Annotated in this window: 127 protein-coding genes, 1 tRNA gene, 1 other RNA gene and 2 pseudogenes (1 of these 131 running past the window's edge); 88 read left to right on the top strand and 43 right to left on the bottom strand. The window is 69.7% G+C overall.

Annotated features, from left to right (window positions below; translation table 11 throughout):
* A protein-coding gene (locus ABEA33_RS06425; RefSeq protein WP_345525882.1) for an IclR family transcriptional regulator crosses the window boundary here: on the bottom strand, window positions 1-739 show its 5' portion. It extends 104 nt beyond the left edge of the window; 739 of the gene's 843 nt are visible here — the first part of the coding sequence; the start codon lies at window positions 737-739; the stop codon falls past the left edge of the window.
* Window positions 740-1,052: 313 nt separating this feature from the next.
* Between ABEA33_RS06425 and ABEA33_RS06430 the strand changes: the two genes are divergently transcribed.
* From ABEA33_RS06430 to ABEA33_RS06455, 6 genes are all read left to right on the top strand, one after another.
* Window positions 1,053-1,904 (top strand): ABC transporter ATP-binding protein, encoded by an 852-nt coding sequence (locus ABEA33_RS06430; RefSeq protein WP_345525883.1) that lies wholly within the window; start codon window positions 1,053-1,055, stop codon window positions 1,902-1,904.
* 47 nt (window positions 1,905-1,951) lie between these two features.
* On the top strand, window positions 1,952-2,956 hold the full coding sequence (locus tag ABEA33_RS06435) for an ABC transporter substrate-binding protein (protein WP_345525884.1): 1,005 nt from the start codon (window positions 1,952-1,954) through the stop codon (window positions 2,954-2,956).
* A gap of 73 nt (window positions 2,957-3,029) precedes the next feature.
* Window positions 3,030-3,884, top strand: a complete 855-nt coding sequence (locus ABEA33_RS06440) for an ABC transporter permease (protein ID WP_345525885.1) — start codon at window positions 3,030-3,032, stop codon at window positions 3,882-3,884.
* A complete protein-coding gene (locus tag ABEA33_RS06445; protein WP_345525886.1) occupies window positions 3,881-4,648 on the top strand; it encodes an ABC transporter permease in 768 nt (255 codons plus the stop codon). Before ABEA33_RS06440 ends, ABEA33_RS06445 begins: the two co-directional genes overlap by 4 nt.
* Complete coding sequence (locus ABEA33_RS06450; protein WP_345525887.1) at window positions 4,645-5,148, top strand: (2Fe-2S)-binding protein; 504 nt, start codon at window positions 4,645-4,647, stop codon at window positions 5,146-5,148. The genes ABEA33_RS06445 and ABEA33_RS06450 overlap by 4 nt, the downstream gene beginning before the upstream one ends.
* Window positions 5,145-8,525: a molybdopterin cofactor-binding domain-containing protein gene (locus ABEA33_RS06455; RefSeq protein WP_345525888.1), complete on the top strand. Its 3,381-nt coding sequence runs from the start codon at window positions 5,145-5,147 to the stop codon at window positions 8,523-8,525. The genes ABEA33_RS06450 and ABEA33_RS06455 overlap by 4 nt, the downstream gene beginning before the upstream one ends.
* A 1-nt stretch (window position 8,526) precedes the next feature.
* Here the strand turns inward: ABEA33_RS06455 and ABEA33_RS27415 are convergent, their stop codons facing one another.
* From ABEA33_RS27415 to ABEA33_RS06465, 3 genes and pseudogenes are all read right to left on the bottom strand, one after another.
* Window positions 8,527-8,931, bottom strand: coding sequence for an L-asparaginase family protein (locus ABEA33_RS27415; RefSeq protein ID WP_425577369.1), 405 nt, complete (start codon window positions 8,929-8,931; stop codon window positions 8,527-8,529).
* Window positions 8,932-9,008: 77 nt separating this feature from the next.
* Window positions 9,009-9,506: pseudogene (locus tag ABEA33_RS27420) on the bottom strand (asparaginase domain-containing protein); the annotation flags it as partial.
* Window positions 9,503-10,312, bottom strand: a complete 810-nt coding sequence (locus ABEA33_RS06465; protein ID WP_345525890.1) for an alpha/beta fold hydrolase — start codon at window positions 10,310-10,312, stop codon at window positions 9,503-9,505. The pseudogene ABEA33_RS27420 and the gene ABEA33_RS06465, both read right to left, overlap by 4 nt.
* A 132-nt stretch (window positions 10,313-10,444) precedes the next feature.
* On the opposite strand from ABEA33_RS06465, the gene ABEA33_RS27425 reads away from it, so the two are divergent.
* A complete protein-coding gene (locus ABEA33_RS27425; protein ID WP_425577348.1) occupies window positions 10,445-10,801 on the top strand; it encodes a hypothetical protein in 357 nt (118 codons plus the stop codon).
* A gap of 165 nt (window positions 10,802-10,966) precedes the next feature.
* On the opposite strand, the gene ABEA33_RS06470 is transcribed toward ABEA33_RS27425, so the two are convergent.
* On the bottom strand, window positions 10,967-11,590 hold the full coding sequence (locus tag ABEA33_RS06470; RefSeq protein WP_345525891.1) for a hypothetical protein: 624 nt from the start codon (window positions 11,588-11,590) through the stop codon (window positions 10,967-10,969).
* Window positions 11,591-11,731: 141 nt separating this feature from the next.
* Between ABEA33_RS06470 and ABEA33_RS27430 the strand changes: the two are divergent.
* The 5 genes and pseudogenes from ABEA33_RS27430 to ABEA33_RS06490 form a co-directional block, all read left to right on the top strand.
* A pseudogene (locus tag ABEA33_RS27430) lies at window positions 11,732-12,022 on the top strand (DNA/RNA non-specific endonuclease); the annotation flags it as partial.
* Between the two features lie 74 nt (window positions 12,023-12,096).
* Entirely contained in the window at window positions 12,097-12,255 is a 159-nt protein-coding gene (locus tag ABEA33_RS06475) for a hypothetical protein (RefSeq protein WP_345525892.1), read from the top strand.
* A 225-nt stretch (window positions 12,256-12,480) separates the two neighbouring features.
* Window positions 12,481-13,758: a TadA family conjugal transfer-associated ATPase gene (locus ABEA33_RS06480; protein ID WP_345525893.1), complete on the top strand. Its 1,278-nt coding sequence runs from the start codon at window positions 12,481-12,483 to the stop codon at window positions 13,756-13,758.
* 2 nt (window positions 13,759-13,760) lie between these two features.
* Window positions 13,761-14,615, top strand: coding sequence for a type II secretion system F family protein (locus ABEA33_RS06485; protein ID WP_345525894.1), 855 nt, complete (start codon window positions 13,761-13,763; stop codon window positions 14,613-14,615).
* A complete protein-coding gene (locus ABEA33_RS06490; protein WP_345525895.1) occupies window positions 14,612-15,547 on the top strand; it encodes a type II secretion system F family protein in 936 nt (311 codons plus the stop codon). The genes ABEA33_RS06485 and ABEA33_RS06490 overlap by 4 nt, the downstream gene beginning before the upstream one ends.
* Here ABEA33_RS06490 and ABEA33_RS06495 read toward each other — a convergent pair.
* The gene (locus ABEA33_RS06495) at window positions 15,510-15,959 is read right to left on the bottom strand and encodes a hypothetical protein (protein WP_345525896.1); all 450 of its coding nucleotides are present in this window, start codon (window positions 15,957-15,959) and stop codon (window positions 15,510-15,512) included. The two genes, ABEA33_RS06490 and ABEA33_RS06495, sit on opposite strands and share 38 nt — an antisense overlap.
* 7 nt (window positions 15,960-15,966) lie before the next feature.
* On the bottom strand, window positions 15,967-16,140 hold the full coding sequence (locus ABEA33_RS06500; RefSeq protein ID WP_345525897.1) for a hypothetical protein: 174 nt from the start codon (window positions 16,138-16,140) through the stop codon (window positions 15,967-15,969).
* Window positions 16,141-16,650: 510 nt separating this feature from the next.
* On the opposite strand from ABEA33_RS06500, the gene ABEA33_RS06505 reads away from it, so the two are divergent.
* From ABEA33_RS06505 to ABEA33_RS06520, 4 genes are all read left to right on the top strand, one after another.
* Window positions 16,651-17,091, top strand: a complete 441-nt coding sequence (locus ABEA33_RS06505; protein ID WP_345525898.1) for a hypothetical protein — start codon at window positions 16,651-16,653, stop codon at window positions 17,089-17,091.
* A 1,026-nt stretch (window positions 17,092-18,117) separates the two neighbouring features.
* Window positions 18,118-18,471: a hypothetical protein gene (locus ABEA33_RS06510; protein WP_345525899.1), complete on the top strand. Its 354-nt coding sequence runs from the start codon at window positions 18,118-18,120 to the stop codon at window positions 18,469-18,471.
* A gap of 274 nt (window positions 18,472-18,745) precedes the next feature.
* Window positions 18,746-18,967, top strand: coding sequence for a hypothetical protein (locus ABEA33_RS06515; RefSeq protein ID WP_345525901.1), 222 nt, complete (start codon window positions 18,746-18,748; stop codon window positions 18,965-18,967).
* A 100-nt stretch (window positions 18,968-19,067) separates the two neighbouring features.
* Window positions 19,068-19,640, top strand: a complete 573-nt coding sequence (locus ABEA33_RS06520; RefSeq protein ID WP_345525902.1) for a recombinase family protein — start codon at window positions 19,068-19,070, stop codon at window positions 19,638-19,640.
* A 170-nt stretch (window positions 19,641-19,810) separates the two neighbouring features.
* Here the strand turns inward: ABEA33_RS06520 and ABEA33_RS06525 are convergent, their stop codons facing one another.
* The 4 genes from ABEA33_RS06525 to ABEA33_RS06540 all read right to left on the bottom strand — a co-directional run bounded on the left by ABEA33_RS06525 (window position 19,811) and on the right by ABEA33_RS06540 (window position 24,423).
* Complete coding sequence (locus tag ABEA33_RS06525; protein ID WP_345525903.1) at window positions 19,811-20,755, bottom strand: hypothetical protein; 945 nt, start codon at window positions 20,753-20,755, stop codon at window positions 19,811-19,813.
* 200 nt (window positions 20,756-20,955) lie between these two features.
* Complete coding sequence (locus ABEA33_RS06530) at window positions 20,956-21,513, bottom strand: DUF4365 domain-containing protein (RefSeq protein WP_345525904.1); 558 nt, start codon at window positions 21,511-21,513, stop codon at window positions 20,956-20,958.
* Between the two features lie 36 nt (window positions 21,514-21,549).
* On the bottom strand, window positions 21,550-21,834 hold the full coding sequence (locus tag ABEA33_RS06535; protein ID WP_345525905.1) for a hypothetical protein: 285 nt from the start codon (window positions 21,832-21,834) through the stop codon (window positions 21,550-21,552).
* Window positions 21,835-22,911: 1,077 nt separating this feature from the next.
* The gene (locus ABEA33_RS06540; protein WP_345525907.1) at window positions 22,912-24,423 is read right to left on the bottom strand and encodes a recombinase family protein; all 1,512 of its coding nucleotides are present in this window, start codon (window positions 24,421-24,423) and stop codon (window positions 22,912-22,914) included.
* Between the two features lie 117 nt (window positions 24,424-24,540).
* On the opposite strand from ABEA33_RS06540, the gene ABEA33_RS06545 reads away from it, so the two are divergent.
* The 7 genes from ABEA33_RS06545 (at window position 24,541) to ABEA33_RS06575 (ending at window position 30,369) form a co-directional block, all read left to right on the top strand.
* Window positions 24,541-24,735, top strand: coding sequence for a hypothetical protein (locus tag ABEA33_RS06545; protein WP_345525908.1), 195 nt, complete (start codon window positions 24,541-24,543; stop codon window positions 24,733-24,735).
* Window positions 24,735-25,118, top strand: a complete 384-nt coding sequence (locus ABEA33_RS06550; RefSeq protein WP_345525909.1) for a TadE/TadG family type IV pilus assembly protein — start codon at window positions 24,735-24,737, stop codon at window positions 25,116-25,118. The genes ABEA33_RS06545 and ABEA33_RS06550 overlap by 1 nt, the downstream gene beginning before the upstream one ends.
* Window positions 25,115-25,576 (top strand): hypothetical protein, encoded by a 462-nt coding sequence (locus tag ABEA33_RS06555; protein ID WP_345525910.1) that lies wholly within the window; start codon window positions 25,115-25,117, stop codon window positions 25,574-25,576. Before ABEA33_RS06550 ends, ABEA33_RS06555 begins: the two co-directional genes overlap by 4 nt.
* Window positions 25,563-26,006, top strand: coding sequence for a pilus assembly protein TadG-related protein (locus ABEA33_RS06560; RefSeq protein WP_345525911.1), 444 nt, complete (start codon window positions 25,563-25,565; stop codon window positions 26,004-26,006). The genes ABEA33_RS06555 and ABEA33_RS06560 overlap by 14 nt, the downstream gene beginning before the upstream one ends.
* Before the next feature lie 252 nt (window positions 26,007-26,258).
* Entirely contained in the window at window positions 26,259-28,490 is a 2,232-nt protein-coding gene (locus ABEA33_RS06565; RefSeq protein WP_345525912.1) for an MMPL family transporter, read from the top strand.
* Window positions 28,487-29,686, top strand: coding sequence for an ATP-binding protein (locus ABEA33_RS06570; RefSeq protein WP_345525913.1), 1,200 nt, complete (start codon window positions 28,487-28,489; stop codon window positions 29,684-29,686). The genes ABEA33_RS06565 and ABEA33_RS06570 overlap by 4 nt, the downstream gene beginning before the upstream one ends.
* The gene (locus tag ABEA33_RS06575; RefSeq protein ID WP_345525914.1) at window positions 29,683-30,369 is read left to right on the top strand and encodes a response regulator transcription factor; all 687 of its coding nucleotides are present in this window, start codon (window positions 29,683-29,685) and stop codon (window positions 30,367-30,369) included. Before ABEA33_RS06570 ends, ABEA33_RS06575 begins: the two co-directional genes overlap by 4 nt.
* A 2-nt stretch (window positions 30,370-30,371) precedes the next feature.
* Here the strand turns inward: ABEA33_RS06575 and ABEA33_RS06580 are convergent, their stop codons facing one another.
* On the bottom strand, window positions 30,372-30,668 hold the full coding sequence (locus ABEA33_RS06580) for a hypothetical protein (RefSeq protein WP_345525915.1): 297 nt from the start codon (window positions 30,666-30,668) through the stop codon (window positions 30,372-30,374).
* A complete protein-coding gene (locus ABEA33_RS06585; protein WP_345525916.1) occupies window positions 30,665-30,997 on the bottom strand; it encodes a WXG100 family type VII secretion target in 333 nt (110 codons plus the stop codon). Before ABEA33_RS06585 ends, ABEA33_RS06580 begins: the two co-directional genes overlap by 4 nt.
* An 86-nt stretch (window positions 30,998-31,083) precedes the next feature.
* Between ABEA33_RS06585 and ABEA33_RS06590 the strand changes: the two genes are divergently transcribed.
* From ABEA33_RS06590 to prfB, 8 genes are read left to right on the top strand one after another with little or no spacing between them, the layout of a single operon-like run.
* Entirely contained in the window at window positions 31,084-31,416 is a 333-nt protein-coding gene (locus ABEA33_RS06590; RefSeq protein ID WP_345525917.1) for a hypothetical protein, read from the top strand.
* Window positions 31,416-33,095, top strand: coding sequence for a putative T7SS-secreted protein (locus ABEA33_RS06595; RefSeq protein ID WP_345525918.1), 1,680 nt, complete (start codon window positions 31,416-31,418; stop codon window positions 33,093-33,095). The genes ABEA33_RS06590 and ABEA33_RS06595 overlap by 1 nt, the downstream gene beginning before the upstream one ends.
* On the top strand, window positions 33,092-33,445 hold the full coding sequence (locus ABEA33_RS06600; RefSeq protein WP_345525920.1) for a hypothetical protein: 354 nt from the start codon (window positions 33,092-33,094) through the stop codon (window positions 33,443-33,445). Before ABEA33_RS06595 ends, ABEA33_RS06600 begins: the two co-directional genes overlap by 4 nt.
* Complete coding sequence (locus tag ABEA33_RS06605) at window positions 33,442-34,287, top strand: hypothetical protein (protein ID WP_345525922.1); 846 nt, start codon at window positions 33,442-33,444, stop codon at window positions 34,285-34,287. The genes ABEA33_RS06600 and ABEA33_RS06605 overlap by 4 nt, the downstream gene beginning before the upstream one ends.
* A 22-nt stretch (window positions 34,288-34,309) precedes the next feature.
* Entirely contained in the window at window positions 34,310-34,777 is a 468-nt protein-coding gene (locus ABEA33_RS06610; RefSeq protein WP_345525924.1) for a CAP domain-containing protein, read from the top strand.
* 50 nt (window positions 34,778-34,827) lie between these two features.
* Complete coding sequence (locus tag ABEA33_RS06615; RefSeq protein WP_345525925.1) at window positions 34,828-37,167, top strand: PAS domain S-box protein; 2,340 nt, start codon at window positions 34,828-34,830, stop codon at window positions 37,165-37,167.
* A 54-nt stretch (window positions 37,168-37,221) separates the two neighbouring features.
* Window positions 37,222-37,974, top strand: a complete 753-nt coding sequence (locus ABEA33_RS06620; protein WP_345525927.1) for a response regulator — start codon at window positions 37,222-37,224, stop codon at window positions 37,972-37,974.
* Window positions 37,975-38,009: 35 nt separating this feature from the next.
* Entirely contained in the window at window positions 38,010-39,128 is a 1,119-nt protein-coding gene (gene prfB, locus ABEA33_RS06625; protein WP_345525929.1) for a peptide chain release factor 2, read from the top strand.
* Here the strand turns inward: prfB and ABEA33_RS06630 are convergent.
* On the bottom strand, window positions 39,125-39,721 hold the full coding sequence (locus ABEA33_RS06630; RefSeq protein WP_345525930.1) for a TetR/AcrR family transcriptional regulator: 597 nt from the start codon (window positions 39,719-39,721) through the stop codon (window positions 39,125-39,127). The two genes, prfB and ABEA33_RS06630, sit on opposite strands and share 4 nt — an antisense overlap.
* A gap of 46 nt (window positions 39,722-39,767) precedes the next feature.
* Here ABEA33_RS06630 and ABEA33_RS06635 point away from each other — a divergent pair, with 46 nt between their 5' ends.
* On the top strand, window positions 39,768-40,670 hold the full coding sequence (locus ABEA33_RS06635; protein ID WP_345525931.1) for an oxygenase MpaB family protein: 903 nt from the start codon (window positions 39,768-39,770) through the stop codon (window positions 40,668-40,670).
* A gap of 25 nt (window positions 40,671-40,695) precedes the next feature.
* Window positions 40,696-41,418, top strand: coding sequence for a VOC family protein (locus ABEA33_RS06640; RefSeq protein ID WP_345525932.1), 723 nt, complete (start codon window positions 40,696-40,698; stop codon window positions 41,416-41,418).
* On the opposite strand, the gene ABEA33_RS06645 is transcribed toward ABEA33_RS06640, so the two are convergent.
* Window positions 41,415-42,026 (bottom strand): hypothetical protein, encoded by a 612-nt coding sequence (locus ABEA33_RS06645; protein ID WP_345525933.1) that lies wholly within the window; start codon window positions 42,024-42,026, stop codon window positions 41,415-41,417. The two genes, ABEA33_RS06640 and ABEA33_RS06645, sit on opposite strands and share 4 nt — an antisense overlap.
* Before the next feature lie 93 nt (window positions 42,027-42,119).
* Between ABEA33_RS06645 and ftsE the strand changes: the two genes are divergently transcribed.
* From ftsE to ssrA, 7 genes are all read left to right on the top strand, one after another.
* Window positions 42,120-42,809: a cell division ATP-binding protein FtsE gene (gene ftsE, locus ABEA33_RS06650; protein WP_345525934.1), complete on the top strand. Its 690-nt coding sequence runs from the start codon at window positions 42,120-42,122 to the stop codon at window positions 42,807-42,809.
* A gap of 47 nt (window positions 42,810-42,856) precedes the next feature.
* Window positions 42,857-43,768, top strand: a complete 912-nt coding sequence (gene ftsX / locus ABEA33_RS06655) for a permease-like cell division protein FtsX (protein WP_345525935.1) — start codon at window positions 42,857-42,859, stop codon at window positions 43,766-43,768.
* A 55-nt stretch (window positions 43,769-43,823) separates the two neighbouring features.
* Window positions 43,824-45,095, top strand: coding sequence for a peptidoglycan DD-metalloendopeptidase family protein (locus ABEA33_RS06660; RefSeq protein WP_345525937.1), 1,272 nt, complete (start codon window positions 43,824-43,826; stop codon window positions 45,093-45,095).
* Between the two features lie 138 nt (window positions 45,096-45,233).
* Complete coding sequence (gene smpB / locus ABEA33_RS06665) at window positions 45,234-45,713, top strand: SsrA-binding protein SmpB (protein WP_345525938.1); 480 nt, start codon at window positions 45,234-45,236, stop codon at window positions 45,711-45,713.
* Complete coding sequence (locus ABEA33_RS06670; protein ID WP_345525939.1) at window positions 45,706-46,584, top strand: amidohydrolase family protein; 879 nt, start codon at window positions 45,706-45,708, stop codon at window positions 46,582-46,584. Before smpB ends, ABEA33_RS06670 begins: the two co-directional genes overlap by 8 nt.
* Complete coding sequence (locus ABEA33_RS06675; RefSeq protein ID WP_345525940.1) at window positions 46,581-46,967, top strand: DNA polymerase ligase N-terminal domain-containing protein; 387 nt, start codon at window positions 46,581-46,583, stop codon at window positions 46,965-46,967. The genes ABEA33_RS06670 and ABEA33_RS06675 overlap by 4 nt, the downstream gene beginning before the upstream one ends.
* Window positions 46,968-47,061: 94 nt before the next feature.
* Window positions 47,062-47,432, top strand: a transfer-messenger RNA (tmRNA) gene (gene ssrA, locus ABEA33_RS06680).
* A 50-nt stretch (window positions 47,433-47,482) separates the two neighbouring features.
* Here ssrA and ABEA33_RS06685 read toward each other — a convergent pair.
* Entirely contained in the window at window positions 47,483-47,785 is a 303-nt protein-coding gene (locus ABEA33_RS06685; RefSeq protein WP_345525941.1) for an enoyl-CoA hydratase-related protein, read from the bottom strand.
* Window positions 47,786-47,946: 161 nt separating this feature from the next.
* On the opposite strand from ABEA33_RS06685, the gene ABEA33_RS06690 reads away from it, so the two are divergent.
* On the top strand, window positions 47,947-48,339 hold the full coding sequence (locus ABEA33_RS06690) for an SHOCT domain-containing protein (protein WP_345525943.1): 393 nt from the start codon (window positions 47,947-47,949) through the stop codon (window positions 48,337-48,339).
* A 5-nt stretch (window positions 48,340-48,344) separates the two neighbouring features.
* Window positions 48,345-48,908, top strand: coding sequence for a DUF1269 domain-containing protein (locus tag ABEA33_RS06695; protein WP_345526293.1), 564 nt, complete (start codon window positions 48,345-48,347; stop codon window positions 48,906-48,908).
* Between the two features lie 21 nt (window positions 48,909-48,929).
* Here ABEA33_RS06695 and ABEA33_RS06700 read toward each other — a convergent pair whose 3' ends face one another.
* Both ABEA33_RS06700 and ABEA33_RS06705 read right to left on the bottom strand, forming a co-directional pair.
* Window positions 48,930-49,235 (bottom strand): SHOCT domain-containing protein, encoded by a 306-nt coding sequence (locus ABEA33_RS06700; RefSeq protein ID WP_345525945.1) that lies wholly within the window; start codon window positions 49,233-49,235, stop codon window positions 48,930-48,932.
* 16 nt (window positions 49,236-49,251) lie between these two features.
* The gene (locus tag ABEA33_RS06705) at window positions 49,252-49,686 is read right to left on the bottom strand and encodes a DUF6325 family protein (RefSeq protein WP_345525947.1); all 435 of its coding nucleotides are present in this window, start codon (window positions 49,684-49,686) and stop codon (window positions 49,252-49,254) included.
* 217 nt (window positions 49,687-49,903) lie between these two features.
* Here ABEA33_RS06705 and ABEA33_RS06710 point away from each other — a divergent pair, with 217 nt between their 5' ends.
* Genes ABEA33_RS06710 through ABEA33_RS06720 form a run of 3 tightly spaced genes read left to right on the top strand, consistent with a single transcriptional unit; the run spans window position 49,904 to window position 53,901 of the window.
* The gene (locus tag ABEA33_RS06710; RefSeq protein WP_345525948.1) at window positions 49,904-52,636 is read left to right on the top strand and encodes a cation-translocating P-type ATPase; all 2,733 of its coding nucleotides are present in this window, start codon (window positions 49,904-49,906) and stop codon (window positions 52,634-52,636) included.
* The gene (locus ABEA33_RS06715) at window positions 52,636-53,394 is read left to right on the top strand and encodes a hypothetical protein (protein ID WP_345525949.1); all 759 of its coding nucleotides are present in this window, start codon (window positions 52,636-52,638) and stop codon (window positions 53,392-53,394) included. The genes ABEA33_RS06710 and ABEA33_RS06715 overlap by 1 nt, the downstream gene beginning before the upstream one ends.
* Window positions 53,395-53,412: 18 nt before the next feature.
* Window positions 53,413-53,901: a DUF1269 domain-containing protein gene (locus ABEA33_RS06720; RefSeq protein WP_345525950.1), complete on the top strand. Its 489-nt coding sequence runs from the start codon at window positions 53,413-53,415 to the stop codon at window positions 53,899-53,901.
* A gap of 8 nt (window positions 53,902-53,909) precedes the next feature.
* Here ABEA33_RS06720 and ABEA33_RS06725 read toward each other — a convergent pair whose 3' ends face one another.
* Window positions 53,910-55,550, bottom strand: a complete 1,641-nt coding sequence (locus tag ABEA33_RS06725; RefSeq protein ID WP_345525951.1) for an MFS transporter — start codon at window positions 55,548-55,550, stop codon at window positions 53,910-53,912.
* A gap of 149 nt (window positions 55,551-55,699) precedes the next feature.
* Between ABEA33_RS06725 and ABEA33_RS06730 the strand changes: the two genes are divergently transcribed.
* Window positions 55,700-56,335, top strand: coding sequence for a hypothetical protein (locus tag ABEA33_RS06730; protein ID WP_345525952.1), 636 nt, complete (start codon window positions 55,700-55,702; stop codon window positions 56,333-56,335).
* On the opposite strand, the gene ABEA33_RS06735 is transcribed toward ABEA33_RS06730, so the two are convergent.
* The 3 genes from ABEA33_RS06735 to ABEA33_RS06745 all read right to left on the bottom strand — a co-directional run bounded on the left by ABEA33_RS06735 (window position 56,308) and on the right by ABEA33_RS06745 (window position 60,011).
* Window positions 56,308-58,995, bottom strand: coding sequence for a winged helix-turn-helix domain-containing protein (locus ABEA33_RS06735; protein WP_345525953.1), 2,688 nt, complete (start codon window positions 58,993-58,995; stop codon window positions 56,308-56,310). The genes ABEA33_RS06730 and ABEA33_RS06735 overlap by 28 nt on opposite strands.
* A 122-nt stretch (window positions 58,996-59,117) precedes the next feature.
* Window positions 59,118-59,591 carry a DUF7144 family membrane protein gene (locus tag ABEA33_RS06740; protein ID WP_345525954.1) on the bottom strand — a complete coding sequence of 158 codons (474 nt, stop codon included), beginning with the start codon at window positions 59,589-59,591 and terminating at the stop codon, window positions 59,118-59,120.
* Between the two features lie 3 nt (window positions 59,592-59,594).
* Complete coding sequence (locus ABEA33_RS06745) at window positions 59,595-60,011, bottom strand: DUF7144 family membrane protein (protein WP_345525955.1); 417 nt, start codon at window positions 60,009-60,011, stop codon at window positions 59,595-59,597.
* Between the two features lie 217 nt (window positions 60,012-60,228).
* Here ABEA33_RS06745 and ABEA33_RS06750 point away from each other — a divergent pair, with 217 nt between their 5' ends.
* The 4 genes from ABEA33_RS06750 to ABEA33_RS06765 all read left to right on the top strand — a co-directional run bounded on the left by ABEA33_RS06750 (window position 60,229) and on the right by ABEA33_RS06765 (window position 64,658).
* A complete protein-coding gene (locus ABEA33_RS06750) occupies window positions 60,229-60,699 on the top strand; it encodes a hypothetical protein (protein ID WP_345525956.1) in 471 nt (156 codons plus the stop codon).
* Between the two features lie 105 nt (window positions 60,700-60,804).
* Complete coding sequence (locus tag ABEA33_RS06755; RefSeq protein ID WP_345525957.1) at window positions 60,805-62,760, top strand: clostripain-related cysteine peptidase; 1,956 nt, start codon at window positions 60,805-60,807, stop codon at window positions 62,758-62,760.
* A 180-nt stretch (window positions 62,761-62,940) separates the two neighbouring features.
* Window positions 62,941-63,267: a hypothetical protein gene (locus tag ABEA33_RS06760; protein WP_345525958.1), complete on the top strand. Its 327-nt coding sequence runs from the start codon at window positions 62,941-62,943 to the stop codon at window positions 63,265-63,267.
* Between the two features lie 5 nt (window positions 63,268-63,272).
* Window positions 63,273-64,658, top strand: coding sequence for a M15 family metallopeptidase (locus tag ABEA33_RS06765; RefSeq protein WP_345525960.1), 1,386 nt, complete (start codon window positions 63,273-63,275; stop codon window positions 64,656-64,658).
* On the opposite strand, the gene ABEA33_RS06770 is transcribed toward ABEA33_RS06765, so the two are convergent.
* The gene (locus ABEA33_RS06770) at window positions 64,646-65,353 is read right to left on the bottom strand and encodes a hypothetical protein (RefSeq protein WP_345525962.1); all 708 of its coding nucleotides are present in this window, start codon (window positions 65,351-65,353) and stop codon (window positions 64,646-64,648) included. The two genes, ABEA33_RS06765 and ABEA33_RS06770, sit on opposite strands and share 13 nt — an antisense overlap.
* A gap of 18 nt (window positions 65,354-65,371) precedes the next feature.
* Entirely contained in the window at window positions 65,372-65,533 is a 162-nt protein-coding gene (locus ABEA33_RS06775; protein ID WP_345525963.1) for a hypothetical protein, read from the bottom strand.
* Between the two features lie 179 nt (window positions 65,534-65,712).
* Between ABEA33_RS06775 and ABEA33_RS06780 the strand changes: the two genes are divergently transcribed.
* The 4 genes from ABEA33_RS06780 (at window position 65,713) to ABEA33_RS06795 (ending at window position 69,743) form a co-directional block, all read left to right on the top strand.
* Window positions 65,713-66,132 (top strand): HIT family protein, encoded by a 420-nt coding sequence (locus ABEA33_RS06780; RefSeq protein WP_345525964.1) that lies wholly within the window; start codon window positions 65,713-65,715, stop codon window positions 66,130-66,132.
* 91 nt (window positions 66,133-66,223) lie between these two features.
* Window positions 66,224-67,771 carry a hypothetical protein gene (locus tag ABEA33_RS06785; RefSeq protein ID WP_345525965.1) on the top strand — a complete coding sequence of 516 codons (1,548 nt, stop codon included), beginning with the start codon at window positions 66,224-66,226 and terminating at the stop codon, window positions 67,769-67,771.
* Between the two features lie 78 nt (window positions 67,772-67,849).
* Window positions 67,850-68,617, top strand: coding sequence for an SDR family NAD(P)-dependent oxidoreductase (locus tag ABEA33_RS06790; RefSeq protein WP_345525966.1), 768 nt, complete (start codon window positions 67,850-67,852; stop codon window positions 68,615-68,617).
* Window positions 68,618-68,726: 109 nt separating this feature from the next.
* Window positions 68,727-69,743 (top strand): DUF3048 domain-containing protein, encoded by a 1,017-nt coding sequence (locus tag ABEA33_RS06795; RefSeq protein ID WP_345525967.1) that lies wholly within the window; start codon window positions 68,727-68,729, stop codon window positions 69,741-69,743.
* Between the two features lie 16 nt (window positions 69,744-69,759).
* Here ABEA33_RS06795 and ABEA33_RS06800 read toward each other — a convergent pair whose 3' ends face one another.
* Window positions 69,760-70,446 carry a TetR/AcrR family transcriptional regulator gene (locus ABEA33_RS06800; RefSeq protein WP_345525968.1) on the bottom strand — a complete coding sequence of 229 codons (687 nt, stop codon included), beginning with the start codon at window positions 70,444-70,446 and terminating at the stop codon, window positions 69,760-69,762.
* A gap of 151 nt (window positions 70,447-70,597) precedes the next feature.
* Here ABEA33_RS06800 and ABEA33_RS06805 point away from each other — a divergent pair, with 151 nt between their 5' ends.
* From ABEA33_RS06805 to ABEA33_RS06825, 5 genes are all read left to right on the top strand, one after another.
* Complete coding sequence (locus tag ABEA33_RS06805) at window positions 70,598-71,119, top strand: hypothetical protein (RefSeq protein WP_345525969.1); 522 nt, start codon at window positions 70,598-70,600, stop codon at window positions 71,117-71,119.
* A gap of 47 nt (window positions 71,120-71,166) precedes the next feature.
* Window positions 71,167-71,724 (top strand): YqgE/AlgH family protein, encoded by a 558-nt coding sequence (locus tag ABEA33_RS06810; RefSeq protein ID WP_345525970.1) that lies wholly within the window; start codon window positions 71,167-71,169, stop codon window positions 71,722-71,724.
* Between the two features lie 69 nt (window positions 71,725-71,793).
* Window positions 71,794-72,045 (top strand): DUF3039 domain-containing protein, encoded by a 252-nt coding sequence (locus ABEA33_RS06815; RefSeq protein WP_345526294.1) that lies wholly within the window; start codon window positions 71,794-71,796, stop codon window positions 72,043-72,045.
* On the top strand, window positions 72,042-73,853 hold the full coding sequence (locus tag ABEA33_RS06820; RefSeq protein ID WP_425577351.1) for a DEAD/DEAH box helicase: 1,812 nt from the start codon (window positions 72,042-72,044) through the stop codon (window positions 73,851-73,853). Before ABEA33_RS06815 ends, ABEA33_RS06820 begins: the two co-directional genes overlap by 4 nt.
* 20 nt (window positions 73,854-73,873) lie before the next feature.
* The gene (locus ABEA33_RS06825; protein ID WP_345525971.1) at window positions 73,874-74,512 is read left to right on the top strand and encodes an IclR family transcriptional regulator; all 639 of its coding nucleotides are present in this window, start codon (window positions 73,874-73,876) and stop codon (window positions 74,510-74,512) included.
* Here the strand turns inward: ABEA33_RS06825 and ABEA33_RS06830 are convergent.
* The gene (locus tag ABEA33_RS06830) at window positions 74,493-75,050 is read right to left on the bottom strand and encodes a MarR family winged helix-turn-helix transcriptional regulator (protein ID WP_345525972.1); all 558 of its coding nucleotides are present in this window, start codon (window positions 75,048-75,050) and stop codon (window positions 74,493-74,495) included. The two genes, ABEA33_RS06825 and ABEA33_RS06830, sit on opposite strands and share 20 nt — an antisense overlap.
* Before the next feature lie 84 nt (window positions 75,051-75,134).
* Between ABEA33_RS06830 and ABEA33_RS06835 the strand changes: the two genes are divergently transcribed.
* A complete protein-coding gene (locus ABEA33_RS06835; RefSeq protein WP_345525973.1) occupies window positions 75,135-75,767 on the top strand; it encodes an FMN-dependent NADH-azoreductase in 633 nt (210 codons plus the stop codon).
* Here the strand turns inward: ABEA33_RS06835 and ABEA33_RS06840 are convergent.
* The gene (locus ABEA33_RS06840; protein WP_345525974.1) at window positions 75,757-76,230 is read right to left on the bottom strand and encodes an Lrp/AsnC family transcriptional regulator; all 474 of its coding nucleotides are present in this window, start codon (window positions 76,228-76,230) and stop codon (window positions 75,757-75,759) included. The two genes, ABEA33_RS06835 and ABEA33_RS06840, sit on opposite strands and share 11 nt — an antisense overlap.
* An 82-nt stretch (window positions 76,231-76,312) precedes the next feature.
* Here ABEA33_RS06840 and hppD point away from each other — a divergent pair, with 82 nt between their 5' ends.
* Window positions 76,313-77,515, top strand: a complete 1,203-nt coding sequence (hppD, locus tag ABEA33_RS06845; RefSeq protein ID WP_345525975.1) for a 4-hydroxyphenylpyruvate dioxygenase — start codon at window positions 76,313-76,315, stop codon at window positions 77,513-77,515.
* 50 nt (window positions 77,516-77,565) lie between these two features.
* Here hppD and ABEA33_RS06850 read toward each other — a convergent pair whose 3' ends face one another.
* Genes ABEA33_RS06850 through ABEA33_RS06860 form a run of 3 tightly spaced genes read right to left on the bottom strand, consistent with a single transcriptional unit; the run spans window position 77,566 to window position 79,930 of the window.
* A complete protein-coding gene (locus ABEA33_RS06850) occupies window positions 77,566-78,231 on the bottom strand; it encodes an SIMPL domain-containing protein (protein ID WP_345525976.1) in 666 nt (221 codons plus the stop codon).
* Between the two features lie 23 nt (window positions 78,232-78,254).
* The gene (locus ABEA33_RS06855; protein ID WP_345525977.1) at window positions 78,255-79,517 is read right to left on the bottom strand and encodes an MFS transporter; all 1,263 of its coding nucleotides are present in this window, start codon (window positions 79,515-79,517) and stop codon (window positions 78,255-78,257) included.
* Window positions 79,514-79,930 (bottom strand): MarR family winged helix-turn-helix transcriptional regulator, encoded by a 417-nt coding sequence (locus ABEA33_RS06860; protein WP_345525978.1) that lies wholly within the window; start codon window positions 79,928-79,930, stop codon window positions 79,514-79,516. Before ABEA33_RS06860 ends, ABEA33_RS06855 begins: the two co-directional genes overlap by 4 nt.
* Before the next feature lie 67 nt (window positions 79,931-79,997).
* Here ABEA33_RS06860 and ABEA33_RS06865 point away from each other — a divergent pair, with 67 nt between their 5' ends.
* Window positions 79,998-80,522: a DUF1697 domain-containing protein gene (locus ABEA33_RS06865; protein ID WP_345525979.1), complete on the top strand. Its 525-nt coding sequence runs from the start codon at window positions 79,998-80,000 to the stop codon at window positions 80,520-80,522.
* Here ABEA33_RS06865 and ABEA33_RS06870 read toward each other — a convergent pair.
* A complete protein-coding gene (locus ABEA33_RS06870) occupies window positions 80,494-81,729 on the bottom strand; it encodes an MFS transporter (RefSeq protein WP_345525980.1) in 1,236 nt (411 codons plus the stop codon). The two genes, ABEA33_RS06865 and ABEA33_RS06870, sit on opposite strands and share 29 nt — an antisense overlap.
* Before the next feature lie 99 nt (window positions 81,730-81,828).
* Here ABEA33_RS06870 and ABEA33_RS06875 point away from each other — a divergent pair, with 99 nt between their 5' ends.
* The gene (locus tag ABEA33_RS06875) at window positions 81,829-83,655 is read left to right on the top strand and encodes a bifunctional metallophosphatase/5'-nucleotidase (RefSeq protein WP_345525981.1); all 1,827 of its coding nucleotides are present in this window, start codon (window positions 81,829-81,831) and stop codon (window positions 83,653-83,655) included.
* A gap of 198 nt (window positions 83,656-83,853) precedes the next feature.
* On the top strand, window positions 83,854-84,867 hold the full coding sequence (locus ABEA33_RS06880; protein ID WP_345525982.1) for a type IV toxin-antitoxin system AbiEi family antitoxin domain-containing protein: 1,014 nt from the start codon (window positions 83,854-83,856) through the stop codon (window positions 84,865-84,867).
* A 97-nt stretch (window positions 84,868-84,964) separates the two neighbouring features.
* On the opposite strand, the gene ABEA33_RS06885 is transcribed toward ABEA33_RS06880, so the two are convergent.
* Genes ABEA33_RS06885 through ABEA33_RS06895 form a run of 3 tightly spaced genes read right to left on the bottom strand, consistent with a single transcriptional unit; the run spans window position 84,965 to window position 87,601 of the window.
* A complete protein-coding gene (locus tag ABEA33_RS06885) occupies window positions 84,965-85,738 on the bottom strand; it encodes an enoyl-CoA hydratase (protein ID WP_345525983.1) in 774 nt (257 codons plus the stop codon).
* Window positions 85,731-86,306, bottom strand: a complete 576-nt coding sequence (locus ABEA33_RS06890; protein ID WP_345525984.1) for an isochorismatase family protein — start codon at window positions 86,304-86,306, stop codon at window positions 85,731-85,733. Before ABEA33_RS06890 ends, ABEA33_RS06885 begins: the two co-directional genes overlap by 8 nt.
* 17 nt (window positions 86,307-86,323) lie before the next feature.
* Entirely contained in the window at window positions 86,324-87,601 is a 1,278-nt protein-coding gene (locus ABEA33_RS06895) for a nicotinate phosphoribosyltransferase (protein ID WP_345526296.1), read from the bottom strand.
* A 57-nt stretch (window positions 87,602-87,658) separates the two neighbouring features.
* Here ABEA33_RS06895 and clpS point away from each other — a divergent pair, with 57 nt between their 5' ends.
* The 9 genes from clpS (at window position 87,659) to ABEA33_RS06940 (ending at window position 93,109) form a co-directional block, all read left to right on the top strand.
* Window positions 87,659-87,949, top strand: coding sequence for an ATP-dependent Clp protease adapter ClpS (gene clpS, locus ABEA33_RS06900; protein ID WP_345525985.1), 291 nt, complete (start codon window positions 87,659-87,661; stop codon window positions 87,947-87,949).
* Window positions 87,950-88,534, top strand: coding sequence for a DUF2017 domain-containing protein (locus tag ABEA33_RS06905; RefSeq protein WP_345525986.1), 585 nt, complete (start codon window positions 87,950-87,952; stop codon window positions 88,532-88,534).
* The gene (locus ABEA33_RS06910; protein WP_345525987.1) at window positions 88,534-89,001 is read left to right on the top strand and encodes an NUDIX hydrolase; all 468 of its coding nucleotides are present in this window, start codon (window positions 88,534-88,536) and stop codon (window positions 88,999-89,001) included. Before ABEA33_RS06905 ends, ABEA33_RS06910 begins: the two co-directional genes overlap by 1 nt.
* A 67-nt stretch (window positions 89,002-89,068) precedes the next feature.
* On the top strand, window positions 89,069-89,560 hold the full coding sequence (locus ABEA33_RS06915; RefSeq protein ID WP_345525988.1) for a MarR family winged helix-turn-helix transcriptional regulator: 492 nt from the start codon (window positions 89,069-89,071) through the stop codon (window positions 89,558-89,560).
* A gap of 48 nt (window positions 89,561-89,608) precedes the next feature.
* Window positions 89,609-90,856 carry an MFS transporter gene (locus ABEA33_RS06920; RefSeq protein WP_345525989.1) on the top strand — a complete coding sequence of 416 codons (1,248 nt, stop codon included), beginning with the start codon at window positions 89,609-89,611 and terminating at the stop codon, window positions 90,854-90,856.
* Complete coding sequence (locus ABEA33_RS06925) at window positions 90,850-91,287, top strand: M67 family metallopeptidase (protein ID WP_345525990.1); 438 nt, start codon at window positions 90,850-90,852, stop codon at window positions 91,285-91,287. Before ABEA33_RS06920 ends, ABEA33_RS06925 begins: the two co-directional genes overlap by 7 nt.
* A gap of 13 nt (window positions 91,288-91,300) precedes the next feature.
* Window positions 91,301-91,573 (top strand): MoaD family protein, encoded by a 273-nt coding sequence (locus ABEA33_RS06930; RefSeq protein ID WP_345525991.1) that lies wholly within the window; start codon window positions 91,301-91,303, stop codon window positions 91,571-91,573.
* A 4-nt stretch (window positions 91,574-91,577) separates the two neighbouring features.
* A complete protein-coding gene (locus ABEA33_RS06935; RefSeq protein WP_345525992.1) occupies window positions 91,578-92,135 on the top strand; it encodes an NYN domain-containing protein in 558 nt (185 codons plus the stop codon).
* Between the two features lie 26 nt (window positions 92,136-92,161).
* On the top strand, window positions 92,162-93,109 hold the full coding sequence (locus ABEA33_RS06940; protein WP_345525993.1) for a PLP-dependent cysteine synthase family protein: 948 nt from the start codon (window positions 92,162-92,164) through the stop codon (window positions 93,107-93,109).
* Window positions 93,110-93,201: 92 nt separating this feature from the next.
* Here ABEA33_RS06940 and ABEA33_RS06945 read toward each other — a convergent pair whose 3' ends face one another.
* Window positions 93,202-94,224, bottom strand: coding sequence for an alkaline phosphatase family protein (locus ABEA33_RS06945; protein ID WP_345525994.1), 1,023 nt, complete (start codon window positions 94,222-94,224; stop codon window positions 93,202-93,204).
* A 100-nt stretch (window positions 94,225-94,324) separates the two neighbouring features.
* Here ABEA33_RS06945 and murI point away from each other — a divergent pair, with 100 nt between their 5' ends.
* Both murI and ABEA33_RS06955 read left to right on the top strand, forming a co-directional pair.
* Entirely contained in the window at window positions 94,325-95,146 is an 822-nt protein-coding gene (murI, locus tag ABEA33_RS06950; RefSeq protein WP_345525995.1) for a glutamate racemase, read from the top strand.
* Complete coding sequence (locus ABEA33_RS06955) at window positions 95,143-95,898, top strand: MBL fold metallo-hydrolase (protein ID WP_345525996.1); 756 nt, start codon at window positions 95,143-95,145, stop codon at window positions 95,896-95,898. Before murI ends, ABEA33_RS06955 begins: the two co-directional genes overlap by 4 nt.
* Window positions 95,899-96,005: 107 nt before the next feature.
* Here the strand turns inward: ABEA33_RS06955 and ABEA33_RS06960 are convergent, their stop codons facing one another.
* A complete protein-coding gene (locus ABEA33_RS06960) occupies window positions 96,006-96,617 on the bottom strand; it encodes a response regulator (RefSeq protein WP_425577370.1) in 612 nt (203 codons plus the stop codon).
* A 65-nt stretch (window positions 96,618-96,682) separates the two neighbouring features.
* On the bottom strand, window positions 96,683-97,849 hold the full coding sequence (locus ABEA33_RS06965; RefSeq protein WP_345525998.1) for a sensor histidine kinase: 1,167 nt from the start codon (window positions 97,847-97,849) through the stop codon (window positions 96,683-96,685).
* 129 nt (window positions 97,850-97,978) lie between these two features.
* On the opposite strand from ABEA33_RS06965, the gene ABEA33_RS06970 reads away from it, so the two are divergent.
* The 7 genes from ABEA33_RS06970 to ABEA33_RS07000 are packed head-to-tail and all read left to right on the top strand — an operon-like array spanning window position 97,979 to window position 102,405.
* The gene (locus ABEA33_RS06970) at window positions 97,979-98,893 is read left to right on the top strand and encodes an ABC transporter ATP-binding protein (RefSeq protein WP_345525999.1); all 915 of its coding nucleotides are present in this window, start codon (window positions 97,979-97,981) and stop codon (window positions 98,891-98,893) included.
* A complete protein-coding gene (locus ABEA33_RS06975) occupies window positions 98,890-99,690 on the top strand; it encodes an ABC-2 transporter permease (protein ID WP_345526000.1) in 801 nt (266 codons plus the stop codon). Before ABEA33_RS06970 ends, ABEA33_RS06975 begins: the two co-directional genes overlap by 4 nt.
* Before the next feature lie 5 nt (window positions 99,691-99,695).
* The gene (locus tag ABEA33_RS06980) at window positions 99,696-100,040 is read left to right on the top strand and encodes a hypothetical protein (protein ID WP_345526001.1); all 345 of its coding nucleotides are present in this window, start codon (window positions 99,696-99,698) and stop codon (window positions 100,038-100,040) included.
* Between the two features lie 26 nt (window positions 100,041-100,066).
* A complete protein-coding gene (locus tag ABEA33_RS06985) occupies window positions 100,067-100,465 on the top strand; it encodes a hypothetical protein (RefSeq protein WP_345526003.1) in 399 nt (132 codons plus the stop codon).
* 34 nt (window positions 100,466-100,499) lie between these two features.
* Window positions 100,500-101,225 (top strand): ribonuclease PH, encoded by a 726-nt coding sequence (gene rph, locus ABEA33_RS06990; RefSeq protein WP_345526005.1) that lies wholly within the window; start codon window positions 100,500-100,502, stop codon window positions 101,223-101,225.
* Window positions 101,222-101,821, top strand: a complete 600-nt coding sequence (gene rdgB, locus ABEA33_RS06995) for an RdgB/HAM1 family non-canonical purine NTP pyrophosphatase (protein ID WP_345526006.1) — start codon at window positions 101,222-101,224, stop codon at window positions 101,819-101,821. Before rph ends, rdgB begins: the two co-directional genes overlap by 4 nt.
* Window positions 101,818-102,405 (top strand): lysophospholipid acyltransferase family protein, encoded by a 588-nt coding sequence (locus tag ABEA33_RS07000; protein ID WP_345526007.1) that lies wholly within the window; start codon window positions 101,818-101,820, stop codon window positions 102,403-102,405. The genes rdgB and ABEA33_RS07000 overlap by 4 nt, the downstream gene beginning before the upstream one ends.
* A gap of 78 nt (window positions 102,406-102,483) precedes the next feature.
* Here the strand turns inward: ABEA33_RS07000 and ABEA33_RS07005 are convergent, their stop codons facing one another.
* From ABEA33_RS07005 to bcp, 3 genes are all read right to left on the bottom strand, one after another.
* On the bottom strand, window positions 102,484-102,795 hold the full coding sequence (locus ABEA33_RS07005; RefSeq protein WP_345526008.1) for a bile acid:sodium symporter family protein: 312 nt from the start codon (window positions 102,793-102,795) through the stop codon (window positions 102,484-102,486).
* Between the two features lie 42 nt (window positions 102,796-102,837).
* A tRNA-Leu gene (locus ABEA33_RS07010) sits at window positions 102,838-102,914 on the bottom strand.
* Window positions 102,915-103,037: 123 nt separating this feature from the next.
* Window positions 103,038-103,535 (bottom strand): thioredoxin-dependent thiol peroxidase, encoded by a 498-nt coding sequence (bcp, locus tag ABEA33_RS07015; RefSeq protein WP_345526009.1) that lies wholly within the window; start codon window positions 103,533-103,535, stop codon window positions 103,038-103,040.
* A gap of 106 nt (window positions 103,536-103,641) precedes the next feature.
* Between bcp and ABEA33_RS07020 the strand changes: the two genes are divergently transcribed.
* Genes ABEA33_RS07020 through ABEA33_RS07045 form a run of 6 tightly spaced genes read left to right on the top strand, consistent with a single transcriptional unit; the run spans window position 103,642 to window position 106,727 of the window.
* The gene (locus ABEA33_RS07020) at window positions 103,642-104,343 is read left to right on the top strand and encodes an energy-coupling factor ABC transporter permease (RefSeq protein ID WP_345526010.1); all 702 of its coding nucleotides are present in this window, start codon (window positions 103,642-103,644) and stop codon (window positions 104,341-104,343) included.
* Complete coding sequence (locus ABEA33_RS07025) at window positions 104,340-104,654, top strand: PDGLE domain-containing protein (protein WP_345526011.1); 315 nt, start codon at window positions 104,340-104,342, stop codon at window positions 104,652-104,654. Before ABEA33_RS07020 ends, ABEA33_RS07025 begins: the two co-directional genes overlap by 4 nt.
* Window position 104,655: 1 nt before the next feature.
* Window positions 104,656-105,327: a cobalt ECF transporter T component CbiQ gene (cbiQ, locus tag ABEA33_RS07030; protein WP_345526012.1), complete on the top strand. Its 672-nt coding sequence runs from the start codon at window positions 104,656-104,658 to the stop codon at window positions 105,325-105,327.
* Entirely contained in the window at window positions 105,324-106,076 is a 753-nt protein-coding gene (locus ABEA33_RS07035) for an energy-coupling factor ABC transporter ATP-binding protein (protein ID WP_345526013.1), read from the top strand. The genes cbiQ and ABEA33_RS07035 overlap by 4 nt, the downstream gene beginning before the upstream one ends.
* Window positions 106,077-106,132: 56 nt before the next feature.
* Window positions 106,133-106,387, top strand: a complete 255-nt coding sequence (locus tag ABEA33_RS07040) for a DUF3618 domain-containing protein (protein WP_345526014.1) — start codon at window positions 106,133-106,135, stop codon at window positions 106,385-106,387.
* A 40-nt stretch (window positions 106,388-106,427) separates the two neighbouring features.
* Window positions 106,428-106,727, top strand: coding sequence for a GroES family chaperonin (locus ABEA33_RS07045; protein WP_345526297.1), 300 nt, complete (start codon window positions 106,428-106,430; stop codon window positions 106,725-106,727).
* On the opposite strand, the gene ABEA33_RS07050 is transcribed toward ABEA33_RS07045, so the two are convergent.
* The 3 genes from ABEA33_RS07050 to ABEA33_RS07060 all read right to left on the bottom strand — a co-directional run bounded on the left by ABEA33_RS07050 (window position 106,718) and on the right by ABEA33_RS07060 (window position 107,762).
* A complete protein-coding gene (locus ABEA33_RS07050) occupies window positions 106,718-106,933 on the bottom strand; it encodes a hypothetical protein (protein WP_345526015.1) in 216 nt (71 codons plus the stop codon). The two genes, ABEA33_RS07045 and ABEA33_RS07050, sit on opposite strands and share 10 nt — an antisense overlap.
* 69 nt (window positions 106,934-107,002) lie before the next feature.
* Window positions 107,003-107,422 (bottom strand): TIGR03618 family F420-dependent PPOX class oxidoreductase, encoded by a 420-nt coding sequence (locus ABEA33_RS07055; protein WP_345526016.1) that lies wholly within the window; start codon window positions 107,420-107,422, stop codon window positions 107,003-107,005.
* A gap of 22 nt (window positions 107,423-107,444) precedes the next feature.
* A complete protein-coding gene (locus ABEA33_RS07060) occupies window positions 107,445-107,762 on the bottom strand; it encodes a hypothetical protein (RefSeq protein WP_345526017.1) in 318 nt (105 codons plus the stop codon).
* Window positions 107,763-108,697 lie beyond the last annotated feature (935 nt).

The raw sequence follows: 108,697 nt of genomic DNA on the forward strand, positions 1-108,697 counted from the left end.
AACGGGACAGGCCCAGTGCCGAGGTCTTCACGGCCGCCGCGAGGTGGGGCATCCGGTACGCCGACGCCGGGACCGAGATCGACATGGCCGCGACGACCTCCCCTTGGACGAGCACGGGAGCCGCCACGCACTCGCGGCCAGGCGTCGCCTCCTCGCGTTCGAAGGCGAGGCCGGTCGCCCGGACCTCGGCCAGCTCCCGGAGCAGACGCGCGGGGTCGACTATCGACTTCTCGGTGATCCTCCGCAGCGGGCGCGCGAGGAAGTCGGTGCGGACCTCGTCGTTGCTGAAAGCGAGCAGCGCCTTGCCGATGCCGGTGCAGTTCAGCGGCAACCGGCCGCCGACCCGCGACGGCAGGCCGAGGTCGGAGTGGCCGTGGATCTTCTCGACGTACACGACGTCGAGTCCTTCGCGGACGCCGAGGTGGACGGTCTCGTGGGTGGCCATGAACAGGTCCTGGAGGAACGGCAGTGCGGCGAGTCGCAGCTGGTGCTCGACCGGGACCAGACTGCTCAGCTCGAACAGGGCGAGACCGAGCTGGTAGCCGTCCTGGTCCTGGGTCAGCAGTCGCTGGTCGATGAGGACGCCGGCGAGACGATGGACGGTCGACTTCGGCATGCCGGTGCGCTCGGCCAGGTCCACGAGCCGCAGGTGCCGGTCGCCGCTGCGGAACGCCTGCAGGATCCGCAAACACTTCTCGAGCATGTTCGCCTGATCGCGAGCGGCTGGGTTCCGCGTCACGGGACTACCCCTTTCTCCACGGGCATCGAGCCGGATTGCATACAGGCCCTCGGGTCGGCGGCCTCGCGGTGGATGGTCGGAATCAGGCTTCGTCACCTGTCAGAAAGGCCGCCGAATCAATCGTGAAATCTTTCCGAGCAAGACTTCCGTTCCGTCAGAAGGAATGTACCGTACAACGTACGGCCGCGTCCGTCAGGCTCGGAAGCCAAGTGAATCGGGATGCGCGGGTCGTCACCGACGTCCCGTTGGGCGGGACCCGTCCCGCAGGGTTGAACGGCGGTCGCGTCGCGCGGCGCCAGGAAGGGAGAAGCCGATGAGCACGCATACGGCCACGCCACCGGAGCAGGAGGCCACGGCATCGCCGGGCCAGCGCATCCTCGAGGTGCGCGAGCTGCGCAAGCGGTACGCCGCGGACGGGCCGCTGGTCTGCGACGGGCTGTCCTTCGGCGTCGAGGAAGGGGAGTTCGTCGCCATCATCGGTCCGTCGGGCTGCGGCAAGTCGACGCTGCTGCGGATGATGTCCGGGCTCCTCGCGCCGAGCTCCGGTGACGTCCACCTCAACGGTCGCCGCATCTCGGGTCCGCCGCCGGAGATGGCCCTGGTCTTCCAGGACTACACCCGCTCGCTCTACCCCTGGTTGACGGTCGAGAAGAACGTGCGCTTCCCGCTCGCGGGCAACAAGCGCATGGCGAAGTCCGAGAAGGCCGAACGGGTCGGGCAGGCACTCGCGAACGTGGGCCTGACCGGCTTCGAGGACTACCATCCCGGGCAGCTCTCGGGCGGCATGCAGCAGCGCGTCGCGATCGCCCGGGCCCTGGCCTTCCAGCCTCAGATCCTGCTGCTCGACGAGCCCTTCGCCTCCGTCGACGCCCTCACCAAGGAGGGCCTGGAGGACACCCTCCTCGACGTGCGCGATCGGCTGCGCGAGTCCGGCAACACCATGTTGATGGTGACTCACGACATCGACGAGGCCATCTACCTCGCCGACCGCATCGTGATCCTCAGCAAGCCGCCGTGCGTGGTCGCCGAGGAGCTCCGCGTCGACCTCCCGCAGCCGCGCTCCCAGGTGCAGACCCGCAGCGACCCGGAGTTCCTGCGGATCCGCGCGTACATCCATGACGTCATGGGCCTGACGCACCAGCGCCAGGCCGTTCCCGGGCTGTAGAGCAGACGAACCCATCGATGAAGAACCAGAGAAAGCAGGGAACGCCCATGCGCAGGATCACCCAGCGTCGCGGCATCGCCGCCGTCGCGACTGCCGCCCTCCTCGTGCTCGTCTCGGCCTGTGGCGGGAGTGACTCCTCCGGCTCGTCGGGCGCCTCCGAGAACGCGGACGGCACCACCAGCATCACGATCGCCACCGTCGGGTCGGACTCGGGGTCCCAGGCGTTCTACGCCAAGAACAAGGGGTTCTTCGAGAAGCACGACCTCGACGTGAAGGTCAACGTCGTCGCCAACGTCCCCGAGCTCGCCGCCGCGGTGGAGTCGGGCGACGCGCAGTTCGCGCTCACCTCGCCGACCTCGGTCGCGTCCGCCAGCGCCGCTGGGATCGGGTTCCAGATCGTCGCGGGCGGCGCCGTCTACACCAAGGACAACCCCGGGGTCTGGGTGATGGTGCCGACCGGGAGCGACATCACCTCGGTCGAAGACCTGAAGGGCAAGTCGATCGCTGTCAACGCGCTCAACACGATGCCCCATCTCTCGACACTGGCGACGCTCGACGACGCCGGCGTCGACACCGGCAGCATCGACTTCGTCACGCTGGACTTCACCCAGGTCGGCCAGGCCTTCGAGAGCGGACAGGTCGACGCTGCGACGGTGACGGCGCCGTTCAACGCCCAGATCGAGACCGACGGACTCGGGACGGTGCTCGCCTCGCCGTACGACGCCGTCAACGGGACCGACGACTTCTACAACACGATCTGGTTCGGGCAGCGGGACCTCGCCGAGGACAAGCCGGAGCTGGTCGAGAGCTTCCAAGCCGCCCTCGCCGACGCGAACGCCTGGGCCAACGACCCGGCCAACGAGGAGGAGCGCAAGACGATCCTGCAGGAGTACACCAGCCTCACCGACGCGACCCTGGCGGACCTCCAGCTGCTGCAGTTCGGTGACGAGGTCACCGACGAGATGATCCAGCCCGTCATCGACGTCATGAGCCGCTTCAAGGTGCTACCGAAGCCCGTCAAGGCCTCGGACATCATCGTCCAGGTCGGCTGACCCGAGTCCGGGCGGGCCGCGGCCCGCCCGGACCCGGGACACCCTGTCGAACCACAGTCCGGGAGGACCAACCATGAGTACGACGACACCAGTGCTCGACGAGCCGGTCGCAGAGGCGGCGCCCGCGCCGCTGGCGCGGCGCACCGGCCGGAGGAGGCGCCGGGTGCGGGTGAACCTTCGCGGGCTGGCCTTCGCCGTGGGCCTGCTGCTCGTCATCGAGGTGCTGACGGCTACGGTCATCACCTCGCTCTACGTCCCCCGTCCCTCGGAGGTCGTCCACGCGCTGTGGCTGGAGCTCCAGCGCGGCGACATCCTCTCCGGCGTCGGGACCACGATGGGGGCCTATGCCCGTGGACTGGGGATCGCGATCGTCGCCGGTGTCCTTCTCGGCGCCGCCCTGGGTGCGTCCCGGACCGCCTGGGAGCTCTTCCGGATCGTCATCGAGTTCCTGCGCCCGCTCCCGTCGGTGGCGCTGATCCCGTTCTCGATCCTGCTGCTCGGTGTCGGCTCGACGACGACGGTCGCGATGATCGTCTACGCCTCGCTGTGGCCGATCCTCTTCAACACCTACTACGGCGTTCGCGGGGTCAACGAGGTCTCGGTGGATGCTGCCCGGACCTTCGGGCTCAAGCGCTGGCAGGTCTTCCTGCGAGTGCAGATCCCGTCGGCGGCGACGAACATCGCGACCGGCGTCCGGGTCAGCTCGGCGATCGCCCTGATCCTGGTGATCACCGTCGAGATCCTCACCCGTAGCGGCGGACTCGGTTACTACATCGTCCGCATGCAGGTCGCGATCCGGACCGAGGACATGTACGCCGGTATCGTCGTGGTCGGTGTCCTGGGCTACGCGATCGCCATGCTGATGGGGGCGTTGGAGCGTCGGCTGGTCTTCTGGAACGCTGACGTCCTCGAGGACGGGAACCGATGATGAACCGTTACGTGATCGCGACCGGACGCCGGCTCGTGCCGTGGATCGTCCCCGTGACCCTGCTCGTGCTGTGGGAGTACGCCGGCCGTCACAGCGAGTCGATCTACCTGCCGCCGCTCTCGGACGTCCTGGTCACCCTGCGCGACGACTGGATGTGGGAACGGACCCGCACCGACCTGCTCCCCAGCTTGGAGCGGTTCGCCCTGGGCTACCTCCTCGGCGCTGTCCTGGGCATCGTGCTGGGCATGGCGATCGGCTCCTCCCGGCGGGTCGCCGAGTACACGACCCCGACGATGGAGTTCCTGCGGGCGCTCCCCGCCGTCGCGGTGCTGCCCATCGCCGTGCTGTTGTTCGGCCTGGGCGACGGCATGCGGATCTCCATCATCGCCTTCGGCGTGATGTTCCCGGTCCTGGTCAACACGATCGCGGGGGCCCGGAGCTGCCGCCAGGAGCGGATCGACGTGGCTCGGATGTACGGGCTGTCCCGGCTCCAGGTGGTCCGGCGGGTGGTGCTGCCCTCGGCGATCCCGATGATCTCGGCGGGCCTGCGGGTCGGGCTCCCGATCGCGCTCATCATGATGGTGGTCTCGGAGCTCGTCGGCGGCCAGAACGGGATCGGCTTCTACCTCATCCAGGCCCAGTCGCTGTTCAACATCTCCGGGATGTTCACGGCCCTGATCATCCTGGGCGTGCTCGGCAACGTCATCAACAACACCTACGCCTGGGTCGAGAACCGCCGGCTGCACTGGGCGAGCCACCTGTGAGCGACCGAGCGCCGAGAGCCCACGAGGTCGAGCTGATCGTCAACGGACGACGGGTGTTGGCGCCGGCGTCGCGCACGCTGGCATCGGTCCTGCGTGACGACCTCGATCTGACCGCCGCCAAGGTCGCGTGCGGCCGCGGCGAGTGCGGCGCCTGCACGGTGCTGGTCGACGGGCGGCCGACGATGTCCTGCGTGACGGCGGTGGCGCTGGTGCGGGGCCCGGTGGAGACCCTGGAGGCGCTGGCCGAGGAGGTGACCGACCTGCGTGAGGAGTTCGCGGACGCCGGTGCCTTCCAGTGCGGCTTCTGCACGCCCGGCCAGCTCGTGCACGCCGCGGCACTGGCCCGGCGGGCCGACGAGCTCGTGGCCGAGGACGACCTCCCGGGCGTCGTACGGGACCGGCTGTCGGGCAACATCTGCCGGTGCACCGGCTACCAGGCCATCACCGGCGCGGTCTGCGCCGTCCTCGCGAGGCGAGCCGGCGCCGAGGTGCCCTCGTGAGCTACATCGGAGCCCGGGTCCGGCCGATCGACTGGGAGAGCCGCACCCGCGGCGAGATCCGGTTCACCGCGGACCTCAGCTCCCCGGACCACCTGCACGCCGCCGTGCTCCGCTCGCCGCACGCGTACGCCGAGATCCGCTCGCTGGACGTCTCCCGCGCCGAGCGCCTGCCCGGGGTGCGTGCGGTGATCACGCACGCCGACTTCCCGGCCGGCATCACCTACGTGCACCGCGGTGCACCGCTGTCGGACCGGCCGCCTCTGGCCGACGGCGTCGTCCGGCACGTCGGCCAGGAGGTAGCGGCGGTGGCCGCCGACACCCCCGAGATCGCGCGGGCGGCGCTGCGGGCGATCCGAGTGCGCTACCGGGTGCGACCCGCTGCCCTGACTCCCCGCGAGGCGCTGCGTCCTGGGGCGACCCGGCTGCACGAGCGGGTGACCGACGAGGCCAACGTCGCGGTGCTCCTGAGGACCGACTGGGGCGACGTCGCGGCCGGCGAGGCCGCGGGTGAGGTCGTGGTCGAGGGGGACTACGTCTACCCCAGCGTCTCCCATGCCTGCATGGAGCCGAACACCACGCTGGCCGCATGGAACGAGGCCGAGCAGAAGGTGGAGCTCTGGACCTCGACGCAGGCGCCGTGGTTCATCGCCAAGGAGGTCTCGCACCTCCTCGGGATCCCGCACGACCACGTGATCTGCCGTGAGGTCGCGGTAGGCGGCGGCTTCGGCGCGAAGTCCAAGGCGAGCGAGCACGAGGTGCTGGCCGCCGCGCTCTCGCGCAAGGCCGGACGTCCGGTGCTGCTCGCACTCAGCCGCGAGGAGGAGTTCGGCGCCAACAAGCCGCGGCACCGCTTCGAGACGCACCTGCGCACCTCTGCCGACGCCGACGGCACGATCCGGCTCTTCGATGCCGACATCCTGGTCGACAACGGCAGCTACAACCACATGGGCTCGTCGGTGATGCGGGTCGGGGTGATCACCCTCGGCTCGATGTACCGGCCGGACGGCGCCCGGTTCGCCTCGCGCCTGGTGGACACCGCCACCCAGCCGGGCGGCCAGTTCCGGGGCTACGGCACGCCTCAGGTCTCACTTGCCGTGGAGTCGCAGGTCGACGACCTCGCGCACCGGCTGGGACTGGACCCCCTGGAGATGCGGTTGCGCAACGTCGGCCCGGAGCACGCAACCACGCTGTGCGGGTACGCCGTGACCACCTCCAGGCTGGCCGACTGCCTGGTCGCGGTCCGGGACGGGCTCGACTGGGACGCCCGGCGCGCAGAGCACCGCACGCTGCGTGCCGACCGGGGACTCGGAGTCGCCGCCGGCATGCACGGCAGCGGCGCCTACGCCTACGAGCAGGCCAACCGCAGCGACGCGGCCATCGACCTCTTCGACGACGGACGGGTCCGGGTGCGCCACGGCAGCGCCGACGCCGGCACCGGCCAGAACACGATCCTCGCCCAGATCGCCGCCAGCGAGCTCGGCGTCGACCTCGCCGACGTCGAGGTGCTGTCCATGGACAGCGAGCGGACGCCGTTCGAGCTCGGTGCCTGGTCGTCGCGCGGCACGCACATGACGGGCTCCTCGGTGGGACTCGCGGCGCGCGAGCTCGCTGACCAGGTCCGGTCGCTCGCGGCGGCCAAGCTCGGGGCCGTCAGCGTCACGCTGCGCGATGGCAAGGCCGTCGGCGAGACCGGAGAGGTCGACCTCGGCGACCTGGTCGGGTTGAGCGACGAGGCCCGCGACGGGTGTCTCAGCCACGAGGTCAGCTACGTCCTGGAAGGGACGGAGATGATCTCGCCCGACAAGGACCGCTTCAACCTCTCGCCGACCTACGCCTACGCCGCGCACGGCGCGCTGGTCGAGGTGGACCGGCGCACCGGCAAGGTGTCGGTGCTCGACTACGTCGCCGCCCACGACGTCGGCCGGGCGCTGAACCCGACCGCGGTCGAGGGCCAGGTCGCCGGTGGTGCCGCGATGGGTCTCGGTGCCGCGCTCGGTGAGGAGCTGGTCCGCGAGGGTGGGCGAATCGTCAACACGTCGTACCTCCACTACGCGCTCCCGCGCTCGGCCGACCTGCCGTCCATCCGCCCGGTGATCGTCAACGGCGAGGACGCCGACGGCCCCTACGGCGCCAAGAGTGTGGGCGAGATGTCGATCATCCCGCCCGGCGCCGCGGTCGCCAACGCGGTGTACGACGCGGTCGGCGTCCGGATCACCGAGCTGCCCATCACCCCCGACAAGGTGGTGACCGCCCTGGCAGAGCAGGAGGGCCGGGTCCGCCGGCACCACGTGTGGCGCCGGCCCGGGCGTTGGTGGGTGGCGGGGATCCGGATGTTGTACCCGCTCGGCCTCCACCACGTGCTGCACCGCTGGGGCACCCGGTGGGGCCGAGGCGTCGGCGCGCCGGGATCCGTGCCGGCCGCGCCGCCCCGGATCCTGCGCCCGGACACTGCTGCCGCGCTGACGGCGGCGGTGGCCGACGGTGCTCAGGCCGTCGGTGGCGGCACCGACGCCCTGGTCGAGCGTGAGCGGCAGCCGCGCCCCGCGCCGGTGCTGGTCTCGACGATCGGCGTGCCGTCGATGCGCCGGATCGTGGCCGAGGAGGGGCGGTTGCGGATCGGGGCGGCCGTCACCCTCGCCGAGCTGGAGGAGTCTCTCCCCCCGGAGCTGGCCTATGTCGCCGCGGCCGTTCGCAGCATCGCCTCCCCGCAGATCCGCAACAGCGCCACGGTCGGCGGCAATCTCGCCCAGGAGAAGCGCTGCTGGTTCTTCCGCAACGGCTTCCCCTGCTACAAGCGCAACGGCGCCACGAGCCCCTGCTACGCCGTCGAGGGCGACCACCGCTTCCAGCACGCTGCCATCGACGGCCACCGCTGCCAGGCGGTCACCCCGTCCGATCTCGGCACCGTGCTCCAGGCAGCGGACGCCGAGGTGGTCCTGCTCCGCGCCGTCGGCAGCCGCCGGATCCCGCTGGCGGAGCTGTACGACGGCCCGGGCGAGCTCGCGCTGGCCGCCGGCGAGATCATCGCCGAGGTCGTCGTGCCCCTGCCCGGGCCAGGGCGGCGCGGCTCGTTCCACAAGCTCGCGCTCTACCAGGGCGACTTCGCCACCGCCTCAGCGGCGGTCACGGCCGAGGTCGCGCCCGACGGCACCTGGAGTGACGTCCGGATCATCCTCGGGGCGATGGCGCCCACCCCGTGGCGGGCCTCGGCGACCGCGCGCGCTCTCGACGGCACGCAGCCCACGACGGACGGCGTACGCCGGCTGCTCGATCGCGAGCTGGACCGTCACGCCCACCCGCTCGCGAACAACGGCTGGAAGCTCGACGCGGTTGCGGGACTCGTCGAGCATGCGGTGGACGATCTGCTCGAGCGGTAGCTCAGGCGCCGCACCCGTCCAAGAGGTCCTGGAGGGAGCGGGTGCCCGGCGTCGGCCCGTCGGCGAGCCCGACGGAGAGGACCAGGCGGGCCTGGAGGGCGGTGAGCGCCCCAGCGCTGAGGAAGGGCGCGGTGTCGACGGCACCGACGGTGCGGCCGTGCGTCGTCCGTCGGGCCAGGCAGACGGCCACGCCGGCCTCGTCCGCCTCGACCAGGGCGGCCCGCTCGGCGGCCGGGGCGAAGCCGGCGCCGAGCCCGGTCGCGACGATCCCGCGCGCGCCGGCGGCGACCGCGGCCCGCACGAGGGTGCCGTCGGAGCCCAGGTGGCACGTGAGCAGTGTGACCGGCGCGACCTCGCTGGGGACCGGGCGTTCGGCGAGCGGGCCGCGCGTGACGGGACGCTCCAGCCGGACCTCTCCCGCAGGCTCGACGGTGCCGAGGGTGTGCCCTCCCGCGCGGAACGAGTCGACGGCGAGGTGTGGGTCTTGGTGAGCCCCACCGGGTGCAGGACCGCGCCGTCGGAGACGACCACGGTGCCCGCCATCGGGGCATCGGCGGCCACGGTCAGGGCGGCGACCAGGTTGGCGTGGGCGTCCGTGCCGAGGGCGGTCGGCGGTCGCATCGCCGCGGTCACGACTACGGGCACGGGCGCGGGGCCGAGCAGCCACAGCAGGAAGGCGACCTCCTCCAGGGCATTGGAGCCCAGGCTGACGACGACCCCGGCCGTCGCGGCCGGATCGAGGCCGCGCAGCCGGGCCGCGATGCGCAGGATCACGAGCGGCTCGAGGTCGTGGCTGGCACCGGCAGCGAGCTGCTCGACGACCACCGGACCTCGTTGCTCCGGCCAACCGGCGAGCAGCTCCACGGGCGGCACGGTGCGGCCGGTGCGCCAGTAGCGGTCGCGGTCTCCCGCGTCGTGACCCCGGGCCTGCAGAGTGCCGCCGAGGGCGAGCCAGAGCACCGGCCGTGGCGTATCGCTCACGGCCCGGTCACCGTCGGGTCCGCTCCGAGCTCGGCCAGCACGGCGGCGGCGAACAGGTCGGGACGGTGGTCCACGGAGGGCACGCCCGTGCCGGGCAGCTCCGCGGTCCGCGTGGCGGGAGCGCCGGTGAGGCCGGCCACCAGGCGGGGCACGTCGGGCAGTGAGTAGTCGTCCTCCGCGCCGCAGACCACCAGGGTCGGGACGCCGACCAGGCCGATCCGGTCCTCCATCCGGTACCGGTTGACAGCCTGGTGGCCCTCCTCGACGCGGTCGAGGACCCCCAGTGCGTCCCGGGTGAGCCGATCGAGGAGGTCGAGGCGGTCGGCCGGGTAGAAGGCTTGCCTGCGGGACCAGAGCCGCGCGACGTGGCTCCCGTCCTGGGTGAGGACGACGTGGTCGATGGGCGGTGCCTGAGCCACCCGCGCCCGGCGTCGGGCGTCGACGTACGGCACTCCGGAGAGCACCAGCCCGGTCACCCGCGGGTCGCGTCGAGCGGCCACCTCCAGGGCGACCACGCCGCCCGTGTGGTGGCCGACCAGGAGGACGTCCTCGAGGTCGAGCGCGGTGAGCACGTCGACGACGCCGTCGGCGAAGAGCTCGATGCTGAAGGGGTCCGCCACCCGGGCCGAGGCGCCGAACCCGACGGTGTCCATGGCGACCGCGCGGCATCGGCCGGCGAGAAGAGGGATGACGTCACGGTACTCGTCCCAGCTGCGGGGAGTCTGGTGCAGCAGCAGCGCCGGTCGGCCCGCTCCGGCCTCCACGACGTGCAGCTGGCCGAAGCGTGAGTCGACGTACCTCTTCATGACGAGACCTTCCGATCGGGGGCTGGGCGCCAGGTGCGGCTCGTCGTCGCGCCGACCGCCCGCAGGGCGACGTCTCGGACAACCTAGGGCGACGGCCCCACGCCAGTGGGGCGGCGTCCCGCGTGACGGATCGTGCTCCCCACGTGCCGTCGTACAAGTTCGGTCGCTCGGGCGATCCTCGACGGCGGGCTCAGGGTGATCGAGGTGACGGTGAGGACGCCCGCCGCCCTCGAGGCGATCAGCCTGATCACCGCCGAGGTGCCCGAGATCCGCTTGGGCGTCGGATCCGTGCGGCATCCGCGTGACGTCGAGGCGAGGTCTGGCCGCGGGTGCGCAGTTCCTGGTGCGGGGGATGAGCATCTCGACAGCACCGGACTACCTTGCGCTCCCCAACGTCCTGTGGGTCAGTCGGACCTGGCTCACGCCCCGCGCCGCCATGGACACTCGAGACTGGGGGCTGATCACGACGCTGGCCGGCAGTGCGAGTGAGCCCCCGAGGCGCTTGAGCCGCTCTCGTCGCGAACGCCGTCGAGCTGCCTGGTTCGCCAGCTCGACCCCCAGCCGGAATGTCCAGGAAGCGCCGATGCCGACGGGCCTGAGGTCCGCCGGCATCGACGAGGTTCGCGGGCCGGGACGGTGCTCCCGGCGGATGGATCAGCGTGCGGTCTTGACGGCCAGCCTGGCCACGGAGACGGCCTTCTTCTTGTCGGGGACCGATCCGTCGACCGCGCTCGCACCGGCAGTGACGATGTACTTGCCGTCGCGCGCCAGCACCGACTGCCTGGTGAACGACTGGCCCGAGAACGTCACGGTGACGGTGTATCCCACGCTCTGGTCGCCGAGCTTGACCTTGAACTTCTTGACCTTGACCTTGACGCCGTCCCCGATGCCCGCGGCCGAGCACTTGGTGGCCTTCGAGCTCTCGCGGAGGTAGGAGACCGCGTCCTTCGCGCTGCGGAACTTCATCGCCGCGACGAAGACGGACGGCGCGTCGGCGGTGCCCGTGGCCGCGGCCGGGTCGGCCGGGGAGTACGTCGCCGAGGTCACCGTGGCGCCCTTGACCGGCTTGCCGGGCTTGCAGTCCTTGCCGATCCGGGTCACCTTCGTGGTCGACGTGGTTGCCGAGCCGCCGGCGAGGTACGGGTAGATCTTCGCGACCTTCGCGACGGACGGGACGGCCGCGCCCTTGGCCGCGACGGCGGGGCTGCTGAGGGTGGGGACGACGAGGGCGGGGACGGCGAGCGCGACGAGCGCCCGGGAGAGCCAGCGACGAGACATTGAGTGTGAGCTCCTGTTCAAAAAAGGGACGGTCTGAGACCGAAACCTACCCCGCCGCCAGTCCGTTATTCCTCGGCACCGGTCCGGAAGCGCGGCCGCCGGTACACCCTGACCATGCCGTGAGGCTGCCGTGAGGCTGTCGTGAACAACCAGGCGCGCCGGGGTCGCGACGACGTCGTGCTCGACTACCACCACTACAGCGTCGTCGTGCACCGCGCGCGACGGCTCGCGTGGTTCGCCGCAGTGAACCTCGACGGCTCGTCCTGGCGCGAGCTTCCGGGCGAGACCGAGAGGTGGATCTTCGACCCGAGAATCGGTCGCGAGCTCCAGCTGGGACCTGAGGTGTATGCGGGCAACGACTTCGACCGCGGGCACCTGGTGCGCCGAGTCGATCCGTCCTGGGGCCCGGACGAGCACGCGGCCAAGGTCGCCAACGTGACACCTTCCACTTCACGAACTGCTCACCGCAGCACAAGGACTTCATCCCGCAGACCTACCAGGTGCCGGTGCGCAGCATCAGCGTGCTCACTGGGCTCGACTTCTCGCACCTGCGCCCGTGGGACCCGCTCGACGAGCTCGCCCCGGAGGCAGCGCCCCTGGATGAGCCGGTCCGACTTCCGGCTCCGGTATCCGATCGGGGGACGTACGCCGACCTCCAGTTGTGACAGTTCTCAGTTCGGGCCGGGCTTTTTCCTCGCAGGCCCCGGGATATCCCTGTTGATAGCCATCGATCGACGCAGCGCGGGTTATCGGATCTCGGGGATCAACACCTTTCGACCGGAACCTTCGCCGAAAAGAGTCGTTGTCCACAGGCAGCGGATCGGGGCTGTTTCGATAGCACCGACTGCGGCAAGACTGGGCTGCGAAGGATTCCATCTCGGGGGCTTCTGATGTCTGTGACCAATTCCGCGGTACGCCGTACGCACGACGGCGCCGGCGCGCACGACGAGCTGGTCGAGCGGCTCGACCAGCAGGTGCGCGAGCTCGTACGCCGTGAGGGCGTCGATCCGCAGCGTGAGGCGGCGCTGGTGCGACGGCTCGCCGAGGGCGTGGTCCGTGAGCACGACGACCGCAGCCTGACCGGCGCGGTCGCGCCGGTGCCCGACGTCGGGGTGATGGTCGGCGAGCTGGTGGCTCGGGTGTCGGGCTTCGGGCCGCTGCAGCCGTTCCTCGACGACGACTCCGTCGAAGAGGTCTGGATCAACGACCCGAGCCGGGTCTTCATCGCGCGCAATGGTCGCCACGAGCTGACCACGCTGGTGCTCACCAGCGCGCAGGTCCAAGAGCTGGTCGAGCGGATGCTCAAGTCGTCGGGCCGCCGCATCGATGTGAGCAGCCCGTTCGTCGACGCGATGCTGCCCGAAGGGCATCGCCTGCACGTCGTGCTGGAGGGCATCAGCCGAGGGTTCTCGGCCGTCAACATCCGCAAGTTCGTGCTGCGTGCCGGCCGGCTCGGTGAGCTGGTCGAGCTCGGCAGCCTCACGCCGTCGGCCGCCGCGTTCCTCGAGGCGTCGGTGCGAGCCGGCCTCAACATCCTGGTCGCCGGCGGCACCCAGACCGGCAAGACCACGATGCTCAACTGCCTCGCCGCCGCGATCCCGGGCGGAGACCGGGTGGTGTCGGCGGAGGAGGTCTTCGAGCTCCGGTTCCCCCATCCCGACTGGGTGGCGCTGCAGACCCGGCAGTCGGGGTTGGAGGGGACCGGTGAGATCCGGCTGCGCGACCTGGTGAAGGAGAGCCTGCGGATGCGGCCGAGCCGGATCGTCGTCGGGGAGGTGCGAGCCGAGGAGTGTCTCGACCTGCTGCTCGCCCTCAACGCCGGCCTGCCGGGGATGTGCACGATCCACGCCAACAGCGCCCGCGAGGCCTTGGTGAAGATGTGCACGCTGCCGCTGCTGGCCGGCGAGAACATCTCCGCGCGCTTCGTCGTGCCGACCGTCGCGACATCCGTGGACCTGGTCGTGCACCTCGGGATCGACGAGCGCGGCGTACGTCGCGTCAACGAGATCGTCGGGGTCCCGGGCCGAGTCGAGCAGGACGTGATCGAGACCGAGCCGGTCTTCGAACGACGCGGCGGCGAGCTGCGCCGGGCCGGCGGGATGCCGCCGCACCTGGAGCGCTTCGAGCGGATCGGGATCGACGTGCACCGGATCGTGACCGGAGGCTGAGGATGGGAGCGCTCGTCGGACTCGGGGTCGGCATCGGCCTGCTGCTGGTCTGGAGCGCGTTCTTCCTGCCGCGCCGTCCCCGTGAGGGCGCGCCGACCTCGCGTCGTACGGCGGACCTGCTCGCCCGGGCGGGCCTGGGTCAGGTCTCGGTGACCGGCTTCGTGCTGCTCTGTGTGGTGTGCGGAGCGGTCACCGCCCTGGTGATGCAGGTTGTCTCAGGCACCTTGCCGGTGGCGCTGGCCTTCGGTGCGATGGGCGCCTACCTGCCGGTGGGCGTCGTGTCCGGGCGGGCCCGGCGGCGCCAGCAGGAGCTGGCCGAGGTGTGGCCGGAGGCCGTCGACAACCTGACGTCCGCCGTACGCGCCGGGATGTCGTTGCCGGACGCGTTGGCGGGGCTCGCGGTGCGCGGGCCGGCGCCGTTGCGGGAGGCGTTCGACCAGTTCGCACTGGACTACCAGGTGACGGGACGGTTCGGTGAGTCGCTGGACCGGCTCAAGGAGCGGCTGGCGGATCCGGTTGGGGACCGGGTCGTCGAGGGCCTGCGGATCGCGCGCGAGGTCGGCGGCGGCGAGCTCGGCCGCTTGCTGCGCAGCCTGTCGACGTACCTCCGCGAAGACGCACGCACCCGCTCGGAGATGGAGGCTCGACAGGCCTGGACCGTCAACGGCGCTCGCCTCGCCGTCGCTTCGCCCTGGCTGGTCCTCCTGCTGATGTCGCTGCAGTCCGAGGTGATCCACCGCTACGCATCGCCGGTCGGTGCCTTCGTGCTCGTGCTCGGCGCCGCACTCTGCGTGGTCGCCTACCGGCTGATGATGCGCATCGGCCGGCTCCCCGTCGAACGCCGGATCCTGTCGTGACCCCCGCCATGTGGGGCGCGGTCCTGGGGGCTGCGGCCGCCGCCGGGCTGCTCCTCGTGGTGGTCCGGATCCGCGCGATCCGGCGACCGCAGCTCGCGCTGCGCGTGCTGCCCTACGTCCGTGACCTGCCGCTGCTCGACGAAGCGGGGCCGCGCGCCGCTCCGGCGCCGACCTCGGCTGCGGTCGGCGTCTTCGGCCCGCTGCTGCGCTCGGCCGCCGACGCCGTCGAGCGGGTGCTGGGAGGCGCGACCTCGGTACGCCGACGCCTGGAGCGGGCGGGCATCGACAAGACGGTGCAGGAGTTCCGCATCGAGCAGGTGGTGTGGGGGCTGGTGGCCTTCGCCGCTGCGGCGGCGATCGCCCTCGTCCGGATGCTCACGCACCCGGGCTCCGTCGCGCTCTGGCTGGTGGCGTGCGCGATCGCGTTCGTGTCCGGCGTACTCGCGCGCGACACGCACCTGACCAGCCAGGTGCGTGCCCGCGAGCGCCAGATCCTCGCCGAGTTCCCCACGATCGCCGAGCTGCTCGCCCTCGCGGTGGCGGCAGGGGAGAGCCCGGTGATGGCACTCGACCGCGTCGTACGACGCAGTGGCGGCGAGCTGTCCCGCGAGCTCGGTCGCGTGCTTTCGGCGATCCGCACCGGCGAGCCGGTCAGCAGCGCGTTCGACGCGATGGCCGCGACCACCGGGCTGCCGATCGTGTCGCGCTTCGCCCAGGGCATCGCGGTGGCCGTCGAGCGAGGCACACCGCTGGCCGACGTGCTCCACGCCCAGGCCGACGACGTGCGTGAGGCCGGACGCCGTGACCTGATCGAGACCGCCGCCCGCAAGGAGGTCCTGATGATGGTGCCCGTCGTCTTCCTGGTGCAGACAGTCTCAAACAGTAATCTTCTGTCTACGAGCCAGCCGCACCCTTGCTGTTTGTCGACGTAGTTCCCAGGAAGTCGGCGCGCATCGCGGACAGCATGTCCCGCGCCGCGTTGCCCTTTTCGCTTGCAGACACCCACTCCTTGTGTGCCTGCTCGAACGCTCCCAGGTTGTCTCCACCCATGAGGAGCAGGGCGCAGTAGTAGCGCTGGTTGAACATCATCAACGTCTCTTGGACGGCGCCAGTGCTATCGACTCCGACTGCCTTGCCACCCGTGCCGATGATGCGTGCGGTAGCAGCCAACTCAGAGTAGGCCGCGTACTTCTGTTCTCGGAGCCAGGTCTCGTGCTCGCGCCTGGCTCGACGGTTCTCGGTCTGCCAGTTGACGAACGCTGCCACCAACCCGGCCAGGAAAGCGCCAACGCCACCGGCCAGGGCGACCGCGACAAGCGCTGTGGTCGAGACTTGATTGCCCACCGTTGCGTCAGTCCTCCTTGAAGAACACGTAGCGAGGCTTCCAGTACACCGTCTTGTCACCGTCGGCGGTCGTGAACCCCTGGACAACCTGAACAAGCCTGTAGCCCTTGCTCAAGTGCATGTTCATCATGTCCTCGTAGTCCTGCTCCGGGTACTTGTGCTCGATGACGACGTAGCCCATGTCGCGCCCTCCCTCGTGATTCTTAGTGTCGGGTCAGGCAGCGCGGTCGTCGCGCCCCGGCCCAGAGCATGCCTGGAACGTAGTGGATGACCGTCGGTCAGTACATGCTTTTGCCCCCCACCACGGTTCCGCAATTTCAAGGACGCTGGACAACTGATTCCGTTGCCCGTTTTGCCCCCCACCGAGCAGGCGCAGTTATTGGCCCTATAGTCGACTGGTTCGTGCTAGGTGATGCCGAATCTCCTCCAATAAAATTGTCTCAACAGCAAGAACCACCGGGACAAAGGGGAAAACGATGAACACTACCGCCCGCCACAATTACTCCACTGCCGCCGTTGCGCGAGGAGCGAATCGTGCTGCACGACGGCTCAACGGAACATCGGCTCGCCGTATCAGGCAGCAGGCTGCTAAGGCTTCGTTCTACCTCTAGGCGCTTGACGCGCAAACTCGTAGGGCTTCTTGATAACTCAATAGTGGACAGTGCCCAACCTCGGACGAGAGGATGCGCTCATGACCGCATTTGTGTTCGGACTCATTGGCCTGGTGGCTGGTTCGCTACTTCAAACGACCACCGGTCTCTTTACCGACTGGCGCGCTGCGAAGCGCGAACACAAGGTCTGGCTACGCGACAAGCGAGAGGCGGCATTCGTCGAGTACATGACCCAGGCTCACAACGCAACGCTGGCTGCGTTCCGCAACAAGGGCTCTGAGGAAGCCTTAGAAGGCTTCGCTCCTGCGCTCATCGCAGCACAAATCTATGCGCCGACAGAGGCGGCGAAAGACTATATCGAGGAGGTTCGGGCACGAATTGCCGCAATGTATCGACAGCCAGCCGGAGCGCGAACTCGAGACGCAGTAACCTCCGCGATGCGGAAGTATGACCACGAGGTGCGTAACGAACTCGATATTGAGCGAAAAGGCCAACTCCTTCCAGGGTCCTACGATTCGTAACGTTTTCATAACGGCTCGTTGGGGTCGAATCCATGGTATACTTGTTGAGTAAGTCAGACCTTCCAAACAAAGGACTACACCTAAGGTTTACTCTCCGAAGTAATGAAGAAGAACCCCGGTAAGAGATTGTGGAAGGTCTCCCTTGCCGGGGTCTTCTTTTGCCCTAACGAGGGTTGTCGGATGTTTACCTACCTCCCCTTGGCCGCCGCAGCGCGATTCCACTCTCCAAGGACACTCTGTAGGGCGTGCTGAGGCAACACGGTTGGTAGCCACCTCAGAGCAAGGTGCTGCCCAAAGGCCACCTTCTCCAGTACCGCTAGGGCGCCGCCCTAGCAACCCGGCAACCTCCCTGCGGTCGGTTGCTCTAGTTGCTCCTTCTTGCAAGGAGGAGTTCGATGCCGAGCGGTAGCGAGGCCGGTTGTAAGGCGGAGCCTTACCAAGACTCGGAGTAGTCGTCAGACTCCCGGGAAATGGCCCTCTGATAGGCGCACAGCCCGCGCCGGTAGTCGGAGCTGACTCGATTACCGGAAGGCTCTTAGAGCCGCTCTGAGTCATTCGCGACATAACGCATGTACGTATATTATGTAAGTGCGGGCCGGTAGTCCGTAGAGAGAAGTGGTCAAATTGACGATGTTGCTAAATGAGCGAATGGAACTGAGGCTGACGAAGTCCGACAAGGTCACCTTGCGACGTGTAGCGCAGGCCAGGGGAATGTCAGCGAGCGAGTACCTGCGCTTTGTGATTAACCACAGCGACGACCTGCAGAAGAACTCCTAAAGTCGATACAGAGTGGACGATTGAAGATGTCATATAGAGATATGCAGTGAGAATGTGTTCTCGTTTTGCATAGTGCGGGTCGTAAATTGACGCTGAAAAGTTGTCGTTAAGAACGAATTGCCCGTACAATTGAATATGGAAGCACTCCTTCACGTGGTGCCGGTAACCCTGGCTTGGTTAGAGCCCCGAACGTCCCTTCGCCGGTTACCGGCACCGCACAATCTCAAGGGAGTGACAGAAGGAGTCATTATGGCATTTGGTACAGAAGTAAAGAAGGTAAAGAGTTTCAGGTCCGCAGCACCTGGCGTAGAGAAGTCCGCAGGCCTGGCGGGCGAGGTGCAGAAGAAGTCTGCGCCGGTAGCAGCCGCCGAGGTACGCATTACGGCAAAGCTGATTGCCGATAAGTACGAGTTGACCGTAGAGGCAGACGGTCAGAGCAGCACCGTGGCGAACGTTCAGCCAGCCATCTTGCCCGAGACCCTGTACCGCCTTATCGCGGCGGTATCTAAGGCAGCGCGTAGCGGAGAGTTGAGTAAGGCTCAGACAGACACGCACGCATTCGGCATCAACGGACCGCGCGCCGGTACTCCTCGCCTTGCGTAGAGCAGAGCAGCGCGCTCGTAAGAATGAGCCGCACTACGTCTGGTGCACAGAGTGCGAGACCGTAGTTGAGCGGGTGCTACCCGAGGAAAAGTCCCCGCACTTTTTGAGGTCCATCGTAAGTAATCATCCGCACGCCATGACCGTGCTCAACCGCACCAGCGTGCGCGAGGTGGCAGGCGACCAGTCAGCCGCCGTCGCCTTCGAGCGCCTGCACGGGCACGAGGCTGCCGCGATAGCCTCCGGGTTCCTCACCTAACTGCGGAAGGCGCGCCTCATGAGTTACGTCGTTCAGGACATTCAGAAGGTCTATGCGAGGGCGGCGAAGAGGCCGGAGACGGAACACGCAGAGATGCAGGACGTTCTGGAAGACTTCTTGAACACGATGGCGGCAGAGGGCAAGGTCCCGACATTCATCGTTCCTGCGCACGGCACATCCACCGGTGACGCAAGCGGACCCTTCATCGTGTTCAGTGAGGCACAGCCGTCAGCCGTCTAACTGAGGTACACCCGTACTAGACAGACTCGGCATCGCTGCACTACCGTCCAACTAGAGTTGTTTTAAGGTTTGTTGGACGGTTACGTCGGAGGTTCTAGACATGGTTGGACAGGTTGTTGGCTACGGGCGGGTGTCGAGCACGTCGCAGAACGAGGCTAGGCAGGTTGAGGCCCTGGCGGGTTCCGACCGGCTGTTCATCGATAAGGTCAGCGGCAAGAACACCGACCGGCCCGAGTTGACCGCCGCGCTTGGCTACGTGCGCCAGGGGGACACCCTGCGAGTGCCGAGCATGGACCGCTTGGCACGCAACACCGTCGACCTGCTGACGCTGGTCAAGGGTCTGACGGAGCGCGGTGTGACAGTCGAGTTCATCAAGGAGCACTTGACCTTCTCGGGCGAGGAGTCCGACCACATCGGCCAACTGATGCTGACCATCCTCGGGGGCATCGCCGAGTTTGAGCGGTCGCTGATTCGCGAGCGACAGGCGGAGGGCATCGCGCTCGCAAAGGAGCGCGGCGTGTACAAGGGCAGGAAACCAGCGCTGACCGCTGAACAGGTCGCGGAGGCCCGTGAGCGCATCGCTCAGAAGGTGCCGAAGGCACAGGTGGCTAGAGACCTAGGAGTGAGTCGACAGACGCTCTACACGGCTCTTGGGGAAATCGTCAGCGCCTGACCCGGCCCCGGTGGGGGGCAAAACCATGAGGCCCTGAGACTCGCTCTCAGGGTCTCGGGTGTCGGGGCGCACTATCCAAAATCGGATGCGGCTCGCTCAGACCCGGTTCATGCGTGTCCGGCGTTTTTTCACATTTCAGTCGGGTGCAGCAAGCCGCCCATGCGCGATGCCTATGTCGCGGGTCGCGCGACCCGAAACTCACTTACGTCCCTGAGGCGCTTCCTGTTGTTTCCCGCTGTGACTAGGTCGCCGGTCGCCACCACCGGCAGGCCCTCACGGTGGGCTCGAAGCGCCTCTGCATAGTCGTCTTCGGCAAGGTGCATGATGCAGGTCTTGGCTTTGCCGGAGTCGTCGAGCACGGTCTGCAACGTGACGTCTCCCGGACCCAGTCCGCCTTCCCGGAAGAGGCGGACCACAGTGCCTTGAATGGTGACTCCCCTCTGGTCCTGGCTGCTACGCAGGTACTCGGCTGCCTCGGAGAGTCGGTCGCGTTGGGCAGGCGTGGCTCGCAGACGCGTTGACGGTGTCGAGCGCGGGGCTAGGGCGCTTTGTGCGATGCGCAGTTGGTAGTCCGTGGACTCGTCGCCTCCCAGGCGAGCCAGTCCTTCGAGTTCCAGGTTGTTCCCGAGGCGCAGCGTCGGGTCGCTGAACTCCGAGATGTCGGCCTCACCGTCTTCCACGAGCTGAGCCATGGTGAGAGCGTTCGATGCCACCAGACTCAGCCGCTCGCTCACCCGACGACCAATGGGCAACGCGGGAGCGGCCATCAATGACTGTTGCCACGCCGGAATGTTCGCCTGCTCGACCTTGACCGTCAGCGGGAGTTCTACGTCAAGGATGAAACTGCCTGGTCGTGTCGAGACTCGGGCCTCTGCTGCGTAGGTCTCGGCGACAGCGGGACGGCGGGAGGGTAGGACCAGTGCGTCGTTCGACAATGCGGTAGTCGACCCGACAAGGAGTCGGCGCATCGCGGTCAAGGACTCCTGCGCAAGAGCCAAAGGCGCGGACCCAGACTCGGCGTTTGGCATGAGCCGGAGGGAAAGGGTGTCAGCGCCGCCAGCAGCCGCGCCGTTCCACAACTCTCGAATCGTGAGGCCCTCGACGTAGGCGACCACTCGCGCCGCCTCTTGCAGTTGAGTGTCTAGGTCGGAGACGCCGGCGCTGGTAGGGAGCGCTACCTGCAGTTCGGTGTGGTCGCCATGGCTCGGCTGCCAGAGTCGCGTTCGCCCTAGGTCCGTGGCCGTCCATCCGGCAGCAGCGAGATAGGAGGTCAAGCCATAGAGCGCGTCTGGGCCGAGAGGGGGTCGGCGTTCGGTCATGACCCGTCACCCCACTCATTGACCTCTGGTACCTGGCTGGACCTCGGAACGCCGTAGGTAGAGAGCATGGCTTGGAATCCGTCTGGGTCCAAGACCTGGTCTTTCGGCAGGTAGACGACCTGAGTAGACGTGCTGTCTGTCGCGTCTAGGCCCTCTAGTGATACCCAACTCGTCTGACCAACCAGGAGCGTTCCGTCCTGTTCGAGCCTCAGGGTCTCACCGTCCTCCGACAGTCCGATGACAGCCAGGATTCGACGTGTCTGGTGGTCGGTTTGACGCAGAACTTCGTGTGTCGCCGCATCCAGGTCGTAGGCCCAATGTGTGTCGTGGTCCCTCAGGTCGATGGTGGTCTTGACCTGCACAAGCACGCTCGGGTTTCGGACGCCGCCGATGATGCCGCTGTGAGTCAGCCGAATGTCCGCCTTGATGCGGTCCACCGTGGCGTGCGTGCCGTGGTCGATGCCGCATCCCGCAGCGGCTGTGTGGACCCACGCCTCCCCGAAGTCCCCTTGGAGAAGGTTTCGCTCCCCCTGGGGGATGTGGGCCAGCGACATGGGCCGGATTCTGCCCCACAGGGACGCGTCGGTTGGCTATTTCCGGTAGAGGAGGTCGGGGAACGGGTTGTTCAGCAGGTCTTCCGGTCTCGAGCGCACGGGCAGCAATCGCTCGCGCGGTAACCACATCTGCACTAGTGGCCGCTCAGGGTCGTCTACGGCGACGTAGGTGACCAGGGCCGACCACCGGTAGGAGTGCCGTCGCCAGCCAACGACGTAGCCCTGGTACGGCACCAACCAACGCTGCTCGCGAAGCACCCACACGTGGCGAGTCGTGCGCGGGATGAGCCACGGTTCGTGCTTGCGTCCGTTGGCCCCCACGACTGCCAGACTAGAACATATGTTCGAAGGTGTCCTGAGGCTCAGCGGGCTGTCAAGCACCAAGCCGCACGCGGTTCGCGAACAGCACGGTGCTAGCGCGACCGGGGTCAGGGGTGCTGAGGTTGGTGCAGCGACGACACGTCGGACCTCCCACTACGGAGGCCCGTTCGTGCGTCACCGTGGTCCTGCAAGAGCACACAAAGACGAAGCGGCCCCGCTGGAACGGGACCGCCTCAACGTCACAAACCCCGCTAGAGGAAGGACGCCTTCATGGTGCCCGAGAACCGTTCAGAAGAAAAGCAGCCAAAACGGCGACGCCCTGACCTGCGCTCGTGGGTGGCCCTCGCCACCGCTGTCGCTGGGCTTGCTCGCATCGTGCTGGAGTTCTTGACGTGAGATAGAGACCGGCTGACCTCCGAGAGTCAGCCGGTCTTTCTCAGCGCGCCAGGCGAAGCAGGTCTAGGACGAACCGTCCCAGGGCTGCGATGGTGGTTACGACGGCAAGGAACGTGCGAAGTTGCACAGCCTTGTCGGAAGGGTTCCCCGGAGGGGACTTGTCGGGCACCATGTGGGTGTTACCTCTCTATAACCGGCGAGTGTGACAGTGAGGCGGTTCCGTTGGCGCGGGGCCGCCTTTGTCATGTCTGGCGACCGGCCTCACTGCTAAGTACACATGTGTAGTCCGACGGTGGGAAGTGGTCGTCCACAGGACGCCCTCCCCTCTGGGAACGGCCAGGAACGGTGTGGACACCACGCTGTCTACCAAGTGGGCACCCAGCGTCTAGCGGCCAGTTGTGCAGTTGCTTGACAAGTGGTTCACGGTCTCTGGAAGTCAGGACCGGCTCAGGACGGTGCAATGCGGTGCAGGGCGGGCAACTCCGGTTGACAAGCAGTTGTACAACTCAGGTGCTGAGGTCCTAGACGGTGGACACCAGGTGTCTACCAATCTGGACACCAACTTCTGCGCGAAGACGTTCCCGAAACTGTCTCAGTCCGTGGACAGCATTTGCCCAAGAGTGCCGACGGAAGAGGCTCGAAAGGCAGGCCCTTGACCCCGCAAATGCCTCCGAACGTCTCTCAGGCCTCAGAGGCTTGCTCCGACTGCAACGTCTTGCGCAGACGCGCCAGGTAAGTCAACTGCTCATCAAGGCTCATGCCCGTTGCGGCGAGCGCCTCGCCAAGAGTCTCGAACGACTCTGAGGTGCCGACCATCCACGTCAGCCGCTCTTGGTCGAACTTGCGGCCAACCCGACCCCGCGCAAGCCGCACGCCGTCGACCTGACCTAGCAGGGCCTCGCGAGGGTTCTCCTCCCACTCCTGCGCAGAACTGGTGAGGGACTTGACGACGCGCACCTCTGGCGGCGGCACGTTCTTGCGCAGGGTCTTCAAGGACTGCACGCGTTCAGCAAGGGCCATGATGTCGGCGTCGTCGTCATCCATGCGCGCCTTGGCCTCGGCAATCTGGTTGTCTATCTCGGTCACGTCGTAGTCGGTCGGCTGAGTGGTCAGACGGTAGGCGTACCGGTTACCGAACTCAGCAAGGAAGCGCTCTTCAACGATGGCTTCTAGGTGCGTGACCGACTGGCCGCAGCCCTCCTTGCCAGAGCACTGGAAGGTGCGGACCTTCTTGCCGTGGACCGTCTTGGCGTTGCGGTGCATCTTGCGGTTGCACTCGCCGCACCACACCAGCCCTGACAGATAGGACTCCGTGCGTGCCGCATACGGTTCCGGTGCCTGTAGGCGGGACTCCAACTGCCGGAACTCCTCAACGCTGAGGACAGCCAAGTCCTCGCGGACGATGGGCATGCCGTCCATGTCGCGCAGCACGTCGGTACCGCGCGCCTTGCTGGCGTTTCCGGGGTTGTGCAGCGTCATGCCTGCAAGCACCGGGTTGGTGAGCATGCGTTTGGTGACGGTGATGGTCCAGTGAGCGGCACTGTTCTTCCTGCCGGTCCTCGGTGCGACCTCATCCAGATAGGCGGCAACGCTGTTGACGGAGTCGCCGCGCAACACGCGGCCAGCCGCCTCGACTACGTAACCGATGGTGTCGGGGTCCTTGGTCAGCACCTTGCCCGCGCCGTCTGGGTTGTCGGCGTTGTAGTAGCCGAACGGGGCAGCGCCGCCAGGCACGCGGCCAGCCGCAATCAGCGCCCGTCGTGCGCCCTGCACGCGCACCCGGATTGAGTCGGCCTCCATCTCTGCGAAGACAGCCAGCATCGTGGCGAACGCTCGACCCTGGCCGGTGCTCATGTCGATGGGGTCTTCTACCGCAGCGACCGCCGCACCGCGCTCGCGTAGAGCCTCATCGGCATGCAGGAAGTCGAGCACCTTGCGTGCCAAGCGGTCGACCTTCCAGACCAAGACAAGGTCATAGGTGCCGCGCGGGTGGTTGAGGACCTGCTGCCAGCCCTTGCGGTGCTCTGGTGCGTTTGCCGATGCGCTCACGCCGTCGTCTACATACTCTGCAACCACGGTCCAGCCGCGTGCCTCGCACGTCTTCCGGCCCGCCTCCAACTGCCGCTCGATGCTCACTGACTCGTCGGTCGTGATGCTCAGCCGGGCGTAGAGGATGACGCGCTTGTCGCTCATAGCGGAAGGTTACTGTTTTGCGCCGGTTGTGTGCTGCCGGTCACCGTCCTGTTCGCCTTCTGGCCCGGTGTCGTGGGCCTGTCTCTGACCACTCCCTGACCCGAAAGGACAGGACTGATGGAACATCTCACCCTCGCGTTGGCGAGGATCTACCTGATGATGGTGGCACCGCGCCCGCGCGACGAGCGTGGGGACGTGCCCGGCTGGGTGATGATCACCGTCATGACGGCCGGCCTCGTCGTCGGCATCACCGCGATCGCTGGCCCTGCCCTGCAGGACATGGTGTCCTCGGCGCTCAACAAGGTGAAGTAGTGCGCGCGCGGGATGCGCGCGGGTCGGCGATCGTCGACTTCGTGCTCGTCCTGGTCGTGCTGGTGCCGGTGTTCCTGGGCATCCTCCAGGTCGCCTTGGTGCTGCTGGTGCGCAACACGCTCGCGTCGGCGGCGTCCGAGGGCGCGCGGTACGCCGCCACGCTCGACCGTGGTCCCGACGACGGGGCGGCACGCACGCGGGACCAGATCGACGGCGCGATCTCGGGACGCTTCGCCCGCGACGTGTCGGCTCGTACGGCGACCGTGGACGGTGCCGAGGGCGTCGAGGTCACCGTCCGGGCGGTGGTGCCGGCGCTCGGCATCGGTGGTCCCGGGATCGCTCTCGAGGTGACCGGCCACGCCGTGGAGGAGCAGCCGCCATGAGGAAGCGTGATCGGGGCGAGGACGGCAGCGCCCTGGTCGAGCTGAGCTGGCTGGGCATCCTGCTGCTGGTCCCGATGCTCTGGATCGTGGTGTCGGTCTTCGAGGTGCAGCGCGGCGCCTTCGCCGTCTCCGGTGCCGCCCGCGCGGCCGGCCGTGCCTACGCGCTGGCGCCGTCCGACGCCGTTGGCCGGGCGCGTGCTGAGGCCGCCGCCCAGCAGGCGTTGGCCGACCAGGGCATCGGCAGCGCGCCGCTCGACGTACGCATCTCCTGCACGCCGTACCCCCGGGACTGCCACCGCGGCACCTCGGTGATCACGGTCGTCGTCACCTCCCGAGTCGACCTGCCGCTGATGCCGGAGATCCTCGGCGGCGATGCACCGAGCTTCGCGCTCGACGCCACGCACTCGGTGCCCATGGGGCAGTTCCAAGAGATCGAGGCCGACGATGCGGCCCCGTGACGAACGCGGCCAGACGACGGTGCTGATCGTCGGCTTCGCCCTCGTCCTGGCGATGGCCATCGCGATGGTCGTCGACGTGTCCGCGGCGTACCTCCAGCGACAGGGCCTCGACACGGTCGCCGACGGCGCCGCCCTCCGCGCCGCCGACCTCGGCGCCACCGGCGAGGAGGTGTACGGCGGGGGCGTGCCCCGGGGCCGGCTCGTCCTGAGCGCCGACCGGATCCGGAGCTCGGTGCGCGAGCACCTCGCCGCGTCCGGCGCCTATGCGAAGTACCCCGGCCTGACGTTCGACATCGACATCGACCCCCCGTCCTCGACGGTCACCGTGCACGTCACCGCCCCGCTCGACCTGCCGCTGACCGTCCCTGGATCGCCCGAGGTCGCGACGATCGGTGCCACCGGCTCCGCGGTGGTCGAGGCCGAGCGGTGAGCGCGATCCGTGGGACGTCATACGAATCGAGGCGTGGGGGCCACGATTCGTATGACGTCCCGCGATCCGGCGGCGACGTTCTCGGCCAGTTCCTAGTGCCCAGGCACCAGGACGCACGGCGGGCTGGTCCGGCTGCACCAGGGCGAAGACGGTTGCTGGTGACGATGCCCCGGCAGACGTCGGAGGCGAGTGTTGGAGGTGCGTGAGTCTCGCGCATTCCTTCTACTTGCGGCGTGTCTGGAGTGATCAGCAGTGGCGACAATTCTCTACCGGATCGGACGGTGGGCCTTCCGGCGGCGCCGGCTCGTGGCTGGTGTGTGGCTGGCGGCCGTGGTGGCGGCCGTGCTGGCGGGGGCCATGGCTCCCGCCGGGGAAGATGAGGACATCTCGATGCCCGGGACCGAGTCGCAGCAGGCGTTCGACCTGCTGGACGAGCGGTTCCCCCAGAGCAACTCTCAGGGTGCTGAGGCCCGCTTGGTCTTCCAGGCCCCGGACGGGCAGCAGGTCACGGCCACAGACAACAGGAAGATCGTCGAGGGTGCGATCGGCTCGCTGGACGGGGGTGCCCAGGTGGCTGAGGCCACCGATCCCTTCGAGGAAGGAGCCGTCAGCGAGGACGGCACCATCGCCTACTCGACGATCACCTACACCGACGCCGCCGTCGACCTGACCGGTGCGACGAAGAAGGCACTGGAGGACGCCGCGGACCAGGCCCGGGCTGCGGGGCTGACGGTGGCCATCGGTGGCTCGGCCCTGGATGCGGAGGTGGCGTTGGGCGGCACCACGGAGATGGTCGGGGTGGCGATCGCGGCTGTCGTGCTCGTGCTCATCCTCGGCTCGATGGTCGCGGCCGGGCTGTCCCTGCTGAGCGCCTTCACCGGCGTGGCCATCGCGTTCGGCCTGGTCTCCGCGCTCTCCGTCTCACTGGGCCTGACCTCCACCGTCGCCGTCCTCGCGCTGATGCTGGGGCTGGCGGTCGGGATCGACTACGCGCTCTTCATCACGTCCCGCTACCGCGAGGAGCGCGCTCGGGGATGCGAGCCCGAGGAGGCTGCCGGCCGGGCCGTGGGCACCGCCGGATCCGCTGTGGTCTTCGCCGGCGCGACCGTGATCATCGCCCTGGTCGGGCTGGGGGTCGTCGGCATTCCCGAGCTCACCAAGATGGGCTTCGGAGGTGCGGGCGCCGTGGCCTTGGCCGTGCTCGTCGCTCTGACTCTGGTCCCCGCAATGTTCGGCCTCTTCGGCGAGCGGGTGCTGTCCCGCAAGGTCCGCGTCCGCAAGGGAGGCACGAGCCCGCGCCCGGGATCTGCTGCGGACGGGCGGCCCAACCTCGGCGCGCGCTGGGCGCGGTTCGTGCTCCGCAGGCCGGTGGCCGTGCTGATGGTCGCCGGGATCGGTCTCGGCGCCGTCGCCGTACCGGCGTTGAGCCTCGAGCTCGGCCTGCCCGGAGACGAGTCCAAGCCGACGGCGACCACCCAGCGCCAGGCCTACGACCTGCTGTCGGACGGCTTCGGTCCCGGCTTCAACGGCCCGCTGACCGTCGTCGTGGACACGTCGAGGACCGCCGACCCCGAGGCCACCACGGATCGGGTCGTCGCGACCCTGCAGGGAGTGGACGGGGTCGAGTCAGTGGGCGCACCGGTCCTCAACGAGGCCGGGGACACGGCCGTCGTCACCGCCACCCCGCAGACCGCGCCGACCAGCGTCGAGACCAAGGACCTGGTGCAGGAGATCCGGAGCGCTGCCTCCGACATCGAGGCCGACACCGGCGCCGACATCGCGGTGACCGGCAACACCGCCTTGAACATCGACATCTCCGACGCCATGGCCGACGCGCTCCTCCCGTATCTGTCCGTGGTCATCGGGCTGGCGATCCTCCTGCTGATGGTGGTCTTCCGCTCGATCCTGGTCCCGCTCAAGGCCGCGCTCGGCTTCCTGCTGTCCGTGGGTGCCGCGTTCGGTGTCCTCGTCGCCGTGTTCCAGTGGGGCTGGGGGGCGGACCTGATCGGCATCGAGCAGACCGGGCCGGTCATGTCGCTGATGCCGATCCTCGTCATCGGCATCGTGTTCGGCCTCGCCATGGACTACGAGGTCTTCCTCTTCACGCGAGTGCGGGAGGCCCACGTCCACGGCGCGCCCGCCGACGAGGCCATCGTCGAGGGATTCCGCCACAGCGGACGTGTGGTGGCTGCGGCGGCGATCATCATGACCAGTGTGTTCGCTGGATTCATCGGGATCCACAGCCCCACCATCCAGACGATGGGCGTCGGCCTGGCTTCGGCCGTCCTCTTCGACGCGTTCGTGGTCCGGATGGCGATCGCTCCCGCGATCATGGCTCTGCTCGGCGGCCGGGCGTGGTGGATGCCCCGTATCCTCAACCGCGTGCTGCCGAACGTGGACATCGAGGGTGCGGCACTGAGTCGGCAGGCCCCCGCTCCCGCGCGGGAGCCGGTCACAGCGGCACGAGGTGACGACCGGCCATGACGAACCGGGGTGTCTCCCTCCCGCGACCCCGCCGGGCGTGGTGGCGGGAGGGGGCCGTCACGGCGACGGCGTTCGCGCTCTGCCTGGTCGGCGGCGTGATTCAGCTCGACGACACCCTGTCGGCGCCGCGGGCCGCCGCCTACCTCATCGCTGTGGTGTCCTGTGCCGTGCTGCCGTTGCGGCATCGCGCGCCCCTGGCCACCATGGCGGTCACGACCGCGTGCGGCATGCTGGTCGCCCCGCTGGACCTGCTGCTGACCCCGCTCATCGTGGCTCCCGCCGTGATCACCGCCTACTCGCTCGCCGTGCGCACCGAACGCCGACTGACCACCGCGGTGCTGCTCACCTCCGCGGCGCTGCTGGTCGCTTCCACCGCCTTGTTCGGAGACCTCTCGTGGCAGGACGCGAGCAGGCTGGGGATCGTCGCGGCGTTCCCGTTGGTGGCCGGGGTGCTGGGCCACTCGGCGCAGAACCGACGTGCCTACCTGGCGGCCGTCGAGGAGCGGGCTCGACGGGCCGAAGAGAGCCGCGACAGCGAGGCGCGCCGCAGAGTCGCCGAGGAACGGGTGCACATCGCCCGGGAACTGCACGATCTCGTGGCCCATCAGATCACCCTGGCCAGCGCCCAGGCCACGGTCGCAGACCATCTGTTCGACGCACGGCCGGAGCAGGCCCGCCAGAGCCTGAAGCAGCTCGTGGAGACCACTGGCAACGCCCTCGACGACCTGCGGGCCACCGTGGGTCTGCTGCGTCAGTCCGGGGACGCCGACGCGCCCGCCGAGCCAGCGCCTGGGCTGGCCCTGCTCCCCACGCTCCTGGAGTCCTTCCGGCGCGCGGGTCTGGAGGTTGCGGTGCATGAGGAGGGCGCGGCCAGATCGCTGCCGCCGGGAGCCGATCTCACGGCCTACCGCATCATCCAGGAGGCGTTGACCAACGTGACCAAGCATGCCGGCACGGGTAGCGCCCGGGTGCAGCTCGCTTGGGGCCGCGATCGCCTGACCATCACCGTCGTCGACGACGGTGATGGTGTGAGCGCTTCCGCGGCCCCTGAGCGCCCGCCCGGGTACGGCTTGATCGGCATGCGTGAGCGTGCCGCCGCGCTCGGGGGGCACCTCTCGGCGGGGCGGCGTCCGGAGGGCGGCTTCCGCGTCTCCACCGAGCTGCCCGTCCCGCTCGCGGAAGGCGATGCTCCGTGACGCTCCGCGTGCTGCTCGCCGACGACCAGGCACTGTTGCGCCAAGCCTTCCGGACGCTCCTCGACAGCGCCGACGACATCACCGTGGTCGGCGAGGCCGCCGACGGAAGGGAAGCGGTGAGTCTCACCCGGGAGCTGCACCCGGACGTGGTGGTCATGGACATCCGGATGCCCGAGGTGGACGGGCTCACCGCCACCGCGGAGATCTGCGCGGACCCGGAGCTTCGTGCCAGCCGCATCCTGATCCTCACGACGTACGAGACCGACGAGTACGTCGCGCGGGCGCTGCGTGCGGGTGCCGGCGGCTTCATCAGCAAGGGCATCGGGGCCGAGGAGCTGCTCGACGCGGTGCGCACGATCGCTGATGGCGAGACGCTGCTGTCTCCCGCCGCGACCCGCTCCCTGGTCGCCCGCTTCCTGGCAGCACCGAAGGACGTCACGCCGCACCATCCCGAACGGCTCACCGTGCTCACGCCACGCGAACGCGAGATGGTGGCCTTGGTCGGCACCGGCCTCTCGAACCAGGAGATCGCCGAGCGGATGTTCGTCAGCCCCTTCACCGTCCGCGCCCACGTGCAGCGCGCCATGTCGAAGCTGCAGGCCCGCGATCGCGCACAGCTCGTGGTCATCGCCTACCAGACGGGCCTGGTCCAAGCCGACGGCGGCACCGGTCTGCCGCCCTAGTGTCAGCCGACGATGGCGACGTTCTCGACCTCGGCCTCGCGGGCACGCTCGCGGTGGTCGGCGACGGCGGTGCGGACGGTCTCGAGCGCCTCGGTGAGGGTGGTGATGCCGTCCCGGAGCCGGCGCTCGTAGTCGCGCTGCGCCTGGCGGGAGGGAGTCTCCTCGGTCCACGCGGCGGTCTGGGCGTTGACCGAGTCCAGGACGCCGGTCAGGTGGTCCTGGATCTGGGTGGTCGCGTCGGAGAGGGCGGTCTCGATCTGGGTGAGCGAGCCCTCGCGGAAGACCAGGCCGCGGGTCACTGTCCGCCTCCGAGCTGGGTGCCGCCGCCGAGCCGCTCGGTGAGGCGCTGGTAGCCGGTGACCTGCTGGCCCTCGTTGGTGACGTGCTCGTTGGCGACCGTCATCAGGGCCGAGGCGTAGGACTCCATGATCGGGCCGAGGGTCTTGGCGACCTCGAACCACGCGGTCAGCGCCTCGCCGAGGCCGGTGGCGGCCTGGCCCTGGAAGCCGTCGGCGGCCGTCGCGATCGAATCGCTCAGCTCGGTCAGCAGGTCGGAGAGTGGCTGCACGCCCTCGGACACCGTGGTCGCGGCGTCGCGGAGCTCGCCGTACTCGAGGCTGATGCTCATGGCTCCAGGCTGCCCGGGACGTCCCCGCCGAAACCAGCATGGAAAGAGAGGGGTTGGGGTCGCTCACCCGCGGGCAGGACTGCCCCGTGACGTCCTACGACTACGAGGTGGACCTGGAGGCCCTGGGCAAGGCGGCCCAGGGCCTCGCCGACACCGTCCAGCTCTTCAAGGACAAGGACGTCGAGGACCTCGTCCCCACCGAGGGCGACCTCGGCAGCGCGACCGTGTGGAGCGCTGTCGAGGAGTTCAAGAACCGGTGGGAGGAGGGCGTCAACAACCTCTGCAAGGACGTCGAGGAGATGGCCGGCCGGGTCGGCAAGATCGCGATGAACTACTACGAGTCCGACCAGCAGGGGCTCGAGGAGCTCAAGGGCGCCGCCGGCACCGTCTCCGCCGTCGACATCATGGGCGGACCGTGATGCCCGACTTCCACATCGACGGCGACCCGGGCGCGATCCGGGCGCGGGCGACCACGACGTACGACAAGGGCCAGCTCTTCTTCAACACCGGCGACGCCCTGTCGGCGATCGACACCAACGGCTGGATCGGCCGCGCCGCCGACCACTTCCGCGACGCGCACAAGCTCGAGCCGGAGCGGTGGTACGCCGCCGGCAACGGGTTCCGCACCGCCGGGACCGCCCTGCAGAGCTACGCCACCGCCGTCGAGCAGGCGCAGAAGGTCGGCGAGTGGGCGCAGGGGGAGTACGACCGCGGCGACGAGGTCACCCACAGCGCGCGGGCGTCGTACGACGCCGAGGTGTCCGACGCCCGGCAGAAGCTGGCGGCAGGGGTCTACTCGTCGCTGACGATCGAGCCGTTCCACGATCCCGGACAGGCGATCCGCGACAACGCGATCTCGGAGTTCGGCAGCGCGAAGGCGAGCCTCGAGGAGGCCGCGCAGACCTGCGCCGGTCAGGTTCGAGCTGGGTGCTCCGCCGCGCCGGAGGAGCCGCACTGGTGGGAGTCCGGCCTGAAGTTCGTCGGCGGCATCTTCCAGGGCGCCGGCGAGGCGGTGTGGGACCTGCTGACCATCTCGCCGTTCGGCGCGGTCAACATGATCACCGACACGTGGAAGCTGGCCACGGGCGACCTGACGCCCGAGGAGCTGATGAAGAAGTACGAGCTCTCGCTGGAGACGGTCGGCGACATGTGGCAGGCGCTGCAGGACGACCCGGTCGAGTTCGGGAAGAACCTCGGCAAGGGGCTGCTCGACCGGGACGCCTGGGCAGACGACCCTGCCCGCGCGCTCGGCCACCTCGTGCCCGACGCGATCGCCGCCGTGGCGACGGCCGGCACCGGCGCCGTGGCGACCCGAGGGATCAAGGGCGGGGCCGACGCCCTCGACGCTCTCTCCGACATGAGCCGGGTCGCTGACGACCTGGGCGCGCTCAGCAAGCTGGACGATCTCGGCGACCTCCGGCACCTGGACGACGTCGGCGACCTGGGCGACCTGCGCCGCCTCGACAACCTCGACGACGGCCTGCTCGACCTGGTGCACAAGCCGGTCGACGAGCTCACGCCCTCCGAGATCCGTGAGCTGGTCGATGCCCGCAGCGCGGTGACCGTCGAGCCAGGCACTCCGATGCAGCGCGTGATCACCCCCGACGACGCGGCGGACTACCTGCGAGGATCGTCCGACAACCCCTACTTCAAGCCGGACGAGACCTTCGGGTTCACCGCGCGCGAGGAGGACGTGGCGGGGCTGCGCACCCCCCAGGAGATGTACGACGGCCTCGGTCTCGACTACAAAGACTCCCAGTACCTCAGGGACGGCGACCCGTCCCTGCCCAACCACGGTGGTCAGGCGGTCGACGACATGCACGTGCTCCGCTACCCGGCGCAGGGCGCAGACGACGTTGTCGTGCCGCAGCACAGCGACCTGGGCGACAGCGGCAAGTACGACGCCGACGCGGTCGACCGGGACAACCCGTTCACGGGCAACGGCTACACCAAGGGCGGCATCCCCGAGTTCCGCACCGAGACCGCGACGAACCTCGAAGCCGGCTCAGAGATCTGGCGTGTCGACGCCGCCGGCAACCAGCACCTCGTGGGGACCCTCGAGATCGTCGACGGCACTCCGACATGGGTGGCGCCGTGATCCGGGAGCCGGGGACCTACGCCCTCGTCGACGGCCGGGAGCTGCGGGTCACCGCCCGCGCTCGCGACGAGGTCTGGGTCGAGGAGGACGGCGAGCGCCGCCCGGTCAACCGCAACGACGACGCCGTCCAGCTCTACGACGTCGTCGTCTCGGCCCGGTGGCACGGGGAGCCGGTCGACGTCAGCGGGGTGCGCGGGCGCATGGTGGGCATTCGGACCAACAGCTCGCAGCTCGCCGAGCGCGAGGGCCTGGCCGGCGACCAGTACGGCGGCTGGCACGGCGAGACCTCGGCCGACCAGCTGACCGACGTCGAGGAGCAGGTCCGGCCCGTGCCGAGGAGGAACCCGTGACCGTGATGGACAAGCTGCTGGTGCCAGCCGCCATGCAGCGCGTCGTGGAGCAGGGCTACGACCACCTCTCCGGGCCGGTCGTGCGCTCGGCCGACCACCAGGGTCGTACGCCGTCGGAGCGGGTGTCAGCCCACGGACTCGAGGGGGAGATGTTCCCCTTCGGCCCGGCTCCGGAGCACGTCGACCTCATCCGCTTCGTGACCAACCCCTTGATGGTGCTGGCGACGCCCACCGATGTCGGCGATCGACCGTGGCCGACGTACCCGATGGGCTTCCTGCGCGACGCTACGCCGGTGTGGGACCTGGACCTCACCCGGGTGCCGACCGGCTCCCGCTTCGTCCGCGTCGCGGCCGACGGCAGCGAGACGGTGCTCTCCGAGTACGGCGGGGCCGCCTGGGGCTGGCAGCGCGCCAAGGGCTACTTCCCGCCGCTGCACGTCATCGGGCCGCGCGCCAGGTGGAGCGGGCTCGACCTGCCGGCGTCGTACACCGAGGACCAGCAGTCGGTCGAGCTCGTCTGGGTGGGTGACGACGGCGTGCCCGAGGGGTTCACGCCGTCACGGCCCCGGGTCCACGCCCGGACGGTGCCCGTCGCCGAGTGCGAGAGCGTCTTCGAGGTCGTGCTGACCGCGGTGTGGCGAGACGCTCCCGTGCGGGTGCTGCAGCAGGCCGGCTCCGAGACGCTGCTCGTCCTGATCGACCCGGACGTCGACACCGTCAACCGGTTAGGTGCGGTGGCGCTCGAGCCCAGCGTCTTTCACGCGACGGCGCCCAGCGACGGGATCGGCGCCCTCACCGGCGTCGTTCGCGAGCCGGTGTTCGGCTCCACGGTGGCGGAGTGATCCGCCGAGTACCGTCGGACCCATGTCCTCGGGGATCAGACAGTCCATGCTCGCCCTCCTTGTCGCCGCCGTCGTGTCGAGCGCCCTCTGGCGGGTGCCGGCCGAGGCGTCCGCCACCCGCGCGACGGCGTACGCCGACAGCGCTTTCCGCGCCACCAACGTGCACCGAGCCGACCAGGGTCGGGTGCAGCTGCGTGAGGCCGCGTGCCTGACCCGGATGGCCGAGCGGTGGGCGCGACACATGGCCCGCACCGGCCGCATGGTCCACCAGGACCTTGAGCCGATCATCCGCAGGTGCGAGCTCTCGATGGTCGGCGAGAACATCGCCGTGGGCTACTCCAGCGGGCGGGCGGTGGTGAAGCGCGGGTGGATGCACTCCGAGGGGCACCGGGCCAACATCCTGCGTCGGGAGTACCGGCTGATGGGCATCGGAGCGGCGCGCGACAGCAACGGTCGTTGGTGGGCCTCGCAGGTCTTCGGCCGAAGCTAGCAGACGCGCCCTTGGCGACAGCGCGGCCCGCACTGGGTTAGGTTCCGTGCGTGGCTGCGGGCGGGGAGGCGACGCGACCGACCATCGTCGTGGTCGACGACGCGTCGGAGGTGCGGGCGCTGGTGCGCACCCGGCTGCGGCTGTCGGGCCTGCTCGACGTCGTCGGTGAGGGTGGCGACGGCGCCGAGGCGGTCGAGGTGGTGCGGGCCCTGCGGCCGGCGCTGGTGCTGCTCGACGTGTCGATGCCGGTGATGGACGGGCTCGAGGCGTTGCCGCGGATCCTGGAGGTGTCGCCCGACACCCAGGTGGTCATGTACAGCGGCTTCCAGGAGGAGGGTCTGGCCCACCGGGCGATCGAGCTCGGCGCGTCCGCATTCCTCGAGAAGTCCACGGACCTGGACGCCCTCGCCGGAGACCTCGTCCGGCTGCTCGAGGCACGCGACGCGCCATCCGCGACCCGGGTCGGGCCGGCGATGGTGGTGGACGGTGACGGCGAACGGCGGGTGCTGCGCGAGCACCTCGAGCGGTTCCGCGAGGTCTTCGAGGATGCCGCGATCGGCATGGCGACGGTGACCCTGGCGGGCCAGATCGTGCGCGCCAACCGGTCGCTCGGCGCCATCCTCGACCGCTCCGTCGACGAGCTCGTCGGTGCGGCGTACGCCACCTTCGCTGGTACGGCGAGCGGCGCGCTCGACCGGATGCTCGCGGCGATCCTCTCGGGTGAGGAGCCGGTCGGCCAGGTCGAGCACGACGTCGTCGGCTCGGTGGCCCCGCGCCGGGTGGTCGCCACCTTCGCCCCGGTCCTCGACAGCGGCCGCCGCCCGCTCTACCTCTTCGTGCAGGTGCAGGATGTCACCGTGCAGCGCGGTGCCGAGGAGGAGCTGCGTCGCAGCGAGGTCGGCTTCCGGCTGCTGGTGGACAACGTCGAGGACTACGCGATCCTGATGCTGTCGCCGGAGGGTCTGATCGAGAGCTGGAACGCCGGTGCCCAGCGGATCAAGGGCTACACCGAGGACGAGATCATCGGCCGGCACTTCCGGGTCTTCTACCCGCCCGACGTCCAGGAGTCGGGGCACCCCGAGCGTGAGCTCGAGATCGCGTTGCGCGACGGGCACTACGAGGAGGAGGGCTGGCGAGTCCGCAAGGACGGCAGTCGCTTCTGGGCGACCGTGCTCATCACGGCCGTGCACGACCGCGACGGGCAGCACGTCGGCTTCGCGAAGGTCACCCGCGACGTGACCCGTCGCCGCGAGCAAGAGGAAGCTCTGCGGGCCAGTGAGGAGCGATTCCGGCTGCTCGTCGAGGCGGTCTCGGACTACGCGATCTTCATGCTGTCGCCGGAGGGCCTGATCGCGAGCTGGAACGCGGGAGCCCAGCGCAGCAAGGGCTACGCGGCCGACGAGATCATCGGTCGGCACTTCCGCACGTTCTATCCTCCCGAGCTCCAAGAGGCCCGGCACCCCGAGCACGAGCTGGAGCTCGCCATCCGCGACGGCAGCTACGAGGAGGAGGGCTGGCGGGTCCGCAAGGACGGCAGCCGGTTCTGGGCAAACGTCGTCATCACCGCGGTCCGCGACCCCCGGGGCCGGCTCGTCGGCTTCGCGAAGGTGACCCGCGACATCACCGAGCGCAAGGTGATGCTGGAGGAGCGCGACGCCGCTGCCGCCGCACTCACTGCGGCGAACGCCCAGCTCCAACAGGCCTCCGAGGACCAGGCGCACTTCCTCGCGGTCACGGCCCACGAACTGCGCACGCCCGTCAGCGTCCTCGGTGGTACGGCGGACCTGCTGATCTCCCACTGGACCGAGCTCGACGACGTCGAGCGTGAGGACCTCCTGGTCGGCATGGGGGCCAGCGCCTCGCGGCTGCGGCGGCTGCTCGACGACCTGCTGACGGCCTCGCGGCTGCAGTCGAGCAGACTGGAGCTGGAGCACGGACCGGTCGACGTCGGCCAGGTGGTCACCGAGTGCGTGGCGACCCAGCGGCGTACGCACCCCGACGTCGTCATCGAGGCAGGCGTCGAGGGAGCGGTCGACGTGATGGGCGACGCCGGTCGCCTCGGTCAGGTCGTCGACAACCTGGTCAACAATGCCCTCCTGCACGGCGCTCCGCCGGTCCGCGTGACCGCCCGCGGAGACGGCGACGACGTCGTGGTCGAGGTGCAGGACTCCGGCGGTGGCGTGCCGCCGGAGACGCAGGCCCGGCTGTTCGACCGATTCTCCACCGGACGCGCCCGTGGCGGCACCGGACTGGGGCTCTTCATCGTCCGGCAGCTGGCCCGGGCCCACGGCGGCGACGCGTCGTACCGGCCCGCCGACGGCGACCTGCCGGGCGCCTTCGTGGTCCGGCTGCCGCGCACGGGCGCCCCGGCGCCCGATGACGCGTCCTGAGACTCGCGGCCGATACCCGTCCGGAACCGTTGACCACGGCTTAGGCTGCGGAATGTGCCGATCCGCGTCCTCCTGGTGGACGACGTCGTTGAGGTGCGCCGGCTGGTCCGCACCTCCCTCCGCTTTCGGGGCGGGTTCGAGGTCGTGGGGGAGGCGGAGGACGGTGCAGGTGCCGTTCGTCTCGCTGCTCAGCTGCGCCCCGACGTCGTCGTGCTGGACCTCGGCCTGCCCGACATCGCCGGGCAGGAGGTCCTCAGCCGCATCCGCGCGGAGGCGGCTGACACCAAAGTCGTGGTGTTCTCGGGGCTCGAGACCGTCGACCGTGCCTGGATCGACGCCAACGCCGCCGGCTACGTGCTCAAGGACGCCGATCTCAGCTACCTGATCGAGCTGCTCGAGGCGGTCGGCAGTCCCGCCGGCGTCGAGGCGTCGCTGGACCTGCCCAATGACCTGAGCAGCGTGTCGGTCGCACGTCGGTTCGTCCGCGAGAAGCTCGCTGAGTGGGGGATCGACGAGCCGAGCGACGACGCGCAGCTGGTCGTCAGCGAGCTCGCCGCCAACGCGCTGACCCACGCCGACTCGTCGTACCGCGTGCGCATCCTGAACACCGGCTCGGCGCTGCGGATCGAGGTCGAGGACGGCGGCATCGGTACGCCGGAGCCGCAGCCGCTGACGGAGACCGAGGAGCACGGCCGCGGCCTGCACCTGGTCGGCGCGCTCTCCGCGTCGTGGGGGATGGACGGGGGCGAGACCGGTGGCAAGCGGGTCTGGGCCGAGCTCGCCATCCCGTCCGCGGTCGCTGAGTAGGCCCGAGGCGGACCACCCGCGTAACCTTGCTCCTTGTGGCAGGACCGGACTTCGACGCAGAGATCAAGCAGCTCCAGGCGACCATGCACACCATCGAGCAGGTGCTCGATGTCGATGCGATGCGAGTCGAGATCGCCGACCTCAGCGAGCAGGTGGCTGCACCCGACCTGTGGGACGACGTCGAGAGCGCGACCCGCATCACCGGCCGGCTCTCCGCGCTCCAGGGCGAGCTCGACCGGGTGATGGCGCTCGGCGGCCGCATCGAGGACCTCGAGATCATGGTCGAGCTCGGCCGGGACGAGGGCGACGAGGGCGCGCTCGCCGACGCCGAGGTCGAGCTCGAGAAGGTCAAGAAGGTCGTCGAGGGCCTCGAGGTCCGCACCCTCCTCAACGGTGAGTACGACGCCCGCGAGGCGCTGGTCTCGATCCGCGCCGGTGCCGGTGGGGTCGACGCCGCCGACTTCGCCGAGACCCTGATGCGGATGTACGTCCGCTGGGCCGAGCAGCACGGCTACCCGGTCGAGGTCTACGAGACGTCGTACGCCGAGGAGGCCGGCCTCAAGTCCGCCACCTTCGCGATCCACGCGCCGTACACCTACGGCACGCTGTCGGTCGAGGCCGGCACGCACCGGCTGGTGCGGATCAGCCCCTTCGACAACCAGGGCCGCCGCCAGACGTCGTTCGCGGCTGTCGAGGTCGTCCCGGTGCTCGAGCAGACCGACGAGATCGACATCCCCGACGAGGAGATCCGCGTCGACGTCTACCGCTCCGGGGGTCCCGGTGGTCAGTCGGTCAACACGACCGACTCCGCCGTACGCCTCACGCACATCCCGACCGGCACGGTCGTCAGCTGCCAGAACGAGAAGTCGCAGCTGCAGAACAAGGCCAGCGCCATGGTCGTGCTCAAGGCCAAGCTGCTCGCGCTCAAGAAGGCCGAGGAGAAGGCTCACCTCGACGGCCTCCGCGGCGACGTCCAAGCGAGCTGGGGCGACCAGATGCGCAACTACGTACTGAACCCCTACCAGATCGTCAAGGACCTGCGCACCGGCTACGAGCAGGGCAACCCGCAGGCCGTGTTCGACGGTGACCTCGACGGGTTCCTGGAGGCCGGCATCCGCTGGCGCCGCGGTGCCGAGAAGGCCGAGTCCAACTAGGTCTTGACGACCGCCCCCACTGCCCGCGCCACGGCGTCCGCGAAGGCGTCGCTGCCGAGCGAGTCGGGGGAGACCTGGGCATCGTCGAAGAGCGCCTGCGATGCGCCGAGGGCGAAGAGGATCCGCCAGGCGGCCTCGGCGTCCTGCCGGGACGCACCGAACCGGCTGCGAAGCCAACGGGTCACGGTCGTCGCCAGCAGGTGCGAGCTGTGCTCGTTGCGCGCCTGGATGGCCTGCTCGCCCCGCCCCTCGACGAGGAAGGCGCGCATCGGGCCGCGGTGCCGCGCGAAGATCTCCAGTGCCGCGCGCGCGAGCAGCCCCAGCGCGCGGGTGTCATCGGGCTCGCCGTCGGCCCGGGCGAACGCGGCCGCCGTCTCCTCCTCGATCGCGGTGAGTGCCCGGTCCTGGGCGGCTCGCAGCAGCCCGCCGCGGTCGCCGAAGCGGTGGTAGAGCGAGCCGTTCGACGTACCCGCCTGACGAGCCACGGCAGCCACGGTCACCGACGGCAGCCCGCCGATCTCGAGCAGCTCCAGCGTCGCCTCGAGCATCCGGTCCGAGGAGGAGGTGCTCCGGGTCTGCAGCGGGGCGCGCATGCAGACACTGTACAGAACTAGAGTGAGTGCTCTAGTTTGCGATGGCATGAGGCGCGATCACTGGAAGCGGCGCAACGACGCCCTGGACCCGGCCACCGACTACGTGGAGATCTACGCGAACGTCGTCGGCCACGAGTTCCCCTGGGACATGAACCAGGCGCTCGGGTTCGCGCTCTTCCGCACGTACGCCGTGCCCGGCATCGGCCGCCTCCTCGACGAGACCGGGCAGTTCACGCAGCAGCCCCAGAAGCGGTACGACGACACCGCGCTGCTCCTCGAGCCCCCGACCCGACTGGGCTTCGAGGACCCCGAGGCCAAGGCCGCGATCCGTCGGATCAACCAGATGCACCGGGCCTACGACATCCCCAACGACGAGTTCCGCTACGTGCTGAGCACCTTCGTCGTGGTGCCCAAGCGATGGCTGGACGACTTCGGCAAGCGCCCGCTGACCGCCAACGAGATCGAGGCGTCGGTGCAGTACTACCGGACCCTCGGTCGGCACATGAACATCAAGGACATCCCGGAGACGTACGTCGGCTTCGAGGACCTGATGGACTCCTACGAGGCGGAGCACTTCGCCTTCGACGAGGGTGGTCGCCGGGTCGCCGACTCCACGCTCGCGCTGATGGTCGACTTCCAGCCCAGGGTCGCCCGCCCGGTGATGGGGATCTTCAGCCGGGCGCTGATGGACCCGCCGCTGCGCAGGGCCTTCCGGTACGACGACCCCCCGGCCGCCGTCGTTGCGATCTCCCGCGGGGCGCTCAAGGCCCGGGGCGTGCTGCTGCGGGCCTTCCCCGCGCGCCGCGACCCGAAGCTGATCGAGGACCTCCCGCAGATCCGCAGCTATCCCGACGGCTACGACATCGAGCGGCTCGGGACCTTCCCGGTGCCGGGGGTCGCCGGCTGCCCGGTCTCCCACATGCGCGACGACTCGGAGCAGCCGGCCTGACTCTGCGTCGCCGTACGGTGGAGCCATGTATCTCGAGAACGTCGTCATCGACGCCGTCGACCCGGGGCGGCTGGGCCGGTTCTGGGAGGCCGTGGTCGGCGGCGAGCGGCTGACCGACGAGCCTGAGGGCTACGAGACGCGGCTCGCCGTCGAGGGCGGGCCGGTGCTCGACCTGTGCTTCCAGCGGGTCTCCGAGCCTCCGACCGAGCCGCCGCGGCTCCACCTGGACCTCCTGGGCGGAGCCCGCCAGGAGGAGGAGGTCGACCGGCTGCTCGGCCTGGGCGCCAGACGGCTCGACATCGGTCAGGGCGACGTGCCCTCGGTCGTGCTCGCCGATCCCGAGGGCAATCCGTGCTGCGTGATGGAGGACCGGGCGGCGTACGCCGACACCGGACCCGTTGCGGCGCTGCCGCTGGACTCCGCCGACCCGGACCGGGACGCGGAGTTCTGGTCCTGGCTGACCGGCTGGACCGACGTGCCCGGGGCCGGGCTCCGGTCCCTGCGCCACCCGTCGCTGAGGGGTCCCCTCCTCGAGCTGTGTCCGGAGAAGGTGCCCAAGGGGCCGTCCAAGAACCGGCTGCACCTCGACGTCCGCCTCGAGACCGGCGAGGACCCCGACGGCGTCGCGGCGAGCATCGCCGAGCGCGGCGGCCGCGAGCTCCACTTCGGGTGGGGCGAACTGCCGTGGCGGCACTACGCCGACCCCTCCGGCAACGAGTTCTGCGTGCTGCCGGCTCCAGCCTCCTAGTCGGTCGAGGCCGCCTGGGCGACCGCCACGCACCACCGGCCGCCGCGGTCGAGCAGCCCCTCCCGGTCCGCCGTGCCGACCGGGGCGACGGAGCACGACAGCCACGCGTCGCCGAACAGGCCGTGGAAGGCGATCTCGTCGCCGCAGCGAACGGCGGTCGAGCGCGCGCCGTACGCCGGGGCGCCGGCGACCGGCTGGCACCCCTCGACGCGGCTGGCCGCCTTGGCGAGCGCGGACGCACCGGCCGGAGTCACCGGCGGCGCGAACACCCAGGCGCTCGCGACGGTGCCGTCGGTCGCGGTCCACGAGCAGCCGTACTCGTGCGCGACGTCGCGCACTCCGTCGGCCAGCCGCGTCCGGTCGCCGTTGGCCCAGGTGTCGCTGTCCGCGACCTCGCCGGCCAGCGCCTCGGTCACTGCTCCCGGCGCGACCCGGGCGCAGAACTCGCCGCGGGTGACGCTCACGCCATCGGTCGCGAAGTCCGAGAGTGCCGTGCTCGTAGCCTGGGGCTTCTCCGGCGGGTCGGGCTCGTCGCTGGTGCAGCCCAGCAGGGTCAGCGCGAGCACCGCTCCGACGAGGGCGGCAGCAGGACGGCGTACGGCGAACACGCCCGCCAACCTAGGGCACACCTCCCATGGCCGACGCGCCCGGCAGGAGACCGCGCCGGGGACGCTCAGGAACAGCGGTTACGCTCGATTCCCGTGATCCGTTTCGAGAAGGTCTCCAAGGCCTACCCAGGCCAGGCCAGTGCTGCGCTCGACACCGTGAGCGTCGACATCGACAAGGGTGAGTTCGTCTTCCTCGTCGGCACGTCGGGCTCCGGCAAGTCGACCTTTCTGCGGCTCGTGCTCCGCGAGGCTCGCCCGACTGCCGGGCGCGTGTACGTCGCCGGCAAGGAGATCAACCGGCTGGCGAGCTGGAAGGTGCCGCGGATGCGGCGCCAGATCGGCACCGTCTTCCAGGACTTCCGCCTGCTCAACAACAAGACCGTCGACGAGAACGTCGCCTTCGCGCTCCAGGTGATCGGCCGATCCCGCTCCGAGATCAAGCAGTTGGTGCCCGAGACCCTCGAGCTGGTCGGTCTGGAGGGCAAGGGCGACCGGATGCCCGACGAGCTCTCCGGTGGCGAGCAGCAGCGGGTGGCGATCGCGCGGGCGTTCGTCAACCGGCCGCAGATCCTGATCGCCGATGAGCCCACCGGCAACCTCGACCCGACCACCTCGGTCGGGATCATGAAGCTGCTCGACCGGATCAACCGCACCGGCACCACGGTGGTGATGGCCTCCCACGACGCGGGCATCGTCGACCAGATGCGCAAGCGCGTCATCGAGCTCGATTCCGGTCGCGTCGTCCGCGACCAGGCACAGGGCGTCTACGGGTTCCAGCACTAGCACCGGGCCAGCCCCCACCGACCGATCGAAAAGAGTCTTCTCCTCTCATGCAGCTGCGTTACGTCTTCTCCGAGCTGGGCCAGGGCCTGCGCCGCAACCTGTCCATGCACATCGCGGTGATCCTCACGCTCTTCGTGTCGCTCACGCTCGTGGGCCTGGGGGTGCTGCTCAACCAGCAGGCCGACCGGGCCGCCCAGCACTGGGGGAGCCAGCTCCAGATCACCGTGTGGCTGTGCAAGGACACGGACGACAACCCCGCCTGCACGAGTGAGGTGTCCGACGCCCAGAAGTCGGAGATCGCCACCGTGGTCGAGGACAACCCCGAGGTCGCCGACTTCCACTTCGAGACCAAGGAGGAGGCCTTCGAGAAGGTCAAGGACCTTCTGGGCCCCGAGAAGTTCGAAGGCCCCAACCCCGCGGCGACGGCGGCCGACATGCCGCAGTCGGTGTGGATCACGCTGAAGAACCCGGAGGAGTACCAAGGCATCACCAGCGCCGTCGTCGGCCTCGACGGAGTCTCCGGCATCCGGGACATGCGCGACGTGCTCAAGCCGATCTACGGCTCCATCAACGCGCTGCAGTGGGCGGCGTTGGGTACGGCGGCGTTCCTGGTGTTCGCAGCCCTGCTCCTGGTAGGCAACACGATCCGGCTCGCGGCCTTCGCGCGGCGCAAGGAGATCGGCATCATGCGCCTGGTCGGCGCCTCGACCCTCTACATCGCGCTGCCGTTCCTCCTCGAGGCGATCGTGACCGCCGCCATCGGCGTACTGCTTGCCGGAGGGGCGCTCGCGGCGTTCATGTACTTCGGCATCGAGCAGCGCGCGGCGACCGGTCTGTCCTTCATGCCGTGGATCGGAATGCCCGAGTACCTGGTGGCCCTGGGGTCGATCGCGGTGCTCGGTCCGGTGCTCACGCTGCTTCCGACACTCGTACTGACACGCAAATACCTCAAAGTCTGATTCCGGCGGGTTACCGTCAACGCGTTCACTTCCCCGAACACGTGAAGGCAGCCCGGTGCGTCTCTTCCCCCGTACCGCACGCCGACGCCTGGTCGCGGCCACGGCCGTGTGCTCCCTGGCGCTCGGTGTGCTCGTCGTACCTCTCGCGATGGCCGACGGCGACAAGGCCCTCAAGGACCGTCAGAAGGACGCACAGAAGAGCGTCAAGCACGCTCAGCACGATCTGGACGAGTCCAGCTCCCGGGTGCGCAGGACGCAGGCGGCCCTCGAGCGCGCTCGGACGGAGCTCAAGGGCGCTCGCGGCGACCTGCGCGTGGCCAACGCCAAGCTGGCGGCCGCACGGATCCGCGACGACGAGATGCAGCAGCGTCTCGACGCGGCCGAGCAGCGACTCGCGACGGCGCAGACCGACCTGGCCAACGGCCAGGCGGCGCTCGAGGCCCAGCGCCTGTCGCTCACCGGCACCATCACCGACATCTACGAGCAGGGCGACCCGGAGCTGTTGGCCTTCTCGGCGCTGCTCGACGCCCAGACGCCCGAGGACCTGACCCGCCAGATGGAGGCGCGCAACGTCATCGTCGGCCGGGAGGCTCGAGCGTACGACGACCTGCACGCCGCCGAGGTGCTGCTCCAGGTCCGCGAGGACCAGGTGCAGGCGGCGCGCGACGACGTCGAGGTCGAGCGCGCGGCCGCCGCCGAGCACCTGGTCACCATGCAGGGGCTGAAGCAGGACACCCGTACGGCGTTCGACAAGGTCCAGGCGCTCGTCCTCGACCGGGTTGCCGCCGGCAAGGCCGCCCAGAAGGCGAAGAAGCGCGACCTGCGCGACCTGCGCGAGGCCAAGCGCCGCGAGCAGCACGTGCGGCAGCTGATCCTCGCCGCGGCTCGTCGCGCCAACCGTGGTGGTGCCGGCTACACCGGCCCCACCAACGGGCTGTTCATCCGCCCGGTGCCGGGTTCGGTCACGTCGCCGTTCGGCTACCGCGAGCACCCGATCTACCACTACTGGGGTCTCCATGACGGCACCGACTTCGGCGTCTCGTGCGGCGAGGGGATGCGCGCCATCGCCGGCGGGACCGTGATCTCCAAGTACTGGTCCAACGTCTACGGCAACCGGCTCTACCTCTCGCTGGGCAACATCAACGGCAAGAACATCACCGCCGTCTACAACCACGCCACCGGCTACCGGGTCGGCGTCGGCGACCGCGTCGGCCAGGGCGATGTCGTCGGGTACGTCGGCTCGACCGGCTGGTCGACCGGCTGTCACCTGCACTTCACACTCCTGGTGAACGGCAACGCCGTCGACCCGATGAAGTGGCTGCCTTAGCGGAGACGCGCCAGCGGATCCGCTGATGGTGGTCGAGCAAGCCGCGCGACTGAGGAACGAAGACGCGACCGGCGTGTCGAGACCCAGTGAGCCGAGGCAGCGCAGTAATCCTTTGCCCGCTCCTGAGAGAATGGTCGAATGGCCAAGGAGCAGGGGCGCAAGCTGATCGCGCAGAACAAGAAGGCGCGGCACGACTACCTCATCGAGGACACCTACGAGGCGGGCCTCGTCCTCATGGGGACCGAGGTCAAGTCGCTGCGCCAGGGCCGGGCCTCCCTGGTCGACGGGTTCGTCGACATCGACGCCCACGAGGCGTGGCTGCACGGCGTGCACATCCCGGAGTACACCCAGGGGACCTGGACCAACCACTCGGCCCGCCGCAAGCGCAAGCTCCTGCTCAACCGCGAGGAGATCGACAAGATCGAGCGCCGCGTGAACGAGAAGGGCCTCACCGTCGTACCGCTCTCCCTGTACTTCAAGGACGGCCGGGCCAAGGTCGAGATCGCGCTCGCCAAGGGCAAGAAGTCGTGGGACAAGCGCGCGGCGCTGGCCGAGCGGCAGGCCACCCGGGAGACCGAGCAGGAGATCGGCCGGCGCGCGAAGGGCATGCGTGACTGAGTCGGACGCCCTCGCCGTCCGGATGTTCTGGCAGCCGCTCGGGCTGCCCGGTCTGTTCGACGTGCACACCCACTTCCTGCCGCCGAACATCGAGCGCCGGGTGTGGGCGCAGTTCGACGACGCCGGCCCGAAGATCGGCCGGCCCTGGCCGATCCGCTACCGGCAGGCGGCCGCGGACCGCGTCGACCTGCTGCGCCGCTTCGGCGTACGCCGGTTCTCGTCCCTGCCCTACTCGCACAAGCCCGGTATCGCGGCGCACCTCAACGACTGGGCGCGCGGGTTCGCCTCCGACGTCACGGAGTCGATCTGGTCGGCGACCTTCTACCCCGAGCCCGAGGCCGCGGCGTACGTCGAGGCGCTGGTCGCCGACGGGGTCGAGGTGTTCAAGGTGCACGTGCAGGTGGGGGAGTTCCGCCTCGACGATCCGCTGCTCGACCCGGTCTGGGGGACCTTGGCCGACGCCGGCATCCCGGTCGTGATCCATGCCAGTGCCGCTCCGGTCGGGAACGCGTTCACCGGCCCCGAGCCGCTGGAGCGAGTGCTCGACCGGCACCCGCGGTTGACCGTGATCGTCGCCCACTTGGGCGCACCGGACTACCTGGCCTTCTGCGACCTCGCTGCCCGTTTCGAGCGCGTGCACCTGGACACCACGATGGTGTTCACGGACTTCTGGGAGGCCAGCTATCCGGCCGGGCTCACCGCCCGGCTGCGCGACCTCCAGGACCGGGTGCTGCTCGGCTCCGACTTCCCCACGATCCCGTACCCCTACGCCCACCAGCTCGAGGGCCTCGCCCGCCTTGACCTGGGGGACGAGTGGCTGCGCGACGTCTGCTGGCACAACGGCCATCGCCTGTTCGGGATGCGCAGATGATCTTCGTCGTCCACCTGCACCAGGCCCGCAGTCTGCACTACGACCTGCGCCTCGAGGTCGACGGCGTACTCGCGTCGTGGGCGGTGCCGAAGGAACCCTCCCTCGACCCGCGGGACAAGCGCCTCGCCGTACACGTCGATGACCATGCCCTCGAGCACGCGACCTACGAGGACGACACGAAGACCATCTGGGACCACGGCACCTACGACAACCTGACCGAGCAGGACGGCGAGCCCGTTGGCGTACGCGCTGCTATCGAGGCCGGCCACCTCAAGTTCGACCTGCACGGCGAGAGGCTGACCGGTGTCTTCGCGCTCACCCGCACCCGGATGGGCGGCGACGGCAAGAACTGGATCCTGGTCAAGGTCGGCACCAGTGGTTGAGGTGTGAGGGCCGCCAGGCCCGAAACCACACCACCCGGACAATCAGGTGTGCTCGGCAGACGTCTGCCCCGTAGACTGGTCTCACAACTCAAGAGGGGCTGATCGGTTTCGACTTGGGACGTTAGTTCCAGGGGAAGCGGGTCGAGAAGCCAGCGTCATCTCGTAAACGATCGCTGGAAACCTATAACTGCCAACAACAGTCGCAGTTCCTTCGCTCTCGCTGCCTGAGCAGTGATCGAAGCGTCAGTCCGGGCATCCGTCTCCGTCCCGGGTCCTGGCGTCATCTAGGAGACTTGCTGCTCACTCCGTGTCGCGGAGGGTGAGCGGGACTATTCCGTGACTGAGCCTGTCGGGGACGTGTCCGTGCGAGCCCCGGGGCCGAGAAAAGCGACAACACGGACTGCACCCGGAGAAGACCTGGATCGACGCTCGAGGACCGGGGTTCGATTCCCCGCAGCTCCACTCGTTCGCCCTCTTGATGAAGTGTGGTTGACCGACTCACCTGGTGAGTCGGATCAACCACACTTCGCTGTGCACGGGTCCGCCAGGTGGCCGATGCCGATCGCGTGGCCGTTGATCGCGGCGATGACCAGCTTGCGCACCTGCCACGCCGGCGGATCCACCGGTGACGACGAGAACGCCGCGCCCGGCTCGTCGAACGCCCTCGATCCCGTTCCCAGATCGGCCCCGGCACAGAACGCGGAACCGGCGCCCGTCAGCACGAGGACCGGACGGCGTCGTCCTCGTCGCAGGATCGCAGTGCAGCGCTCGGGGCGAAGCCCTCCGCGCCGACGGCCCGAGGTCACTTCGGTGCTCACGGGGGGAGTTTCAGCGATGGGGGGTCCGCGGGCGTCGACGGTTCTACCCCGCCTGGGGTGGTGTCCGACCACCCACGTCATCTCGACGATGGACCCACATCCAACGAGCAGGCTCGGGCCGGATACGGCTCTGCCCGCATCACTCCGTCCAGGAGGTCATTGTGGTCACCGTGTGGGAGTACACCCCGGGAGACGTCTTCCTCTCCATGCTCTGGTTCTTCCTCTTCTTCATCTGGATCTGGCTGCTGATCTCGGTGTTCGCCGACGTCTTCCGCAGTGATGACCTCTCCGGTTGGGGCAAGGCGCTGTGGACGGTCTTCGTGATCGTGCTGCCCTATCTCGGCGTGCTCGTCTACCTGATCGCGCGCGGCAAGAAGATGGGACTGCACGCGACGCACGACGCCGCCCGCCGCGAGCACGAGATGCGCTCGTACGTGCAGAGCGTCGCCGGCACCAGCACTGCTGGGGAGATCGAGCGGCTTGCCGAGCTGCAGCGCAACGGTGCCATCTCGGAGGCCGAGTTCCAGCAGGCCAAGGCGAAGCTCCTGGCTTGACGACCGTGCCGGACCGGGAACGACCACCGCAGCGCTTCCTGGCAACGCCCGCGTTGTCGGTCTGGGTCTACGACTCGGCGATGGGAGCCGCGGCCGGGGAGATCCGGCTGAAGAGCCTGCGGCAGCGAGGCGCGCTCCAGGTCCACGACGCCATCACGGTCTCGTGGATGCCCGGGGTCCATCAGCCCCGCATCGGACACTTCCGTCGCGAGACGTCTGCGGCGGCCGCCCGGAGCTCCGTGCTCGGCGGCCTGGTCAGCCTGATCTTCCTCGACCCAGCGGCCGAGACGGATGTCGGCGCCGGGATCGCGGCGTTGGCGCAGCGACTACGGGGGACCGGGATCGACCTGGACTTCCTGGTGGAGATCAAGGCGCGGATCCACTCGGAGACCTCCGCACTGCTGGTGCTCTCCAGTGACGCCGACCTGGACGAGGTCCGCCCCGTCATCGAGCGTGGACTGGTGCGTGGGGACGTGACGCTCATGCACGTCCTGCTTCCCGGTGACGCTCCTGAGCTGCTTCGCGCAACGGTTCGCGACCTGCGGGGCAGGCACGACGGGAGCGGATGACCTCAGGACGCCGATGCGGCGTCAGCCGGCGAGCAGCTTGGCCTTCTGGGCCTCGAACTCCGCGTCGGTGAGGATCCCCTGGTCGCGCAACGCCCCGAGCCTCTGGAGGTTCTCGATCAGGTCGTCGGAGGACGCAGCCGGGCCAGGGGCGGGCGGCGGCGGCGCGTACTGCTGCGGCGGGGGCTGCTGGTACTGCTGCTGCTGGTAGGCCTCGGCCTGTGCCTGCTGGTTCCAGCGCCCCGCCTGGCGCCGTGACACGCGGTTCGACACCGCGGTCGCAGTGCCGGCGACGACGGCTGTGCGCGCCATTCCACCGATCAGTCCCATGTCGGACTCCTCACTCTCAGGCTGACTCGAGCGCATCGAGCGCAGCGACGACGTCGTCGGCCGGGATCCGGCCGCTCGCGATGACCTCGGCCCCGGCGTTCCGCATGGCGGTGACGAACGGGCCTGCCCAGGTGTTCTCGTAGAGCAGCAGGCCGACGGCGTCACCGGGCTTCACGAGTGCGGCGCTCTGGGCGATGTCCTCCTCGTCGAGCAGGCCCGAGCTGACTCCCTCGAAGAGGGCGAGGTCGAGCTGGCCGTCGCCGTCGAGGTCGGCGAGGGCCACGGCGGCGACGCTGCCGTCGTCGGCGACGACCGCCACTACGAGGTCGAGGATCCGGATGATCCCGCGTTCGGTCAGGTCGACGAGCTCCTTGAGGCCCTCGCCGTTGAGCCTCGCACCGGGGAACTCCAGCGCGAGATAGTCGATCGGTCCTGCGTCCAGCTGGGTCATGCACGCCTCCTCGGCCGAGATCGTCGTCGCGCGCTCCGCGCGCTCCGGTCACGCTCACACGCATCTGGGTGGTTGGGTGCCACCCCGATCGGGGTGGGCATCTAGGAGGGCCGCAGGGCCTACCCGCATCGGGGTGAGGCGCAACCACCCCCGCGCTCAGCAACATCGGGAGTTCGGCTCACTGATGACCTGCCCACCTGCCGACTGGAGGCGAGCGATGCCGACGAGTAGCGAGTCGCTGAGCGCGGCACCGCACGCAGTCGATCCAGTGTCCGCCGACTCCGAGGCCGTCGCGCGCGGACTGGACGTCGACCCTGCCCGCGGGCTGCCGGCCGACGAGGTGCAGCGGCGGCTCGCGTCGTACGGCGGGAACCGCCTGGCGGCCGGCAGGAAGGAGCCCGCCTGGCGCGGATTCGTGCGTCAGTACGAGGACTTCATGCAGGTCATCCTGCTGGCGGCCGCCCTCGTCAACCAGCTCGTCACCGGCGACACCGGCACCACGGTGGTGCTCGCCGGCCTGACCGTGTTCAACGCGGTGATCGGCCTACGCCAGGAGGCGAAGGCCGAGGAGAGCGTCAAGGCGCTCTCGCAGATGATGAAGACGATCGCCCGAGTACGCCGCGACGGTCAGGCGGTCGAGATCGATGCCGAGGAGCTGGTGCCGGGCGACATCGTGCTGGTCGAGGCGGGCAACCGGGTGCCGGCCGACGGTCGGATCTGCCTGGCCGCGACGCTGGAGATCGAGGAGGCCGCCCTCACAGGTGAGAGCCTCCCGGTCGGCAAGTCCGTCGATCCGGTGCCAGGAGAAGACGTGCCGCTCGGAGACCGGCTGTGCATGGCCTACATGAACACCTCCGTCACCCGCGGCCGGGGCGAGATGATCGTGACCGCCACCGGGATGGGCACCGAGATCGGCCACATCGCCGACATGCTCTCCAAGACCGAGACGAGCAAGACGCCGTTGCAGCGCCAGCTCGACTCGCTCTCGAAGATCATCGCCTCGATCGCGGCCGTGGCCCTGGTGCTGGTCATCCTCCTCGGGCTGGCGCGCGGCGAGTCGTTCGACACGCTCTTCATCACTGGCGTCGCCCTCGCCGTCGCGGCGATCCCCACCGGTCTCCCGGCGGTGGTCACCGCCCTCCTCTCGATGGGCACTCGTGAGATCGCGCGGCGCCACGCGATCGTCAAGCGGCTCCCGGCCGTCGAGACCCTCGGGTCGACCTCGGCCATCTGCTCGGACAAGACCGGCACCCTGACGCTCAACAAGATGACCGCCCGTGAGCTGGTGATCCCCGGCCAGAACCGCTACACGGTCTCGGGTGAGGGTTACAGCACGGCCGGCGAGATCAGCCACGTCGGCGGTCAGGGCCACGACCTCGACCCCTACCTGCTGCCGATGGTGCTGTGCGCCGATGCGGTGCTCGACGGCGAGGCGCTGATCGGCGACCCGACCGAGGGCGCCCTGATCGTGCTGGGCGCAAAGGGTGGGCTCGACATCAACGAGACGCGGGCCGCGATTCCCCGCGTCGCCGAGGTGCCGTTCGACTCCGACTACAAGTTCATGGCGACGTTCCACGAGATGACCTCGGACGACGGGCGCCCCATCGTGCGGTGCTACGTGAAGGGCGCGCCGGACGTGCTCATCTCGCGGGCCACGACGATCCGCAGCCCGGACGGGACGTTGGTGCCGATCACCGACGCCAACCGGGGCCTCGCGACCGAGGCCAACGACCAGATCGCCAACGCAGGCGAGCGGGTCATGGTCGTGGCCCAGCGAGACCTGGATCCTGGCGTCGTCCAGGCAGGTGGTGATCTGATCGGGCACGTCCAGGAGCTCACCCTCCTCGCGATGGTCGGGATCGTCGACCCACCGCGACCCGAGGCACGTACGGCGATCGCCGAGTGCCACGACGCCGGCATCCGGGTGCGGATGATCACCGGCGACCATGCGACGACGGCGGCCGCCATCGCCAGCGAGCTCGGCATCGAGGGCCGCGCGATCACCGGCACGGAGTTCGCCGCGATGAGCGACGAGCAGCTCCGCTCGGATCTCGACGAGATCGGTGTCATCGCCCGGGTCGCGCCCGAAGACAAGGTCCGGCTGGTGCGTCTCCTCAAGGAGAAGGGCAATGTCGTCGCGATGACCGGCGACGGCGTCAACGACGCGCCCGCGCTCAAGACCGCCGACATCGGTGTGGCGATGGGCATCACCGGCACCGAGGTCTCCAAGGAGGCCGCGGTCATGATCCTGACCGACGACAACTTCGCGACGATCGTCGGCGCGGTCTCGTACGGCCGGACGCTCTACGACAACCTGCTCAAGTACCTGCGGTTCCAGATGTCGACGCTGGTCGCCTACATCGCGATCTTCATCGGGGCGGGCGTCATCGGCATCGCGAACGGCGCTCCGCTCAACCCCCTCCAGATCCTGTGGCTCAACATGGTCGTGGACATCCCGCTCGCGATCGCCCTCGGCTTCGACCAGCCCGCCCGCGGGCTGATGAGCCGGCCGCCGCGACCGATCGGCGCCCCGGTGCTGTCGCGCAACGACTGGGTCCGACTCTGCGTGCAGGGCGCCGTGATGACCGTCGGGTCGCTCGCGGCGTACCAGATCGGCGAGGACCACGGCGGACCCGTCGTCGCCGCCACGATGCTCCTGACGACGCTGTCGATCTTCCACCTCTTCGGGGCGTTGCTGAGCCGCGATCAGACCCACACGATCTTCGACCGGGACGCCCTCCCGGGCGTGATGCAGCTGCGGCGGTACGGCGTCGCGCTGATCGCGATCGTGGCGATCACCGCCATCGACTTCCTCGCGCGGATCTTCGGGACGACCGGCCTGTCCTTCAACCAGTGGTGCATCTGCACCGGCATCGCCGCCTCGATCATCCTCGTCGAGGAGGTCGTCAAGTTCTTCGTACGCCGAACCGCCCCAGCGGAGGAACCCTGATGAGCACCATGCCGACGTACGACGCCGAGCAGCTCGGCGAGCTGCTTCAGATCCTGCCCGATGTCGACGCCGTCGAGCTGAAGCTCACGGTCCCGGACACCGACCAGCGACCGCTCCTGCGTGTCCTGGGGATCGACCCGTTGACCGCCGAGATCCGACAGGTGGCGTTCGTCGACACCACCGACCTGCGCCTGTCGGCCGTCGGTCTGGTGATCCGCGCCCGGCGTACCCAGCGCAAGCCGGCGGACGTGACGGTCAAGCTGCGTCCGATGCTGCCCGCCGACGTGCCGGATGGCCTGCGGAAGCTGACCGGCTTCAAGGTCGAGGTCGACGCGTCGCCCAGCGGGTTCACGTGCTCGTGCTCCCTGACCGCCCAGGTCACCGACCGCAAGGCGAAGGAGCTCATGGCCGGCACCCGCGAGCTCAGCCGCGTGCTGGACGAGCACCAGCGCGACCTCGTCGCGGACCGCCTGCCCGAGGGGGTCGGGCTCGGCGACCTCCGGGTGCTCGGACCGGTGCAGCTGCTCAAGTGCAAGTTCACGCCGGAGAGCTTCCCGCGCAAGCTGGTGGCCGAGATGTGGATGCTGCCCGCCGGCCGCCGGATCCTCGAGCTGTCGACGAAGTGCAAGCAGAGCGAGGCCTTCCGGGTCGCGGCGGAGACCAAGGTGTTCCTGAGCACGCACGGCGTCGACCTCACGGCCCCGCAGGAGATGAAGACGAAGTCCGCGCTCGCCGCTCTCGCGGCCGAGACGACCTGAACCACAGAGGAGTGAGTGATGACCACCTTCACGGTCTGGAAGTTCGAGGACCCCGACGGCGCCTCCCGCGCGGAGTCCTCACTGAAGTCGGCGGCGGCCGACGGGCTGGTCACGATCGTCGACCATGCCGTCGTGAGCTGGCCGGAGGGCGCCGAGAAGCCCTCGCTCCACCATGACCACGACAGTCCCAAGCGTGGTGCCGCCTGGGGAGCGTTGTGGGGCATCCTCGGGGGCGCCCTGTTCGCGATCCCGGTCGCGGGGCTCGTGCTGGGCGCCGGCGTCGGCGCGCTCGCCAAGGCCACCGCCGGGACCGGCATCACGAAGGAGGACCTGGAGCGGATCCGGACCGAGGTCGGCCCCGGCAGCTCGGCCCTGTTCCTCGTCACCGAGGGCGCTGACCTCGATCGCCTGGGTGAACGCTTCCACGGCCGCGACAGCACCCTGGTCTCGACCAACCTGACCGAGGCCGAGCGGAGCACCTTGCTGGAGACCTTCGGCGGTGGCTGACCTGACACTCAGGGTCGCTCTGCGCTGATGACGGTCTCGTCGGTCGAGCCCACGGGCCCGGTCGGCAGCAGCCGGGTGAGGAAGATGGCGAGCGCGGCGATGATCGCCAGGACCGTGAGGCTGGTCCGCAGCCCGGTGAGCCGGGCCGTGGTGTTCTCGTCCACGACGGCATCCACCTGGGCCGAGGTGAGGTCGGTCTCCGCGAGCGCCTCCTCGAGGTCCTGGTCGGACACGAACGGGATGCCGCCGGCGAGCTCGACCTGGGCCTGGTCGCTGACGGACTCCGGCACGTCGGGGTTGCCGTCGATCCCGAGGAAGAAGCTGGCCGAGAGCGCACCGATGAGCACCGACCCGGCCAGCGCCGTACCGAGCGAGGCACCGAGGTTGGTCGCCGTGTTCTGCAGCCCGCCGACCTCGCCGCTGCGCTCGTCGGAGACGGCGGACACGGTCACGGCTCCCAGCTGGGAGGAGAGTGCGCCGACACCGAGGCCGGCCAGTAGCAGCGGGACCGTGATGACCTCGGGGCCCGCGCCGTACTCGAGTGCGCCGATCAGCGAGACGATCCCGGCCAGCAGGCAGGCCAGGCCGCCGGTGACGATCCTGCGTGGCGACACCCGAGGCCAGACCCGCGGGATCCCGATCGCCGCGACCAGCAGCGTCACGGACAGCGGCAGCAGCCGAACTCCGGTGTCCAGCGCGCTCAGCCCGAGGGCGACGGACAGGAAGAGCGGGATCGTGAAGAACAGTCCTGCCTGGAGCAGGAACTGGAAGAAGAACATGGTGAGTCCGCCGACCAGTCGGGCGTTGCGGAGCAGGTCGAGATCGACGAGCGGCTCGCGGCTGCGCTCTGCCATCCGTGACTCCCACCAGAGGAAGACGCGGAGCACGACCAGTCCCGCTAGCACCAGCCACACCGTGGCCGAGATGCCGAGCAGCTCGGGCGCTCCGGGCTTGGCGGTGACCCAGCCCCACTCACCCGACCGCAGGACGCCGAAGACCGCGAGGCCCAGCCCCAGGGCCGAGAGCACCACGCCGACCAGGTCGAGGCGCGCCCGGGCGCCGGGGACCGCGTCCTGGATCCTGCGGGTCATCAACAGGATGCCGATCACCACGATCACCTCGCCGGCGAAGACCAGCCGCCAGGTCCAGTACGTCGTGACGGCGCCGCCGATGAGGGGGCCGGCGGCGACCGCGATGGCGCCAGCGGATGCGACCAGACCGTAGGCGCGCGGCCGCTCGGCGGCCTCGAAGTTCGAGGCCACCAGGGTCACGATCGCCGGCATGATCAGCGCCGCCCCGAGTCCCTCCAGGACCGACCAGCCGAGGATGAGCACCGCGAGGTTGGGGGAGAGCGCCGTGGTGAGCGAGCCGGCGCCGTAGATCAGGCACCCGATGGCGAACGCGCGCCGGTGACCGATCATCGAACCGATCTTGCCGCCGGTGATCATCATCGTCGCCATCACCAGCGTGTAGAGCGTGATGGCGGTCTGCACTCCCGTGATCGTCGTACCCACGTCCTCAGCGACCTGCGCGATGGACACGTTCATGACCGAGCTGTCCAGGGTCATCAGGAACTGGCCCGACGCGAGGGTCAGCAGGACGGCGCCGGACGCCGCGGCTCGGGTCGACGTGCTCGTGGGGCTGGACATGAGCAGAGCCGCTCCTGGTCGACGGTGGACTGGCAGCGTCTCGTCGGTGTGGGTGGCAACGCCTCACCCCGTCAGGGGTGGTGCGAGGCCACCCGTCGGAGCGTCATGATCCGGGCACGCGGATGACGACCCCAGGTGAGGTGACGACCATGCCGGACGCAGGACCGCCCGCGCACTCACCGGCACCCGACCCCGACCTGCTCGAGTACGTCGTGGTCTCGGTGCCGTCCGTCGCGGACCTGGCGCCGGTCGTGGACGCGGTCGCGGAGCTGGTCGAGGCCGGCCATGTCCGTCTCGTCGACGCCGTCGCGCTGTTGCGCCCCGACCGCGAAGCAGCGGTGGTGGCCATCGACCCGCGAGACGACCTCGCTCTCGCGCCTCTCGGGACGACCCTCGCGGACGACGGCGTACGGCTTACGCCGCACGACGTCGATCTCACCGCGGCCACCCTGGCTCCGGGCGCCGTGATGCTGTTGCTCCTGGTGGAGGACCGGTGGGCCGCCATGCTCGCGTCCGCGGCGACCGCCGCCGGGGGGAGGCTGACCGCAGGGGAGCGGATCGGGCGGGACCGGGTGCTCGGCCAGATGGACCCGGCCGCTGCACGCGGCAACGGGACGCGGCCGGACCTGCTCGTCCGCGGGCCGCTGACCGCGTCGTCGGCTGTCGGGTCGGCGCCCGCGTTCGACTCGGCCGCGCAGGTCCGGGAGCTGGCGCAGCTGCTCGAGCGCGGGCTGCTGACCCTGGACCAGTACGAGGCTCAGCGTCGCCGGGTGCTCGACGGCTGACCCGTCCGGCGCAGGCTCGTCAGAGCGCGTGCTGCCTCGGCGGCCTCGGCGCGTGACGTGCAGTTCAGCTTGCGATAGATGACTCTGAGGTGGAACTTCAGGGTGTTGATCGAGATGAACAGCTCGTCGGAGATCTCGCGCAGGGTCAACCGGCTGGGGAGCAGCCGCAGCACCTCGAGCTCGCGATCGGTGAGCGCCTCGATCAGGCCCTGGTCCGGCAGGACCTGCGAGGCGTCCCCCGGGACCACCGCCCGACGCAAGCGGGAGAGCCAGGTCGGGGGCGCCTGCCAGGCGAGGCGCTCGACGGCCTCGACTACCGCGATCCCTTCGGTCGCTACCGTCTGGACGAGTCCGTGACCCGCGGCCAGTCGTACGGCGGCCACCAGGCACCGCTCGGCCTCCTGTTGGTCGACCGTGGCCCGCCACTGCAGCACGTCGGCCAGGACCCGGTGCCGCGTGCACCGGGGCGTCACGGTCTTCAGTGCCTCGACTGCCTGACCCCGGTCGTCGACCTCGAGCAGGACCCGCGCCGCGGCGATCCCCGTCCAGAACGGGTCTCGGACCTGCGTCATCCAGCGTCGTGCATCCTCCAGATCGCCGGACGCGAGGGCGAGGGAGGTGCCGGCGCGGGCCAGCCAGGAGCGGGCGTCGGGCCCGGTCAGCTCGGTGTCGACGAGCTCCGCGGCCTGGTCGAAGGCGCGCCGCGCCGCCTCGATGTTGCCCTCCTCGATCCTCACCTGGGTCAGCTCGAGCTGCGCGAGCAGCTGGCAGTGAGGAGCCGGCTCGATCCGCTCGGTCGCGAGCTCCAGCAGCACCGGACGTGCCGTGGGCAGCTCACCGAGCTCACGGTGAGCGAGCGCCTCGGCGGTGACGAGCTCGGTGCGGAGGATGGTCAGGTTGCCGACCTCCGACGCCTTCCGCACTCCCGCCGCCAGCCTGAGCGCGTCCACCGGTCTCCCCGCCAGTGCCTCGGCGAGTGCCCGGGTCCCCTCGAGCGCGAGCCGCCGATCGGGTGCTACCCCCAGAGCGCGCACGACCTGCCGCGCCTCGCTGCTGGCGTCGTCCCACCGCTCCGAGAACGCGATGTCGCGCGCGATCATGTTCCAGGCGAACTGCCCGATCGGATCGAGCCACCACCCGTCCCGCAGCTCCTGCAGCGCCGAGCGGGCCAACGACGCCCCGTCCGTCCAATGACCCCGCAACGTGGCCGCGATGGACTGCAGGACCTCGAGCCGCGCCACCAGGACAGGTCCCCCGCCGAGCGATCCGGCATCCACCCCCCGGCTGAGCGAGTCGACCAAGGCGACGAACCGACGTCGGTCGACCAACAGGTGGCACCAGGCGTACTCCATCAAGGCCTCGAGGTCGCCGGACGTGACACTCTCGGGAATGGCCTCGATCGAGCGCCGGATCGTGCTCTCGTGACCACCGTCGGAGAGAGCGGCCGCCTCCCTCGCAAGCAGCCGGAGAGCGTCGCGGGGGCGGTCGGCGCGCAGCCAGTGCTCGAGCGCGGTGACCGTCTGCCCGTGCGCCTCGTGCCAGCCCGCCGCCCAGCCGTGCAGCTGCCGCAGCCGCTCGGGCCAGCGACGCGCGAGCACGGAGAGCAGGACCTCACGCACCAGTGCGTGCATCTCGAAGGCGCCGGTCAGCTCGATGCGGGTGACGAACAGACCGCGCTCCTCGGCTCGCGCGAGGAGCTCGGCGGCATCCATCCGCCCCGTCAGGATTCGGGCCAGGCCCGGATCGACTCGCTCGACCACGGAGGTCGCCAACAACGTGTCCACCAGGTCGTCGTCCTCGGTGGCGAGCACCTCGAGCCAGACGTAGTCCTCGAGGTAGTGCCGGTCGCCGTCCTGGTCGGGGAGGAACCCGACTCCTCGTGCCCGGGCAGACCGAACCGTGAGTGCGGCCAACTGGATGCTCGCCGCCCACCCGCTCGCACGGGTCGCGACCTCGATCGCCAGGTCCGGCTCCAGGTCGGGGACCAGTCGGGCGAGCATCGACGCCGCTTCGTCGAACGAGAAACGCAGCTCGGCGAAGCGCACCTCGCCCAGCTCGCCGCGTGCCCGCAGCCGGTGCACGGGGAGCCGGGGCTCGTGCCGGCTGGCGATCACGACGTGCAGCCAGGACGGCAGGTGCTGTGCGAACAGCGCGAGCGGCGCGCTGATCTCCTTCTCCTCGTCGATCAGCTGCAGGTCGTCGATCACGAGCACCTTGGGTTCGTAGTCCCGAGCCTCCAGGTCATCGAGCACCGAGACGATCGCGTCCGCGAGGCGGCCTGGGCGACGCATGCGGTCGGCACTGGCCGCCGCACAGTTGGGTGCGATCCCCTCGAGAGCGGCGAACACGCCGCGCCACAGCTGCACGGGGTCGCGGTCATCCGCGTCCAGCGACAGCCAGGCGTAGGGGAACGGAGCGGCGGCGACCCAGCTGCGCAGGAGCGAGGTCTTTCCCGAACCGGCCGGAGCGACCACCAGCGTCAGGGGCGCCAGCGTGGACTGGTCCAAGAGGGTGTGCAGCCGCGGGCGCTCGACCAGGTACGTCGGGTTCGCGGCGGGGCGGAGCTTGGACTGGGAGATCGTGGAGCGCCCGGCTCTAGACTGTTCGTTGAGCAGTGCGAGGCTGTCGACGGGTTGTGCATGACCCGCGTCGTCGGTCATTTCCGTTCACCTGCGGATCTGGCGCCCGACACCCCCCACCGGCGGTCTGCCAGTGTCGCCTTGACTATCAAACCGCAGAATGACGTCGAGGGACATCCCCAGATCGAGGGTTGTGCGAGCGGCTATCTGTCGTCCTGGTAGCTCTTCAGCTCCGCGATCGGATGCGGCCGGAGATCCGGGCGCGGCTGCGGGTCGAGCTGGACCCACAACGCCCAGACGACGACGAGGTTGAAGGCGATGACGAACCCGCTCCAGACGGGGTACACCGGCAGGAACGCGAAGTTCGTCAGGATCCCGACGATCGCCACCGCCAGTCCGCCGACCAGCCCCCAACCTGACCGCCGGAGGATCCCCACCGACACGACGGCACCGAGCACGCCGATGACGATGTGAGTCCATCCCCACGCGGTCAGGTCCAGCTCGTACAAGTACTGCTTGGCCTGCGTGTAGAGCTCGTCGTCGGCGACGGCCGACGCGCCTTGGAGGATGTCGAGCAGGGAGGCGATCATCAGCAGGAAGGCGGCGAACGGCGAGACGACGTGCGCGAACGCAACCCGTCCCGACCTGTTCGCGCCGTAGCCGAAGTCACCGGCCACGGGTCACCGGTAGCCCTTCAGCTGGGAGCACAACGCCCAGATGACGAGCGCGTTGAAGCCGATGATGAAGGCGCTCCAGACGGGGTAGATCGGCAGGAACATGAAGTTCGTCAGGATCGACAGACTCGCCACCATGATGCCCGTGATCTGCCCCCAGCTCGCGCGCATCAGGATGCCGACAGCCACGAGCACGCCGAGCACGCCGAGGATGATGTGCACCCATCCCCACGCCGTCATGTCGAACTTGTAGAGGTACTCGCTGCCCTGGGCATACAGGTCGTCGTTCGCGACGGCGGAGGCGCCTTGGAGGATGTCGAAGGCCGACGCGATCATCAGCAGTACGCCGCCGAAGGCGGCGGTGAGGTCCGCGACGAACCCTTTCGTCGAGTCGTCAACGTCGTGTCGAGTCCCACTGCTCACGTGTCCTCCTCCGAAGGTCAGATCTCGAGCGTCCCGCTGACCCGGGTGGAGGCGCCCCACCCCAGGCAGGGTGGACCCGTGTGGCGTCCGTGGCTGACCAGCGCTGGCGACGAAACAATGGGCTGCTGGTGTGCTACCAACTCCGTGCTCGCGGCGTCACACCGGCATGAACCTCCGGCTCGGGACCACGAAAACAGCCCTCGGCGTGCTCCTCTGCGTGTCTGTCACCCTGATGCTCTGCTCGTACGGCGGGGCAGCGGCGAGCGCTGCGGCGGCTGCAACCCAGGCGAAGCCGCGCCTCGTCGTGTACGCCGGGGGCGAGTCGCCCGGTATCGAGGTCCAGTCCCGGGCCGACGCGACGCACCTGCGCGGCGCCCCGAAGTCCTTCAAGCGTTTCATCGGGCGCAAGGCTCAGCGCCTCGCCGACCAGTCGACCTGCTCGTATGCCTACGTCGGTGTGACGGTCGAGAGGCTGCGCACCGACGGCTTCGCCGTCGGCGGCGTCAACGACTGCGGTGGGTACGCCGCGCTGTGGGCTGTCGTGCACGGACACTGGAAGGAGATCCAGGGGACGCAGGAGATCTGGAGCTGCGCCATCCTGAAGGGACACCACGTCCCCAGCAGCGTCGCCGGTGACACCTGCTACGACTACAAGGCCCAGCGCGTGCGGCACTACCACCACCGCTGAGACCTGAGGGTTCCCGTCGAGCTGATGCGGCCTGACTAGCCCGGTGACGGCAGGCGTCTGCGTTAGTCGTACCGACCTCCATCAGCAGCCCTACGCTCGTCCGTTGTGCCCATCACCCCCTCGCGACGGACCGCCACCGCGGCCGCGGCCGCTGCCTTCCTGCTCCTGACCGCTGCCTGCTCCGGGGACGCCTCGGGCGACGACTCCGACCACCAGCCGGCCGCCCACACCGGACGCGAGGGCGACGGGTGGACGGTGCTGCACTACTCGATGGCCGACACCAACCTCGAGCCGTTCATGGTCGCCGACGTCAACGAGATCGGCGCCGTCGGCTCCAACGACAACCTGCACGTCCGCGAGTTCGTCGACCGCTCCGCCGAGTACGGCGAGGACGAGCTGCTCGACCAGGGAGCGTGGGTCGGTGCGCGGGTGCTGGACATCGGCCAGGGTGGGACGACCGAGGTCGTCGAGGACCTCGGCGACGTCGACTCCGCCGATCCCGAGCTGCTCGCCGGCTTCATCGCCGACGGCATCAAGGACAACCGAGCCGGCCACTATGCGCTGATCATCTCCGATCACGGCGCCTCGTGGCCGGGCATCGGGCCCGACGAGGGCAGCGACTACGACGTGCTCGACCTCGACGAGATCACCGGTGCGATCTCCAGCGGCCTGGAGGATGCCGGGGTCGACAAGCTCGACCTGCTCGGCTTCGATGCCTGCCTGATGGCCAGCTACGAGGTGGCGAGCGCCGTCGCGCCGCTCGCCGACCGGATGGTCGCCTCGCAGGAGCTCGAGCCCGGCCACGGCTGGGACTACGGCTCCCTGCAGCTCCTGGCCGACGACCCCGACGCGAGCGTCGACGAGCTCGGCAAGGAGATCCTGGCCGGGTTCTCGAGCCAGGCCGAGGAGCAGGGCACCCAGGACCAGATCACCCTGTCGATGATCGACCTCACCCAGATGGGCCAGGTCGACGACGCGGTCGACGGGTTCGCCGAGGCGCTCGCCGACGGCGGCGCGGATGTGGCGCCGGCGGTCGGTCAGTCCGAGGCGACCACGCTCGCGTTCGGCAAGAGTCCGGACGAGACCCAGGACAAGCACCTCAGCGACCTCGGCCTGCTCGCGACGGCGATCGGTGAGGCGGCCCCGGACGTGGCCGACCGGGCCGACGCCGTGGTCGACGCGCTGGACGCCGCCGTCCTCGACGAGGTCTTCGGGGTAGCGACCACCGGAGCGACCGGCCTCTCGATCTACCTCCCGCCCGAGCGCGAGCTCGCGGACGGCGCCTACCTCGAGGTTCCGAGCGCGGACAGCTGGTCCGGCTTCCTCGACGCCTACTACTCCGCCGGTGCCGCCATCCCGGACGAGGAGCAACCGGAGTTCGCCGATGCCGAGACCGGTCCGGACGTCACCTTCGACGACGACGGCGGCATCACGCTGACCGGCGCCTTCGACCCCGCCGCGCTCGACAACATCACCGAGGCCACGATCAGCTACGCGCTGGTCAACGACGACGACTCGATCACCTACTTCGGTGAGGAGATCGCCGACTACACCGACGCCGGCGATGCCCCGACGGCCTCCGGCAGCTACGACCTGAGCTACCTCCAGATCAGCGACGGCGAGGACTCGGCGTACGCCTACACCGACCTGGACCTCAGCGAGGACCTCGCGACGGCGTTCTTCGACGTACCGATGACCTACTACGCCTCGACCGACCCGGACCACGCGGACCCGAAGGACGCATTGCTCTCGCTCGTCCTCGACATCGACTCCGCCGAGTTCGTCAGCGAGACGATCTACATCTACGACGAGGAGTCCGGCGGGTATGGCGAGCTCGCTCCCGACCCGGAGGGCGTGATCATCCCCGACGTGCTGACCATCGGCGCCGACGGCGAGCAGACCTGGGAGCCGACCACCGATGTCGGCCTCTACTCGGACGTCGCCGACCTCACCTACGAGTTCGTGCCGCTCGACTCGGGCACGACTGTCCAGGCAGACCTGACCCTGACCGACTTCGGCGGCAACAGCAGCACGTTGAGCTCGGTTGTCGAGGTTCCGTAGGTCGACCCTCGCGTCGATCGTCGCGTTCCTCGCCGGTGCCTGCGCCGTCAACCGCAGGCTGCTGCGGCCTCTCGCCGAGCTCGGCCGCAGCAGTCGCGCGGTCGCCAGCGGCGAGCTCCGGCACGCCGTGGTCGGCGGCGGCCCGCGCGAGGTCACCGAAGGGGGGAGGACGGCGACACGATGCGTCGGCACCTGCTCGACGAGCTCGATGCAACCCGTCGAGCGTCGGAGGCGCTGGTGCTGGGCCGGCCCGCGGTACGCGCGCGGCAGGCGGCGCTCTCGCAGTTGTCGCCGGTCGCCGACGGCATCGAGGTCGGCGCCGTGATCGAGCCGGCTGCGGACCGGTTGTCCTACGTCGACCCCGGCCCGACCGTCTGGTCACCCGGATGCGCTCGGCGGTCCGCGACCACACCGTCTCGCGGCGCGGCGACGTCACTATCCTCGTCGTACGACGGGGGTAGTCGACGCCCCGTTGCAAGGTTCGTGCCGGCCCGCATGGGAACGTAGAACGCATGTCGCTCGAGACGATCGTCAGTGGTGTTGTCTGCGCTCTCGCGCTCGCCATCGGGCTGTGCGCGCCCGCCGGCGCGGCCACCACCACGACGCTGTCGCTGTCGGCTCCGGCGGCCCCGGCCGACGCGACCACGACCCTCACCGTGATTCTCGGCGACGAGACCGGCGCGCCGGTGGTGGGTGCGCGGGTGCTGCTCGAGCGCAGCACGGGCGGCATCTGGCAGGCCGTCGGCACCGTCGTGACCGACGCCGCGGGCCGGGCGAGCGCCGCCCTGGCGGTCTCCCGCATCGCCGACGACAACCGCGTCAGGGCGACGTACGCCGGCGACGCGACCCACCCGCCCGTCGTCCAGGAGGGCAGCCTCCCGATCCAGCTGCGGCAGCCGACGGTCACCCTCGGCGGCCCGTCCAAGGTCGTCGACGAGCGGTCGGCGACCCTCCGCGTCCGGTGGCTCACGGCCGACGGCGAGCCGCTGGCCGGCGACGTACGACTCTTCCGCAAGCGCCCCGGCGCCCGCTGGCAGGCGTACGGCGTCGTCACGACCGACGCGGCAGGCCAGGCGACCCTGGCCGTCACCCCTCGCACGGACACCCGGTGGCAGGCCCGGGCGCCTCAGCTGTCCTGGGTCGCGGCAGGCCGCAGCGGTGTGCTCAGCATCGACAACCGTCCTCCGGGCCGGCCCGTGAAGCTGCCGAAGGGCGCCCCGAAGCCTCGGATCAAGCTGCCCGCCCAGCAGCGCGCCATCGGCGACGGCCCCCACGTGGAGGTCACCTCGATCAGCGACGGGATCTGGCGCCAGATGGTCGGTGTCTCGTGGCACTCGGGCTGCCCGGTCGGTCGCGGCGGACTGCGGATCGTCCGGGTCAACTACTGGGACTACCAGGGCTACCGACGTCGCGGAGAGCTCGTCGCGAGCACCGACGCTGCCGGTGCCATGGGCGCCGCGCTGGCGGAGATGTACCGCCGCGAGCTGCCGATCCGAGCGATGTACCGCGTGGACCGGTTCGGCTGGAGCAAGCGCTCTCGGGGTGGCGACGACTACGCCTCGATGGCGGCAGGCAACACCTCGGCGTTCAACTGCCGCGACGTCACCGGCCGTCCGGGCACCCGGTCGCCGCACTCGTGGGGCCGCTCGCTCGACGTCAACACGTGGGAGAACCCCTACCGTTCGGCGAAGGGCATCGTGCCCAACCGTTGGTGGCAGCCCCGCTCAGATCCCCGCGTCGCCTGGCGCTCCCGCTCCCACGTGGTCGTCCGGGTGATGGCTCGGCACGGCCTGCAGTGGAGCTTCGGCAACGGCGACACCCAGCACTTCGACTACGTCGGAGGCGGCGGCAAGCGCGTGGCCGGTGGGCCGGAGGCCTGCACCCGTTATTGCGACTGATCGTCAGGTGCGCAGCTCGGGATCCGGGTCGTCGTCGGGCGGGGACGCCAGGCCCAGCCGGGACACCAGCACCGGCAGGGTGCCGCCCTTGACGCCAGGGTGACGACGCCGCGCATGCCTGCCCCGACGAGCACGGTGCCTTCCCGCCAGCCCAGCGGGCCGCCGGCGAGGTAGTCGACATCGGCGAGGGTGCGACGGATCCGGGTGCCGAACATCCTGGTGCGGTGCTCGATGTGCTGCTCGAGGCGCTCGGCCTCGTGCTCGTTGCGCGGCTGGCGTTGTGGTCTGCTCCGCACCGGCAGCGTCCCGTCGTCGAGCTGCGTCTGCATCGTGGCGAGCCGGTCGCGGGACGCGAGGCTGCGGTCGGCCCGACGACGCAGCGCGTAGACCAGGGGAGCGACGTACGCCGCCCGGATCAGCACCAGCGACCGACCCGATCCACAGCGCGGACCACAGGTCGCCGTGCTCCTCGCGGACGCCGGAGACCACGCCGTCAGCTCCAGGCCCACGAGCAGGAAGACGCCGCCCTCGAGGAGCAGCTCGACGGTCCGCCAGTGACGCGTTGAGGTGCTCGGCGGGCAGGTAGGCGACGAACGGCACCGCGCACGAGATCGCGGTGTTTGACGGCCGGAGCGCAGCAGGACGAGCGCGGTGGTGTCGTTGAGCAGGCTCTCGCCCTGGAGAACGGTGACCACGCGTGGCGAGACCCCGAGCTACTTCACGATTGTCGTGGCGACCGTGTCGGTGGGGCTGATGATGGCGCCGAGCGCGATGCCGGTCGCGAGGTCGATGCCGGGGACGACGCCGGCGAGGAACGCCTCGACGACCACCGAGCTGACCACGACCAGGACCACCGGGAGCCCGCCGATGAGCACCCACTCCGGGTGATGTCGACCGTCGGGACGCCCGGCACCAGGATCACCGCGACACCGACCACCACCAGCAGCAACGGCGCCGCGACACCGAGCCGCGAGGCGAATGCGGTGACCACCGCGATGCACAGCGCGGCCCCGACTCCGATGAGTGCGATCTCCATGTCGCTAACCTTTCGTGCATGGCGCCAGCGGTCGAGTGTGTGTTCTGCGCGATCGCCGCCGGCGACCTCGCCGCCGACGTGGTGCTGGACGATGACCACGTCGTCGCCTTCCTGGACCGTCGCCCGGTCTTCAAGGGCCACGTGCTGCTCGTGCCGCGCGAGCACATCGTCACGCTGCCCGACCTCCCGGCCGCGCTGCGGGACCCGTTCCTGGCCGCCGGTCAGCGGCTCGCGACCGCCGTCGTCGAGGGACTCGGCGCGCAGGGCAGCTTCGTCGCGATGAACAACGTCGTCAGCCAGTCCGTCGCCCACCTGCACCTGCACGTCGTACCCCGCACCAAGGGCGACGGGCTGCGCGGCTTCTTCTGGCCGCGCACGTCGTACGCCGACGGGGAGGCCGCGGACTACGCCGCCCGCCTCCGAGACGTCCTCGGCTGACCGCATCGCGGATCCCGGGTTTCGGGACGACGGCAGGCGGATAAACGTCCGACCGGGACGAGTACGCGTCCCGATCCTCGGAGGGAACCGTATGCCCATCTCGTCCCGTCGCCTCGTCCCGGCGACACTGCTCGCCCTGCTCGCTTCGCTGCTGCTCGTGGTCCCGGCCCAGGCCGCTGACACTGGCTCGATCTCCGGGATGGTCACGGCCCGTCCGAGCGGGGGGACCGCGGCGCCGTACGCCGGTGCCTCGATCCTCTTCGACCGGCTCCACGAGACAGGCGGCAACGACAACGCCCTCGTCAGGGCAGAGTCGGATTCGACGGGTCACTTCTCGGTCACTGGCGTGCCCGACGGTCGGTACCAGATCCGCACGTACCCGAAGGTGTACGGCGAACTCGGGCAGTACGGCTACGAGTACTACGACGACCGGTGGAGCCCCTACGGCGCGACCGAGGTCGTCGTCAACGGTGGCGCGATCACGCTGTCCCACGCGATCGAGCTCCAGCCGATCGGCAAGGTCGTCGGCACCGTGCGCAACGAGGCGGGCCAGCCGATGCCCGGCGTCTACGTGGGCTTCAGCCAGGGCAACGGGGGCGGCTACAGCACGGTCACCGACGCCCAGGGCCGCTACGACAGCCTGGAAGGGGAGTGGTCGGGCAACCTGATCCCCGGCGACTACGTCGCCGAGGCGGGCACGAGCGGCTACGAAGCCGACGACCCGCAGTACTACTACGACACCCACCCGGTGACCGTGCGTCCAGGCGTCGCCACCGTCCAGGACATCACCATGCGCGAGCGGCCGCGCGTGGTGTTCACGGTGCTCGACACGGACGGCGAGCCCCTGGCCAACGCCCCGCTTCTCTTCAAGGTCCGCACCAACGGCGGTGCCTGGGACTGGCCTCAGTACGGGCCGAACGCGACCGACGCCCAGGGTCGCTACCGGTTCATCAACAACTTCGACGAGTTCAAGATCCAGTTCGGGCTGCCCGCCGGGTACCAGGGCACTGGCGTGCCGGAGTACTGGGAGGACGCGTACACGTTCGACGACGCCAAGGTGCTCTCGTTCCCCAACGGAGTGGCGAAGAGCCGCAGCTACACTGTGCGACTCACCACCGGCCGGACGTACGTGAGCCAGGCCGCCAGTGGCAAGCGCCTGACTGCGGATCCGGGCTCCTGGGGATCGGAAGTCACCGACCGGGCCTACCAGTGGCTCGCCAACGACGCCGCGATCCCGGGAGCGACGCAGCCGACGTACGTCGTCACCAACAAGGTCGCCGGCAAGCGGATCAGCGTCCGGATCGCCGGCACCCTCCCCAACGGGGACCGCGTCAGCACGACCTCGACGGTCACGGAGCGAGCGGTCGGCAAGCTGACGAGCCACCGGCCGAAGATCAAGGGCAAGCTCCGCCTCGGCAAAAAGCTGGTGGCCTCGGTCAAGGCATGGTCGCCGGCCCGCGTGAAGCTGGCCTTCCAGTGGTTGCGTGACGGCAAGCCGGTCAAGAAGCGCACCGCGCGCAGCTACCGGCTCGGCAAGGCCGACGTCGGGCACAAGATCAGCGTGCGGGTCGTCGGCCGCAAGGCGTCGTACGCCACGGCCACGGTCAAGAGCCCGGCCACCGCCAAGGTGCGTAGATGACCTCCCCGGAGGAAGGCCCTCGAGCCGCTGCCCTACTGTGGCAGGGAACCAGCCACTGACATTGGAGGAGCAGCAGCGATGGGTCGTTTCAACGGACGGGTTGCGGTCGTCACCGGAGCAGCACGCGGCATCGGGTTCGGCACCGCGACGCGGTTCGCCGAGGAGGGCGCGTCCGTCGCGATCCTCGATCTCGACGAGTCCAGCGCTGCCGAGGCAGCGGCCAAGCTGCCGGTTGCCGACGGCGCGAAGGCCGTCGGCATCGGCGCCGACGTGAGCGACACCGAGTCCGCCAACGCGGCGATCGAGCGGGTCGTGGCCGAGCTCGGCGGGATCCACATCCTCGTCAACAACGCCGGCGTCACCCGCGACAACCTGCTGTTCAAGATGACCGACGACGACTGGGACCTGGTCATGAACGTGCACCTGCGCGGTGCGTTCCTGATGACCCGGGCCGCCCAGAAGCACTTCGTCGCCCAGAAGTACGGGAAGATCGTCAACCTCTCGAGCGTGTCTGCCCTCGGCAACCGCGGCCAGGCCAACTACTCGGCCGCCAAGATGGGCATCCAGGGCTTCACCCGGACCCTCGGCATCGAGTTGGGCCGGTACGGCGTCAACGCCAACGCGATCGCCCCCGGCTTCATCGCCACCGAGATGACCGACGCCACGGCCGCCCGGGTCGGCGTCAGCGTCGAGGACTTCCGCGCCGCCGCGGCCGAGGCCAACCCGGTCAAGCGGGTGGGCTACCCCGAGGACATCGCGGCCGCCGCGGCGTTCCTCTGCAGCGACGAGGCGTCGTACATCACCGGCCAGACGCTGTACGTCGACGGCGGCGCCAAGCTCGGCTAGGCGACCACCGCCCCGGCGATATGTGGGCGCGCCTCCCCACGGGGTACGGTCGCGCCTGCACACTTGAAGTCGAGCAAGTCACAAGAGTTTCACGGATCGGAGCGCCATCGTGCGTCGTGCCCCACTGACCATCATCTCCCTCCTGACGGCAACCGGCCTGCTGCTGGCCGGCTGCGGCGGGGGAGACGACTCCGCCGACAAGCCGAAGGCCGCCTCGCAGGAGGTCGCCGCCAGCGAGGAGATCGCGTCCACGTGGCCGCTGACCGGCCTCCCGGTCGAAGGCGACGAGGACGTCGCGAAGACCCACCCCGTGCTGGTCACCAAGATCGACAACACGTACTCCAGCTCTCCGCAGCTCGGCCTCGGCCAGGCGGACCTGGTCGTCGAGGAGCTGGTCGAGGGCGGCCTCACCCGGCTGGCGGCGTTCTTCTACTCGCAACTGCCGGCCAAGGTCGGACCGGTCCGGTCGATGCGCGCCAGCGACATCGGCATCGTCTCGCCGGCCGACGCCTCGGTCGTGACCAGTGGCGCCGCGGGCCGCACGATCGCCCGGATCAAGGGCGCCGGCATCCAGTTCTTCCAGGAGGGTGCGCCGGGCCTCTCGCGCGACACCAGCCGGAGCGCGCCGTACAACGTCTTCGCCGACCTGACCACGGTCGCCAAGACGGCCGAGGACGACGCAGCTCGCCCCGACGACTACCTGCCGTGGGGCGACGAGAAGGACTTCCCGGGCGGGCAGAAGGCCACCAAGATCGCGGCCAGCTTCGGCGGTGGCCACACCACGAACTGGACGTACGACGGCAAGGGCTACGTCAACGAGAACACGTACGCCGCCGCCGGTGACCACTTCCCGGCCGACACCGTGCTGGTGCTGCGCGTGCAGGTCGGCGACGCCGGCTACCTCGACCCGGCGGGCAACCCGGTGCCGGAGACCAAGTTCACCGGCAAGGGTCAGGCCATGGTCTTCCACGGCGGCAAGCTGGTCCGCGGCACCTGGTCGAAGTCCGACCTCAAGGCGCCGATCAAGCTGTCGACCAAGGCGGGCGACCTGACGGTGCCCGCGGGTCACACCTGGGTCGAGCTGGTCCCGGCCGCGAACGGCAACGTGACCTTCACCAAGCGGTAGGGCTCAGCGGTAGGGCTCAGACCTCTTCGGGGAGCTCGCTGGCGGGCAGCTCCACGCCGCTCTCGGCGAGGACGCGGAAGCCCGCCAGGATGAACGTGATCGCGGTCTCGACGTTCGCCGCGGCCACGATCGGGTCGGGCGCGCTCGAGACCGACTCGCCGGCCGAGGACATCGCACCGAAGAAGATCCGCGCGAAGGTCTGCTGCAGGTCCTCGTCGAGCTCCCACTCGCCGGCCTCGAGGACCGAGCGCACGATCTCGAGGACGTTCGCGAAGGTCGAGCGCTCCTCCTGCTCGCGGTAGCGCTCGTAGCCCAGGACAGCCGGGCCCTCCTGGATCACGATCCGCCGGTAGCGCGCCTCCTGGACGACCGTCAGGAACGCCCGAAGTCCGGCAGTGGCCTTCTCCCAGGGGTCGCGGTGGCCCTTGAGCGCATCCTGGATGGCGCGCGAGGCATCGTCCTCGACCCGCTCGAAGACGGACTCGAAGAGCGCCTGCTTGCCGCTGAAGTGGTGGTAGAGCGCGCCCTTGGTGACGTCGGCGCCGGCGACGATCGAGTCGAGCGACGTCGAGGCGTAGCCGTTCTCGGTGAAGAGCTCCTCGGCCACGTCGACCAGCGCGCGCTTGGTCGAGGCGGAGTACTGCTGTCGACGGGTCGCGCCGGGCACGCGGGGGACGAGCTTGGAGACCGAGGACTTGCTCATGGTCACGGGAGCCTAATACCTACCGTCGGTATGCGTGACTCGGATCACCGACCGGGAAGGTTGCCTACCGTCGTCGCGCCTACATACCGTGGGTACGTACTTCGAGTATGCCCCAGTCGGGGTGCACCGTCCGTCCTGAAGGAGAGGCACCATGACCTGGACGTCCTTCCACCGCCGCGGCGAGATCCTCCGCGACGTCATCGCCAGCGCCAACCGCCGCCGTGACGGTCGCCTTCCCGTGGACCTGCCCGGGGTTGCCGAGACGTTTGGCGACGAGCTCACCCTGCTCGGCGCCCTGCAGCTGCGTTGGCACACCCGCCTGGCCGGCCAGATCGAGCGCGAGCTCATGGCCGAGCCCCTGGAGCTCGAGGACGCCGTCGTCGCCGCGTGGCACACGGCCGCCGACGAGCTCCCCGGAGTCCGCGCGATCCTCGACCGCGAGCGAACCGCCCCCAGCACTCCCGCGATCTCCGACGCGATGGCCAAGGCCACCGCCAAGGAGCACCTCCTGCTCGCGATGATGGCCGGCCGGGTCAGCACGCCCGACGACGCCGCCGCCCGGGTGGGAGCCGGGATCGAGGACCGTGCCCGGGCGACGTACCGTCCCGCACCGGCCGCCACCCCTGCGCCCCATGGCCTGCTCGGCCGCCTCAAGGCCGTGATCGCCGCCTGACGTAGTCCCCGTCCGTCTCCGGACCTGATTCCGGGCATGATGGAGCCATGAGTCAGGCGGTTGCCGGGATGCTGCTGGTGGCTTCGCCTGCGCTGTTGGACCCCAACTTCGCCGACTCGGTCGTGCTGCTCCTCGACGTGGATGACAACGGCGCCCTCGGCGTCGTCCTCAACCGCCCGTCGGGTGTGCCCGTCAACGCGGTGCTGGAGGGTTGGGCCGACGTCGTCGCCGAGCCCGACGTGCTCTTCCAGGGTGGGCCCGTCGGCGCCGACGGCGCCCTGGCGGTCGCACTTCTGCGCGACCCCGAGGACGTGCCGGTGGGCTTTCGTGCGGTCAACGGCCGGCTCGGCCTGGTCGACCTGGACGCCCCGGTCGAGCTGCTCGAGGGCAGCCTCGCCGGACTGCGGATCTTCGCCGGGTACGCCGGGTGGGGCGCCGAGCAGCTCGACGGCGAGATCGAGGAGGGCAGCTGGTACGTCGTACCGGGGGAGACCTGGGACGCGTTCCGCCCCGACACGACCGGCCTGTGGCGCGAGGTGCTGCGTCGACAGCCCGGCGAGATGGCCTGGCACTCGACCCGCCCGGCCGACCCCGAGCTCAACTGATCCTCCACAGCCGCGGCGCCGACGCGGCGGATCGCCTGGCACCTGGATTACAGTGGGGCCGTGACCAGCATCGGCTTCTCGACAGACACGGACGTCCGGGAGGACCGCCGTACCGTCCCCACCGATGAGGGCGACCACGAGCGGTTCTCGCACTACGTGGAGAAGGACAAGCTCACCGAGGCCATGGTGATGGGGACTCCCGTCGTGGCCCTGTGCGGCAAGGTGTGGGTGCCGAGCCGGGCTCCCGAGAAGTTCCCGGTCTGCCCCGAGTGCAAGGACGCCTGGGAGCAGCTCAACGACGACGCGGGCTCGAAGGAGTGACGGGTCGGCCCACCGACTCCCTGCCCATCGCGACTCTTGGATCGAGCCTTGGCCCGGCCTGGCCGGAGCGCGCGGCCTGGGGTACGGCGCCCTCGCTGCGTGCCTGGCAGTCGGCGGCGATGCGGCAGTACTTCGACGACCAGCCGCGCGACTTCCTCGCCGTGGCGACGCCGGGCGCAGGCAAGACGACGTTCGCGCTCTCCGTCGCGGCCGAGCTGCTCGGTCGCCGGATCGTCGACCGGATCACCGTGGTGGCGCCGACCGAGCACCTCAAGCTCCAGTGGGCCGAGGCGGCCGCGCGCGCCGGCATCCCGATCGACCCGACGTACTCAGCGGGCAAGGGCAAGACCTCGCAGGACTTCGTCGGCATCGCCGTGACGTACGCCGGAGTGGCGGTCAACCCGCTGGCGATGCGGATCCGCACCGAGCGGTTCAAGACGCTGGTGATCCTCGACGAGGTGCACCATGCCGGTGACGCGCTGTCGTGGGGCGAGGGCGTGCGCGAGGCGTTCGAGCCGGCCGCCCGCCGGCTCGCGCTGACCGGTACGCCGTTCCGCTCCGACATCAACCCGATCCCGTTCGTCACCTACGCCCCCGGCAACGACGGGGTGCCGCGGTCGGTCGCCGACTACACCTACGGCTACGCGCACGCGCTGGCCGACCACGTCGTCCGGCCGGTGCTCTTCATGGCCTACTCCGGCGAGATGACGTGGCGCACTCGCGCGGGCGACGAGATCGCCGCCCGGCTCGGCGAGCCGCTCACCAAGGACCTGACCGCGCAGGCGCTGCGTACCGCGCTCGACCCATCCGGCTCCTGGATCCCGTCGGTGCTGGCGGCCGCGGACAGCCGGCTCACCGAGGTGCGCCGTCACGTCCCCGACGCCGGCGGCCTGGTGATCGCCTCCGACCAGGACAACGCGCGTGCGTACGCCAAGATCTTGCGCCAGATCACGGGGGAGCCGGCGACCGTCGTGCTCTCCGACGAGAAAGCGTCGTCGAAGAAGATCACCGAGTTCACCGACAGCGACCGGCGCTGGATGGTCGCCGTACGCATGGTGTCCGAGGGCGTCGACGTCCCGCGGCTCGCCGTCGGTGTCTACGCGACCCGGACCTCGACCCCCCTCTTCTTCGCCCAGGCCGTCGGCCGCTTCGTCCGCGCGCGGACCCGGGGCGAGACTGCGTCGGTCTTCCTGCCGTCGGTGCCGTCGCTGTTGGGCTTCGCCTCCGAGATGGAGGTCGAGCGCGACCACGTGCTCCGCCGCAAGGTGAACGACGAGGGCGACATCTTCGCCGCCGAGAACGAGCTGATGGCCGAGGCGAACGCCGGCGAGGGTGCGTCCGACGAGCTCGAGATGTCGTTCGAGGCGCTGGGCTCCGAGGCGCGCTTCGACCGGGTGCTCTTCGATGGCGGCGAGTTCGGCCACGCGGGGGAGGTGCACGTCGGCTCGGAGGAGGAGATGGACTTCCTCGGCATCCCGGGCCTTCTCGAGCCCGGCCAGATGCGCGAGCTGCTGCAGCAGCGGCAGAGCGACCGGGCCAAGAAGCAGAGGGCCGCACCCAAGCAGGAGTCCGGGCACGGCGCGGACTCGGTCGCCGAGGTCAGCACGCACGAGCAGCTGGCCGTCCTGCGCCGCGAGCTCAACGGGCTGGTCGCGGCCTGGCACCACCGCACCGGCCAGGCCCACGGCATCACCCACGCGGCCCTCCGCAAGGAGTGCGGCGGGCCCGCCGCGGCGGTCGCCACCGCCGACCAGCTGCACGCGCGGATCGACCGGCTCCGTGACTGGGCCACCCGCAAGTCGTCCTGACACTCCCTAGACTCCCGAACGTGCCGGCCGAGATCTCCCAGACGCTGGACCGCGGGTTGCGAGTCCTCGACGTGCTCGCGGCGACGCCTGACGGGCTGACGATGACCGAGCTGGCAGCCCGGATGGAGGTCAACCGGACGATCGTGCACCGGCTGGTGGCCACTCTCGAGGCCCGTGCGCTGGTGCGCCGGGATGCGGGCGGCCGGCTGCGGGTCGGACTGGGCGTCCTTCGGCTCGGCGCCGCCGTACAGCCCGTGTTGCGCGAGCTCGCCGTACCCCTGCTGCGCGAGCTCGCCGAGGCCGTCGGCTGCACGGCTCATCTGACCGTCGCTGACGGTGAGGAGGCGCTCGCGCTCGCCGTGGTCGAGCCCTCCTGGACCGACTTCCACGTCGGCTACCGGGTCGGCTCGCGGCACCCGCTCGGTCAGGGCGCCGCGGGCAAGGCGATCCTGCTCGGCCGCACCGGCGACCCGACGCCGTACGTGCTCACCGTCGGCGAGCTGCAGTCCGGCGCTCGAGGCCTGGCGGCTCCGGTGCGCGGCGTACCCGGTCTCGAGGCGAGCGTCGGCATCGTCACCGTCGATCCCGCCCTCGATGCCGCCGCGGTCGGACCGCAGGTCGAGCGAGCTGCTGCGGAGCTCAGCCAGCGGCTGAGCTGACTCCCGGCCCGCGGAGCTCCTCGCCGCATGCGGAGTGGTCGTCCGCCATCCGTTCGGACAGCTCGGGTGCCGTCAGCTGGACGATGGCCCGCGCGCTCCGGCCGAGCGCGGACAGCTCCTCCGGCGGCAGCAGGTCGACGACCAGGCGGCGGGCCTCGCGGGCGTGGCCGGGCGCCGACTCCTCGAGCTTGCGTCGTCCGGCGTCGGTCAGGTGAGCAGCCGTGCGTAGGCCCGCCTCCGCGCAGGAGCGCCGGTCGACCCAGCCTGCCCCTTCCAGGCGGGAGACGGCATGGGAGAGCCGGGAGCGCGAGCCGCGCGACAGCACGGCCAGCTCGCTCATCGGCAAGGCGCCGTTCGGGGCCTCGGACAGGGCAGCGAGCACGTGGTACTCGAACATGTTCAGCCCGGTGTCGCGCTTGAGCTGGACGTCGAGCGCCGCCGGCAGCGTCATCAGCAGGCCGACGAGTGCCTTCCAGTCACGCAGCTGGTCGTCGTCCAGCCACGGCACGTCCGCGGTCGGCTGCGTGGGATCGGTCACCCGTCCAGGGTAGCGACTTGAACATTCAACTCAACCGCCGTACCGTCGCGTTGAACATTCAACCCCAGCCTTCAGGAGAATCTCGTGACCCTGCTCCGCATCGACGCCACCATCCAGGGGCCGGCCTCTGCCAGTGCCGCGCTCGCCGACCTGGTGCTCGACGAGTTCCGCACCGTGCGCCCCGACGTGCCCGTTGTGAACCGTCACCTCGCGATCGACCCGCTGCCGTCCGACGCGTGGGCCAACGCGATCCACGGCTCCTTCACCCCCGAGGAGCAGCGGACGGCCGCACAGGTCGAGGCGCTCGCCCTCGCTGCCGGCCTTGCCGACGAGCTCCAGGCCGCCGACGTCGTGGTGCTCGCCCTGCCGTTCTACAACTTCGGCGTCTCGCAGCACGCCAAGACTTGGTTCGACCTCGTGCTCGCGGGCGCTCCGCACGGCACCCGGCTGCTCGAGGGCAAGCAGGTCGTCCTCGTCACCACCCGCGGCGGCGCGTACGGCGAGGGCACGCCGCGCGAGGGCTGGGACCACAACACGGACTACCTGCGCCGGATCCTGGTCGACGTCTGGGGCGCCGACCTGACGCTCGTCGAGCGCGAGTTCACCATGGTCGGCGTCAACCCGGCCCTGGACGAGTTCACCGAGCTGGCCGCGCTGTTGAAGAAGGAGGCCGAGGAGGCCGCCGTCGTCGCCGGCCGCGAGCTGGCTACTCGCTGAGGCCGACCCGCGCCAGCGGCCGGACCCGGTAGGGGACCTGGGTCGCGAGCGCGATCACCGTCGACGAGCGGACGATGCGCGCGTCGTCGAGCACGCCGTCGATGACGCGCTGGAGGTCGGCGTTCGAGCGGGCGACCACTCGGACCCACAGGTCGCCGGCGCCGGTGATCGTGTGGGCCTCCAGCACCTCGGGGATCTGCTCGAGGTGCTGGGCGACCGCGTCGTGGCCGCCGCTGCTCGTCTCCTGCCTGATCTCGAGGGTGAGGAACGCCGTCACCGGGTAGCCCAGCGCCTCGGGGGAGAGGTCGGGTCCCCAGCCGGTGATCACGCCGGTCGCCGCGAGCTTGTCGAGCCGGGCCTGGACCGTCCCGCGCGCGACGCCGAGCCGCCGGGAGGCCTCGAGGACGCCCACGCGGGGGTCGTCGGCGAACAGGTCGATCAATCTGCCGTCGAGATCGTCCATGATCGCCTCCGTTGCTGGACAAGGTGCGCAGTGTTTCGGCTCACCATTGCACACTCTGCGCTATCCGGGCAGGCTCCGGCCTATGACGACCCACGCGCTGACCGCTGACGAGCTCAAGGCCGACCTCACGCTGGAGCAGCTCCAGCAGCTGGTCGGGCTGGTGGAGTACGACGAGGAGGGCGACGTCTTCCCGGTCACCGGGTGGGACGCGATCGTCTTCGTCGTCGGCAACGCGACCCAGGCGGCCCACTACTACCAGTCTGCGTGGGGCATGGAGCTGGCCGCCTACTCCGGCCCCGAGAACGGTAACCGCGATCACAAGTCGTTCGTGCTGCGCTCGGGCTCGATCAAGTTCGTGCTCAACGGCGCCGTCGACCCGGACAGCCCGCTCGCCGACCACCACCGCCGCCACGGCGACGGCGTCGTCGACATCGCCCTGGAGGTGCCCGACGTCGACCGCTGCATCGCCCAGGCCCGCAAGGCCGGTGCGCGCGTCGTACGCGAGCCGGAGGACGTCACCGACGAGCGCGGCACCGTGCGGATCGCCGCGATCGCGACCTACGGCGAGACCATCCACACCCTCGTCGACCGGAGCCGGTACGACGGTCCGTACCTCCCCGGCTACGTCGCGAAGTCGTCGACGTGGGAGAAGCCGGCGGGCCAGCCGAAGCGGCTCTTCCAGGCCCTCGACCACATCGTCGGCAACGTCGAGCTCGGCCACATGGACGAGTGGGTCGACTTCTACAACCGGGTGATGGGCTTCGTGAACATGGCGGAGTTCATCGGCGACGACATCGCCACCGACTACTCGGCCCTGATGAGCAAGGTGGTCGCCAACGGCAATCACCGGGTGAAGTTCCCGCTCAACGAGCCGGCGATCGCGAAGAAGAAGTCGCAGATCGACGAGTACCTCGAGTTCTACCGTGGCGCCGGCGCCCAGCACCTCGCGGTCGCGACCAACGACATCCTCGCCTCGGTCGACGCGCTGCGCGCCAACGGTGTCGAGTTCCTCGCGACGCCCGACTCCTACTACGAGGACCCCGAGCTGCGGACCCGGATCGGCAACGTGCGCGTGCCGATCGAGGAGCTGCAGAAGCGGGCGATCCTGGTCGACCGCGACGAGGACGGCTACCTGCTGCAGATCTTCACCAAGCCGCTGGGCGACCGGCCGACGGTCTTCTTCGAGCTGATCGAGCGGCACGGCTCGCTCGGGTTCGGCAAGGGCAACTTCAGGGCGCTCTTCGAGGCCATCGAGCGCGAGCAGGACGCCCGCGGGAATCTGTGAGTCGTGAGTCTGAACGGGCGCCCCGGCGCCCGCTCAGACTCACGACCCCACTAGCTCGCGACGAACCTCGCGTCGACGGTCGCCGACACCGCGATGTCCTCGGGGGTGAACGCCAGGCCCGAGCCGGCTTCGGCGGCCGCGGCGCGGGAGTACATCGCCTGACCGCCGCCAGCGCCGCTCGACTGGTCGCCGAGCATGCCGGGGTCGGCGATCGCCACGCAGTGCAGGTCGCCGAGGCCGAGCGCCTCGGCGTACGTCTGCGCCTTGCGGCGGGCCTCCTCGACGGCGCGGGTGCGGACGCTGGCCACGGTGGCCTGCTTGGTCTGCTCGGTCAGGGCCCACTCGATGCCGTTGACCTGTACGCCGGGGTGGGCGGCCGCGCGTTCGACCCACTGGGCCAGGTCCTCGAAGTCGCGGAACTTGGCGCGCGTGGTCGTCCGGGCGTGGTGCACGGGCGGCTTCTGCTCGCCCTTGTTGTTGAACGGCCGCTCGGCCCACACCTGGACCCGGTCGGTGGCGTACCACGTGACCGGACCGTGCGCCGGGTCGTGCCGCGCGGCGATCCCGGCGACCAGCGCCGTCGTCCCCTGGGTGGTGCCGCTGACGACCGCGCTCCGCTCCGGCCCCTCGAACCCGACCGTCACGGTGACGGTCGCGCGCTCGGCAGGGTGGAACGAGTCGTAGGTCCCTTGGACGGTGATCACGGTCTCGGACATGCACCGATTGTGCCCGGCGTCCGTCAGGCCAGGTCGCCGAGGAGCTCCGCCTCGGCCTCGGCGGGTGAGTGCGACGCCGGGGCGCCGGCCAGCAGGGCCCGTCCGATGGTGGCAGTGCCGGCCGCCAGGATCACCACGCCAACGCCGACCGCGCCCGCGCCGAACCAGAACGGCGCGTGCACGCCGACGTGCTCGGCCAGCTTGAGCGCGACGTACGGACCCATGGCGCCGCCGGTGAAGCGCACGAAGGAGTACGCCGCGGACGCCACCGGCCGCTCGACCGGAGCGGCACCCATGACCGCTTCGGTGACCAGGGTGTTGATCACGCCGAGGAAGGCGCCCGCGACGATGATCGCCGTGGCGACCGCGGCCTCGCTGGTCGTGAAGACCGCCATCGCGACCAGGTCGAGCCCGAAGAGCACCAGCATCGCGAGCAGCGTCGGCAGAGTCCCGAACCTCCGCTGCAACCGCGGCGCGGCCACCACCGACGTGAAGGCGAGCAGCACGCCCCAGCCGAAGAACGTCCAGCCGATCTGCATGATGTCGAAGCTCGGCAACGCGAACGGGCCGGCGGCGAGCAGCGTGAAGAAGCCCAGGTTGTAGCAGATCGCGACCAGCGCGATCAGCAGCAGCGCCGGATGCCGCAGCGCGCGGAACGGGTCCGCGAGCGACGTACGACGCCCGGCCGGCGGCGTCGTCGGGAGGAAGAAGGCGGTCGCGACGAGTGCGATCGTCATCAGCACCGAGACGCCGAAGAACGGGCCGCGCCAGGACTGCTCACCGAGCAGGCCGCCGATGAGCGGGCCGGACGCGATGCCGAGGCCGAGGGCCGCCTCGAACAGGATGATCGCCTGCGCGACCGAGCCCTTCGAGGCGCTCACGATGGTGGACAGGGCGGTCGCTACGAAGAGCGCGTTGCCGAGCCCCCAGCCGGCGCGGAACCCGATGATCGCGCCGACCGAGTTCGACGAGCCGGCGAGCGCCGCGAAGACGATGATCAGCACCAGGCCGGAGAGCAGCGTGCGCTTCGGGCCGATCCGGCTCGATACGACGCCGGTCACGAGCATCGCGACGCCCATGATCGCCATGTAGCTGGTGAAGAGGAGCGACACCTGGCTCGGCGTCGCGTCGAGCTTCGCCGCGATCTCCTTGAGGATCGGATCCACGAGCCCGATGCCCATGAACGCGATCACGCAGGCGAAGGCGACGGCCCAGACGGCGCGCGGCTGCTTGAGGAAGGATCCCGTCTCTTCGACGGTCCCGGTAGACGGAGCGGGGTGGTTCACGGCGTGCCTTCCTGGAGGACTCCTCGCAGCACGGCGACGGCCGTGGCGAGGTCCTCGGTGGTGAGGTCCGGATGCGCGTCGACGAGCGCGGCCACGCGTTCGCCGTGGAGACGGCGGACGCGGGCCAGCTCGGCGCGACCCGAGTCGGACAGTGTGACGACGGTGCCGCGGGCGTCGACCGGGTTGGGGGCCTTGGTGACCCAGCCCTGGTCGACGAGCTGGGCCACTGCGGCCGACATGGTCGGCTGCGAGCAGCGGTCGAGCTCGGCGAGCTGGGTGATGCCCATCGGGCCGGCCTCGTCGATGAGGGAGATGATCCGCGTCGCCGCGGGCAGCTCCAGCTCGCGCCGTACGGCGCGCACCAGGCGGGCCGCGTGGACGACCAGATCGCTGGCGAGCTCGGTGTCGGTCACGGGCTCCACGTTACATAGGCAACCTATGTAAAACTAGGTGAGCCGGCCCACACGGCATGATGCGGGCATGGCGACGTACATCGGCTTCCTGCGGGCGATCAACCTCGGTGCGAAGCGGAAGTTCCCGAAGGCTGCCATCGCGAAGGCGGTCGAGGCCGCCGGGTTCACCGAGGTCGAGACCTACATCAACACCGGCAACGTCCGCTTCGACACGACCTTGCGGTCACGGGCGAAGATCGAGGCGGCGCTGGAGAAGGCCTTCGAGGCGGAGGCCGGCTTCGCGGTGCCCACGATCGTCTTCACGCAGAAGGAGCTCAGCGCGATCGCGGACGAGGCGGCGTCGTACGGGCATGGCGGCAAGCACTACGTCTCGCTGCTCAAGGACGTGCCCACGGCGGCCGCGGTCAAGGCGCTCGAGGAGACGAGCACGGCGGACGAGGTGGCCCGCGTCGGCGGGCGTGCGGTGCACCTGCTGCTGGGCGAGAACTACCACGAGGCCAGGCTGACGAACGCCGCCATCGAGAAGCAGCTCGGCATCGCCACCAACCGCAACCTGACGGTGATCAGGGCGCTCGCGGAGAAGTGGTGCTGACCCGTGGCAGGTCGCGCACCGAACGGGACAGGAGCGTCAGCAGGGCAACGGCGAGGTAGACGACACCGCCGACCAGCAGCACATCCTGGGTGCCGAACACCGAGGCCAGCGGACCGAACGTGAGCTGGCCGATCGGGATCGCCACGAACGAGCCGAGCATGTCGTAGGAGTAGGCGCGCGAGAGCATCTCGTCGGGCACGTTCTCCTGCATCGCGAGGTTCCAGCCGAGGCCGAAGACCTCGATGCCCATGCCGCCGACGAAGGCCGCGACCATCACCCACGCCGTCTGCGGGTGCAGCCCCATCACGATCATCGGCACCCCGAAGAGCGCGACGCCGATCATCCCCCAGTAGAGCGGGCGCTGCAGCGGGATGCGCAGCATCAGCAGGGTCATCGCGAACAGTCCAACGGCCTCGGCCGACATGATCAGACCCCAGCCGTGGGCGCCGATGTCGGTGTCGTTGGCGAGGACCGGCCCGAGCGTGAGGAGCCCGCCGGCGTGGATGGCGTTGAGGACGCCGAACGCCAGCACGACGACCCACAACCACGTCGTACGCCGGAAGAAGTCCCAGCCGTCCGCGAGCTCCCGGATCATCGACGGCTCGGTGCCCGTGCGGGCTCGCGCCGGGAGGCGGACGGGGATCAGCAGCAGTGCTGCCGCGAGCCAGGTGACCGCGTCGACCGCCAGCGCCCACCCAGGACCGACGGTGACGACGAGACCGGCCGCCACCGTGGGGCCGAGGATCGCGAGGGCGTTGCGTGACATCGAGATCAGCACGTTGGTCGGCTGGAGCTGGTCGCGCGCGACCAGCGCCGGCACGATGCCGGCGAGCGCCGGCAGGCTCATCGCCGAGAGTGTGCCGTTGAGCGCGGAGAGCGCCACGAAGTGCCACAGCTCGGCGTGGCCCGACAGCAGCAGCGCGGCGAGCAGACCCTGGCTGACGGCGGCGCCGACGTTGGAGAGCTGGATGACGAGGGTCCGGCCCAGCCGGTCGGCCACGACGCCACCGAGGAGCAGGAACACCACCTGGGGGATACTGTGCGCCGCGAGCACCAGTCCGAGCGAGCCGGCGGAGTCGCTGATGTGGAGGACCGCGAACGCGAGTGCGACGGGCGCCATCGTCGTACCGGACAGGTTGACCAGCCGCGAGGAGAAGTACCACCGGAACCGCGACTCCCGGAGCGGCGCGGTCGCGGAGGTGAACATCTCGCGGCAGATGATGCCATCCCTTGTGCCCGGCCCGCGCGCGAGATAGAACGGCAGGGCTCTGAACCGTTCTCGGGAGGAATGTCAGTGTCTGAAGCTATGCCTTCGCGTCGTGCCGTCATCGCCGGTGGTGTCACCGGCACCGCGGCTCTCGCCGTCGCCGGCTACACCCCGTCGGCGTACGCCGACGGCCACCACCGTCGGCCCGACCGGGTGCGGCTGACCGTGCTCGGCACGACCGACCTGCACGGCAACGTCTTCAACTGGGACTACTTCAAGAACGCGGAGTACGACGACGCCGCGCACAACGACATCGGGCTGGCGAAGGTCGCGACGCTGATCAAGGCGCTGCGGCGCGAGCGTCGTGGCGAGCCGGTCCTGACCCTCGATGCCGGCGACACGATCCAGGGCACCCCGCTGGCCTACTACTACGCGAAGATCGACCCGATCACCGGTGGCGCCGCGCATCCGATGGCGCGGGCGATGAACGAGGTCGGGTACGACGCCGCCGCGCTCGGCAACCACGAGTTCAACTACGGGCTCGACACGCTGCGCACCTTCGAGGAGCAGTTGGACTTCCCGCTGCTCGGCGCCAACGCGGTCGACCCGGCGACGAAGCGGCCGGCCTTCCAGCCGTACCTGATCAAGCACTACCGCGTGGGCCGCGGTCGCACGCTGAAGGTCGGCATCCTCGGGCTCACCAACCCGGGCATCGCGATCTGGGACAAGGCCAACGTCGAGGGCAAGATGGAGTTCCCAGGGCTGGTCGAGCAGGCGAAGAAGTTCGTGCCGGATCTCAAACGGCGTGGCTGCGACCTCGTCGTGATCTCCGCGCACTCGGGAGCGGCCACCTCCTCGTCGTACGGCGACGCGCTGCCCTACCCGGAGAACGCCTCGTCGCTCCTTGCGGCCCAGGTGCCCGGCGTCGACGCGATCCTCGTGGGGCACGCGCACGTGGAGATCGCTCAGCAGTACGTCGAGAACGAGACGACCGGCCAGCAGGTGCTGCTGTGCGAGCCGTCCTACTGGGGTCGCCGGCTGGCCGTCATGGACTTCGTCGTCGAAGAGACGCGCTCGCGTCGTGGTCGGGGCTGGCGCCTCGTCACCGCGACGTCGCAGGTACTCAACTCCAACGCGGTTGCCGAGGATGCGCGGGTCGCGCGGGCGGTGCGCGAGCAGCACGACACCGTGGTCGGCTACGTGAACTCTCCCGTCGGCACCTCGGCCGCTGCGCTCTCTGCGGCCCGGGCGGTCGTCGAGGACGTGCCGATCATCGACTTCGTCAACTACGTGCAGGCCGACGCGGTGAAGGCCGGCCTGACCGGCACCGACGCCGCGCTGCCGGTGCTGTCGATCGCCGCGCCGTTCAACCGGTCGGCGTCCTTCCCGGCCGGGCAGGTCACCATCCGCGACGTCGCCGGTCTCTACATCTACGACAACACCCTGCTCGGCGTACGCGTCACCGGCGCGGAGGTGAAGGCCTACCTGGAGTTCTCGGCCCGCTACTTCAAGCAGCTCTCGGGCACCGGGCCGTTCACGATGGACCAGGTGACGAACGCCGTCACCGACCTGGCGCCCAACGGCACCCCGGACTACAACTTCGACTCCGTCGCCGGTCTCGACGCCCCGCTCACCTACGACATCGACATCTCCGCCGCCCCCGGCTCGCGGATCGTGGGGCTCGCGTACGGGGGCGTACCGGTGACCGATGCACAGCAGTTCGTGCTCGCGGTCAACAACTACCGCCAGTCCGGCGGCGGGGGCTTCCCGGCCGTGTCCACCGCTCCGGTGGTCTACAACCGGCAGAACGAGATTCGCCAGCTGCTCATCGACTGGGTGATCGCGAACGGCACCATCGACCCCGCCGAATTCGCCTCCGTCGACTGGCGGCTGGTGTCGGGTGGGGCGCCGATCACGGTGAGCTGAGCTCGCGGCATCACCGCTTGTAACGCGGTGTTGTGGGATCTGGTGACCCCGTTCTGACGGGTTCCTGGACCCCATAACACCGCGTTACAAGGGACCGCGGCGCCGCTTCCCGTCCACAGTCCTGGGCAGCAGCGGCCCTGTCCACAGGTCGGCCCCCGGACCGCGCGGGCCGGCGACCTTCCGGGTGATCGTCGGCGGATGAAGATGCAGCCGAGGTTCGCCCACTACTTCATTCATCAGCACGGCCTCATCCTGCGGCGCCAAGCACTCGCCGCCGGCATGACGCCGGAGCAGGTCAAGATGCTGTTGCGCACCCGCGAGTGGGTCGCCGTTCGCCGCGGTGTCTACACGACCAGGACTCATTGGGAGTCGTTGGACCCGTACGTCGGGCGTCCGCAGCTCGAGGTCTGGGCGGCGACCTTGACCACGACCACGCCTCACTTGGTCAGTCACGACTCGGCGGCGTACCTGCACGGACTGCCGATCCTCGAGGCCAGTCCTCGCCTGGTGCACGTCACCCGGGTCGGTGTCCTCGGCGGGAGGACGCGCCACGGGATCAAGCACCACAAGGCGCCGGTGCGCATCGAGCAGATCGGCTTCATCGACGACCACCCGGTGCTCGACGTTCCGCGGACAGTGGCAGACATCGGGCGTGAGCACGGACTGCGGCACGCGATCGTGGCGGCGAACTCGGCCTTGCGGCGAGGCGAGTCGCGCCGCGCGCTCCAAGATGCCGTCGCCGACATGACGAGCTGGCCGTATGTCACCGTGCCCCGACTTGCAGCCGAGTGGGCGGATGGTCGTTGTGAGAACCCGGGAGAGGACCTGACGATGCTGTTGCTCAAGCAGCTCGGGGTCGGTCTGGTGCAGCCGCAATTCGGTCTGCAGGAGCGCGGTCGTGTCGCGTGGGTGGACTTCCGGATCGGTCGCCATCTCTTCGAGTTCGACGGCTGGGTCAAGTACCAGCGCCAGGAGGCTGGCGGGTACGCCGACCGGTCCGCCGACGAGGTGATGTGGGACGAGAAGCGCCGGCAGGACTGGTTGTGTGGCTTCAAGCTCGGGATGTCGCGGATCGTTTGGTCGGACGTCCAGCCAGACACCTGGGAGCGCACCCAGGATCGGCTGCTACGCGAGGTCCTCGACACCAACGCCCGGTTCGGGACCTCGATCGACGACTTGGCGCCGTACGTCATCCGGCGGCGGCGCCGGTGACCGTTGGCTTGTAACGCGGGGTTATGGCATCTGGTGACCCGTTCTGACGGGTCCCTAGACCCCACAACACCGCGTTACATGCGACGGCGGGCGTCGCTCACTCGCCGCGGAAGACCGGCTTCCGGCCCTCGACGAAGGCGTCCAGCCCCTCGGTGAAGTCCCGGGTGGTGAAGAGCGCGCGCTGGCCGGAGTGCTCGCGGGCGAGGGCGTCCTCGAGGTGGGGGAGGGTGGCGGCGTTGATCGCCTTCTTGATGCCGGTCTGGGCGATGGCCGGGCCAGCGGCCAGCCGGCGCGCGAGGCGGGAGACCAGGTCCGCGAACTCCGCGTCCGGGGCGACGTGGGTGATCAGGCCGCAGGCGAGTGCGTCGGCGGCCGACATGGGCTCGCCGAGCAGTGCCATCCGCATCGCGCGGGCTCGGCCGATGGACGCGGCGACGGTGGCGGACGAGCCCCCGTCGGTCATCAGGCCGATCCGCGCGAAGGGCAGCAGGAAGGTGGCGGACTCGGCGGCCACGATGATGTCGGAGACCAGTGCGGCCGAGCAGGCGACCCCGGCGGCGATCCCGTTGACGGCCGCGAGGACCGGCTTGTCGAGCCCGACGACGGCCCGGATCACCCGGTTGGCGCCGTCCATGGTCTCGACCGGGTGCTCGGGCGCGAGCCGCAGCGATGCCATGTCGGCGCCGGCACTGAAGCCGGCTCCGGTGCCCGTGATGACGACGACGCGTACGTCGTCCCGGGCACGCGCGCGCTCGAGCTCGGTCGCCAGGGCGACCATCATCTCGCCGTCGACGGCGTTGAGGATCTCGGGACGGTCGAAGGTCAGCCAGAGCACGCCGTCCTCGAGCCGCACCTGCAGGTGCTCAGACAACGGACACCCCAGCGGCCCGCATCTCGTCCAGTGCCGCCGCCGTTGTCTCCGGAGCGACGCCCGCGCACAGGTCGGCCAGCAGCCTGGTCGCGAAGCCCGCACCGGCCGCGTCCAGAACGGTCGCCCGCACGCAGTAGTCGGTCGCGATCCCGCAGACGTCGACCGACGTCACCTCGTGCGACCGCAGCCAGTCCACCAGAGCGACGCCGTCGACGGTGGACCCCTCGAAGCCGGAGTACGCCGCCGCCGCCTCGCCCTTGAGGAAGATGGCGTCGAACGGCTGCGGGTCCAGGTTGGGGTGGAACGCCTCGCCGTCGGTGCCGACCCGGCAGTGCACCGGCCACGACTCGGCGAAGTCAGGCTCACGCGACCAGTGCCCGCCGGGATCGACGTGGTGGTCCTTGGTCGCGACGACGTGGTCGTACGCCGGGGCGTCCTGCGCCTTCGCGGACCACGCCCGCAGGAGGGTGCCGATGTCGGCGGCCACGCGTGCTCCGCCGGCGACGGGCAGCGAGCCACCCTCGCAGAAGTCGTTCTGCACGTCGGTCACGATCAGCGCGCGCTTCATGCCTGTGACCCTAACCGTCATTCGTGGACGGTCGGGATGACCGGCTCGCCGCGCGACATCTGCTGGCTCGCGACGGGCAGCTCCGCCCGCGACGCGAGGTGTCGTGCCCGTGCGTCGGCCAGCGACTCCCGCCCGACGACCTCGCCGGCCCGCACTAGAGGCACCAGCAACGCGCGGTCGTCGCCGTCGTCGGTCGGCCGGTGCCCGATCCCGATGACCTCGGCCTCCGCCACGCCCGACGTCGTACGCCGACGCAACGCGTACTTGCGGCCGCCGACCGAGATCTTGTCGACGCTCTTCTTGGCCACCGACATCAGCTCGCCCGACCCGGACTCGCGCGCGACCAGCTTGTAGACGAAACCGCACGTCGGGTGCCCGCTGCCGGTCACGAGCTCGGTGCCGACGCCGTACCCGTCGACCGGCGCCGCCGCCAGCGACGAGATCGCGTGCTCGTCCAGGTCACTGGTCACGATGATCCGCGTGCCCGTCGCGCCGAGCGCGTCGAGCTGCGCCCGGACCTCCGTCGCGAGCACGGCCAGGTCGCCCGAGTCGAGGCGTACGGCGCCCAGGCCTGGTCCCGCGATCTCGACCGCGCCGCGCACCGCGTCGGCCACGTCGTACGTATCGACCAGCAGGGTGGTGTCCTTGCCGAGTGACGCGACCTGCGCGCGGAAGGCCTCGCCCTCGCTGTCGTGCAGGAGCGTGAAGCTGTGAGCGCTGGTGCCGGTCGTCGGCACGCCGTACCGCTGCCGGGCGGCGAGGTTCGAGCTTGCCGCGAATCCCGCGACGTACGCCGCCCTGGCGGCCGCCACCGCCGCCTCCTCGTGGGTCCGCCGCGAGCCCATCTCGATGCACGGCCGGTCGCCAGCGGCGAGCGTCATCCGCGACGCCGCCGACGCGACCGCCGAGTCGTGGTTGTAGATCGACAGCAGCACGGTCTCGAGCAGCACCGCCTCGGCAAAGGTCGACTCGACCACCAGCAGTGGGGAGAACGGGAAGTAGGTCTCGCCCTCGCCGTAGCCCCAGATGTCGCCGGAGAAGCGGTACGACGCCAGCCAGTCCAGCGTCGGACCGTCGACGACCTCCTCCAGAACCGTCAGGGTCTCTGCGTCGAAGGTGAACCGCTCGATGGCGTCGAGCGCGCGTCCGACTCCCGCGACGACGCCGTACCGCCGCCCTTCGGGGAGCCGCCGGGGGAAGAGCTCGAAGACCGATCGCCGGTGAGCGGTCTCGGACTGCAGGGCGGCCTGCAGCATCGTGAGCTCGTAGTGATCGGTCAGCAGTGCGGTGCTCAGCAGGTGCCCCGGTACGGGTGGAGTGGCCACGATCGACAGTGTGCCAACATTGAGGACGTGACCGCGCCCGTCGAGGTCGAGCCGACCACCACACCAGACGAGATCGTCCAGACGGCCAAGCCGTGGGTGACGATCGTCTGGAACGATCCGGTCAACTTGATGTCCTATGTGACCTACGTCTTCCAGAAGTACTTCGGGTACTCCAAGAAGAAGGCGGAGAAGCTGATGATCGAGGTGCACGAGGACGGGAAGTCCGTGGTCAGCCACGGCACCCGCGAGGAGATGGAGCGCGACGTGCAGGCGATGCACGAGTACGGCCTCTGGGCGACGATGGACAAGCAGGACTGAATGAGTGGGTTTCACCGGCACCGCCGCAGCAAGCTGATCATCGCGAACTTCTCCGGCTTCGAGGCCGACCTGCTGCGTTCGCTCGCGGGCCAGCTGGTCGAGCTGCTGCGCAACGAAGCCGCGGTCCCGCGAGACGACATCGACCCCTTCGAGGCGCTGATGGACTTCTCCGGACCGACCCAGGAGCCCGAGGACCCGGTGCTCGCCCGGCTCTTCCCGACCGCCTACCCCGACGACGAGGAGGCCGCCTCCGAGTTCCGCCGGTTCACCGAGGGCGGGCTGCGCGATGGCAAGGCGGCCGCCGCGATCGCGATCATCGACGGTCTCGAGGAGGCCGGGCTCCCGCAGGAGCTGACCGAGGACGGGCTGATGATCGACGTCGAGCTCGACGCGCCGACCGCGGAGATGTGGATGCGGTCCTTCACCGACCTGCGCCTCGCCCTGGCGACCCGACTCGGCGTCGAGGAGGGCGACGAGGCCTACTGGCACTCGCTGCCCGAGGACGACCCGCGCGCCCAAGCGCACGACATCTACGAGTGGGTCGGCTACCTGCAGGAGACCCTCGTGGGAGCGCTGAGCAGCTGATGCCGATCCCGCCGTTCGTCGCCGAGCTGCGCACGCTGATCGGTACCCGGCAGCTGTGGCTGCCCGGCGTCACCGCCGTCGTACGGCGGGGCGACGAGCTGCTGCTCACGAAGCGCGCCGACAACGGGGAATGGTCACCCGTGACCGGCATCGTGGATCCGGGCGAGGAACCTGGCGTCACGGCCGCGCGCGAGTCCCTGGAGGAGGCGGGGGTCGTGGTCACCGTGGACCGGCTCGTCTCGGTCGGCGTCATCCCCGACGTCGTGTACGAGAACGGCGACCGCGCCGCGTACCTGGACCTCACGTTCGCCTGCACGTGGGTCTCGGGCGAGGCTCGCGTCGCAGACGACGAGAATGTCGACGTCCGTTGGTGGCCCATCGGTGGCCTTCCGACAATGACGGACTCGATCCGGCAGCGGATCGACAACGTCCTGGCCGGCGAGGCAGCCGCCCGGTTCCACCGCTGAACGTCCGCGCCGACAACGTCTGTTGACAGATCGTTCTGCAGCGGAGCGTTCTGGCTACAGTCGAGGTATGTCCCGAACGTCTGCCAGCCCACCACCGGTCGACTTGTCGTTCCTGCTCAACCAGGCGTCGTACGCGCTCGCCGCCCAGCTCGGCGCCGCGCTCGACGAGATCGGCATCAGCGTGCGGGAGTACTGCGTGCTGTGGAAGGCCGAGGAGCAGGAGCGCCCGCAGACCGCGATCGCCGAGCTCGCGGGCCTCGACAAGACGACCATGGTCGTGACCCTCGACGCCCTGGAGCGCGCCGGGTACGCCGAGAGGCGGGTGTCCTCGACGGACCGCCGGGCGCGGGTCGTGGCGGTGACGCCGGCCGGCCGACAGGTGCTGCACCGGGCGTTCGGTGTCGTCGGTGAGGTGATCGACCGAGTGCTGCTCGACCTCGACGAGGTGCGCCGGGCGGCGCTGGTCGACGCGCTCGAGATCCTCACCCGCGGGTCGCTCTCGACACCCTCGCACACCGCGCCGCAACGGCGCCGAAGAGTTCCTTCCGCAACGACATAGGTCTATTGAAGATAGTTTTGTACGGGATGATTTGCTACGGTCTTTTCTATGACCGACTCATCCCGTTCCCGCACCTGGGCGCTGGCCGCGCTCACCGCCACCCAGCTGATGGTGATCCTCGACGGCACCATCGTGAACGTCGCGCTGCCGACCATCCGCGCCGACCTCGGGTTCTCCGGGACCGGCCTGGCCTGGGTCGTCAACGCCTTCTTCGTCGCCTTCGCGCTGTTGCTCCTCCCGGCGGGACGGCTGGCCGACCTGGTCGGCGCACGACGCGTCTTCCTCGGCGGACTGGTGGGCTTCACGGCCGCCTCGGCGCTCTGCGGCCTTGCTCCCAGCGCTGAGCTCCTGGTCGGCGCGCGCTTCCTCCAGGGCGTCGGCGGCGCGCTCGCCTCGGCCGTGGTCCTCGGCATGATCACCCGGCTCTTCGAGGACGACGAGCGTCGGCGCACCCAGGCCTTCGGCCTGCTCGCCTTCGTCGGAGCGGCCGGAGCCTCCATCGGCGTGGTGGCGGGCGGACTGCTCGTCGATCTCGCGTCCTGGCGGTGGGTGTTCCTGGTCAACGTCCCGATCGGTCTGCTGACCGCCGTCGTCGCGCTGCGTCACCTCGGCCCGGTTCACGGAGACCGGACAGGCCGGGGGAGCGGGAGCGGTCTCGTGCCCGCCGTCCTCTTCCGCTCGCGCCGCTTCGTTGTCGCGAACGGCGTCCTGCTCACCATGACGATGGCCGGGTTCAGCTTCCAGTTCCTCAGCGCGCTCTACCTCCAGGACGTCCTGGGCCTCGACCCGATGGCCACCGGCCTCTCCTACCTCCCGGTGACCCTGGCCATCGCCGTCTCCTCCCTGGTGCTCAGCGGCCGTCTCGCGGAGAGGTACGGCGCGGCGCGCGCGCTCGTCGGTGGACTCGTCCTGTTCGTCGGCGGCCTGCTGCTCCTTGCGCGCACGCCCGCCGACGGGACGTTCTGGATCGACGTAGCGCCGGCGTTCCTGGTCATGGGCGCCGGGTTCGGCCTGGCGATGCCGCAGGTGACGTCGGTGGCGATGTCAGATGCCCCGAGCGAGCACAGCGGAGCGGCGTCCGGGTTGGTCACCACCACCCAGCAGGTCGGTGGAGTGATCGGCCTGGCCGTGGTCAGCGTGGTCGCGGACGGCGCCGGACTGGGTGCCGGTCTCCTGGTGGCTGCGGTCGTGCTCGCGGGCGGTACCACGCTGGCGACGACCCTGCTGCGCACCGGTCCGCGAGCCGGGCGGCTGCCGGCCGAGCAGCCTCCTGCCCCTACCCTGGAGCGGTGCTGACCATCGACCGCGCGACGTACGACGGCATCGTCGCCCACGCCAAGCGTGACCACCCGGACGAGGCGTGCGGCGTCGTGGCCGGCCCCGAGGGCAGCGACCGCCCGGAGCGGCTGATCGAGATGGTCAACGCGGCCGGGTCGCCGACGTTCTACGAGTTCGACTCCACGGACCTGTTCCAGCTCTACAAGGAGATGGACCAGCGCGACGAGGAGCCGGTGGTCGTCTACCACTCCCACACCGCGACCGAGGCCTACCCCAGCCGCACCGACATCGGCCTCGCGAGCGAACCCAACGCCCACTATGTTCTGGTGAGCACGCGCGAGCACGGGAATAACCCCGGTGCCGTGGAGTTCAGGTCTTACAGGATCGTCGACGGCGAAGTGACCGAAGAAGAGGTCGCCGTCGTGGACGAGCTGACAGCAAGCAACTGAGGAGTCACAACCCATGGCCATCGAGGTCCGGATCCCCACCATCCTGCGCAACTACACGGGCGGCGAGAAGGCGGTCAGTGCCGACGGCGCCAGCCTGAGTGCTCTGATCGACGACCTCGAGGTCAACCACCCGGGCATCAAGGACCGGTTGATCGAGAACGGCGACCTGCGCCGGTTCGTCAACGTCTACGTCAACGACGAGGACGTCCGCTTCATCGGTGGCCTCGAGGCCGAGCTCAGCGACGGCGACCAGGTCGTCGTGCTCCCGGCTGTCGCTGGGGGATGAGGCCATGAGCGCGCGTCGTACTTTCGTCCTCGTCGACGGCGAGAACATCGACGCGACGCTCGGCAATTCGCTGCTGGGCCGACGCCCCGCGCCCGAGGAGCGGCCCCGCTGGGAGCGGGTGACCGAGTTCGCCGAACGCACCTGGGGCCAGCCCGTCACCGGGCTCTTCTTCCTCAATGCGAGCAACGGCAACCTGCCGTCGTCGTTCGTCCAGGCGCTGCTGGCGATGGACTACCGCCCGATCCCGTTGGCCGGTGGGTCCGACCAGAAGGTCGTCGACGTCGGCATCCAGCGCACGCTCGACGCGCTGCTGACCCACGACGATGCCGACGTGCTGCTGGCCAGCCACGACGCCGACTTCGTCGAGCACCTCGGTGCGTTGCTCGGGGGTGGCCGCAAGCTGGGCCTGATCGGGCTGCGCGAGTTCATGAGCACCCAGCTCACCGGGCTCGGCGTCCCGCTCTTCGATCTCGAGGACGACGTCAACGCCTTCATCCAGCCGCTCCCGCGGGTGCGCATCATCCCGCTCGCGGAGTTCGACCCCGAGCGCTTCCTCCGCTGACGACCACGAATGGCATCCTGAGACCCATGCGCTTCGACAACCTCCTCGCCTCCGTCGGTGGTACGCCGCTGGTGGGGCTCCCGAGACTGTCGCCGAGCCTCGACGTGCGCCTCTGGGCGAAGCTCGAGGACCGCAACCCGACCGGCTCGATCAAGGATCGCCCGGCCCTGAAGATGATCGAGGAGGCGGAGAAGGACGGCACGCTGCGTCCCGGCTGCACCATCCTCGAGCCGACGTCCGGCAACACCGGCATCTCGCTGGCCATGGCCGCCAAGCTCAAGGGATACCGGATCGTCTGCGTGATGCCGGAGAACACCTCCGAGGAGCGCCGCCAGCTGCTCCGGATGTGGGGCGCCGAGGTCGTGTCCTCACCCGCGGCCGGTGGCTCCAACGAAGCCGTCCGCGTCGCCAAGAAGGTCGCCGCCGAGCACCCCGACTGGGTGATGCTCTACCAGTACGGCAACGCCGCGAACGCGCTCGCGCACGAGCAGGGCACCGGCCCGGAGCTGCTGGCCGACCTGCCCTCGATCACGCACTTCGTCGCCGGGCTCGGCACCACCGGCACGCTGATGGGTGTCAGCCGCTACTTCCGCGGCGCCAAGCCCGACGTGCGGATCGTCGCCGCCGAGCCGCGGTACGGCGAGCTCGTCTACGGCCTGCGCAACCTCGACGAGGGCTTCGTCCCCGAGCTGTACGACGCCGACCTGATCGACTCGCGCTTCTCGGTGGGCCCGCGCGACGCCGTCCGCCGGGTGCGCGAGCTGCTCGAGCTGGAGGGCATCTTCGCCGGCATCTCCACCGGCGCGATCCTGCATGCCGCGCTCGGCCAGGCCGCCAAGGCGATCAAGGCAGGGGAGACCGCCGACATCGCGTTCGTGGTTGCCGACGGCGGCTGGAAGTACCTGTCGACCGGTGCCTACGAAGGCACCATCGACGACGCCGAGAGCCGCCTCGACGGCCAGCTCTGGGCGTGATCAGGGACGCGAAGCAGACCTGATCGTTTGGTGGTCGAGCAGCGACCGCGGCCGACGGAGCGTGTCGAGACCCGGCGAGGTACCCAGGACCCTCAACTCACGTCGAGGTCCTGCGCGAGGTTGAGCTCGCTGCCCGGGATGGCCTGCAGACCCAGCAGGTCGAGGGCGAGGTTGCCGAGGTCGCCGTTGCGCACCGGCTGCCGCTTCGCCGCGTACGTCGGGCGCTTGGTCCCGGGGTCGCGGTAGTCGGCGTTGAGGTCGTAGAGGTCGCCCGCGCGCACGCCGGCGCCCCACGCGACGAACGGGATGCGGTAGTCGGACAGCACCTTCGGCGAGTGCGAGGTGCTTCCCTCGAGGAAGCCGTGGTCGGCGGTCAGTACCAGGGTGACGTCGGCCAGGCTCGGGTGCGAGTCGATCGCGGCGAGCAGCTCGCCGAGGTGCCGGTCCGTGCGGCGTACGGCGTTGAGGTACTGCGCCGACATGCCGCCGTACAGGTGGCCGAACCGGTCCGGCAGTGACACGTGCAGGAACGTGAACGAGCGGTCGGTCGACTCCAGGTCCGCGATCGCGGTGCGCACCAGGCGCCGCTGGTCCTCGTTGACGACGAAGCGGTCGATGCCGCGCTTCCACGAGCGCTTGTAGAGCGCGAACTTCTCCTTGGTGGAGAAGAGGGCGGCCGAACCACCGTTGGCGTGGACCTCGCTGAAGACCGACTTGACCGGGTGTCCCGCCGCGCGAGCGACGGTCATCCGCCGGCGGTCGTCGTCCCACGTCACACCGTGGCCGCCGTGGCGGCGGTCGATCCGGCGGCTGGTCATCATGCTCGTGTGGTTGGGGAGCGTGACGTTCTGCTCGTACTCCGTGCGCGCGTTGAGCGTGCCAGCGCCCTCCGCGAGGAGCCGGGTGAAGGTCGGTGCGCCCTCGACGCCCAGGCGGGTGATCGCCTCGGTGTTGAGGCCGTCGACGGAGATCCCGACGACCCGGGTCGCGCTCGACGCCGGCTCGCGGTGGGTCGAGGCGCCGGAGGGCGCGGCCGCCTGTCCGGACGCTGCACCGGCGGGCACGAGCAGGGTCAGGGCGAGCAGGCAGGCGAGGGGTCCGAGACGCGACGACATGCGCCCGACGGTACCTGCCGTCCACGCCGTGACCCGCATCTCCAGTGACGTCGGTCGCGTGTGCTCCCGGGCGGGGGTCGGACGCTCTAGCCTTGCGTCCGTGCACGACCTGACCAGCGCCGACCGGGATGCCCCCATCGGCATCTTCGACTCCGGCTTCGGTGGCCTGACCGTGGCGCGGTCCGTCATCGACCAGCTGCCGCACGAGTCGATCGTGTACGTCGGCGACACCGCTCGTCAGCCCTACGGGCCGAAGCCGATCGGCGAGGTCCGCGAGTACGCCCTGGAGTGCCTCGACCACCTCGTCGCCCTCGGCGTGAAGGCGCTCGTCATCGCGTGCAACTCCGCCAGCGCCGCGATGCTCCGCGACGCCCGGGAGCGCTACGACGTGCCCGTCGTCGAGGTGATCCTGCCGGCGACCCGGCGCGCGGTCGCGGCCAGCCGCACCGGCCGCATCGGGGTGATCTGCACGCACGCAACGGCCGAGTCGATGGCGTACGACGACGCGTTCGCGGCCGCCCCGCACGTGGAGCTCTTCACCCGGGCCTGCCCTCGGTTCGTGGACTTCGTCGAGGCCGGCATCACCGGAGGCGACGAGCTCATCGGGGTCGCCCACGAGTACCTCGACCCGCTCATCTCCGACGGCGTCGACACGGTGATCCTCGGTTGCACCCACTACCCCCTGCTCACCGGCGTGATCTCCTACGTCATGGGCGACAACGTGACGCTGGTCAGCAGCGCCGAGGAGTGCGCCAAGGACGTCTACAAGATGCTGGTGCGCACCGAGCTCATGCGGCCCGGCGGTGACCCGTCGTACACGTTCCTCACCACCGGCTCGCCCGGCGAGTTCGAGACCATCGGCACCCGGTTCCTCGGCCCCGAGCTCGGCGTCGCGTCCCAGTTCGTCGGGGGCCTGGCATGAGGCTGACCATCGTCGGCTGCTCCGGCAGCTACCCGGGTCCGGAGTCCCCGGCCAGTTGCTACCTGCTGGAGGCAGATGACGGGGACCGCACCTGGCGGGTGCTGGCCGACTTCGGCAACGGCGCCCTCGGCGCGCTGCACAAGTACGTCGACCCGCTCAGGATCGATGCCGTGCTGGTCAGCCACCTCCACGCCGACCACTGCCTCGACCTCTGCGGCTACTACGTGCTGCGCAAGTACCACCCCGACGGCGCGCAGCCGCGCATCCCGGTGTGGGGGCCGCAGGGCACCGCCGAGCGGATGGCTCGGGCCTATGACCTGCCGATCGACCCGGGGATGACCGCGGAGTTCGACTTCCGGGAGTGGTCCGACCCGGTGACCATCGGCCCGTTCACCGTCACCCCGGTGCCGGTCACCCACCCGGTGCCGGCGTTCGGCCTCCGGATCAGCGCCGACGGCGCCACGGTCGGCTACACCGGCGACACCGGGCCCTGCGACGCCGTGGACGAGGTCGCCCGCGACGCCGACCTCTTCCTGGCGGAGGCGTCCTTCCTGGAGGGCAAGGACAACCCGCCCGACCTGCACCTCACCGGAGCCGACGCCGGTGCGGCCGCGGCCCGGGCCGGCGCGCGGCAGCTGGTGCTGACGCACGTGCCGCCCTGGCACGATCCCGAGCTCCCGCTGGCCGAGGCACGCGCGGCGTACGACGGACCCGTGGCGCTGGCGCGCGCCGGCGCGGTATACGACCTCTGACTGGATTCGAGACGCGCCGCGCGTCCCGTCGCTGCGCTCCGGTCCGTGTCGGCGCTCCTCAATCTTCGGGCCAGGTCCGGGACTTCGCAGGCTCAGCCCCGGGGCCCTCAGCTCAGTCCAGCGTCGTGAACGCAGATCGCGATCTGCACCCGGTTGGTCACCTGGAGCTTGTCGAAGAGCCGGGAGACGTGTGCCTTCACGGTCGGAACCGAGAGGTAGAGGTCGGCCGCGATCTCGGCGTTGCTCAGGCCGCGACCGACGGCCAGCGCGACCTGGCGCTCGCGGTCGGTGAGCCCGTCGAGCATCAGTTGGGCCTGATCGGCCCGCTCCCGTCCGGCGTCAGCCGGCTCCGTCTTGTCCACGCGCAGCCGGCGGATCAGCGTCCGCGTCACCGAGGGCGAGAGCATCGGCTCGTCGTCGACCACCTTGCGAATGGCGGCGACGATCTCCGGGGGCGGGGTGTCCTTCAGCAGGAACCCGTCCGCGCCCGCTGCCAGCGCCTCGACCACGTGCTCGTCGGCGTCGAACGTCGTCAGCACGATCACCCGTGGCGGGTCCGGCCTCGTGTGCAGCTCGCGGGTCGCGGCGAGCCCGTCGACCCGCGGCATCCGGATGTCCATGAGCACCACGTCGGGGCGCAGCTCGGAGGCCAGCCGGATGCCCTCGAGGCCGTCGGCGGCCTCTCCGACGACCTCGAGGTCGGCCTGACCACCGAGCATCAGGCCGAGCGCGGAGCGCACGAGGGGGTCGTCGTCGACCACGAGGACGCGAGTCGGCGGGGTCTTCACGTTCCCCACGGTATCCACCCGTACAGCACGAACGTGGACCCGTCGCGCCGGGCCTCCAGGCGTCCGCCGCGCAGTTCGGCACGCTCGGTCAGGCCGATCAGCCCGAGCCCGGCCCCCGGCGTCTGGGTCGGCCCGAAGCCGAGCGGGTTGCGGAGCACCACGTCGATGCCGTCGTCGGGGGAGCCGGCGATGCGCACCGTCAGCATCGCCCCGGGCGCGTGCTTGCGGGCGTTGGTCATCCCCTCCTGCACGATCCGGTAGACGGTGCGGCCGGCACCGTCCGGGACCTTGTCGCCGCCGTCGCCCTGGACGACGAGGTCCTCCAGCTCGATCCGCAGCCCGGCGTCCCGGGCCTCGGCGACCAGGCACGGGAGGTCGGCGTACGTCGGCTGTGGCGCGCTGTGCCGCTCGCCGGTGTCGTCGCGGAGCACGCCGAGCACGTCGCGGAGGTCGGTCAGGGCCTCGTGCGCCCGGTCACGGATCACGCCGGCGCTGGCCCGCATCTCCGTGGTGGAGAGGTCCTCGCGATAGGCGAGGGCGCCGGCGTACATCGAGATCTGCGAGATGCGGTGGGCGAGCACATCGTGCATCTCCCGGGCGATCCGGGCGCGCTCGTTGCCGCGCGCCTGCCCGACCCGGGCCTCCTGTTCGGCCTCGGCGCGCTCGGCGCGGTTGCGCAGGGTCCAGATCAGCTCGCGACGGGAGCCGATGTACATGCCCCAGCCGAGCATGGCGCCGGTCGCGATCGCGTTCGCGACCAGGATCAGCCAGGCGGAGTCGTCCTCCTTGCTGGTGACGGTGCTGAAGAACTGCGCCGCGGCGAAGTTCAGCGAGCCGACGACCGCGATCTCGCGCCACCGGCGCCGGGTGGCCAGGGAGACGGCTGCGAGGACGGCCGGGCCGCCCGCCGTACCGGACACCGCACCGAACAGGGCGAGCACGATCGCGATGGCGAAGGGATGCCGGCGCCGGAAGAAGACCAGGACGAAGGCGACCACGCCGAGGGCAACGTCGACCGCCCACCACAGCTCGGACCGGTCGGCCTCGACGTCCGCCGCCGGGAGCCACACGAGCGAGCTGATCCCGAGCATCAGCAACACCCGCCACACGTGGCTCCACAGCCGCAGCGGCGGCTGGTACTCCTCAGGGGCGGGTCGGTCCACGCGGCAAGGCTAGGCCGCCGCCGTCTCGGGCGGAGCGGCCGTCGGTCGTCGGTGGCCCCCTACTTTGGTCAGCGCGACACGAGCCCGGCGGACGATGTGAGACCCCGGTCCATAGGGCACGCTGGAGCCATGATCACGGTCGAAGGACTCACCAGGAAGTACGGCGCGTTCACCGCGGTGGACGACGTCAGCTTCGTCTGCCAGCCCGGGAGGGTGACCGGCTTCCTCGGTCCCAACGGCGCCGGCAAGACGACCACGATGCGCGTGATGGTCGGGCTCACCCCTCCCTCGTCGGGGCGGGTGACCATCGGCGGTCACCTCTACCAGGACATCCCCAACCCCGGACTGCACGTCGGCGTCCTGCTCGACGCATCGGCGCAGCACGCAGGCCGCACCGGCCGCGAGATCCTCACGATCGGCGCCCAGACCATGGGTCTCCCGTCTTCGCGGGTCGACGAGATGCTGGAGCTGGTCTCGCTGAGTCCGTCGGAGTCGAAGCGTCGGCTCCGCAACTACTCCCTCGGCATGAAGCAGCGCCTCGGCATCGCCCACGCGCTGCTCGGTGACCCGTCCGTGCTGATCCTCGACGAGCCCGCCAACGGCCTCGACCCGGCCGGCATCCGGTGGATGCGCGGCCTCCTCAAGGGGTACGCCGACCGGGGCGGCACCGTCCTGCTGTCCAGCCACCTGCTGCACGAGGTGGAGATGATCGCCGACGAGATGATCCTGATCGGCCGCGGCAAGATCGTCGCCCAGGGCGACAAGAAGTCGCTGCTCGCAGGTGCGGCGACTGCCACGACCCTGGTCACGTCCCTCGACAACGCGGCCCTGGATGCCGCGCTGACGGCCAAGGGCTTCGACGTCCAGGCGGCGGGTGAGGGCCTCAAGGTAGGCACCGAGTCCGTCGAGGTCGGACGCACCGCTGCCGAGAACAACATCGTGCTGACCGATCTGCGGTACGGCGGCGCCGGGCTCGAGGATCTCTTCCTCGAGCTCACCGCCGACACCCAGCGCGAAGCTGCCACCGAAGGAGTCCAGGCATGAGCGCCACCGCCGCACTCGGACAGATCGACATCGCCTCGACCCAGCACGTGCCGATGTCCCGGCTCGCGAAGGTCGAGTTCCGCAAGGCCTTGGACACCCGCGCCGGCCGTTGGTTCACGATCTCCATCGTCGGGCTCGTGCTGGTCGTCGAGGTCATCTACGCCCTGGTGGCCGACGAGGGCGACAAGGACTACGGCGACTTCCTGAGCATCGCCGGCGGCGTGCTCGGCTACTTCCTGCCGATCCTGATCATCATGCTGGTGACCAGCGAGGCCAGCCAGCGCAACGGCCTGGTGACCTTCACCCTCGAGCCGCGGCGACCCAGGGTGGTGGTGGCCAAGTTCATCGCCGGCATCGCGCTCGGCGTCTCGGTGATGGTCATGGGCGCCGTCGTGGCGGCCGTCGGCACCGTGGTCGGGATGCTGGTCGGTGGCACTCCTGAGTGGTCGGTCGACGGCAACCTGCTCTTCAACGGGTTCGTGCTCGCCAACCTGATCGGCATCTTCATCGGGTTCGCGATCGGCATGTTGCTGATGAACACGCCCGCGGCGATCGTCGGGTACTTCGCCTACAGCCTGATCCTGCCGATCGCGGTGAGCATCTTGAGCGAGCTCAGCGACGGCTTCGACAAGATCGCGCCGTGGATCGAGTTCAACACGGCTCAGATGCCTCTCTTCTCGGGTGACTACACGCCGACCGGCGAGGAGTGGGCGCAGATCGCGGTGTCCGGCACGATCTGGCTCATCATCCCGCTCGCGCTGGGGATCATGCGGCTGCTGCGCATCGAGTTCAAGTAGCCGCTGTGGACATCTCTGGGACGGCACCCACGCCGTTCCTCCGGCTGGTCCGGGTGGAGCTGCGCAAGTCGTACGACACCCGGGCCGGCTTCTGGCTCATCATGTCGATCGGCCTGCTCGTGCTCGCGGCGGAGATCATCGCTGTCGCCGTGACCGCCGCGCAGGACGAGCCCATGCAGTTCGGCGACTTCATCGGGGTGGCCGCGTTCCTCACGTCGTTCCTGCTCCCCGTGCTGGGGATCATGCTCGTCACCACGGAGTGGAGCCAGCGCAGCGCGATGGTGACCTTCGCCCTCGAGCCGCGTCGAACGCTGGTGATCGCGGCGAAGCTGCCGTCGGAGTCGTACTGACCTTCATCACCGTTGTGGTCTCGATCGTGATCGGACTCGTCGCCAACCTGTCGTACGGGCTGCTCCAGGGGGAGTTCGACTGGACCTTCGGCTGGCCGGACCTGGGCGCATTCCTGATCACCCAGGTCCTCGCGATGCTCGGTGGCTTCGCACTGGCCGCGCTGCTGTTGAACACCTCAGCCGCCATCGTGGTCTTCTTCCGCTACAAGTGGGTGCTGCCCGGGCTGTTCGCGGTCGCTGCCGCGCTGATGGGCTGGTTCGAGAAGCTCGCCCCGTGGATCGACTTCCAGTCGGCGCAGGGGGCCATCTGGGACTGGTCGAGCTCGGGGAAGGACTGGGCGCAGCTGGTCGTGTCCGGCATCGTCTGGCTCGGACTGCCGCTCTGCTTCGGCATCGGCAGGATCCTGCGTGCCGAGGTGAAGTGAGCCTCGGGGGGCGACGCCTACTAGGGTCGCCCCCATGAGCACCCCACGCGAAGATGGCCGGGCCGACGACGAGCTGCGACCGGTGACGATCACCCGCAACTGGCTCGACCACGCGGCGGGCTCCGTCCTCATCGAGTTCGGCAAGACCAAGGTGCTGTGCGCTGCCTCGGCGTCCGAGGGCGTCCCGCGCTGGCGCAAGGGCTCGGGGCTCGGCTGGGTGACGGCGGAGTACGCGATGCTCCCGGCGTCGACCAACACCCGCTCCGACCGTGAGTCGGTGAAGGGTCGCATCGGCGGCCGCACTCACGAGATCAGCCGCCTGATCGGCCGCTCGCTGCGCGCGGTGATCGACTACAAGGCGCTCGGCGAGAACACCATCCAGCTCGACTGCGACGTGCTCCAGGCCGACGGTGGCACCCGCACCGCCGCGATCACCGGGGCATACGTCGCCCTCGCCGACGCGATCGCGCACCTCCGCTCGACCGGCGCGCTCAAGGGTGAGCCGCTCACCGGCTCCGTCGCCGCGATCAGCGTCGGCATCATCGACGGCGTACCCCGCCTGGACCTGCCGTACGTCGAGGACGTCCGAGCCGAGACCGACATGAACGTCGTGATGACCGGCGAGGGCAAGTTCGTCGAGGTGCAGGGCACCGCCGAGGGTGCGGCGTTCGACCGCGCCGAGCTCGACGCGCTGCTGGCGTTGGCCGAGAAGGGGTGTGTCGACCTCACCCGCCTCCAGCAGGACGCGCTGGCGAGATGAGGGTCTTCCTCGCCTCGCGCAACCTCAAGAAGATCGCGGAGATGGAGCGCATCCTCCGCGAGCACCTCCCTGACGTCGAGGTCCTGGGCATCGACCAGGTCGACGGCTACGACGAGCCGGTCGAGGATCAGGCGACGTTCGAGGGCAACGCGCTGCTCAAGGCGCGCGCCGGCGTACTGGCCACCGGGCTGCCGTCGCTCGCCGACGACAGCGGGCTGTGCGTGGACGCGCTCAACGGGATGCCGGGCGTGCTCTCGGCCCGCTGGTCGGGTCCCCCCAAGAGCGACCAGCGCAACAACGAGCTCCTGCTCGCCCAGCTCGAGGACGTGCCCGACGAGCGGCGTACGGCGCACTTCCACTGTGCCGTCGCGTTCTGCCACCGCGACGGTGAGGAGCTGACCAGCGGCACCATGCCCGGTCGGGTCATCCGGGAGGTCCGGGGGAGCGGCGGGTTCGGCTATGACGTGCTGTTCGAGGCCGAGGCGCGTCCTGGCCTGACGACCGCAGAGCTCAGCATCGAGGACAAGGACGCGATCTCGCACCGAGGCTGGGCGCTGCGCCGGATGTCGCCGATCGTCGCTCGGATCCTGCGATGACGCGCCACTTCTTCATCCGGCGCAACCTGGCGAGGTTGCTGCTGAAGCTGTCGCGCTGGAAGACCGTCGGCGAGGTGCCGCGCAAGGGCATCCTGGTCGGCGCCCCGCACACGTCCAACTGGGACTGGGTGCTGACCATGCTGCTCGCCTGGGACAACAACGTGCAGATCCGGCTGCTGGTCAAGCACTCGTTCTTCAAGGGGCCGCTGGCGCCGATCATGCGGGCCAGCGGCGCGGTGGAGCTCGACCGGACCAACCCGGGCGCCACGATCCGGACGCTGCTGGCCGACGCCGAGACCGACGAGACCTTCCTGCTCGGCATCGCGGCCGAGGGCACCCGCAGCAAGGGGGAGTACTGGAAGTCCGGCTTCTACCGGATCTCCCAGCAGACGGGCCTGCCGATCACGCTCGCCTTCCTCGACGCACCGTCGCGCACCGTGGGCTGGGGTCCGACCTTCGCACCGACCGGCGACGTGGTGGCCGACATGGACCGGATCCGCGAGTTCTTCGCCGACAAGACCGGCTTCCGGCCCGAGCTCACCACGACCCCGCGTCTGCGCGAGGAAGAGCGTCAGACCGGCTGAGGCGCCTTGGCCAGCCGCGTGGCGAGCGGGACGCCCAGAGCGTGGCGAACACGAACATGAAGATCGAGTAGACCGCGGTCAGGGTGACGTTGAGCGCCACGTCGCCACGTCGCCGCGGAAGAAGTGGCTGAAGAGGTTGGCGCTGGTCCCGCCCGGCGAGGCGGCGAGCAGCATCATGCCGACCGCGAGCAACGGCGGCAGGTCGAGCAGCTTCACCAGTCCGAAGCAGACCAACGGCAGCAGGATCAGCTGGCAGCCGAGTGCGACCGCCACGGCCTTCGGGGCGCTCGCCACCCTGCGGAAGTCGGCTGGGGTGAGCGACAGCCCGAGTCCGAACATGATGATCCCGAGCGCCAGGGGAAGTGCGACCGTCGTGAGGGCGGAGTCCATGCGCGGACCCCCTCGTGACCGCCGTCATATTGCGCGGAGACTTGGTGCGCCCGGCGAGAGTCGAACTCGCACTGGCCAGGACCTAAACCTGGTGCCTCTGCCAATTGGGCTACGGGCGCGCGACGGCAGTCTCTCAGACCGTCGTACGGCGGGGGTTGTCGGCCGGAACCTCCGGACACGCCGTTGCCGCAACGGCGTGTCGGCAGGTTTCCCCGGGCGGCCGGGGAAACCCCCGCCAGCTCTCAGCGAGGCTCTTCGTCAGCCAGGTTCAACTCGAGATCGCGGCGCAGCTTGGCGACGTGGCCCGTGGCCTTGACGTTGTACTGCGCCAGGAAGACCTTGCCGTCCTCGTCGACGACGACCGTGGAGCGGATGACGCCCTCGACGACCTTGCCGTAGAGCTTCTTCTCGCCGAACGCGGCGTACTCCTTCATCACGAGCTTGTCCGGGTCGGACAGCAGCGTGATGGTGAGGCCGTCGCGCTCCCGGAACTTCGCCAGCTTCTCCGGCTTGTCGGGCGAGATGCCGACGACCTCGTAGCCCGCAGCCTGCAGCGAGGACAGCGAGTCGGTGAAGTCGCACGCCTGCTTGGTGCAACCCGGGGTCATCGCCGCCGGGTAGAAGTAGACGATCACCTTGCGGCCGAGGAAGTCGCCGAGGGCGACCTCCTTGCCGGCGTCGTTGGTGAGCGTGAACTCGGGGGCGGTGTCACCGGGGGAGAGGCGCGCGGGCTGGCTCACAGGGATGGACTCCTTGTCGCAAATAATGTGCAATAACGTACGCTGAGCACGATCTCGGGTGCCACCAACTTATCCCCAGAGCCACGCCAGCTGAGCAGGAGAGCGCATGCACGTCCCCGACGGCTTCCTCGACGCCCCGACCTCCGTCGCCACCGGCGCCATCGCGGCCGTCTGTGTCGGCACCGCTCTCGTCAAGGCCCGCAAGGAGCTGGACGACAAGACCGCGCCCATGGTCGGGCTTGTCGCGGCGTTCGTCTTCGCCGCCCAGATGATCACCTTTCCGGTCGGTGTCGGGACCAGTGGTCACCTGATGGGCGGCGCGCTCGCCGCCGTGCTCATCGGCCCGTGGTCGGCAATCCTGTGCCTGAGTGTGGTCTTCGCTGTCCAGTGCCTGCTCTTCGCCGACGGCGGCATCACCGCGCTCGGCACCAACATCACCTTGATGGGGCTGACCACCGTCGCCGTCGGTTGGCTGGTCTTCAAGGTGCTGCAGGCAGTCCTGCCCAAGCGGCTGTCGCTGGTCCCGATCCAGGCTGGCGTCGGCGCCTTCCTCTCGGTCCCGGTCGCCTCCCTGCTCTTCGTGGGGCTCTACGCGGTCGGCGGCGCGACGCACATCCCGCTCGGCAGCCTCGCGACGGCCATGGTCGGCGTGCACCTGCTGATCGGCATCGGCGAGGGCATCATCACCTTCCTCTCGGTCGGCGCGATCCTCGCCGTACGCCCCGACCTCGTGTACGGCGCCCGCGGGCTGCTCGCGAAGCGTGAGCTCGAGATCAAGCCCTCCTCGACGACGGGAGCCCCCGCATGAAGAACGTCTCGACCAAGTGGGTCGCCCTCGGCATCGCCGCGGCCGCGCTGGTGCTCGCCGGCATCGTCAGCTTCTACGCCTCGGGCTCGCCCGACGGGCTGACCAAGGTCTCGGAGGACAAGGGATTCGCCAGCGCCGAGACCGAACACGGCGCCAAGGACAGCCCGCTGGCGGGCTACTCGGCCAAGGACGTCGGCAACGACCGGCTGGCGACAGGCATCGCCGGTGTTGTCGGAGTGCTCGTCGTGGCCGGTCTCGGCACCGGCCTCGTCTACGTCGTACGGCGTCGCGACCACCAGCCAGCGGCCTGACGTGGGCGCCGGGCACGGCCACAAGCTCCACTTCCACGGGCACTCGCCCGTGCACCGTGCTCCCGCGCACCTGAAGATCCTGGCGCTGCTGGCGTTCATGATCACCGTGGTGGCGACGCCGCGCGACTGGTACCCGGTCTTCGGCTGCTACTTCCTGCTCATCGCGGTCGTCGTCGGCGTCTCCCGGGTGCCCCCGACGTACCTGCTCAAGCGTGCGGTCGTCGAGGTCCCGTTCGTCTTCTTCGCGGTGCTGCTGCCGTTCGTGGCGACCGGGCCGCAGACCGAGGTGCTCGGGGTCAGCGTCAGCCAGCACGGCCTCGAAGCCGGCATCGCGCTGCTCATCAAGGGCACCCTCGGCGTACTCGCCAGCCTGACCCTCGCAGCGACCACCGAGCCGCAAGAGCTGCTGCTCGGTCTCGAGCGGCTCCGGCTGCCGCAGCAGCTCGTGCAGATCATGTCGTTCATGGTCCGCTACCTCGACGTGGTCACCGGCGAGATGCAGCGGATGAAGGTCGCGCGCGAGTCCCGCGGCTTCTCGGCGCGCAACCCGAAGCACTGGCCGGTCCTGGCCCGCTCGGCGGGTGCGCTCTTCATCCGGTCCTACGAGCGCGGCGAGCGGGTGCACCTGGCGATGCTGTCGCGCGGGTACACCGGCAGAATGCCCAAGTCATGACAACTCCCGTCCTCGATGTCCGCGGCCTGGCCTACGCCTACCCGGACGGCCACCAGGCGCTCTTCGGCGTCGACCTGCACGTCCACCAGGGTGAGCGGGTGGCCCTGCTCGGGCCCAACGGTGCCGGCAAGACCACGCTGGTGCTGCACCTCAACGGCATCCACGCCGCCGGCGCGGGGTCAGTGTCCGTCAGTGGCCTCCCGGTCGAGAAGGCCAACCTCACCGAGATCCGGCGCCGGGTCGGCATCGTCTTCCAGGACCCCGACGACCAGCTCTTCATGGGCACCGTGCGCGCCGACGTCGCCTTCGGTCCGGCCAACCTCGGGATCAAGGGCGAGGAGCTGGACCGCCGGGTGATGCACGCGCTCGAGCAGGTCGGCATGGCGGAGTACGTCGACCGCCCGCCGCACCACCTGTCCTTCGGGCAGCGGCGTCGGGTCGCCGTCGCGACCGTGCTGGTGATGGAGCCCGAGATCCTGGTGCTCGACGAGCCGTCGTCGAACCTTGACCCCGCCTCGCGGCGCGAGCTCGCGGACATCCTGCGCTCCCTCGACGTGACCGTGCTGATGGTGACGCACGACCTGCCGTACGCCTTGGAGCTGTGCCCGCGCTCGGTCGTGCTCAGCGGCGGGACGATCGTGGCCGACGGCTCGACGTACGACGTGCTCACCGACGATGCCCTGATGCGGGCCCACCGGCTCGAGCTGCCCTTCGGTTTCGACCCTCGTACGGCGATGCCCCGACCCTGACCTGGGTACGGCGTGGTTGATAACCTCGACCCGCACCCGTCGACAGAGGAGAACCAGTGGCTAAGGACGACTCGTTGTCCGCTCTCGAGCGCGAGATCGAGCAGACCAGGGAGCAACTGGCGACGACGATCGACCAGCTCCTCTACCGGGCGCACCCGAAGACCATCGTGAGCCGCGAGGTCAGCAGCATCAAGGCGCACTTCGTGGACCCGCAGACCGGCCAGCCGCGCACCGACAACATCCTCAAGGTCGTCGGTGGCGTCGTCGGTGTGGTCGCGGTGTTCGCGATTATCCGGAAGGTCGTCAGCTGAGCTCGTGAGCGACTCGTTGGACAGCAAGACACCGATCAAGATGCTCCATGACCGGGTCCTCGTCGAGCTCGACCGAGAGGCCGGCGAACGCCGGTCCTCCGGCGGCATCGTCATCCCCGCCACGGCCGCCATGGGTGCGCGCCGCCTCGCCTGGTCGAGGGTCGTGGCTGTCGGCCCCCAGGCCCGGGCGGTCGAGGTCGGCGACCGGGTCCTCTTCGATGCCGAGGACAAGTCCGAGGTCGAGGTCCACGGTGAGCTGTACGTCGTGATGCGCGAGCGCGACGTGCATGCTGTCGCGGCCGAGCGGGTCGGCGACCAGGCAACCGGCCTCTACCTGTAGCCCTGCTCAGAGGCCCTGTTCACCGGACGAGCGAGAAGGGCGCGGTGCTCTTCACCAGGCGCAGTCCCTTGATGCCGGAGTGTGCCCACGTAGGCGAGCTCCTTGCCGAGGTCGCCGGGCACGCCGGGGGCGCCGGTCGCGATGCGGGTGCCCTCGTCGGAGACGCTGCCGCCCTCGTTGCAGGTCACCTTGGTGCCGAGCGGCATGGACTCGCCCTTGCAGCCGTCGGTGTCCGTTGCCTCGCCGAGGCCCGCAGCGGGGGAGTTACGTCTCGGTCAGCGCAGCATGCCGTAGGCGTGGGTCGGCGCGACCCGCACCACCACACGGCGATCCCGCACCAGGGCGGCTCGATAGTCTTCCCAGTCCTCGTGCTCGCCGGCCAGCGAGCGGTAGAGGTCGACCGACTCGTCGGCAGCGGCGTCGTGCGCGTCTGCCACGACCTCGGAGACCGTCACCTCACCCTCGACGACGGCGTACGACCAGAAGTCCCCGCCGTTGACGTGGATCGCGGCCCACGGCGTACGAAGAAGGTTGACGTACTTCGCCCGGTCCGTTGTGGTCGAGATCCGGATCAGTCCGTCGTCGCCGACCCCGGCGAGCACGTTGGACAGCTGCGGTCGGCCGTCGTGCTTGATCGTCGTCAGGATCGCCTGGCGGTTGGCGCGGACGGCATCGAGCGCCTGCTGGATCTCCATGCCTCCAGCATGCTCGTCGATGTCAACCGCGGCGGCGGATCACGGCGTACGACGTCGCTGCGGTGATCGCGGCGGGGATGACGAGGAGCATCGGGCGCGTTCCCTTGGTCTGCGACGAGAGGATGGACCAGCTCGACTGGTTCGACAGCACCGACGAGTCGCTCTGGTGGGACAGCACGGAGAGGCGGCTCATCGACGACCCGATGGACAGGAAGGACGCGAAGGAGCCCACGCTGGCCACCGACAGCGCGGACCCGACGGATCCGATGCTGAGCACCGAGCCTTCCGACCACAGCGACAGCACGCTGTTGCGGGACTGGAACGACAGGAGGCTCGCCATGACGTCAGGCTGGCTGGGTCTCGCCCAGGATGATCCGCATCGACAGCTGTACCTTCGGCGGAATCGTCATGCTGAGAATTCTGCCATGGCTCTTCGTGCTGAGCGCCGAGACGCACGAAGGGCCGGGAACCTGTCGGTTCCCGGCCCTTCGACGGTGGTACGGCCTCAGGGCCTCGAACCCCGAACCCGCTGAGTAGGAGTGATAGTGCTTCTGGGCGTTCACCGAGGCTCATCGCGGATCACGTGAGCCCTTGATTTGAGCGTGAATCCTCTCATCTGCCATCCGCGGAGATCATCTGCTCGCATTCTCAATTCCGGGGGTTTTTCGGGGGTGGAACTCGGGTGACCCCCGACCACGCGACACGGCAGACTGAGGCACCACCTGCCGTCGCTTCGACCCCCATGTCGGCACTGGGTCTGATCGACAAGCAACGCCCGGCCTCAGCCGGCGGCCGCACCTGGCGACCTGAGGACATTGCCGGTTGTGGAGGGACTCGGTGCAATTCGAAACTCGACGCCGTCTAGGTGTCCGATCGGGGTCGGTCGAGGTGGCTTCGTGCTTGTGAAGGGTCGCGGCGGATTTCGCGACGTTCCGAATCAAGGAAGAGGTGGTTCCAGTGGGAAAGGCGCCGCAGGCACTGGCGGGTCGGGATCGGGCTCGGGATGCCCGGCTGCAGGCGGCACGGGAGCGCCGGGTGAGGCTGGACCCGGAGCAGCTGGCCCGGGAGCAGCGCATCGACGAAGCGGTGGGTCGACGTCGAGGTGGCCTGGGAAGCGCGCAGCGAGGCTTAGCAGGCCGTCGTCGCTGCTGAGATCGCGGCCACGGCCGCGATCGAGCGACTCCTCGCGGAGCGGCTCGCGGTCAAGGACGTCATGCAGCTGACCGGACTCGACCAGGCGACAGTGCGTCGACTGCGTCAGCTCGAGACCGACAC

The sequence above is a fragment of the Nocardioides endophyticus genome (assembly GCF_039543845.1).
GTDB lineage: Bacteria > Actinomycetota > Actinomycetes > Propionibacteriales > Nocardioidaceae > Nocardioides > Nocardioides endophyticus.

What these genes read in the sequence shown, in the direction of transcription:
- ABEA33_RS06430 (WP_345525883.1), top strand. Translation starts at nt 1,053, where the DNA reads ATGAGCACGCATACGGCCACGCCACCGGAGCAGGAGGCCACGGCATCG.
- ABEA33_RS06435 (WP_345525884.1), top strand. Translation starts at nt 1,952, where the DNA reads ATGCGCAGGATCACCCAGCGTCGCGGCATCGCCGCCGTCGCGACTGCC.
- ABEA33_RS06440 (WP_345525885.1), top strand. Translation starts at nt 3,030, where the DNA reads ATGAGTACGACGACACCAGTGCTCGACGAGCCGGTCGCAGAGGCGGCG.
- ABEA33_RS06445 (WP_345525886.1), top strand. Translation starts at nt 3,881, where the DNA reads ATGATGAACCGTTACGTGATCGCGACCGGACGCCGGCTCGTGCCGTGG.
- ABEA33_RS06465 (WP_345525890.1), bottom strand. Translation starts at nt 10,312, where the DNA reads ATGAAGAGGTACGTCGACTCACGCTTCGGCCAGCTGCACGTCGTGGAG.
- ABEA33_RS06470 (WP_345525891.1), bottom strand. Translation starts at nt 11,590, where the DNA reads ATGTCTCGTCGCTGGCTCTCCCGGGCGCTCGTCGCGCTCGCCGTCCCC.
- ABEA33_RS06480 (WP_345525893.1), top strand. Translation starts at nt 12,481, where the DNA reads ATGTCTGTGACCAATTCCGCGGTACGCCGTACGCACGACGGCGCCGGC.
- ABEA33_RS06485 (WP_345525894.1), top strand. Translation starts at nt 13,761, where the DNA reads ATGGGAGCGCTCGTCGGACTCGGGGTCGGCATCGGCCTGCTGCTGGTC.
- ABEA33_RS06500 (WP_345525897.1), bottom strand. Translation starts at nt 16,140, where the DNA reads ATGGGCTACGTCGTCATCGAGCACAAGTACCCGGAGCAGGACTACGAG.
- ABEA33_RS06505 (WP_345525898.1), top strand. Translation starts at nt 16,651, where the DNA reads ATGACCGCATTTGTGTTCGGACTCATTGGCCTGGTGGCTGGTTCGCTA.
- ABEA33_RS06510 (WP_345525899.1), top strand. Translation starts at nt 18,118, where the DNA reads ATGGCATTTGGTACAGAAGTAAAGAAGGTAAAGAGTTTCAGGTCCGCA.
- ABEA33_RS06515 (WP_345525901.1), top strand. Translation starts at nt 18,746, where the DNA reads ATGAGTTACGTCGTTCAGGACATTCAGAAGGTCTATGCGAGGGCGGCG.
- ABEA33_RS06520 (WP_345525902.1), top strand. Translation starts at nt 19,068, where the DNA reads ATGGTTGGACAGGTTGTTGGCTACGGGCGGGTGTCGAGCACGTCGCAG.
- ABEA33_RS06530 (WP_345525904.1), bottom strand. Translation starts at nt 21,513, where the DNA reads ATGTCGCTGGCCCACATCCCCCAGGGGGAGCGAAACCTTCTCCAAGGG.
- ABEA33_RS06540 (WP_345525907.1), bottom strand. Translation starts at nt 24,423, where the DNA reads ATGAGCGACAAGCGCGTCATCCTCTACGCCCGGCTGAGCATCACGACC.
- ABEA33_RS06545 (WP_345525908.1), top strand. Translation starts at nt 24,541, where the DNA reads ATGGAACATCTCACCCTCGCGTTGGCGAGGATCTACCTGATGATGGTG.
- ABEA33_RS06555 (WP_345525910.1), top strand. Translation starts at nt 25,115, where the DNA reads ATGAGGAAGCGTGATCGGGGCGAGGACGGCAGCGCCCTGGTCGAGCTG.
- ABEA33_RS06560 (WP_345525911.1), top strand. Translation starts at nt 25,563, where the DNA reads ATGCGGCCCCGTGACGAACGCGGCCAGACGACGGTGCTGATCGTCGGC.
- ABEA33_RS06570 (WP_345525913.1), top strand. Translation starts at nt 28,487, where the DNA reads ATGACGAACCGGGGTGTCTCCCTCCCGCGACCCCGCCGGGCGTGGTGG.
- ABEA33_RS06585 (WP_345525916.1), bottom strand. Translation starts at nt 30,997, where the DNA reads ATGAGCATCAGCCTCGAGTACGGCGAGCTCCGCGACGCCGCGACCACG.
- ABEA33_RS06595 (WP_345525918.1), top strand. Translation starts at nt 31,416, where the DNA reads ATGCCCGACTTCCACATCGACGGCGACCCGGGCGCGATCCGGGCGCGG.
- ABEA33_RS06610 (WP_345525924.1), top strand. Translation starts at nt 34,310, where the DNA reads ATGTCCTCGGGGATCAGACAGTCCATGCTCGCCCTCCTTGTCGCCGCC.
- ABEA33_RS06630 (WP_345525930.1), bottom strand. Translation starts at nt 39,721, where the DNA reads ATGCGCGCCCCGCTGCAGACCCGGAGCACCTCCTCCTCGGACCGGATG.
- ABEA33_RS06635 (WP_345525931.1), top strand. Translation starts at nt 39,768, where the DNA reads ATGAGGCGCGATCACTGGAAGCGGCGCAACGACGCCCTGGACCCGGCC.
- ABEA33_RS06640 (WP_345525932.1), top strand. Translation starts at nt 40,696, where the DNA reads ATGTATCTCGAGAACGTCGTCATCGACGCCGTCGACCCGGGGCGGCTG.
- ftsX (WP_345525935.1), top strand. Translation starts at nt 42,857, where the DNA reads ATGCAGCTGCGTTACGTCTTCTCCGAGCTGGGCCAGGGCCTGCGCCGC.
- smpB (WP_345525938.1), top strand. Translation starts at nt 45,234, where the DNA reads ATGGCCAAGGAGCAGGGGCGCAAGCTGATCGCGCAGAACAAGAAGGCG.
- ABEA33_RS06675 (WP_345525940.1), top strand. Translation starts at nt 46,581, where the DNA reads ATGATCTTCGTCGTCCACCTGCACCAGGCCCGCAGTCTGCACTACGAC.
- ABEA33_RS06700 (WP_345525945.1), bottom strand. Translation starts at nt 49,235, where the DNA reads ATGGGACTGATCGGTGGAATGGCGCGCACAGCCGTCGTCGCCGGCACT.
- ABEA33_RS06705 (WP_345525947.1), bottom strand. Translation starts at nt 49,686, where the DNA reads ATGACCCAGCTGGACGCAGGACCGATCGACTATCTCGCGCTGGAGTTC.
- ABEA33_RS06710 (WP_345525948.1), top strand. Translation starts at nt 49,904, where the DNA reads ATGCCGACGAGTAGCGAGTCGCTGAGCGCGGCACCGCACGCAGTCGAT.
- ABEA33_RS06715 (WP_345525949.1), top strand. Translation starts at nt 52,636, where the DNA reads ATGAGCACCATGCCGACGTACGACGCCGAGCAGCTCGGCGAGCTGCTT.
- ABEA33_RS06720 (WP_345525950.1), top strand. Translation starts at nt 53,413, where the DNA reads ATGACCACCTTCACGGTCTGGAAGTTCGAGGACCCCGACGGCGCCTCC.
- ABEA33_RS06725 (WP_345525951.1), bottom strand. Translation starts at nt 55,550, where the DNA reads ATGTCCAGCCCCACGAGCACGTCGACCCGAGCCGCGGCGTCCGGCGCC.
- ABEA33_RS06730 (WP_345525952.1), top strand. Translation starts at nt 55,700, where the DNA reads ATGCCGGACGCAGGACCGCCCGCGCACTCACCGGCACCCGACCCCGAC.
- ABEA33_RS06735 (WP_345525953.1), bottom strand. Translation starts at nt 58,995, where the DNA reads ATGACCGACGACGCGGGTCATGCACAACCCGTCGACAGCCTCGCACTG.
- ABEA33_RS06760 (WP_345525958.1), top strand. Translation starts at nt 62,941, where the DNA reads ATGCGTCGGCACCTGCTCGACGAGCTCGATGCAACCCGTCGAGCGTCG.
- ABEA33_RS06765 (WP_345525960.1), top strand. Translation starts at nt 63,273, where the DNA reads ATGTCGCTCGAGACGATCGTCAGTGGTGTTGTCTGCGCTCTCGCGCTC.
- ABEA33_RS06780 (WP_345525964.1), top strand. Translation starts at nt 65,713, where the DNA reads ATGGCGCCAGCGGTCGAGTGTGTGTTCTGCGCGATCGCCGCCGGCGAC.
- ABEA33_RS06785 (WP_345525965.1), top strand. Translation starts at nt 66,224, where the DNA reads ATGCCCATCTCGTCCCGTCGCCTCGTCCCGGCGACACTGCTCGCCCTG.
- ABEA33_RS06790 (WP_345525966.1), top strand. Translation starts at nt 67,850, where the DNA reads ATGGGTCGTTTCAACGGACGGGTTGCGGTCGTCACCGGAGCAGCACGC.
- ABEA33_RS06800 (WP_345525968.1), bottom strand. Translation starts at nt 70,446, where the DNA reads ATGAGCAAGTCCTCGGTCTCCAAGCTCGTCCCCCGCGTGCCCGGCGCG.
- ABEA33_RS06805 (WP_345525969.1), top strand. Translation starts at nt 70,598, where the DNA reads ATGACCTGGACGTCCTTCCACCGCCGCGGCGAGATCCTCCGCGACGTC.
- ABEA33_RS06810 (WP_345525970.1), top strand. Translation starts at nt 71,167, where the DNA reads ATGAGTCAGGCGGTTGCCGGGATGCTGCTGGTGGCTTCGCCTGCGCTG.
- ABEA33_RS06840 (WP_345525974.1), bottom strand. Translation starts at nt 76,230, where the DNA reads ATGGACGATCTCGACGGCAGATTGATCGACCTGTTCGCCGACGACCCC.
- hppD (WP_345525975.1), top strand. Translation starts at nt 76,313, where the DNA reads ATGACGACCCACGCGCTGACCGCTGACGAGCTCAAGGCCGACCTCACG.
- ABEA33_RS06850 (WP_345525976.1), bottom strand. Translation starts at nt 78,231, where the DNA reads ATGTCCGAGACCGTGATCACCGTCCAAGGGACCTACGACTCGTTCCAC.
- ABEA33_RS06865 (WP_345525979.1), top strand. Translation starts at nt 79,998, where the DNA reads ATGGCGACGTACATCGGCTTCCTGCGGGCGATCAACCTCGGTGCGAAG.
- ABEA33_RS06870 (WP_345525980.1), bottom strand. Translation starts at nt 81,729, where the DNA reads ATGTTCACCTCCGCGACCGCGCCGCTCCGGGAGTCGCGGTTCCGGTGG.
- ABEA33_RS06875 (WP_345525981.1), top strand. Translation starts at nt 81,829, where the DNA reads ATGCCTTCGCGTCGTGCCGTCATCGCCGGTGGTGTCACCGGCACCGCG.
- ABEA33_RS06880 (WP_345525982.1), top strand. Translation starts at nt 83,854, where the DNA reads ATGAAGATGCAGCCGAGGTTCGCCCACTACTTCATTCATCAGCACGGC.
- ABEA33_RS06890 (WP_345525984.1), bottom strand. Translation starts at nt 86,306, where the DNA reads ATGAAGCGCGCGCTGATCGTGACCGACGTGCAGAACGACTTCTGCGAG.
- ABEA33_RS06905 (WP_345525986.1), top strand. Translation starts at nt 87,950, where the DNA reads ATGAGTGGGTTTCACCGGCACCGCCGCAGCAAGCTGATCATCGCGAAC.
- ABEA33_RS06910 (WP_345525987.1), top strand. Translation starts at nt 88,534, where the DNA reads ATGCCGATCCCGCCGTTCGTCGCCGAGCTGCGCACGCTGATCGGTACC.
- ABEA33_RS06915 (WP_345525988.1), top strand. Translation starts at nt 89,069, where the DNA reads ATGTCCCGAACGTCTGCCAGCCCACCACCGGTCGACTTGTCGTTCCTG.
- ABEA33_RS06920 (WP_345525989.1), top strand. Translation starts at nt 89,609, where the DNA reads ATGACCGACTCATCCCGTTCCCGCACCTGGGCGCTGGCCGCGCTCACC.
- ABEA33_RS06930 (WP_345525991.1), top strand. Translation starts at nt 91,301, where the DNA reads ATGGCCATCGAGGTCCGGATCCCCACCATCCTGCGCAACTACACGGGC.
- ABEA33_RS06935 (WP_345525992.1), top strand. Translation starts at nt 91,578, where the DNA reads ATGAGCGCGCGTCGTACTTTCGTCCTCGTCGACGGCGAGAACATCGAC.
- ABEA33_RS06940 (WP_345525993.1), top strand. Translation starts at nt 92,162, where the DNA reads ATGCGCTTCGACAACCTCCTCGCCTCCGTCGGTGGTACGCCGCTGGTG.
- ABEA33_RS06945 (WP_345525994.1), bottom strand. Translation starts at nt 94,224, where the DNA reads ATGTCGTCGCGTCTCGGACCCCTCGCCTGCCTGCTCGCCCTGACCCTG.
- ABEA33_RS06955 (WP_345525996.1), top strand. Translation starts at nt 95,143, where the DNA reads ATGAGGCTGACCATCGTCGGCTGCTCCGGCAGCTACCCGGGTCCGGAG.
- ABEA33_RS06960 (WP_425577370.1), bottom strand. Translation starts at nt 96,617, where the DNA reads ATGCTCGGTGGTCAGGCCGACCTCGAGGTCGTCGGAGAGGCCGCCGAC.
- ABEA33_RS06970 (WP_345525999.1), top strand. Translation starts at nt 97,979, where the DNA reads ATGATCACGGTCGAAGGACTCACCAGGAAGTACGGCGCGTTCACCGCG.
- ABEA33_RS06975 (WP_345526000.1), top strand. Translation starts at nt 98,890, where the DNA reads ATGAGCGCCACCGCCGCACTCGGACAGATCGACATCGCCTCGACCCAG.
- rph (WP_345526005.1), top strand. Translation starts at nt 100,500, where the DNA reads ATGAGCACCCCACGCGAAGATGGCCGGGCCGACGACGAGCTGCGACCG.
- rdgB (WP_345526006.1), top strand. Translation starts at nt 101,222, where the DNA reads ATGAGGGTCTTCCTCGCCTCGCGCAACCTCAAGAAGATCGCGGAGATG.
- ABEA33_RS07000 (WP_345526007.1), top strand. Translation starts at nt 101,818, where the DNA reads ATGACGCGCCACTTCTTCATCCGGCGCAACCTGGCGAGGTTGCTGCTG.
- ABEA33_RS07005 (WP_345526008.1), bottom strand. Translation starts at nt 102,795, where the DNA reads ATGGACTCCGCCCTCACGACGGTCGCACTTCCCCTGGCGCTCGGGATC.
- ABEA33_RS07020 (WP_345526010.1), top strand. Translation starts at nt 103,642, where the DNA reads ATGCACGTCCCCGACGGCTTCCTCGACGCCCCGACCTCCGTCGCCACC.
- ABEA33_RS07025 (WP_345526011.1), top strand. Translation starts at nt 104,340, where the DNA reads ATGAAGAACGTCTCGACCAAGTGGGTCGCCCTCGGCATCGCCGCGGCC.
- ABEA33_RS07035 (WP_345526013.1), top strand. Translation starts at nt 105,324, where the DNA reads ATGACAACTCCCGTCCTCGATGTCCGCGGCCTGGCCTACGCCTACCCG.
- ABEA33_RS07045 (WP_345526297.1), top strand. Translation starts at nt 106,428, where the DNA reads ATGCTCCATGACCGGGTCCTCGTCGAGCTCGACCGAGAGGCCGGCGAA.
- ABEA33_RS07050 (WP_345526015.1), bottom strand. Translation starts at nt 106,933, where the DNA reads ATGCCGCTCGGCACCAAGGTGACCTGCAACGAGGGCGGCAGCGTCTCC.
- ABEA33_RS07055 (WP_345526016.1), bottom strand. Translation starts at nt 107,422, where the DNA reads ATGGAGATCCAGCAGGCGCTCGATGCCGTCCGCGCCAACCGCCAGGCG.
- ABEA33_RS07060 (WP_345526017.1), bottom strand. Translation starts at nt 107,762, where the DNA reads ATGGCGAGCCTCCTGTCGTTCCAGTCCCGCAACAGCGTGCTGTCGCTG.